Here is a 115343-nt window from a genome sequence, read left to right as displayed (position 1 = left end):
CATCGTCAGCCTTACCCCCCACCTGACCGAACTGCTGTTTGCCATCGGTGCAGGGGATCGCATCGTGGCCACCGACGATGCCTCCGATTATCCGCCCGAGGTCAAGCGCCTGCCCCAGGTGGCCAACTATCGCAGCATCAATCTGGAAGCCCTGCTGGCCCAGAAACCCGACCTGATCGTCGCCTGGCGCTCCGCCCAATCCCGCATGCTGGCCCCCATCGAGCAGTTGGGGATCCCGGTGTTCTATTCAGAACCGACCGACTTTGCCTCCCTCGCCACCGAGATGCGGGCCTTGGGAAAAACATTGGGGGTGGAAAAAACCGCCAATGCCGAGGCCGATGCCTATCTCGCCCGCCTGGCCAACCTTCGCCAACACTACGGCAAGCCCAAGCATATCAAGGTGTTCTACCAACTCTGGTATCCACCGCTGACCAGCGTCAGCGGCAATGCCTGGCCCGCCCAGGCCATCGAGCTGTGCGGCGGGGATAACCTGATGGCGGATGCCCCCACGCCCTATCCCCAGGTCAGCCTGGAGCAGGTGATCAAGGCCAATCCGGCACTGATCCTGGCAGGGAGTCAAGACGCTGACGCACTGCGCCACTGGCAACAGTGGCCCATGGTGGATGCCGTTCGTCACCAGCGTCTGCAACTCATCAACTCGGATGAGCTGCACCGTTTCACCCCGAGAGCACTCAATGCGGTGGAGCAGATATGCCGGGCCATCGCAGACGTACAGTAACCGCGCCTGTAAAGCCCGCAGCCAATCACTCGTACAACAAAAAAACACCGGCGTAGGCCGGTGTTTTTTATTTAGCAAACATGTGATGAGGTATAACCGTTACTTCTGCTTGAAGATATCCAGTCCGACGAAGTAGACGGAATCGTGTCGCTGGAAGGCATCGGCATAAATCGGCTTCGCATCGTCGAAGAACCGCTCGAGTATCACCTCGGCCTCTTTCACCTTGGCTTCGAACTTGTCAGGCGCTGCGTCAATCAGGGTCATCATCAAGCCGATGATGTTGGCGTAGAAATAGTTCATCGAGCCGATCAAGACACGATAGAGATGGCAATCACGGCTCATCAGCAAATAGAGCAGATAGTCGTGGTGACGCTGCATCATGGCCAGTATGTCATTGTGTTCGTATTTGACTGTCCGCCAGTCGGTACGCAACTTCTCAAGCAGATCGTCAAACAGCGTCACATTGAGCGCGGCATTGAAGTCAACGCTGGCCATGTCGAACGGCTGGAAGCTGCGCGCCATCAGCTCATCAAGCAAGGCGATCTTGTCCAGCTCCGGGCTGCTGACTTGCAGGGCATCCACCCGTTGAGGGATGGCGCCTTCAATGTAGGCCCCATCACTGCAATTCAGACAGCGCATATCCGGATGGCTTGTCAGCACGCGCGTCATGTTATGGATTGCCAGACCAAATAGATGATTGATCCGCACTTCCCCGCCAAAATTGCCCGGTGCCGGGAAAGTATCTTTCAGATTCTCGTTGTACTTGGCTTCTTTCTTCTCGTTGTAATAGAGACTCAGAGTGGAGTGATGCTTGTCTGCGTATTTGTAACCATTGTCGATTCCGAACAGGTATACCTGTTTGAACCCGAGCAACGCCGCATAATTGAGGCCGGTGTTGCCAACGAAGGGGTTGGAGAATTCAATGGACTCATACTCGAAAGCCTGACCAAACCGGCTGACCAGCATTGCAAACATGGGCTCGTTGGGCTTGAAGGTCAGCCCCGTCTTGCGGAAGAAGGTCTTGCACTCGGGGTGGATCACGTCGACGCTGAGGAAGACCGCATCCTTGAGGAAATCATCCGCATTGAGGATGCGCAGGAAATCCGCCGAGCTCTTGGTGCGCTCCACCGCCACGTAGATGTCCGGCTTGATGCCCGCCTTGTGCAGCGCACTGACGGCCGTGCCACAGGCAATGATGATGGCTTGCCGTTGATGCTGCCGGATGAATTCGATGCTCTGATCCAGCGACGGACCATTGCCGACCACGAATACCGGCACCTGCTCGACCAATGAGGTATCCCGCTCCCTTTTCAGGAACGGAGTACCATCCTGCAGATGGGTGTGACTGTGAGCCAGCGCATAAATATTGTCATCAAAGAACCCCCAACCCGTCTTGAGCAGATACAGCTCGCTTTCAGCCTTGTCGATCAAGGCATGCAGCTTGGGTGAGTGGTAATGACAAAACGAGAAATAGCTCGCCGACCAGAATGCTCCTTTACGATGCAGCGCCTCCATCATGTCGGCAACCAGCAGCTGTTCATCGACACCGATGAACAGGTGCAGACTCAGTGACTCCTGCTCCATGTACTCGAGCAACTTGTGCCAATCGAAGCAATAGAGCGAGGCATAGAACATATCGAGGTCGGGCTCGAAGGCAAACAGATTCCGAACCCGGCACTGCTCATACAGGTAGCCCAGCTGATAACCCAGTCCGATCCCGTACATGAAGGACAAGGGAATGTCGGCATCCAGCACCTTGCGAAGCGGCAAGCCTTCCAGCGACACATTCTCCTTGAGCTCGGAGATGGCATTGTTGTAGGCGATATGGATCTGCCCTTCCAGATACCACTGAGGCTCGAAGTCGATACATTGCAATACGCTCTGATCAATTACCTCGGTAATCTGGGCCTGTGCTTCGGCAAAGGGATCATCGCCATAGAGGGAGACATCATCGTCCAGCCAAAGAACATTTGGAATGCCGTTCTCGTTGCAGAAAAAGCGGAAGGGTCTGACCGGCTGATATTCTTTGAAAAATGCATGTATTCCGGGCATATATTTTTCAAAGGCAGCCATATTGAGTTCATGTCGAACGGGCAGCACCTCCAGCATGGCGGCTTCCTGCTCTTTCTGCCTGGCTAGACGGGAGAGCTCATGTTCGGCATCTTTGATGTTCTTGTTAAAATCCATTCGGTACTCAACCCGCATTCATCTTGTAAAGGCCCGCCACGCGACCAGCCTTGGAAAATTGGCGCAATTCATCCTCTGCCAGATGTTTCGCATTCGTTATCAGTGCATGGATCATGTGAAACTGAGACAGGGCTTGCTGCTGCTCCACATCGAGTTGGCTGTCAGTGGGGATATGCTCGAAGACCTCGTTCAAGGCAGCGAGATAGTGCTCCATTTGCACTTCCGCTGCCGCCAGCTCATTTTGCTCCAACAGCAACCGCAAGCGGCTGCCGTGGTTCATCAAGCCGGATAGCTTGGCATCATTCATTCCACACGACCTGCTTTTTGCTGGGCAATGGCCTTGTCGCGCTCTTCGACCGGAATCGCATCCCAGCCACTCTTGACCGTCAGCATCAGGTTCATCACCTCGTCGATGGCGGCCATGTCCATGTCACGACTGGCATCCATCATGCGCACCTTCATGTAGTCGTAGAGCGCAAACAGATCTTCCGGCACCTTGCCATAGGAGAGGTCCAGCGAATCCTGCAGACCGTTGATAATGGCCATGGTTTTGGAGATGGACTGGGACTTGGCTTCGAAATCACGACGTTCAATGGCGCCACGGGCCTGGGCAAGCCGTTCGAGGCAACCTTGCATCAACAGCTGGATCACCCGGTAGGGATCCGCCACCGCCAGCTCGGACTGCAGATTCTGGGTGGTGTAAGCCTTGATATTTTTCCGATACATAAGAGGCACGGCTCCTGACTACGTATTAATTCGTTTTGGTATTGAGCAGATTCAGATAAGAGGCCGACTTGTTCATCTTGGCCAGCATGCTGTCCAGGCTGCCATAACGAGCCCGCAACGTCTCCTGATACTTGGTCAGCTGGGCGGTAACATCCGACTCCTTGCGGCTTACTTCGCGCAGATCGGAATTGAGCGAATCTTCCCGCTTGGCCAGCAGGCCGCCGGTCTTGGAGTAGGTTTCCAGCTGGCTGGCCAGCTTGCCTGCGACCCCATCCTTGCCGCCAAACACCGCAACCACCTGATCAAAGTTCTTGTCGATGGCCTCGCTGAACTTGGTATCGTCGATGGACAATACCCCCTTGTTGTCCATCTTGATACCCATCTGGAAAATCGTTGAATAGGTAGACGATTTTTGGGAGGGCTCGGTGATGAGGCCGTTCATCATGTTGACCACGGCACGCGTCGTCGCATCGCCTGCCAATGCACCGCCATCATTCTGGCTCTTCCCTGCCACGATCGAGTTGCGCTTGCCAAGATCATTGCTCTTCTTCACCAGCGCGTTGTAACCGTCGACAAAGCTCTTGACCATGTCCTTGATACCGGCCTTGTCGGTTGTCACATCGACCTTGTTCGAGCTGTAGGTCTTGACCGGATTACCATTGGTATCGGTGGTGGTCGTGCTATCCGACTCTCTGAGCACGGTCAGTTTGAGCCCAACTATGGTGCCGTCGAAGGTATTGGTCGCACTGGTCAGGGTGTTGCCATCTACCTTGATCTTGGCATCCTGAGCAGCCTGGCTTTGGGTCAACTTGGACACCAGGTTGTCGGTCAACTCAGTGGTGCTGCCGGTGATCTGCAGATCCTTGCCGTCGCCGCTAACCCCTGAGTCGATCATCAGCTTGGATTTGCCATCTGAGGTATTCATGATGTTGACGCTCAGACCGAAGTTGTCAGCGTCATTGTTGATCCGCTTGCGAATGGACTGCAGCGAGTCCCCCGCTTTGACATCCACATCGAAGGTCTTGTCGCCAGCCTTGAACGTCAACTTCCCGTCCTGGGTGATGAGGGGGGTCGTCGACGAGTCGAAGGTACCGTCAAATTTACTGGACTTCGCCAATTGTTCGACGCTGATGTCATATTGACCGTTGGAGGCCCCCGCCTTGCTCTCCACCTTGAGCACGGGTTTGTCCTTGTCCTGGGTAATGTTGATGGAGCGCTTGTTGAACGCATCATCCTTCGCCATGGCCTGCAGAGTGGTCACGAACGAGGCGATGGCAGACTTCAGCTGCCCCACTCCGGAGAGAGTGATTTGAGTGTTGGTCTTCTTGGTGGTGATGGGCTGCATCAGTTGTGCCTTTTTGGCATCGACACTGGCAGCAATCACTGACTCCAAATCGAGTCCGGAGCCGGCACCGGCAGACGTAATGGTGGGCATACTCTCTCTCCTCTTAATTTTTTCGTATCAGATCTCGTTATCGAGCAACAATCCGACCCGCGAACCACCGCCGGATACATCGCCCTCACGCAGATCCTTGATCCGCTTGCTGATGGCCAGCAGCTCCTCGCTCGGGATCTGCCGGATCATTGACTTGGTCTCGGCATCCACCACCTTGATGACCACCTGATCCAGATCCTTCTCAACACTGAAGTTGACAGTCCAGCCTTGCAACTTGCTGAACTCTTGCAAGTTTTGCACCTCATTTTCAATATCGGCATTGGACACGCCCTGTTTGGCGGTTTTTTCACCAGTCAGAGCATCCTGCTGTTTTTTTACATCCTGTTGTGCCGTCACCCGCTGCTCTTCCGTCGTGCCAGATAGCACTTGAGCGGCCGATTGGCCGCTCTTGCTACTTGACTGAAGAGAAGAAGGAGTGACCGATGACGGGATCCCAATTTCATTGGCCATATCGTCGCTCCTTTTACTTTCTCATCACTGCTGTTCTGTTAGCCCAGCAGGGACAGAGCAGATTGCGGTCTTTGGTTGGCTTGCGCCAGGATGCTGGACGCTGCCTGTTGCAGAATGTTCTGCTTGGTCAGGTTGGCTGTCTCGGTCGCAAAGTCTGCGTCACGGATACGAGAACGTGCAGCGCTCAGGTTTTCAGAGACGTTGGACTGGTTGCGGATGGTGGAGTCAAACCGGTTCTGCACCGCACCCAATTCTGCCCGCTTGCTGTCCACTGCCTTGATCATGAAGTCAAGGTTGGCCATGGCAGTCTGTGCATCCTTCGCAGTACTGATGCTGCTGACGCTGGTAGAAGTCACGGCGCTCGTGCCCTTGGTCACGGTATAAGGTTCGCCAGTGGCGCTGGTCGCAACGGTCGCACTGCCCTTGGTCGACTTAGCAATACCGCTGATGGTGAACGCAGAAGTCATCTTGAAGGTGATGGTCTGACCGGCGTCAGCCCCTACTTGGAACGAACCCTTGTAGGTACCATCCAGCAGTTTTTGACCACCAAAGGTGGTGTCGTTGGAGATCCGGTTGATCTCGGTGGTCAGCTGGTCAAATTCCTGCTGCAGTGCAGTACGGTCATCGGTGTTGTTGGAGCCGTTGGCGGATTGTTGTGCCAGCGTGCGCATGCGTTGCAGCATGCTGGTAACTTCGTCCATGGCCCCTTCAGCCGTTTGCGCGACGGAAATACCGTCGTTGGCGTTGCGGTTACCTTGATCCAGGCCGTTGATCTGGGAGGTCAAACGGTTGGAGATCTGCAAGCCGGCAGCATCGTCCTTGGCGGTGTTGATACGCAGACCGGAAGCCAGTCTGGTATAGGACGTATCCAGAGACTTGTTGGTGTTCATCAGGTTACGCTGGGCGTTCAGTGATGAAGTATTCGTGTTGATGTACATGGCCATAAAATATTCTCCCGAAGAACATGCGACTGCGGGTTGCGCCGCCAAAGCGGCGTCCCACCGTTAGAAGAACAGGTTGAACGAGCCTGATTCTTCTGGCGGGTGTCTGTTTGAACGGACAGGTCACCCGCAGTAGTGCAAACGTTGGATTCCGAACACCCCTCGATTGCTTCACTTTATTTAACGGCAGCACGGCGACAAGCTTTAGGAAAATAATTGCCGAAGGCGGCAAGTTTTATCCGGCAAGCGGCAAGGTGAAAGCAGGCCATCCCCGGTGAGTGGGAGCAGAGCCTAAAGCTGGCGTGACAGAGATGGAATCTGAGTGTTGGCACAGTTTGTGCTTTGATATGGGGGAGTGGCGTCAATTTGACGGCACAATAAAAAGAGGCCGGAAAATCCGGCCTAAAACGAGCATACGCTCAGGAGAATATGACCAAGCGTGACAGAACTGAACAGCTGTACAACACTTGGCTTTACTAGTAGAGAATAGATTCTCTCCCGATAGAACAGAGTGCGAACCGAACACCCCTTTGTTCCATCTCTTGACCAGGGCGGCCTGAACAACCGCCCTGTTTTCTTTTATCAGCCCTGCAGCAGGGAGAGTGCTGATTGCGGACGCTGGTTTGCCTGAGACAGTATGGTTGAGGCTGCCTGCTGCAGAATGTTCTGCTTGGTCAGGTTGGCAGTCTCGGTCGCGAAGTCTGCGTCGCGGATCCGTGAACGGGCGGCACTGACGTTTTCAGAGACGTTCGCCTGGTTGCGAATGGTCGAATCGAACCGGTTCTGCACCGCACCCAGTTCGGCACGCTTGCTATCCACCACTTTAATCATGTAATCCAGGTTGGCCATGGCCGATTGTGCATCTTTGGCGGTAGTGATACTCCCAATACTGGTTGTAGTCACTGTCCCACTCGAGTTCTTCGCCACAGAATAGGGCTCACCGGTAGTTGTTGTTGTAACTGTAGCGTTACCTTTCGTTGCTGATGCCATACCAGATATGCTGAAAGCCGTGGTCATCCGGAACGTGATGGTCTGACCGGCATCAGCCCCGACCTGGAAGGAGCCCACATAGCCACCATTGAGCAGATTCTGGCCACCGAAGGTGGTGTCTTTGGACACCCGGTCGATTTCAGTCGTCAGCTGAGTGTACTCTTGCTGCAACGCGGTACGGTCATCTGTGTTGTTGGAGCCGTTGGCAGATTGCTGGGCCAGGGTACGCATCCGTTGCAGCATGGAGGTGATTTCCTCCATGGCGCCTTCCGCGGTCTGGGCGACGGAGATACCGTCGTTGGCGTTGCGGTTGCCCTGATCCAGACCATTGATCTGGGAGGTCAAACGGTTGGAAATCTGCAGACCGGCGGCATCGTCTTTGGCGCTGTTGATGCGCAGACCGGATGCCAGACGGGTGTAGGATGTATCCAGAGATTTGTTGGTGTTCATCAGGTTACGCTGAGCGTTGAGCGATGAAACGTTCGTATTGATATAAAGACCCATGACTATTCTCCTAAGCTATTAAATTTACTATTTAATTTGCTCGAACTTTATTGTCTTTTCTGTTCGATGCTTCTTATTTAACGGCCTCTTTTTCGATGTCTTTAGCATTATTTTCAACGCTTCATCGCATTAACGCCGCTTACCCTATATATCGGCATGTTCCGGCTGAACTTGAGGAAAAAAGTGCCCTGTTTTGCTCATTGAATTCATCAGGCTTGCGACAACGGGCCGGGCGCAGGTCTATGTCCACCTCCCCTGCGACATGACGCCGCTCAGATGCATCGCGCTGGCTGGTGCCATTGCAGCCGAGAAAAACTGGGTCTGGCTCCCACTTCTTGCAGGCAGCCATTGGTCAGACGCCGCAATCCCCCCTAAAATCGCGGCCCCATCAACAATTGGACGTGAGTTGTTCTCCATGCAGACACTGGTTGAGCAGATTGTTTACATCAGCGACATGTTTGGTACTGCGGTATTCGCGTTTTCGGGCGTACTAGTGGCGGGCCGTCTCAGGATGGACGGTTTTGGTGTCATGGTGTTGGCGGCGGTCACCGCCATCGGCGGCGGCACCATCCGCGACATGATCCTGGGGGCCACCCCGGTCTTCTGGGTACGTGACCCCCTCTACATCTGGGTGGTGATCGCCACGGCACTGATCGGCATGTGGATGGTCAAGCTGCCCCGTCGCATGCCCTGGTACGTGTTGCCGGTCGCCGACGCCTTCGGGCTGGCGCTCTTTACCGTGATCGGGGCACAGAAAGCCCTCAACTTTGGTACATCGGGGCTGATCGCCGTATTGATGGGCACCATGACAGGGGTGGCCGGCGGCATGATCAGGGACGTGCTGGCCCGGGAGGTGCCCATGGTGCTGCAAAAGGAGATCTATGCCACCGCCTGCATTCTGGGGGGGATCCTCTATACCCTGGCGCTGGAGATAGACGTGGATCGGGTGACCGCCATGCTCATCTGCATGACGGCGGTGTTTGGTTTACGGGTGGCCGCCATCTACTGGCATCTGTCACTGCCTACCTTCTCGCTGCAGCGCAATTGACCTCACAACCGGCGTCAGGTCGCACTCCCGGCCCGGTTGCGTTGAACCAAGCAGGCTTTTCTGTTGTCATAGGATGCAGTGTTGTAAGCCGGAATCCCTCATGCAAAAACTTGGACTCATCGCATCACTGTTACTGATGAATGTGGCAACGGCGCAGGCTGAAGCCCAGGTACTGTTTGGTCGGCTCGCGTCCACCCCGGTGCAGCAGTTCAACCAGCAGATCCGTCAGGCAAGCACCGCCCAGCAGAGCTGGGTCAATGACTATCGTGAAGTGGCCCTGCGTTTCGTCGGCCACAGCGACATACCCAGTCGCATCCAGGCGCAGCAGCTGGACAACGATCTGGTGCTCTCGGTCGCCCTCGATGGCACCAAGAGCGACATGATCTACATCCTGACCCTGTTTCGCAGCAACAACCTGTGGCAGATGCGCCAGGCGGAAATGGGATGGCGCTGCCAGGGGCAGTCCACCTTTACCCCGGTCCCCTGCCCTTGAGCCTCAACCTGCAAGTGAAATAAAAAAATCCGGCACATTGGCCGGATTTTTTTATGCATGCGTGAGCGTCACCTTACGGACGGTACACCTTGACGTTGGCAAAGCCCTTCTCTTTCAGATAGAGCGCCTGCAGCTTGCTCATCACGCCGCGATCACAGTAGAGCAGGTAGGTCTTCTCTTTCGGCAGGTCGCCAAAGGCGGTGGCCAGCTTGAAGAAGGGAATATGCATGACCTCACGCCCTTCCACCAGCAACGGCTTCTCGTCGTGCTCATCCATGGAGCGGATATCGAGGATCACCTCGTTGTCACCGCTCTCGGCGGTGGTCTCCACTTCCTGCACTTCGGCAGCAGTCTCTTCACCGATGCGACGAATGTCGAGGTAACGGGCCTCGGCCACCACCTTGTCCAGAATGGCGAAGTCGAAGTTGCCCTCTTCCTCTTCAATACGGGCCAGATCGGCCTTCACGGTCGGCTTCTTGGAGATGACACCGCAATACTCCGGCATGGTCTCAGCGAACTCCAGGGTACCGATGCGGCGCGCTTCGCTGATGATGTCCGGCTTGTCCCAGGTGATGAGCGGGCGCAGGATCACCTTGTCGGTCACCCGGTCGATGACGTTCAGGTTGGTGAGGGTCTGGCTGGAGACCTGACCCACGCACTCACCGGTCACCAGCGCCGGGATCTGGAACTCGTCGGCCACCTTGGCGGCGGCGCGCATCATCATCCGCTTGAGCACCACGCCCATCTGGCCGTTGTCGATCTTCTCGAGGATCTCGGCCACCACAGGCTCGAAGTCCACCGCGGTGAAACGCACCCGGTGGGAGGAGCCGAAACGGTTCCACAGGTGATAGGCTACCTGCTTGACGCCGATCTCGTGAGCGGCACCACCCAGGTTGAAGAAGCAGTAGTGCACCCGGCAGCCGCGCTTGATGAACTGGAAGGAGGCCACACCCGAGTCAAAACCGCCGGAGATAAGGCTCAGCACGTCTTCCTGGGTGGCGATGGGCATGCCGCTCAAGCCCTGATGGATGGCGCTGACAATGAACAGCTCCTCGCCGTCGATCTCGAGGTTGATCTTCACGTCCGGGTTCTTGAGACGCACGCCGTTGCTCACGCAGTGCTGGTTCAGACCGCCGCCCACGTAGCGCTCGATCTCGAGCGAGGAGAACTCGTGCTTGCCGTGGCGCTTGGCGCGCACGCAGAAGGTCTTGCCCTCGAGCTGATCACCCCAGACGGCCTTCACCTGCTCGAAGATGTCGTGCAGGTCGGTAAACTTGCTGGCTTGCACCTCGAGGAAGGCCTGAATGCCGGGAATGCAGGCCAGGGCTTCGATGGCCTGTTCACGGAACTGGTCATTGCGGGAGCTCACGATCAGCTTGTCCCAATCCATCCGCACCCGGGCATCGTCGTCGAAGCGGCGCAGGACATTGCGGATATTGCCCTGCAGGATCTTGATAAAGCGCTGGCGAACCGACTTGCTCTTGATGGTGATTTCCGGGAACAGCTTGATAATGAACTTCATGGTAATGACTCGGGTGACCTTGATTTAAGGGCGCGAATTATATCAGAACTTTGTGGCCAGCGCCTACTGGATGAGCGTTTGCTCACATTCCCCCACGCAATGTTTGCCGCAGCGAGGCAATCTTGCGTATATTCCCGAACCTGCGTCCCGGCAACATTCCTGACCACAGACCCATTCGATGAAGACCTACATCTACTACCCCGGCATGGAAGTGCGCGACGAGCTGTGGCTCAAGTTTGCCCTGCTCTATCTGGAGCGGCTCGCCTTCGTCTTCACCGTCAGTGAGAAAAGCGGCCTCACCGCCCTGCTGCAAACCCTCGAGCAGGAGACGGATCTGCTGGCCGAGCGGCCGGATGCCGCCTTCTTTGCCGCCATCACCCCCCAGATAGAGAGTCAGATTGCCGGCCTTGTCGCCCCCGACTTCGTCCGTCACAAGGTGTTTGGCAACAAGGAGCTGATCGGGCGCTGGCGCCAGCCTGCCAACCACGACTGCTTCTGCCCGGCCCAGGCGGGGCTGGAGCGGCTGCACGGTTTCTGTCTGGCTCACGGTTTTGCCAGCCGGGAGGAGGGCGGGTTCAGGATGGCTCGCCGCTTTGCCAACCTGCTCTCCATGCGGCTCGCCCGCGAGTGGGCGCTCGCCAATGAGGGGGCCCTCATCACCGATCACGACTATCTGGACCGGCTGCTCCACCTGCTCGAATCCCGCTACCACAACCGGGGGGGTCAGGATTGCTTCCACCTCGAAATCCCGCTGCAAGTGCCCACTCACTTGGCCGACATCCCGTTTGCAGAACTGATCGCCCTGCGCAGTCGCAGCGGCTTTCGCCAGCAGTTGGCCGAGTTCAATCAGGCGCTCGATGCCCTGCTCGCCATGCTGGGCAGCGGCTACGCAGAACCCACCGTGCTGACCCGCTTCGAGCAGGCCCAGCAGGGGCTCAACCAGCTGCTGGGGCCGCAGACCCAGAGTCTGCCGCTCACCACGCTCGTCAGTACTGGCTTACCGGCCATGGCGATGATCCATCGCCTCAAGGCGAGCCACCCGGACAGCAAGCTGGTGTTTCACTCCATCAAGAAGAGCCACTTCCACCAGCGCAAGAGTCAGCACTTCTTCACCCGGCTGGGTCAGGTCAAGCCCTGAGCCCGCTACGCCCTACCAGGGATTCGACAATCCGCTGACGATATCTGGCTATCCCCCGATATCGTCAATATTCTGACACGCCAATTAGGCACCGCCTCCCCCCTCAGGAGGGATTCTCCAGCCGAAACTCGATGCGATCGCTGTTGCCCGCCTCGTCCACCACCACCAGCTGGTAGCGACCCGCCTCGCTCAGCACCTGATCCCCGTCCCAGCGCAGCCGCTGACCGTTGAGAAACCAGGCCGCTTTGCCGACACCGCCCAGCACCTTGGGCTGCAGCCGATAGCGCTGGCTGCGAACAAGGTTGCCCTCCCCCAGCGCCACGATGCGAATGGGGGCCTGCAGCTCGGCGCTCTGCCCTTCCCCCGCACAGCCGCTGGCGAGCAGCGCCTGTCGTCGCTCGCCGGGCGTTCGCCACGGCTCCAGTGACAATGGCCAGAGCGCCCGAAAACCGGATTGCGTCGCATCCTGACAGCGGCTCAGAGTGGGTTTTCCCTGATCGGTCAACGCAACCTGGCGCAGCGGCGAGGGCCAGTCCATGGGATCCGGCAAGGTGGGAGGATCGCGCCCTTCCAGCAGCCAGGCACTCTGACGCTGCAGACAGGCCTCAGGCAGGGTCGCGCTCGCCTTGCGCCCCAGCGGCCAGCAAACTTCGGCCTCGCTCACCGTATTGGGTTGTGCCGGCAGGGGGCTGCTGTCAGCCAACCGCGAGTAGACCGAGAGCAGCAGCGGCACCGCCGCGCTCTGGCCGTAAAAACCGGGCATGGGGGTGCCATCGGGGCGCCCCAGCCAGACGCCGATGGTCCAGCGACCGGAGACCCCCATCGCCCAGCTGTCGCGATAGCCATAGCTGGTGCCGGTCTTCCAGGCCAGTCGGTTGACCCGGCCGGTCGCCTCGCTGGCAAAGGGCTGATCCGCCCGCCCCTGCGCGCTCAGGATCTGCCAGATGATCCAGGCCGCCCCCGGGCTCAGCAAGGGGCGCGACACCGCCTGCTGCCCCGCCAGCCAGACCGGCATAGCTACCTGTCCCTCACGGGTCAGCGCACTGTAGAGCGCCACCAGCTGCTCGAGTCGAATGCCCGCCGCCCCCAGCGCAATGGCTGGATTGGGTTTGTCGGAGAGCGCCAGCCGCACCCCGGCGTTGTCGAGGCGGCTGACCAGCTTGTCCGGTCCAAGCGCCTCCAACACCTGCACCGCCGGCACGTTGAGGGATTGCTGCAGCGCCTGGGCGAGGGTCACCGGCCCCTGAAAGGCGCCGGAAAAATTGGCGGGACGATAGTCAGACCCGAGCCTTGGAGCATCAGAGAGCAGGGAGGCCGAGTGCACCAGCCCCTCGTCCATGGCCAGACCGTAGATAAAGGGTTTCAGCGTAGAGCCGGGGGAGCGGATCGCCTGCACCATGTCCAGATAACCGTGGCGGCGCAAATTGCCATACTCGGCGCTGCCCACATAAGCACGCACTGCCATGGTTTTGTTGTCTACCAGCAGCAGGGCCGCGGAGGTCTGCTCGGGGAAGCGCCGGATATAGCTCGCCACCCGCCCCTCCAGCCAGCGCTGCAGATCGCCATCGATGGTGGTGTGCACCAGCGCCCCGGCCTGATTGTCGGCGGCGAGGCGGGCAAACAGCGGCGCCTCCATCGGCGTGAAGTGACCGCGGGCCAGCACCGGCTCGATACGCCCCTCCAGCCACGCCTGTTCCGGCCAGACGTCCTGCGCAACCAGCCGCTGCATCACCTTGTCACGGGCGGCGCGGGCCCGCTCGGGATGCCGGTCCGGCCGGTTGCGGCTGGGAGCCTGCGGCAGCACCGCCAACAGCGCAGCCTCGGCATAAGTCAGCTTGGCGGCGCTTTTGCCAAGGTAGGCAAAACTTGCCGCCTGCACCCCCTCCAGATTGCCGCCAAACGGCGCCCGGTTGAGGTAGACGGTGAGCAGGGTGCGCTTGTCGTAGTGCCACTCCAGCTGCAGCGCACGGGCCATCTGACGCAGCTTGCCGGGCACGCTCCTGTGATAGGGCTCGATAAGGCGGGCAACCTGCATGGTGAGGGTCGAGCCGCCCGACACGGCTCGCCCGTAGCGCAGCCACTGCCAGACCCCGCGCACCATGGCCACCGGATTGACCCCGGGATGACGCCAGAAATGGCGATCCTCGTAGCCAAGCAATGCCTCAATATAGCGAGGGGAGACCTGCTCCAGGGTCACGGGGTAGCGCCACACCCCGCTGGTATCGGCAAAGGCGCGCAGCGGTCGCCCCTTCATGTCGAGCACCACCCGCGCGTAGGCCGGGTCGAGTGGCGGCGGCGGAAAAATACGATCCAGCGCCAGCAATGACAGGAGTAGTGCTACAACGCCCAGCCCAGAAAAGCGCAGCCAGCGCGGCAGACAGCCAAGCCAGCGCCCGCCAGCGCGGCCTAATTTCAGCCAGCCACGCTGCCAGAAAGTGAGCGGGCGAACCCGCTCAAGGGAGGGGTCGTTGCCCAGAGAGCGTCTGCGACCCATCAAGCGCCAGCTACTCAGAGATAGTTACCTCGTGGATGTCCTCACCCACGGCCCTGAGCTCGGGGCGGTACATATCCTCCACCTGGGTCGGCGGCACCTGATAGCGGCCCGGCGTCACCGCCCGCATCAGGTAGACCAATTGCTGGTTGCTTCCCTCGCTCAGATCCAGCGCCGCCGTGTAGCGGTCATCGCGAAACTCCTGATGCTTGAGATAGTCGTTCCACTCGCTCTGCCACGCCGGTTTCCCCTCGATGGAGAGCTCTTCGAGCTTGATGCTGTTGCCAAGGGCCGGGTTCTCCAGCTCGAAGCCGGCCGGCACCATCTCCACCAGCAGGGCATCGGGCACCGCCGATTCACTGCTGACGTTGAGCCGCACCACCACCAGATCGCCGACCTTCACCTTGGCGGGATCAAACGGCTGACCGTCGCTATTGAACCAGCTGCGGGTCACGCTCATCCCCTTGCTGATCCGTGCCGGAGCCTGTTCGGGGTAACCTACCAGAGTGCGCTGCACATAGAGGGATCCCTTGCCCTCGTTGGTGACGGAGCTCGCCGCCAGCGCCTCGGGGGCACCCTGCTGCAACGGGGCCGAACCACTCAGGGATCCACTGCCAAGCGAGGAGGTCATCCTGGCCTGCCAGTCGACGGCCGGATCGAAACGGGCGAGTCGCAGCAGGGCGAGCCGCTCCTGAGTGCTGAGCCACTGACGGTGAGCCAGGGTATCGGCCACCTTGGCGCTGAGATCAGGCCAGCGATCCAAAGCCAGCTTGTGCTGGCGCAGCAGAGCGAGCTCGAGGGCTTCATCACGCAGCGGCGAGCCGTAATCCCCCAGATAGTCGTCCCCGCGCTCGGTCGCCAATGCCCGACTGAGGGCCTTGGCGGCGTTCTGCTCATCCCCCATGGCCGAGAGGGCCAGCGAGAGGTGCAAGAGCGGTAAACCGGAGCGGGCGTGATCGGCCTGCTGCTCCCAGACAAGGCGCAAGGTAGCGAGCGGTGCCTTGCCCACCCGGGCCAGCACATAGGCGCTGTAGGCCTGATAGGCCAGCCGGCTGTGCTCGGGGGCACTGCTCCAGCGCTCGCCGTACTGGCTGTCGGTGAGATAGCTTTGCAGCCGGTTCAGCGCCTGATTGAGCATCGCCTCCGGCACGGCATCGCCCGCCTCCTTGCGCGCCAGCAGGTAGTCGGCGGCATAAGCTGTGAGCCACTGCTCCTCGTCGGAGCGGCCATCCCAGAGGCCAAAACCGCCGCTTGGCAGTTGCAACCGCTGCAGCCGCTGCAGCAGGGCGCGTTGCACATCCGCCTCACTCGCCGCTTTCTTGCCCGCTGCCGGTTTGTTCCAGGCGGCGCGCTCATCCGCCGTGGTCAGCAAGTAAGGCCAGGCACGGGACAGGGTCTGCTCCAGACAGGCGTAGGGGTAGTCGGCCAGTGCCTGCCACTGGGCTGCCGGATCCCAGGGGGGGGTACCGGAGAGGCTGAGCAGTCCCTGCAGATTGCTGCGATCCAGCCCGGCCAGCTCAGCTGGCGCAAAACTCATCTGCTGACCGGGAGCCAGCATCTGGTAGCGCTGGCGAGTCTCGGCCGGCCAGGGGGAGCGCAGCGGCAGAGACCAGTCGCGACTGATGGCAAAATCCTTGCCGCTGGCCGCCAACTGCAGGCTTGCCACGCCGCTCGCTCCGATCACGGTGAGCGGCAGGGTCAGCCACTGCTCCTCGCCATTTTTAAGGAAAAGGGTGCCGGGCAGCTCGCCGTGTGCCTTGAGCCCGCCATTGAGGGTCCAGACAAGGGAGAGGGTCTGATCCTCGTCGCTCATGTTGCGCAGCTGCACCAGCGCCCGGGTCTCATCCCCTCTGGCGCCAAAGCGCGGCCAGCCGATCTCGGCCACCAAGGGCGCTACTACCTTGACGGCGCGCTCGGCCTCCCCGACTTGCTGTTCGTTCCAGGCCAGCGCCATCAGCGCCAACTCGCCGTTGAAGTTGGGCAAATCGAGCGGGATCACCGCCTTGCCGCTCTCATCAAAGCTCACCTCACCGCTCCACAGCGCAGCGATCTCGACCCGGCTCTCCAGCGCGCCGCCCTTTTTCAGCGGCGCCCGGTCCCCCCCATAGTTGAGGCGGGCCAGCTTGCCATCCTGCGGCGGGATCACCTGGCCGTAGTTGTCGAACAAATCTTGGGCGAAGCGCTTGCGGCCAAAGAAGATCTCGAACGGGTCGAGGGGTTGATAATCGCTGATATTGAGCACACCCCGATCCACCGCCGCCAGCACCACCCGCCCCTGACTGTTGGGACTGGAGGTGGCGGTCACCTCCAGCCGGGTGAGCGGCACCGCTTTGTCCGGCGCGCTCAGGGTAAGCGGCAGACGGCGCGCTTCCCGGTCCAGGGTGAGCGGCACCAGACCGACCGAGCGCAGGCTCTGCCCCTGCTGCTTGCCAGCCGGTTTGGAGGCGCTGTCTGGCGCGGCGATCTGGGCTGAAATGTGCAGATCGTGACGCTGCCATTCGGGGCTGACCGGGATCTCGAACTCGCCGCGGGCATCCTTGGCATCGCCATCGGCCCCCTTGAGCTCGATACGCTGCCACCAGCGCAGGCCGTCGCCATCTTCCACCATAAGCAACCCCTTGCCGGGGCGCGGGGCCACCAGGGTCACTTTGGCCTTGTCACCCGCCTGATAGGCGCGCTTGTCGAGGGTGATGGCAATCTTGTCAGGCCGCGCCTGCTCGCCACCGCCGCCCCAGGCGTAACTGCCTATTTCCACCCGCAGGCTCGATTGATGGCCCTGACTGTTCTCAACCTCCAACCGATACCAGCCCGCCGCCAGTTGCAGCGTGAGCGGGGTCGGCCCCTTGCCATCCAGCTGCAGGGTCTGCTCCTGCTCCAGATAGGGCTGGCTGTTGAACTCGTACTTCCACCCCTCGCCATCGGCGTAGTGCCAGTAGTAGTCGCGGTACTCGTTGATAAGGCGCACTTTCAACGCCCCCGCCACCGGTTGGCCCTTGTCATCGAGGTTGAGGATCTGAAAGGGGAGCGGCTTACCCCCCTCTACCCGATCGGCCACGAAGTCGGCCTTGAGTGCCGGCCACTGGCTGCCCATGGGCCAGCCATACTGGGTGCGGCTGCGATTGACGGCGCGACCGCCGGGCTCGGAGAGCGACACCCTATAGGCCACCTCCAGCGGCCCGAGGGCACGCACCCCATCGAGCTCATCAGCTAACGAAAAAGTCCCCTGCCCCTGCGCATCGAGGGTGAGGCTCCGCGGCTCAAGATCCTTGGCCTGCTCGGCGAGCAGCACGTCACCCAGGGTGAACTCCTGCCACTGGGTAAAGGGCATGGTGGCGCGGTTGATTTTCACCTCCGCCTTGGCCTTGGTCGCACTGGCCGGCGCGCCGTAGAGATAGTCCCCCTGCAGCTGCAGAGTGAGGGCGGCGTCCAGATCCGTGACTTCCCCATCCGCCCCCTTGCCAAGCTGCAGTTTCAGCCGCTCCGGCAGAAACTCCTCCACCAGAAAAGGCCACTCGAAGCGACTACCAGCAGCGGTCTTGAGGTTGATGGTCCAGCGCCCGAGCGGCGCATCATCCGGTAGACGCAGACCGTAGTGGGCAGCGCCAAGGCTGTCCGGTAGCAGGCGCTTTTGTTCGAGCAGTTGGCCATCCGGCTGCTTCACCTCCAGCTCCACCGCCATGCCCGGCAGCAGCTGGCCATCCTGGCCTTTTAGCAGGATCTCGCTGTCGAGCCGCTCGCCGGGGCGATAGAGATCGCGCCCGCTGAACAGATAGAGCTGCTGGGCCTGCCAGGGCTGGGTGCCAAGATCGAAGGTGGAGAGATCGAGCGCCGCCCCGTCGAGGCGCAGCACCGCCAGATGGTTGCCCTGCTCGGCCAGCAGCAGGCGGGCTCCCTGCACCTGATCGAAGCGGCGATGGCCCTGCGGATCGGTGGTTTGCACCTGCAGCCGGTTGCCCTTCTCGTCGAGCAGGGAGAGCTGCACATCCTTGAGCGGGTCGGCGCTGGCCAACGAGCTCACGAACACCTCCAGCTGATCGCGATAACGGCGGGCGCTAAGCCCCATGTCGCTCACCGCAAAATAGGTGGTCTCCTTGCGCCAGTCGTAGTTGCCAAGGGGCGACATCACCGCAAAGTAGACGCCGGCCTCGGCCAGCTGCGGCTCCTTCACATTGATGAGGCGGGTCTCGCGCCGGTTGGCATCGAGTTCCAGCGCGTAACGGCCGCTGAATACCCGCTTGGCCCGCTTGGTGATCTGCTCAAGCTCCCAGTTGCCCATGCCAGCACCGGGGCGATACTCGGCCAGGAAACGGGGCAGATATTCCGCATTGACCCGAAAGAAGTCGATATTGACCTCATCCACGTTGACTGCACTGATGGGCAGGCGCAGCTCGTCGCGCAGCGGTAATACCATGCCGCTGGCGGTAAAGGAGGCTCCCGCCTCCAGCGGCCGGGTCTTGAGGGTCCAGCGCTGGGGGGATGGGCCCAGCCCCGCCTTGAGGCTCACCTCGTAACTTTTATCGGGCTGGACGTTCGGGAAATAGAGGGTGCGGCCATCATCGGCGAGGATCCACTCCCCCTGCACCTGCTTGCCCCCTTCGCTGACCCCGAGCCAGCTCTGCCAGTTGGCCTTGGGGGTCAGAGGGCCGGAGAAGACCAGCGCCAGCGCCGGGGCATCGCGGTATTGGCGGGCATTCGCCTGCACTACGGCGCTTGGTGTGCCCGCTTCCTGCTGCGTGGCAGCCGCTTGCGTGGTCGGCTCATTGGCGACAGGCTTGTCGGGGCCGCAGCCGCTCAGCAGCAGCGCCGTGAGCCCCGCCAGCAGCAGGGCCGGCCAGCGGCATCCGGGGACGGCCACCTGTTGTGGTGAGGAACAAGAGAAGCGAGGGTGAGAGTCAACGCGGCGCATAAATGTCATCCCTGATTGGCTCGCTGCCAGTGCAGCGCAATAGCCAACAGGATAAGGGATCAGGCTCGCTTGACACAAAACTCATTGCATTAAAACGCCGCCGGCCCCCGCCAGATGCAACAGCGCCGACCCTAGGGTCGGCGCTCGCTTGCGGCTGGGGCGGGTTACTCCATCACCGCCATCTGCCAGGTCTTGAAACCGCCGGAAAGGTTTTTCACCTTGAAGCCGTGCTGGCTCAGCAGACGACAGGCCACGTGGCCGCGCAAGCCCACCTGGCAGCTGATGAGCAGCTCTTTGTCCCTGGGCAGTTCATGAAGGCGGCTGCGCAGCTCATCCAGCGGAATGTGCATCGCCCCCGGAATGCGACCCAGTTTGTCGAGCTCGGGGCCATTGCGCACATCCAGCACCAGCTGATGGGGATGACGGGCCTCTACCTCGGCTGCATGGCAGAGCAGGGTATCCCCCTTCAAGTGGTTGCTGGCCACAAAGCCCGCCATGTTGATCACGTCCTTGGCCGACCCGAAGGGCGGCGCATAGGTGAGTTCCAGATCCTGCAGATCGAACACGGTGAGACCGGCGCGCTGGGCCACTGCCAGCACGTCGATGCGCTTGTCGACCCCGTCCTTGCCGATAGCCTGGGCGCCATAAATCTTGCCATCGGGGGCAAACAGCAGCTTGAGGCTGACCGGGTGAGCACCGGGGTAGTAACCGGCGTGGCTGCCCGGGTGGACATAGGCCTTCTCGAACGGCAGCCCCAGCTGCAGCAGCCGCTTCTCGTTCAGCCCGGTGCTGGCCACCGCCAGATCGAACAGCTTGCAGATGGCGGTACCCTGGGTCTTCTTGTAGGTTTCGGCGCGGCCCAGCATGTTGTCGGCGGCGATGCGCCCCTGCCGATTGGCAGGCCCCGCCAGGGGGATCAGCACAGACTCGCCGGTGACGAAGTCGGTCTCCTCCACCGCATCCCCCACCGCATAGATGAAGGGATCCGAGGTGCGCATGGCGACATCCACCTTGATGCCGCCGCGGGGCCCCAGCTCCAGCCCCGCCTTGGCGGCGAGCAGGGTCTCGGGCTTGACGCCGATGGCCAGGATCAGCAAGCCGGTATCGAGCCGGGTGCCATCGCTCAGGGTCAGTCGCAGCCCGCCCCGTTGTTCAGTGGCCACGGCAGCGGTTTTTTCCGCCAGCACATCCAGGCTCTCGATGGCGGAGAGGCCGGTGCGCAGGCGCAGGTCGATCCCCTCCTCCCGGATGCGGGCGTGGAGCATGTTGGCCATCTCCTTATCCACCGGCGCCATCACCTGATCGGAGAGCTCCAGCAAAGTAACGTCCAGCTTGCGCTGGTGCAGCGCCTCCATCATCTCCAGCCCGATGAAACCGCCCCCCACTACGGTGACATGGTGCGGCTGATCGTGCGCCAGCGCCGCCAGAATGCGATCCATGTCGGGAATATTGCGCAGGGTGTGCACACCCGGGCTGTCGATGCCGGGAAAGGGAGGCCGGATGGGGGCCGCGCCCGGGCTAAGCAGCAGCACGTCGTAGGCTTCGCGCCGCTCTTCACCGGTCAGCAGGTTGCGCACCAGCAGGCTCTTGCCGGCCTTGTCTATCTCGATGACGTCGTGAAAAACCCGCACATCCACGTTGAAGCGGCGCTTGAAGCTCTGGGGGGTCTGCAACAGCAGGGCATCCCGGTTGGGGATGTCACCCCCGATGTGATAAGGCAGCCCGCAGTTGGCGAAGCTGACGAACTCGCCCCGCTCGAACATCACAATTTCCGCCTCTTCGCTCAGACGGCGGGCTCTGGCGGCAGCAGACGCGCCCCCCGCTACCCCGCCTACAATCAGGATCCGTTTCATCAGCAAGACTCCAGTCAACGACAAATTGACATTAAATTAGTATTTTCTAATTTAGATTTCAATGAAATTTTGTTTGCACCGATTTTGCAGTATTCTTGCCACCCGACAGTCGTTCAACAGGATGTTATCAGTTCATGTCGTCAACCGCGCTCAGTCATCTCTCTTCTGCCAACCAGACACCGCTGTTCTTTCGTCTGGACGTGCGCAGCCAACGGCTGGTCGCGTTGACCGATGTGATGCAAACCCCGCTCTACTGGCTCGATGAGCCAAGGGGCCCCTGGCCGGCCCAGCTGCCGGATGCGCTGCGCCTGCCCATCGAACAGGCCCTCAGCAACGGCCAAGGCGGCAAGCTGGTGCTGCGCTTTGCTGGCCAGCAGTGGCACATTGCCCTCTCCCACGAACAAGACGCCTTCTGGCTCATCTGCCTGCAGACCCTGCGCCAGGAGCCGGTGGCCGACCTGGCGCTACAACTGCCACGCCTGAGCCAGATGGCGAGCCAGCAGCAGTTTGCCGCCATGCTGGAGGCCCTCAAGGAGAGCCTGGGGGCCGATCGCCTCATCCTCTGGCACTATCAGGCCAACGGGCCCCTCGGCAGCGAACAGCTGACCCCGGTCTTTAACCTGGGGGCCGACGAAGTGGCCGCCATTCGCGGCGACAGTCGCTACATCCGCGCCCTGCGCACCCGCAAGTCCCTGAGCTTTTCGGAAGCAGCGCACCAGCCCATGCTGAGCCAGCACTACTATCTGGCCAATGCCGGCGTGAGCTCGCGTCTGGACGGTGCCTTGCTGGAGCAGGAAAAACTCATCGGCGTGCTGAGCCTCGAATACCTCAACGCCACCCCGCTGAGCGAAGAGATGCTGCAACTGGTGCGTCACAGCGCCCAGTTGCTCGGCCACTGGCAACCGGCGCCGGAACCGGTCCAGGCCGCCGTGCTGACGCTGCCTGCCGAGCTCACCCTGCTGACCGGCATCGCTTACTGCCGCGCCCTGGTGAGCTGGGCCATGGGCATCAGCGGCGCGCGCATCGGCTGGATTGGCGAGTACCAGCCCCGCGGCCAGGATCTCTGGATGATCCCGCGCTGCGTGCTGGAGGGGGAGACCTTCTCGGTGCTCAAGCCCATCCAGATGGACCCGGGGCCTGGCCAGGAGCTGTTCCAGCACGGCCAGGCTGTCTATGTGGAAGACCTGCCCCTGCGCTATCCCCAGGCCAGCCAGTTGCTGGCACTCAATGCCCCCGTCTATGTCGGCATTCCGCTGCACGGCTCGCAGGGCGCCCCCATCGGCCAACTCACTCTGCTGCTCGACACGCCACTGGCCGACCCCATGCCGCTACTCGACGCCCTCAGTAGCCAGCACGAGCGGGCCGCCGTCGAGTTGCAACGATTGGCCGCCGACGATGCGCTGCGGCTGGCCGAGGTGGCCTTCAACACCCACGACGGTCTGCTGGTGATGGATCACAAGGGGATCATCCTCAAGGTCAACCGCTCCTTTGGCCGCATCACCGGCTTTGCCGACGATGAGATGATCGGCCAGCATATCGTCCGGCTCAGGCCCACCTACTATGGCGATCACCTGGCGCAGGATGTGCGCGAGGCGGTGGCGGCCCAGGAGTTCTGGATGGGCGAAGAGCGCTGTCTGCACAAGGATGGCCACCTCTTTCCGGTGCGGCTGATGGTGAGCGGGGTGCAGGATGAGCACGGCGAGATCAGCCACTACGTCTGCAGCTTCTACGACATCACCCAGGAAAAGGAGGCGGCGCGCCATATCGAGCAGCTCGCCTACTACGACGATCTGTGCGGCCTCTACAACCGCCGCAGCCTCAACGACATCATGCAGCGCACCCTGCAGGAGGCCAGCGGCCAGTGGGGCGCCCTGCTGCTGGTGGACCTGGACAACTTCAAGTCGATCAACGACTCCCTCGGCCATGCCTGCGGCGATCTGCTGTTGCAGGCGGTGGTGGAGCGGCTCAAGACCCTGCCCCAGGACAACCTGGTGCTGGCCCGCATCTCGGGAGACGAGTTCGCCCTGCTGTTCAGCGCCCTGGGCCAGGGTTATGTCACCGCCAAGATCCTGGCAGAACACTTCGCCCGCGAGCTGATGGGGCTGTTCCGCATCCCATTCGACATTGAGGATCACAAGCTGCACTGCAGCGCCTCGGTGGGGATCAGCCTCTTCTCCAGCGAGGACAAGGATCACCTGGTGCTGATGCAGCAGGCCGACACCGCCACCCACATGGCCAAACGATCCGGCCAGGGCAACTATGTGTTCTTCAGCGAGGCCATGGCGGAGAAGGAGAAGAGCAAGCTGGCGCTCAACAACCAGCTGCGCGACGCCCTGCGCCACCACGAGCTGCAACTGCACTACCAGCCGCAATACCGGGTCGACAACGGCGCTCTCTCCGGCATCGAGGCGCTGCTGCGCTGGCAGCGCAGCGACGGCAGCATGGTGCCGCCGGCAGAGTTCATCCCCATCGCCGAGGAGACCAGCCTCATCCAGGACATCGGCTACTGGGTGATGAAAACCGCCTGCGCCCAGTACAGCTTCTGGCTCAACCGCGGGTTGGCCATTCCCCATCTGTCAGTCAACGTCAGCGCCCGCCAGTTCCACACCGCAGGCTTCGTGCAGCAGGTGGAATACATATTGCGCGATACCGGGGTGCCCCCCTCCCGCCTGCTGCTGGAGGTGACAGAATCCGTGGTGCTGGAGAACCGGCTGGAGAGCATCGCCAGGATGCGCCAGCTCAAGGAGCTCGGCATCCTGCTCTCCATCGATGATTTCGGCACCGGCTACTCGTCGCTCGCCTATCTGCGCGATCTGCCGGCGGACGAGGTGAAGCTCGACAGAAGCTTCATCCAGACCCTGGTGCACAGCGAACAGGACAAGGCCATCGTCAAGGCGATCCTGGAACTGGCCAAGGTTTTTCGTTTTACCGTCACCGCCGAAGGGGTGGAGGACGAAGAGCAGCTCGCCATCCTCAAAGCCCTCGGCTGCCAGCATTATCAAGGCTTCCTGACCAGCAGGCCGCTCACCGCCAAAGCCCTCGAGAGCCTGCTGGGTGCCCCGGTGGCGGGCTAAACATGTAGGATTTATAGGGCTTTATGTAATAAAATAACGGCCTGCTCGAATCATTGGAGTCGTCTATGTCTGTCATTAATCGGATCCCTGCTGTCGAAGTCAGCGGCACCGCCGCTGAAACCAGTGTGACCACCGATACATCCGGGGTCATTGGCCGGATCCATTCCGTTGAAACCTGCGGCACCGTCGATGGCCCCGGAATACGCTTCATCGTGTTCATGCAGGGCTGCCTGATGCGCTGCAAGTACTGCCACAACCGCGACACCTGGGACACCCAGGGCGGCCGCGAGGTGACAGTGCCGGAGTTGATGAGCGACATCACCAGCTATCGCCACTTCATGAATGCCTCGGGTGGCGGCGTCACCGCCTCCGGTGGCGAAGCCATGCTGCAGCAAAATTTCATCGCCGAACTGTTCGCCGCCTGCAAGGAGAAGGGCATCCACACCTGCCTCGATACCAACGGCTTCGTCCGCCACTACGACGAACAGCTCGACAAGGTGCTCGACAATACCGATCTGGTGCTGCTCGACATCAAGCAGATCAACGACGACAAGCACATTCCGCTGACCCACGTCAGCAACAAGTACACCCTGGAGTTTGCCCGCTACCTGGCCGCCAAGGGCAAGACCATGTGGATCCGCTACGTGGTAGTGCCGACCTGGTCGGACGATGACGAGAGCGCCGAAGGGCTCGGCCAGTTCATCGCCGAGCTGGGAGAGTGTGTCGAGAAGGTGGAACTGCTGCCCTATCACGAACTCGGCAAGCACAAGTGGGACGTACTGGGCGACACCTATGATCTCACCGGGATCAAGCCCCCCAGCAAGGAGACCATGGACCGCGTCCAGGGCATCCTCGCCAAGTACCACAACAACGTCAAATACTGATAGCTCAGGGGCTGGCCGGGAAAACGCCGGCCCCTTTCACATCGGGCCTCGCCTACCTGCATGCCGTCACCGGACAAGGATCTGCCATGAGTGAAGGACAAGCCGCCGCCCTGCTGCTCTGGGTACTGCTGCTCACATTCAGCCTGCGTGGCACCTTGCTGCGCACCCTCTACCACAATCCGCTCTACCAGCACCTCTGCCTTGGCGGCGCCATCGTGCTGGTGCCGCTCTGGACCCTGCGGGCCGGTCTGCACGACGGGCTGGAGGTGCACTTTCTCGGCCTCACCAGCCTGACCCTGCTGCTGGGCTGGCGCCTCGCCCTGCTCGCCCCCTGCCTCACCCTGCTGGTGCTCAGCTATTTTGGCGTCATCCCGCTGGCCGAGATAGGCTGGCAGGCCCTCATCGGCGTGGCCCTGCCGGTCGCCACCACCTGGCTGCTGTTTCTGGCCAGCTGGGCCTGGCTGCCGCGCCACCTGTTCGTCTACCTGTTCGTGGTGGCCTTTCTTGGCGGCGCCCTCTCCATCTCGGTCAAGGTGGTGGCCAGCGCCCTGCTGATGGGCCTTAGCGACACCTATCCCTGGTACACCATCAGCGCCGACTACCTCTCCATCTGGCCACTGCTGCTCTTCCCCGAAGCCCTGCTCAACGGCATGACCATGACCCTGCTCGCCATCTACCGCCCTCACTGGGTCAACACCTTCTTCGATCGGGAATACCTGGGCCGCTGAGGGACACGCAGCGACAAAAAAGCCCGCAATTGCGGGCTTTTTTTTATGGGCGTTACACGGTGCGGGGGCGCAGGTGGGCGTGCCAGCGGGCTTCCCACTTCTTGAACAGCCAGACGATGACGAAAGTCAGCAGCATGTAGAGCAGGCCGGCGGTCAGGAACGCCTCGAACGGGCTGTAGTAGCGGGAGTTGATGATCCGCGCGGCGCCGGTCAGATCGACGATGGTGATGATGCCCGCCACCGCCGAGCCCTGCAGCATGAAGATCACCTCGTTACTGTAGGCCGGCAGTGCCCGGCGAAACGAGTTGGGCAAAATGATCCGGGTGAGGGTCTGCCAGCGGGTCATGCCGAAGGCGTTGGCCGCCTCAATCTGCCCCTTTGGCATGTTGAGCACGGCCCCGCGCACGATCTCGGCGGTGTATGCCCCGGTGTTCAGGGTGAACGCCAGCAGGGCGCAGAACCAGGCTTCGGCAAACAGATCCCAGGCGACGCTGTTTTTCAGCCACTCCCACTGGGCGGCGCCGTAGTAGATGATGAACAGCTGCACCAGCAGCGGAGTGCCGCGAAAGAAGTAGATGTAGGCCCAGATCGGCCCCTTGATCAGCCAGTTGCGGCTGTTGCGCAGGATACCGAGCGGCACCGCCAGCATCAGCCCGAGGATCAGGGAGGCGGCCACCAGCAGTACCGTGGTGTAGAGGCCCTGCCAGTAGGTGGGCCATTCACTGAGAATGATTGAGAAATCCATGGCTTACCTCGTCTTTATCGCATAGTGACGCTCGGCCCATTTCAGTGCCGAGGTGGAGACCGCAGTGAAGATCAGGAAGATCAGGGCCACCGCCATGTAGAAGGTGAAGGGCAGCTGGGTCGAGCCCGCCGCCAGGGACGCTTTGCGCACCATGTCATCGAGCCCGATGATGGAGACCAGCGCCGTGGTTTTCAGCAACACCAGCCAGTTGTTGCCAAAGCCCGGCAGAGCGTGGCGCATCATCTGGGGAAACAGGATGCGACGAAACACCTGGGTTGCCCGCATGCCGAAGGCGCGGGCCGCTTCCAGCTCGCCCTTGTCCACCGCCAGGATGGCGCCGCGGAAGGTCTCGGTCATGTAGGCGCCGAAGATGAAACCGATGGTGGCCACCCCGGCCGCAAACGGGCTGATGTCGATGTAATCGGGCAGCAGGGAGACCCACTCCTGGTTGGGATTGCTCGCCAGCAGGTAGTTGTTGTAGCTCTCGTTGACCCAGGTACAGAGGTTGTTGATGAGCACCTGACCGCCGAAGAACAGCAGCATCATCAGCACCAGATCGGGGATGCCGCGAATGACGGTGGTGTAGGCGGTGGCAAAACCGCGGGCCCATTTATAAGGGGAGAGTTTGGCCAGCGCCCCCAGCATGCCGAGCACCAGCGCCAGCAGCAGGGAGGCCAGCGCCACCTCCAGGGTGACCCAGGCCCCCTCCAGCAGGGAGGTTTCGTATCCTTTCAAATCAAACATATGCAGTTCCATCGCAACTAAGCGGGCCCATCACTCCCTGGCGAGAGACGACGGGCCCGATGACTACAGACGAGGGTCAACCTGTCGCTATTGTGCGTGTCACGCCCTGGCTCCTGCCTCTGGCAGCGAGCCTTGGGAGTTACTCGCCGTAGACGTCGAAGTCGAAATACTTGTCGTTGATCGCCTTGTACTTGCCGTTGGCACGCAGCGCCAGGATGGCGGCGTTGAATTTCTCTTTCAGATCCTTGTCGGCCTTGCGCACCGCTATGCCGGCGCCTTCACCAAACCACTTGGGATCGGTCAGTTTCGGGCCCACGAACTCGAACGCATCGCCACCCTCTTTCTTGAGCAGACCGTCGCTGATGGCGGCGGAGTCGGCCAGCACGTAGTCGACGCGGCCGGATTTCAGGTCGAGATAGGCCTCATCGGCGGTACCGTAACGCTTGATGGTGGCGTTGGGGAAGTTGTCGGTAATAAAGGTGTCCATGGAGGTGGCACGCTGCACCGCCACTGTCTTGCCATCCATGAAGGCCTTCTCCAGTTTCACGTCAGTGCCTTTCTTGGCGGCGAAGCGGGCCGGAATGTGCTGGTACTTCTGGGTGAAGTCCACCTTCTTCTTGCGCTCTTCGGTGATGTCCATGGTGGCGATGATGGCGTCATATTTGCGCGACAGCAGCGCCGGAATGATGCCGTCCCAGTCCTGCTTGACCAGGGTGCACTTCACCTTCATCTCCTCGCACAGGGCGTTGGCGATATCGATGTCAAAACCTTTCACCTCGCCGCTCGGCTCGGTCCAGGAGAAGGGGGGGTAGGCACCTTCGACACCGATCCGCACCTCTTTCCACTCCTTGGCCATCAGGCTGCCGGAGGACAGGGCAGTAACCATGGCAGTCGCCAGCATCAGCTTGTTCATGTATCTCTCCTTGATAAAGTCATCGACTGTTGCAATTGCAGATTGTTGGGCTCAGCTCCGTCCATCAATAGATGGAGGAGATGAATTGCTTGAACCGTTCGGACTTGGGATGGGCGAAGATCTCCTTGGGATTGCCCTCCTCCTCCACGCGGCCCTGGTGCAAAAACATTACCTTGTTCGACACATCGCGGGCAAACGACATCTCATGAGTCACCACCAGCATGGTGCGCCCCTCTTCGGCCAGCTCGCGCATCAGGCCGAGTACTTCGCCCACCAGTTCGGGGTCGAGCGCCGAAGTGGGTTCGTCAAACAGCATCACCTCGGGTTCCACCGCCAGGGCCCGGGCGATGGCCGCCCGCTGCTGCTGGCCGCCGGAGAGGTGACCCGGGTAGTAGTCACGCCGCTCCCACAGCCCTACCCGGTTGAGCAGGTGTTCCGCCTTGGCAATGGCCTCGGCGCGGGGCACCTTGAGCACCTGGATCGGCACTTCGATGATGTTCTGCATGATGGTCATGTGCGACCAGAGGTTGAAGCTTTGAAACACCATGGCCAGCCGGCTGCGAATGCGCTCCACCTGCCGCATGTCTTCCGGCAGACGTTCACCGGTGCGGTTGGTTTTCATGCGAATAAGCTCGCCATGGAGGGAAACCGTGCCGGAAGAGGGTGTTTCCAGCAGATTGATACAGCGAAGAAAGGTCGACTTCCCCGAGCCGGAGGAGCCGATAAGGGAGATCACATCCCCCTTGTGGGCGGTCATATCGATGCCCTTGAGCACTTCGTGGGTGCCGAAATACTTGTGCAGATCACGAACTTCCAGTGCGGCAACGTCGCTCATCCATTACAACCTTGTCTGTCCCTAGACGCCGCTGGGGCGTGACTCACGCCATCGCTTATTTAACAAAAAGTTAACCGATGGCAACCTTCAGCGAAAATATCACTCGGATAGTCAAAAAACAATACAGAACCGAGGTCTTTGGTGTTTTGTCTGTATTTTTATTGGCCAAACAGGTATTTTTCAGCACTTTGTCTGCATAAAATGCTAATCACCCCGGTTCGATGACACCGCCTTTTTATACCCGCAGCGCACTACTGGCAAGAAAATTCCGCCCATCATGCCATAAGGCAGCCGAAGTGGCTTTATTCACCCACCCCGCCCTCGCATCCCATTGAAAAATCGCCGACTCGCGCCGTTTTTGGATTGCACCAGGGTGGGTAGATGCCCCGAAACGGGGCCTCATTTCATACCAGAAACATAACAAATAGATAAAAAAGTTCCGGATGAGGCAGGCAAACACACAAATATGTGACACAGGGTCAATAAGTGATGATAAGGTGTCATTTTTGTCAGTTTTTGTGATCGAGGCCCCGATGTTGCTCAATGTGTTGCTGATCCTGCTGCCGCTGGTGATCGGCTATCTGGTACCCCTCTCCTCCGCCCGTTTGCTCAAGCTGGTCAATCAATCGCTGGGCAAGATGGTCTATCTCATCTTGTTCCTGATGGGGCTGGGGCTCGCCTACGTGGAGAACCTGGGCAGCAACCTGGCGGTGATCTTCAAGGTGGCTGGCGTCATGCTCGCCGCCATTACCCTGTGCAATCTGCTGGCCCTCTGGTGGCTGGACCGGCGTTCCCCCCCTACGCATGAAACCAGCGACGGCCAGATGCCGAGCAAGCTGCACCTGTTGTGGGAGTCGCTGCAGCTCTGCTTCGTGGTGCTGGGCGGCGTCTTGCTGGGGCTGCTGGTGGACCTGCGCGCTCTGCCCATCGACAAGTGGAGCGAGTGGGCGCTGATGCTGCTGCTGTTTCTCATCGGGGTGCAGATGCGCAACTCCGGCATGCGGCTGCGCCAGATCCTGCTCAACCCCTGGGGCATGAAGATCGCCGCCACCGTCATCGTCAGCAGCTGGCTCGGCAGCCTGCTGGCCGCCCAGTTGCTCGGCATGCCGCTGGCCCACGGCCTAGCCCTCAGCTCCAGCTTCGGCTGGTATTCGCTCTCCGGCATCCTGGTGGCCGACAAGCTGGGCCCGGTGCTGGGCTCTGCCGCCTTCATCAACGATCTGGGGCGCGAGCTCATCGCCATCCTGATCATTCCGGTGCTGATGCGCCGCCACCCCTCCGCCGCCATCGGTTATGGCGGCGCCACCGCCCTCGACTTCACCCTGCCGGTGATCCAGAAATCTGGCGGCATCCAGGTGGTGCCGGTGGCCATCGTCTCCGGCTTTATCCTGAGCCTGCTCGGCCCCATTCTGATCCTGGGCTTCCTGGCCATCTGATCTCGACTCGCTGACTGGCCCACGGTCAACAACAAGCCCGGCACTGCTGCCGGGCTTGTTGTTTAAAAGAGGGGTGGCCTGACATCACGGATTCCCCATTAACTCCGATATTCAGCTGCGCCAGCGGCCGCCGCTCATCACCCGCTCGATGGTGAGCGTGTCGGGGTCGATCAGCAGCAGATCCGCATCCTGCCCCACCGCCAGCGTGCCCTTGGCCGCCAACCCCAACGCCCTGGCCGGATTGGCCGTCACCACTGCCAGCGCCACCTCCAGTGCGATCCCCTTACTGCAGCTCTCCACCAGTGCCTGCCACAGGCTGCCTATCTGGCCGCAGCGCAGCTCGATGAGGCGCCCCTCGCCGTCGAAGCGCGGCAGGCTGGCGTTGGCGTCCGAACTGAAGCTGATACGCTCGGCAGGCATCCCGGCCGCCAGCAGCGCCACCAGGGCATCGGCCGCCAGCAACTCACCATCGTCCAGCAGGTCCGGGAAGCTCGAGGTGGTGAGATCGACCCAGCCGCCGGCCCGGCCCCACTCGATGGCCTCGGCAAACAGCCAAGGATTGCGGTTGCAGTGGGTGGGGTAGAGCTGGCGCAGCGGGATGTCGGTGCCATCGCGCAGGGCCCGCAGCGGTGCCAGCGCCCCGCGCCCGTCCCCCAGATGAAAGAAGCTCACCCCGCTCTTGCCGGCAAGCAGCCCGGCCACCCGCGCCTCGCTCACCAGGCGGGCCAGCTCGTGGTGGGTCGGTGCGCTGGATCTGTGATCGCTGATGGCCACCTCCCCCACCCCCAGCACCTCGGGGATGAGCATGATGTCCGATTCCACCGTGCCGGTGAGGGTCTTGACCGGCAGATGGTAGGAGCCGGTATACATGAAGGCGCTCACCCCGGCGGCGCGAAACTCGCGCACCTTGCCGAGCACCTGGGCCGGGCTGCGCGTCAAGCTGTCGGTACCAAGCGCCGCCACCAGGGTGGTAACCCCGGCGCTCAGCGCCTCCCTTGCCGAGAGCTCCGGCGTGCGAAAACCAAAGCCCCCCTCGCCGCCACCGCCGGTGATGTGGGCCAGCGGATCCACCAGTCCGGGCACCAGATAGCGGCCGCGACCATCCACCCGCGTCAGCGGCCAGTCGGCGGGGACAGACAATCCCTGCCCGAGCCAGGCGATGCGGCCATCGGCCACCAGCAGATCCTGGCGGCCAAGCGGGGTCGGACCATAGAGTTCGGCCCCTTCGATCAGGGTCAACATGTGCATGCTCCTCGTGATGATGATGGGCGCCACAAAGCGCCAACCATGCTGCACTCTACCCAGCCGGCGGTCATGGTGGGAAGCACTTCCTCACGGCCAGGCGGCCGTTTTCATAGGCAAGGGCCGCCGGATCCGCTAGGCTCAGCGGCAATCCCTTTGGCTGGTTCCCCCCTTCATGAACTATCTGGCTCACCTGCATCTGGCAGCCCATACCCACAGCTCCCTTACCGGCAACCTGCTGGGGGATTTCGTCAAGGGTGCCCTGCCCACCGGTCTCGCCGCACCGTTTGACGAGGGGATCTGGCTGCACCGCAAGATAGACGCCTTCACCGATGGCCACCCCGAGCACAGGGCGGCGGTGGCCTGCTTCGAGGCCCCCTGGCGCCGCTTTGGCGGGATCCTGGTGGACATGCTCTACGACCACTGGCTCAGCCTGCACTGGCCGCAGTTTCATGACGAGGCCCTGCCCCGCTTCCTGCAGCAGAGTTACCGGCACCTGCTGGCAGATGCAACCCAGCTGCCGGAGGGTCTGCCCCTACCCCTCAAGCGGATGGCAGAGCAGGACTGGATCGCCTCCTATCAGCGCAAAGAGGGACTGGCGCAGGCCCTCAACGGCATCGGTCGCCGGCTGCGCCGCCCGCAACCTCTGGGAGAAGCGCTCACAACCCTGGACGCGACCCGCTGGCAACAGTGCGAAGAGGGCTTTCTGCGCTTCTATCCCCAGCTGATGCAGTTCAGCGTGCAGCAGCTGGTCCACTATCGCGGCGGGGATGAACGGCCGCAGCCATGAGTACCCCGCGAAATGACGGCAAACACACTCTCTTTCGCTCCCCGTACTTCACGGGAGCATAACTCCGGTTGAGCTGGGGTAAGGAATATTTGCTTGGCAATGACCCTTGATGGAGAAGATTTCATTCATTGAATATATATTTTCATATATCGCTCTGGCTGCAACAAATCAACGCCAATGAAGGCTCCACATAAATGATGTTACACCAGTTCTGGCTGATATTATTTTTCATCTAATTCCATCTAAAAACGTCTGTCGAACGCCGCCGCTATTATCCACGGCCTCCAGAATAATAAAAAACTCATTGACTAACCAGCATTAATTATTACCCTCACGGTAATGGATATGCTTCATTTAAAAACCGCTGACATATTCATTGTGAGAATAATATTCTCGATATCTGTCAATTGTAAGATTTTACAATAGCGATTAAAACCTGGAGAATTATGATAATGGAGATCAGGCATTCAACATTATGGATGGCCGTCAGTGCCATGCTTCCATTGATGGCGCATGCAGCCACCCCGCTGGATATAGATGCTCGCTGGAAACAGGAAGCCGTCATTACCCACCCGGATCATGCGCGCTACCCAAATACGGCAGCGGCAATCCAACAACAGCGCAAGAATATTTTCGACTGGCGCACCCAACACCTGCAAGTTGGCATGTCTTCGATAAGCGGAGAGGATGAGTTGATGACCAGCCCATTCTATATCTGCGAAATAGAATCGCTCTACAATATTCCGGGTGGCGCAGCCATCACCTCGGATATCATGGGCCCGGGTAATCAGCTCCCTCCTGCCACAAGCTGCACCAGACGGGTAGCCAGATCCATCGCAGACAAAATTCCCGACATGGACCCAAATAGCGGTTGGGAGCTCCTCAAATTCAATCTTGGCTACAAGATGCAACATTATGCCAATGCGAAGTCCGCCTGGTCTGCCGATGGAGATGATGCATTTTCAACCAATCAATATCCCTATCTCATTCTCTATAACCGGATGACGGCAAAACTGCGGGTGATGGGATATTTCCCCGGCTATGCCATAGGCACTGGCGTTGCGGTGACGCTCTCCACCACTGGCAAATCCAAGCTCTTTGACAGCAATCAGAGCGCGGATGCCCGATTCTACTCCAGCAGCAAGACCGGCTTTGGCGCCATCAATAACGCGCAGGATGGTGGCTGAGGGGTGACCGACTTCCAGGTGAATCTGGATCCCTGTTCCGCCGGTTCAGATGAGATTGACTTGAACATCAAGATCAGTCCAAAAGCGATCGCCAATGTTGAACTGTATGGGCATGCCACCGGTATCTCGCAGAATATCACCGACGAGGGTATCGGCGATCCGGCGGCCTATCTGATGGATGTCTCTGGTAGCTTGAGCGACAACCTGGAACAGGCCGGCAATTATACCGTCAGCAATCTCTCCGACCTGCAGAATGTCTTCGGCGGCATCAACGACTCCGCCACCTCCAATGCCGTGGCCAGCGATGCCCTGGGTGCCGCAGGCGACTTTCTGGGCGGCATGATGGAGCTGGCTCCGGGGGGAAGCAGTGTAACGGCAGGCTTCAAGGCACTGGCCGGCACCCTGTCTGGGGTGGGATCCATCTTCGGAACACAGGCGGCGGCCGTGCCCGGCTACAGCCCAATCATTCCACAAATCTCCTTCTCGGAGGTGTATTTGCGGGGTGAAACGACCTCCTCAGATCCTGGCATCACGGTCAAACTGAAAATGCCGGGCAGTTTGTCCACCGCCTGGCAAGATTTTGGCGAAAATGGTGCCAGTGATATCTCGTTCCCGCTCTATGATGAGCCCATGGGCTTGTTCACCCTGTTGACCACCCCGAAGGTCCGTGTCGACAAGACCTATAGTGATCGCTCCAGCTCCCAGGGATACAAGCTGGTCACCACCTTCATCCCCTCCAACGTCGTGCTGGCAAGCAATGCCAAGTCGGGCTTGACCATGAGTGGCTGGAACACGACCGAGAATACCGGCATCAATCTCACCGGGAGATTGAAGATCAAATATCTGGTCAGCGCTGATGTCACCCCGCAGTTCACCAACCTTCACGATATAGACGGCAATAATGACAGCTTCTCCTATGCCGCTATGTCTACCAATGGCAGCAGTTCCAAGCTGTATACCGTAGTCACCGATGACGTGCCCTTGATGTATTTGTACGACCGCTTGAACAGCAAGCGCCCGAGCATTTCATTCAAGGGAGGAAAAGGGGTTGTGGATAGCATCTCCCTGATCGTCACGGCGAAGAATAATTCCGCCACCCTCCATGACAACATCTTGAATAAAGACATTGCCATGGTGAATAAAACGGACGCCGAGGGCAAATTCGTTCCCTATTATTTGACCATGAAAGAGTATCCCGCCACCTTGAGTTATACCAAGGACACGCTGGATCCGGATAGCGATGCCAAGCGCCTGATCAATTCAGGACAACTGGGCAATGTGACGCTGACTCCCAAGCAAGGTCTTGATATTCGTCTCGGTGCACCATCAAGTCAGGTCACCATAAAGAACTATTGCGCGGCAGAAGGGGAATATAACAAGCCCCATGAGGTCAGAAGCGATGGCACCTATGCCATCTATGCCGATGAAGACATGGCCTATTATACCTATGATCCCAAACAAGTCAGTCAGTCTCAAAACAGCAACCTGACTCTCGGCGCCGATGGTGCTTACAATCCTGCCATGACCTGGGGATTTCTCTCATTCAACCTGGGTGAATATGTTGCCAAATATGGCAACAGAAAACCGAGCTCGGTTTCATTGAGAATTGAGCAGTACGATCCCGGCACCGTATATATTTCCAGTTACTGGAGTTACTACTTCTTCAGCGCCAACGCCTCAACCTGGGCGATGCGACAAAACAGCTGGAAAGAGTACCGGCCCAAGTTCAGCGACCAAATCACCTACTCCAGTGAACAGGTGGCCTGGGTTGATGTCACTGACTTGTTCAATGCCGCCCTGGACAGGGCAAAAACGGGGAGTGGCAATACCTATGAACAACCAAGATTGAGCTTCACGCTCGATCCCGGTTATGCCAGTTTCTACGATAAATATGTCTATACCTCGGAGGCAACCCCGGCCAAAGCGCCCCAGCTGACCATTCATTTCTAAGCGAACGGCAAGCGCAGCCAAGGCCACTCAAGCCATAAAAAAGTCCCTGCCTTGGCAGGGACTTTTCATTTGGATGCGCGCTCTGCACTGTGGTCGCAGCGACAGCCCGTTTTCCCCTGCAAGCCAGGGTAGAAACCCAGCGGGTCAGCTGTCGGCATCCTTTTTCTTGCGAATGCTCAGCCCCAGCTCGCGGCCGCGCAGGCGGGCGTAATAGATGGTGCCGATAAAGGCGAGCACGGTGAACACCAGCTCCACCACCGCCAGCCACCGCTCCCCCTCATCCGTGGTGATCAGGGTCAGGGCGTGCAGGAAGTAGGGCATCAGCACGAAGTTGCCCCAGGCGTGGGTGTAGGGGTTGCCCTGCACTATTCCCTTGAGCGGGAACAGCAGCGGCACCGTCCAGATCACCGGCAACAGCCAGGGGTTGAGGTCCGGGTGGGGCGAGAGCCACAGGTGCCACAGCAGCACCCAGCCCAGCAGGCCAAAGAAGCCGACCAGAGTCAGCAGACGGGCGAAGCGGGTGCTCACTTGAGGATCTCCAGCACCTGCTCGGGCGGGCGGCCGATGCGGGCCTGGCCGTTCTTGATGACGATGGGGCGCTCGATGAGCTTGGGATTCTGGTGCATGGCGCGAATGAGGGCGTCACCGCTCACCTCGCCAAGCCCCAGCTCCTTGTAGAGATCTTCCTTGGTGCGCATCAGCTGGCGCGGATCGCTGAATCCCAGCTGGCTCAGCAGGGTGCGGATCTCTTCCTCGCTCGGGGCCTGCTCCAGATAGAGCACCACAGCCGGGGCGATCCCGTGTTGTTCCAGCAAGGCCAGGGTTTCACGGCTCTTGGAGCAGCGCGGATTGTGGTAGATTTGGGTCTCGCTCATGATAACTCCCTGATTAATCGCAAGATGGGACAAGAAACGGCGCTATTGTAGGGGAAACTGATGGTCAGGGTAAGCGCGAGAGTGCAGGAATTGAAACGAATTTGTTGGCTGATTGTGGCCGGTCTGCTGACGGCCTGCAGCCCGGCCCCCCAGTTCACCGACAGCCAGCACCTGCCGGTGGCCCTGGCCGACTTTGCCGGCAAGCCGCTGTTGGTCAACTACTTCGCCCCCTGGTGCGCCCCTTGCCTGCGGGAGCTGCCGCTGCTGGAGGCGCTGGCGCGGGAGGGAGAGATCACCGTGGTGATGATCAACTACGACCCGACCACACCGGCCGAGCTCGGCGAACTGGCCGGGCAGTACCACATCAGGGTGCCGCTGCTCATCCCCCGGCAGGAGGCGAGCCTCCCCTTCCCTCGCCCCGCCGGGCTGCCCACCAGCTATCTGCTCGATGGCAAAGGGAACCTCCAGCAGAGCCTGGTGGGGGAGCTCACCCCATCGCGGGTCGAGGCCCTCAGGGCCTCAGTCAAGCCGGCTGGCCACTGAACGCCTGACCCCTTGCCGCCGGCCGCTCTGTTTCCCCACCCTTCCCCCCGTTGTTGCCCATCGGCAACCTGCATCAACGACAAGGGCGCCCCCTGGTGCGCCCTTGTCGTGTGTGAGAACCGCTGGCCCGTCAGCCCTTGAGGCTGTCGAGATCCTTCTTGGCCCGCTCCAGCTCGGTGATGCGCGCCTCCAGCCTTGCCAAGGTCAACTTGTCGTTGGTGGTGCCGCGCGCCACGATCAGCTCGTCAATGGCTGCCTGGTAGTCACCGCGCAGGGAGAGCATCTCGGCGCGCGCCATGTGCAGCTCGGTCATCCTGCCCGCCTTGCGATAGGCATCGGAGAGCAGGCTCCAGGCCAGGTTGTTCTCTTCGTGCTCACGGGCATAGGGGTCGAGAATGGCGATGGACTTCTTGTAGTTGCCCCCTTCCAGGTAGGCGTTGCCGAGGTTCACCACCACTACCTCGTTGTCCGGCATGCGGGTGCGGAACTTCTCGAGCCGGGCGATGGCCTGGGCACTGCGCCCCTTGGCCAAGTCGATGTCGGTGAGGGCGTCCACCACGAACAGATCTTCCGGGTGGCGAGTCGCCAGCTCCTGCATCAGGGCGTCGGCCTCGTCGGTGCGCTTGAGCTGCAGCAGCGCCAGCGCCTTGCCGTAAATGGCCGCATCCTTGAGCGGGTAGTCCCCCTTCTGCAACCGGTTGTCGAAATAGGTGAGCAGGGCCTGCGGGCTCTCGGTGCCAAAACGCACCTGAATGCGCACCTTGGCCAGCCAGAAGTCGAGGCTGGGTGGCAGATTGCGACGGCCATAACTGCCCGCCCGGGCGCGCGCCTCGCTGATCCGGGTCTCCGGCAGCGGGTGAGTCAGCAGCATCTCAGGGGGCTTGCTGGCGTAGCGATACTCGGCCGCCAGCTTCTGGAAGAAGTTGGCCATGCCCATGGGATCGAAACCGGCGTCATACAGCGTCTTCATGCCGATCCGGTCCGCTTCGTATTCGTTGTCGCGGGTGTAGTTGATGGCGGACTGCATGGAGAGACCCAGCGTGGTCTGCAGCGCGGCGATCCCCGCGGTGGGGTTGATCACCGCCAGCGCAATGGAGCCCACCAGGCCGGCCAGGGTCATGGCGGAGCTGCTCGCCTGCGCTTCCATGTAGCGGGCGATATGGCGCTGGGTCACGTGGGTGATTTCGTGGGCCAGTACCGAGGCGAGCTCGCTCTCGCTGTCGGCATAGAGAAACAGGCCGGTGTGCACCTTGACCCGCCCGCCGAGGAAGGCGGCCGCGTTGATGCTGGGGTCGTTGATGAGGAAGAAGGTGAACGGGAAGCGCACGCCGTCGGCGTTGGAGAGCAGCCGCTGGCCCAGATCGTCGATGTACTGGCTCAACACGGGATCATCTATGATCGGCAAACCGGCCCGGGCAAAGCGCATGAAGGCGTTGCCGTAGCGCACCTCCTGCTCGATGGGCAGGGCGGCCACCCCGGCGGTGCCGATATCGGGAAGCTGGTTGCTGGCCTGGGCATGGAAAGTGGCGCCCATCAGGGAAGCCAGCAGGGGGAGCGATGCCATCAGGGGGGAAAAGCGTGCCACGTTATCTCTATCTCCAATCAGACCCTACCGGGACACCGGCAGAATACCCTTGCCCATCAAGGGCTACAAGCGTTGTTTCGCGCTCTCATCACGGCCATAATAGCCGCCATCACGCGCGATGGAGCCTCCATGGAATACCTCGACCTGACCCCCTGGCGTTGCCCCGAGCCGCTGATCCGGCTCAAGCTCTGGTTGCGCCAGGCCAAAACCGGTCAAGCCCTCGCCATCCGGCTGGCCGATGCCGGCTCCCGGCAGGACATTCCCGCCTATCTGCAGCGCCAGGGTCACCCCTTCACCTTGCAGGAAGCGCCGGACAATACCCTCTCTTTGCAGTTGGTGGTCGGGGCCAGGCACCACAGCCAGCCCCAGTAACGTAAAGGATGTCGCCATGTTAGAAGTCATCAAGCGCTGGTATCAGACCCGCTTCTCCGATCCCGATGCCGTCACCCTGTTTCTGCTGCTGACGGCCTGTTTCGCCGTGCTCTGGCTGTTTGGCGATCTGCTGGCGCCACTGTTGGTCGCACTGGTGATGGCCTACCTGCTGGAGTGGCCGGTGAGCCGGCTGCAGCGGGCCGGGCTCTCCCGCACCCTGGCCACCAGTCTCATCCTGCTGCTGTTCATCGCCCTCACCGCCATGGCGTTTCTCGGCCTCATCCCGACCCTGGCAAGCCAGGGGCTGAACCTGGCCAAGGAGTCCCCGGCCATGCTCTCCCATGCCCAGGACTATGTGCGCACCCTGCCGGAGCAGTACCCCGAGCTGGTCGATGTCAGCCTGGTGGAGACCGTCATCGACAACATGCGCCAGCGTATCCTGAGCGGGGGCGAGCAGCTGGTGACCGCCTCCCTCGGCTCCCTCATCAACGTGGTGGCCATCCTCATCTACGCCATCCTGGTGCCCTTGATGGTGTTCTTCATGCTCAAGGACAAAGAGATATTGATGGGGGGGCTGCGCCGCTTCCTGCCGCGCAACCGCACCCTGGTCAACCGGGTCTGGGTGGAGATGAACGAGCAGATCCTCAACTACATCCGCGGCAAGGTGATCGAGATCCTCATCGTCGGGGTGGCGACCTATATCCCATTCGCCCTGATGGGGCTGCGCTACTCGGCGCTGCTGGCGGTGGCGGTGGGCTTCTCGGTGCTGATCCCCTACATAGGTGCCGCCGCGGTGACGGTGCCGGTAGCCATGGTGGCCCTGTTCCAGTGGGGGCTGACCCCCGAGTTCACCTGGCTGATGGTGGCCTATCTGGTGATCCAGGCCCTCGACGGTAATCTGCTGGTTCCTCTGCTCTTCTCCGAGGCGGTCAACCTGCATCCGGTGGCCATCATCGTTGCCGTGCTGGTGTTTGGCGGCCTGTGGGGCTTCTGGGGGGTCTTCTTCGCCATCCCCCTCGCCACCCTGGTCAAGGCGGTGCTCAATGCCTGGCCCAAGCGCGAAGAGCTGCCCGCCGTGCCCAAATAATGCGATAGTCGTGCCTGGCCATCGATGACAACGGAGTGTCCATGAAGATATTGCAAATGCTCACACGGACGGGGCTGGCGGCCCTGCTCCTGACCACCCTGCCGGCCCGGGCCGATCTCGATATCGGGGCGCTCAGCGCCTTCTCCAGCGACAGCCCCGACAGCCCCATTCCCAAGGGGTTGGTGCTGGGCGGGGCCGTCATCGGCGGTCAGGCCCGCTACCAGCACCAGGATGACACCCTGCTGCCGATCCCGGGTGCCCTCTACTTTGGCGACAACCTCATGTACCTGGGGGATCGGGCCCGCTACTACCTGAGCCGCAATGGCGGCCTCTCCACCTACGCCTTCGGCCGGATGCGCTTTGGCAATCTGGATCCGGACGATGATCCCTTCCTGCACGGCCTCGACAAGCGCAAAGGTGAGTTCGAAGCCGGGATCGGGGCCGATCTCATCACCCCCTATGCCCTCTGGAGCGTGCGGGCCACCAGCGACGTGACCGGCACCAGCAATGGCCAGGAGCTGATGCTGTGGGCCAACTTCCCCATCATTCGCGGCCCGCTGCTGCTGATGCCGGGGGCCGGCGTCATGCTGCGCAGCCACAACCTGGCCAACTACTACTTCGGCGGTGTCTCGCAAGACGAAGCGAGGGCGGACAGGCCGGCGTGGAACACCGGCACCACCCTCTCCCCCATGGTCTCCCTCATCGGCAGCTATCGCTTCAACGCCAACTGGATCGGCGGCTTTGGCATCAACTACGAGCGCTATGACGGCGACATCGCGGACAGCCCCCTCGTCCAGCATCAGGGGGAACTCTATGCCGGGCTGGGGCTCGGCTATATCTGGTAACGCCCAGACCACACCCGCACCAAAGAGAAAAGGAGCCCATGGCTCCTTTTCTTGTTATCCGGCAGAGAACACTGTCACAGGCGGGCCAGAAACTCGGCCAGCGCGTCGTTGACGAAGGCGGGGTTCTCCAGCGAGGCGATGTGGCCGGCCGCCGGGATCTCCTTGAACGGGCAGCCCAGCACCTCGGCCATCAGGTAGCCTTCCAGCACAGGGCGGGCCTTGTCCTGGCAACCCGTCATCACCAGCGCGGGCAGCCTCATCTCTTCAAGCCACTCGATGCGATCTTCGCGGGTCACGAAGCTGCGACCCACCGCCACCATGGCGGCCACCTTGTCGGCCGGCCAGGCGGCGAGGCGCGCCTTGAAACCGCTCATCAGATTGGCATCCGGCTGATCGGCAAAGAACAGCGGCGCCACCTGCTCGACGATGGGAGCCGGGATGGTGCCAAGCTGCTCGATCATGGCCAGCATGCCGAGGTAGCGCTCGCAGGTGATCTGGGGCTCAAGGCCGACGAAGCTGTCCATCAACACCAGCCCCTTGAGGCGCGCAGGCACCATGCGCGCCAGCTCCACGCCCCACATGCCGCCGATGGAGAGACCCACCAGCACGAACTCGTCGATGCCGAGCGCATCGAGCAGGGCCAGCTGGTCGCGGGCCAGGGTCGCCAGGGTGCAGCCCCCCTCGGGCAGCGCATCGGAATCACCGTGGCCCCACAGCTCGGGCACGATGCAACGGTACTGCCCCTTGAGGGCCTCCACCTGGGGCGCCCACATGGCGCTGTCCCACAGGTAGCTGTGACCAAACAGCACGACCGGGCCCTGCCCCTCGTCCAGATAGGCCATCTGGCGGCCTGCTATCTCCATAACTTGCTTCATGTTTTCTCCTGTTGCCAACAGCCGGTGATGAGACGGCAGTGCAAATCGCCATCACTGGCGTCATGTTTTTTCTATTGCCTGCCGGCGGCTCGTGAGGCGGCAGTGTAACACGACCCCCTTGGCAGTGACGCCCGCCTGGTGCAATCTGGAAAGGACTCAATAAGGAGACAATCATGCCGAAGGACAAGAGCAAGAAACGCCCGCGCCTGGACAAGAAGACCTACGAGCACCACCTGGCCCATCTGCAGGAGGAGCTGGTCAAGCTGCAGGAGTGGGTCAAGCAGGAGGGGCTGAAGGTGGTGGTACTGTTCGAGGGCCGCGACGCCGCCGGCAAGGGGGGCGTCATCAAGGCGATCACCGAGCCCCTCAACCCCCGGGTCTGCCGGGTCACCGCCCTGCCCGCTCCCTCTGACCGGGAACGCTCCCAGTGGTACTTTCAGCGCTACGTGACCCACCTGCCCGCCGCCGGCGAGATGGTGCTGTTCGACCGCTCCTGGTACAACCGGGCCGGGGTCGAGCGGGTGATGGGCTTTTGCAGCGACAACGAGTATCGCGAGTTTCTGCGCGCCTGCCCCGAGTTCGAGCGGATGCTGACTCGCTCAGGGATCACCCTCATCAAGTACTGGTTCTCGGTCAGCGACGAGGAACAGGAGAAACGCTTCAAGGAGCGGATCAACACCCCCATCAAACGCTGGAAGTTCAGCCCGATGGATCTGCAGTCCCGCTCGCGCTGGGTGGAGTACTCCCGCGCCAAGGACGACATGTTCACCTACACCGACACCGAGGATTGCCCCTGGTTCGTGGTGGAGGCAGACGACAAGCGCCGCGCCCGCCTCAACTGCATCTCCCACCTGCTGGGTAAGGTGCCCTACGAGGCGATCCACTACGAGCCCATCACCCTGCCCCCCATCAACACCGAAGGTTACGAGCGCCCGCCGCTCACCAGCCAGCACTTCGTGCCGGACATCACAGCCGCGCTCGAGGCTTGATCCCTGCCACCTCGCCTGCCGTTCTCGCCAAACGGCAGGCAATAAAAAGCCGGTCTTGCGACCGGCAAAAAGGCATTGAATATAAAGAAAAGGAAACCTCGGCAGCCGCCCCTTGTCAGGTGCGGATGTATTTGGCCGTGCGCGGGAAGGCTTGCTCCTTGGCATCGAACAGGTAGCAGGCCTCGGCCGGAATGCCGACGCTGTACTGCTGGCCGGTGGCCACGTCCACGTCGGAGCTCGCCTTGACGGTGAAGTCGTGGCCCGCCACGTCCATGTAGACGAAGGATTCGGCCCCCAGGTGTTCAGCCACCTGCACCACCCCGCTCACGCGGCTGTCGGCATGGGCGTGATCGAGCGGCACCAGGTGCTCGGGACGAATGCCCAGCTCCACCTTGTCGCCAACCGCGCCGCGGCGGGCATCGACCCGCACCCGCACGCTGTCGCCCGTGGTCAGCTTGACCAGGCACTCCTGCTCGCCAATTTCCACCAGCTCGCCGGCCAGGAAGTTCATCTTGGGGGAGCCGATGAAGCCCGCCACGAACTTGTTGTCCGGGTTGTGGTAGAGCTCGAGCGGGGTGCCGAACTGTTCCAGGTTGGTGGTCGCGTCCGCCTTGAGCGGGCTCAGTACCACGATGCGGTTGGCCAGGGTCATGGCCTCCACCTGGTCGTGGGTCACGTAGATGATGGTGGAGTTGAGCTCCTTGTGCAGCTTGGCGATCTCGATGCGCATCTTGACCCGCAGGGCGGCGTCGAGGTTCGACAGAGGTTCGTCAAACAGGAACACCTGCGGCTGCTGCACGATGGAGCGGCCGATGGCGACCCGCTGGCGTTGACCGCCGGAGAGCGCCTTGGGCTTGCGGTCCAGCAGCGGCTCGAGACCCAGGATCTCGGCGGCGCGCATCACCCGCTTGTGGATGTTCTCCTTGTCCATCTTCTTGAGCTTGAGGCCGAAGGCCATGTTCTCGTAGATGTTCATGTGCGGGTAGAGGGCGTAGGACTGGAACACCATGCCCACGTTGCGCTCTACCGGCGGCACGTCGTTCATGTAGCGACCGCCGATGGTCAGCTCGCCGCTGGTGATGTCTTCCAGACCGGCGATCATCCGCAGCAGGGTGGACTTGCCGCAACCGGACGGGCCGACGAAGACGATGAACTCCCCTTCCTTGATGGCCAGGTTGATATTGCGCAGGGTGTCCTTGTGGACAGCCGGATCGTAATTTTTGCGAACGTTGTTGAGTACTACTTCAGCCATGTCGAGCTCCGCTCTTGAATCTTTGCAAATCGTGATGGCGGGGGGAGTCGGCTCCCCCGGCCATGAACCGTTAACCTTTCACGCCGCCGGCCGTGAGACCACCCACCAGCCAGCGCTGGGCGAGCAGGAAGACGACCGTGATGGGGAAGCCCGACAGCACGGCGGCTGCGGCAAAGTCACCCCACAGGTAGTTCTGCGGATAGAGGTACTGCTGGGCCCCGACCGCCAGGGTCAGATTGTTCACATCCTGCAGCAGGATGGAGGCCATGGGCACCTCGGTGATGGAACCGATGAAGGCCAGGATGAACACCACCGCCAGGATGGGCACCGACAGCGGCAGCAGGATCAACCGGAACGCCTGCCACGGGGTGGCACCGTCGATGGCCGCCGCCTCCTCCAGGGAGGAGTCAATGGTCTCGAAGTAGCCCTTGATGGTCCAGACGTGCAGGGCGATGCCACCCATGTAGGCCAGGATCAGGCCGCCGTGGGTGTTGAGACCCAGCCAGGGGATGTAGTCACCAATCTTGTTGAAGAGCGCATAGATGGCCACCAGTGCCAGCACCGCCGGGAACATCTGGAAGATCAGCATGCCCTGCAGGATGGTGGACTTGCCACGAAAACGCAGGCGGGCGAAGGCGTAGGCACAGGTGGTGGAGAGCACCACTATCATCAGGGCGGTGATGCCCGCGATCTTGATGGAGTTCCACAACCAGGTCAGCACCGGGAACGGCGGCGGCGTGATGCTGCCGTCGGCGTTGGTGATGGACATGCCCAGCGCCAGCTTCCAGTGATCCAGGGTCGGGTTGGAGGGGATGATCTCCCCTACCGCGAAGTTGCCGTTTCTAAACGAGATGGCGATGACCATGATCAGCGGGAAGATGATCAATGCCAGGAAGCCCCACATCACCAGGTGGGTTGCCCACACCCGGTATTTGACTGATTTGGGTTGTACGATTGCCATGTTGAAGCCTCCTTACAGTTGCTTGTCGGCTTTGGACAATTTCAGGTTGAGCAAGGCCAGCGCACCCACGATGAGGAAGATGGCGGTGGCGATGGCACTGGCCAGACCGTAGTCCTGACCACCCGAGCCCTGGAACGCGATCCGGTAGGTGTAGCTCACCAGCAGGTCGGTGGTCCCGGCCGGGGTGCTGGCGCCAATGATGTCCGGCGCGCCGTTGGTCAACAACTGGATAAGCACGAAGTTGTTGAAGTTGAACGCGAACGAGGCAATCAACAGGGGCGTCAGCGGCTTCATCAAGAGCGGTACTGTGATCTTGAAGAAGTTTTGCACCGGACCGGCACCGTCCATGGCGGACGCCTCATAGAGATCTTCCGGAATGGCTTTGAGCAGGCCCATGCAGAGGATCATCATGTAGGGGTAGCCAAGCCAGGTGTTGACGATGAGGATCATCACCTTGGCCAGGAAGGGGTTGGTGTACCAGTCAGGCTTGATGCCAAACGCCGCTTCCAGGAACAGGTTGATCTCGCCGAAGTTCTGGTTGAACAAGCCCTTGAACACCAGGATGGAGATGAACGCCGGGATGGCATAGGGCAGGATCAGCATGACCCGGTAGAAACCGCGCCCCTTGAGAGACTCCCACTGCACCAGACAGGCCAGCACCATGCCGATGGCCAGGGTGAAGCCCACCGAACAGGCGGAGAAGATCACGGTCCAGACGAAGATCTGCAGGAACGGCGCCTGGATACCCGGATCGGTGACGATGCGGGCGAAGTTCTTCCAGCCCACGCTCACCACGAAGCCTGGTGCCACGCTCTTGCCGACAAACTGGCCCTGTTCGTCGATGTATTGATAGAAGCCGGTGTCGCCGTTGGGCAGCATCAGCTCGCCGCTCTGGTTGTCACGCAGCAGGTTGCTGTCTTTGATCACCACCCCGGACTTGAGCACGGCACCGTCCAGCAGACGGGTGTACTGCTGTTTCTGGGCGGCGAACTTGCGCAGGCTGCTCAGGGTCAGGTGGGTTCCGCCATCCGGCAGCACCAGATCGAGTGCGCTCAGGTGGGTGCGGTGGTCGACGATGGCCCGGATGGGCGCCACCTGGTCCACGGCCTCACCGGCCAGGGGTTGCAGCTGAACAACCTGTACCTTGTCATGAACCCTGCCCTCGCGGACAGCCAGTTCACGGGCCTTGTTGTTCATCAGGGTAACGGGTTGACTGATAAAGGATTGGTCGTCCTGTTTCAGCAGCAGCTGAAACTGATTGTTCTCACCACCCAGGAGGGTGAAATCGAATTCACCGCCCGCCACCTTATAGGTTTTTTTCAGATGGTAATCCCGCGCCTGCTCGATGGAGAGCAGGTTGGATCCCGAATAGTTGGTGAAGGCGATGCCGATCGTGTAGGCAAGAGGGAAGATGATAAAAACAACCATGCCAGCCACACCGGGGAAGATATAGCGGTGGGCATAGGTCTTCTTGTTCATGAAGACATACAGACCGACGGAGACCACCACCAGATCAAGCAGAGCGAATACCCACTCACCGCTGGCGTACATCATCACGGCTGCATAACCGTTGAGGATGGCTACCAGGGCAGCAATGGTCCACTTAAGCCAGGTGTGCTTATCCTTCGGACCGGCATAGGATTCGATAGAAGGTACTACTTCCATGCCAATTAACCTTTATAACGCCAAGAGAGATTTGAGAGAGTGGGAGGCCGTTGCGGCCTCCCGGGTAGTGCGTGCTTACTGAACGATACGCTTGGCAGCGGTATCCAGGGCTTCGTCAACGCTCTGACGGCCGGAGGTCACGTTCTTGAGGGCAGTTTCGAAGGAGGACCAGAAACGGCTCATTTCAGGCACGGACGGCATCGGCTCGCCATTCTGGGCGTTTTGCATGGTTGCCTTGATGTGCGGATCCGCTTCCAGGGTCTTCTGGAAGGACTTCAGCGCCACGGCGCCCAGCGGCTTGTCGGCGTTGACCGGAGCCAGACCGGCGTCGGTCAGCAGGTAGTTTTCCAGGAACTCGATGGCCAGATCCTTGTTCGGGCTGGCGGCGTTGATGGTGGCACCCAGTACACCGACGAAGGCCTTGGCCGGTTTACCCTTCAGGGTCGGCAGCGGCGCTACGCCGTACTTGATACCGCTCTTGTCCAGGTTGCTCCAGGCCCAGGGACCGTTGATCATCATGGCCACTTCGCCCTTGTTGAACTTGGCGTCCATCACACCGTAGTCGATGCCTTTTTCCAGGTGACCGGACTTGATCATCTCGGAGATGTAGCCGACACCGGCCTTGGCACCCGCGTTGTTCACGCCGGTGTCTTTCACGTCATAACCAGTAGCGGTCTTCTTGAAGGCGTAGCCACCGTTGGCAGCCACCAGCGGGTAGCTGAAGTAGGGGGTGTCATAGGCCCACATGATGGCGCGCTTGCCGCTCTTCTTCAGGGTCTCGTCAATCTTGGCGATCTCTTCGAAGGTCTTCGGCGGCTCCGGCAGCAGATCCTTGTTGTAGATCAGGCTGACGGCTTCGACGGCAACCGGATAACCGTAGGTCTTGCCATCAACGGTCATGGCATCCCAGGCGAACTGTTCAAACTTGGCTTTGGTGGCGGCATTCGGGGTCACGGGGACCAGCAGACCGGCCTTGACCCACTCACCGTAACGGTCGTGAGCCCAGAAGAAGATGTCCGGGCCGTTGCCGGTGGCAGCGGCTTGCTGGAATTTCACTTCCACCTGATCAGGGTGAGCAACTGTCACCTTGATGCCGGTTTCGGCTTCAAATTTCTTACCTACTTCGGCCAGACCATTGTATCCCTTGTCACCGTTGATCCAGATGGTCAGTTGGCCTTCGTCAATGGCGGCAGTGGCAGAGCAAGCCACACCCAGAGTAGCCAGACCGATCAGGGATGACAGCAATTTCTTTTTCATGAGCCTTTCCTTGTATTAGTTCCGCGCTGCAAGAGCATTGTGTGCGAGATGAATATTATCCCAAGCCGTTACCGCCTCACATGACGCAACTCGCATTTTTGAAACGCAATTACGTATTTTCTTCCGGAAAGTTCTGAAAACATTTTCTTATTTCAGGGGGTTAACGCCATTTATTGGCATATTTATCGCCAAATTAAGAAATTAAATTACCAAAGAGAAATAAATAAACATGAATGAAAGGGTTTTCACCTCATTGAAAACCCTTTCACAGGGATTATTCTGTTTAATTTGTTAACAAATCACCGAGTTGGTTTCGCTGCCACCTACCCCGTTAAATAAAAAGACACCGCAGCAGGCTGCGGTGTCTTTTTGCCAAAAGTGGAAAGCAGATCACATTACGACTGGCGCAACAGCTGATCCTTGAGGTTGGGCGGCACCCCCTTGATGGTCAGGGTATCGGTCTGGGGATCGTAGAAAATCCGGCTGTTGAGCAGCTTCTGCTCGAAGCTCAACGTCAGGCCGCCACCGGAGCCGACGAACTTGGTCAACCCGCGCAGGGTGGAGCGGTCCGCCGGGAAGCGCTCTTCCAGCTCGTACTCCTGACCGATGAAGCTGTAAAAATCGAGGTCGCCCTCCCCTGCCTCTTTTGACGAGAGCTCCGCCGACAGCTCCCTGATCTCTATCTCTTCACCGGCGCTGGCCTGCTCGGTGCAATATTTGAAGACCTGTTTCTTGTAGTCGTTGCGCTCGGCCGGTTCGAGCTGGCGGCTGTCGCAATAGTCGTCCACCGCCTGCAGCAGCCCCTTGTTCTGGATCTTGGCATCCATCCCCTCGCGGGCACCCAGCAGATCCATGAAAAAATCACCCAGCTTGCGACCGACCCGACCCTTGCTGAAAGTGATGTAACGGCGCGAATCAGCCTGGGTTTTCCATTCGGTGAGATCGATGCGGGCCACCAGGTTCAATTTGCCGATATCCAGATACTGGATGTGGCGCAGCTCCAGCGCCTCGCTGACGGTGACGCTCTCCTTGCCCTCCAGCAGGGCGATCATCAGATAATCCACACCCACGTAGTTGTACTTGGCAAACAGCAGCACCCCCTGCTCGTCGAGGGCGTGCTCCACCAGCTGCTTGACCAGCAGCTGGGTCATCTCCACCGAGAAGGGAACGAATTCGAGCTGCTCGTCCAGCAGCTTTTCCAGCGCGATGCGAAACAGGGGAGAGGGCTGCTTGGGGGCCTCTTCCCCCTCTGCCAGCTCGGCGACGGCGGCCTCGGGGTCGGCGAAGAAGCCAAAGCCCTTGCCCCCCTTGCCGTTGTAAATGCGGTGCAGCTCCGCCATCAGCCCCTGTACCGCCTCATCGGCAGGCAGAAGCTGGCTGCGGGTGTCGGCGTGAGGTTGACCATCGCCGCCCTGGCGCAGGGAGTGAAGAATGATCTTGTCGATATCGAGACTCATGTCACAAAGCCATAGTGTTAGCCGAAAGGGTGAAGTATTATAAGGCGCTTTGAACCGAGATGAACCCAAGATTATGCCCATCGTATCAAAGTACAATAACGAGCAGTTTGACGCCCTGATGAACGACCTGATCACCGCCCTGGAGAAGCACAAGGCGCCGGTGGACCTCAGTCTGATGGTGCTCGGCAACCTGACCACCAACATCATCAATGGCATGGCCCCGGCCCAGCGTCAGGCGATCACCGAGAAATTCATCCAGGCGCTCACCGCCTCGGTCGATCATCGCCACGACGCTCATTGAGTCTCTTCGCATTCTTTGATGTTTTTCAAGCAGATGGATCACTATGGTCGAAACCGGCAACCCCTATCGTGATAATGTCTCTCGCCTGATCACCTGGGGGCATTGGTTCTCCTTCTTCAACATCATTCTGGCCATGCTGATCGCCACCCGTTATCTGGGGGCGATCAGCTGGCCGTCGACCACGCTCGGCGTGACCTATCTCATCATCAGCTGGATCGGTCACTTCTCGTTTCTGAGCTTTGTCACCTACCTGTTGACGATCTTCCCCCTGAGCTTCGTGCTGCCCAGGGAGAAACCATTGCGCTTCATCTCCGCCATCATCGCCACCCTGGCGCTGGTGCTGCTGCTTATCGACACCCAGGTGTTCCAGCTGTTCAAGTTCCACCTCAACGGTCAGGTGTGGCAGCTGCTGCTGGATCAGGCCCAGACCGAGGAGGGCTCGATCTGGAGCATCATCTTCGTGGCGGTGCCCACCATCTTCCTGGTACAGCTGCTGCTGTCGGCCTATGTGTGGCGCAAGATCAACAAGCGCAAGCGCCGCCAGTATGGCAATCAGGTGGGGCTGGCCCTGCTGGTCTGCTTTATCTTGACCCACGTGGTCAACAGCTGGGCTGATGCCACCCTGTATCAGCCCATCACCATGCAGCGCGCCAACTTCCCGCTCTCCTACCCGATGACCGCCAAGAGCTTCCTCGCCAAGCACGGCTGGCTGGATCTGGATCAGTACGAGAAGAAGGCCGAGTCCCAGGATGGCGACAGTGCGAGCCGGTTGCGCTACCCGCTGCGCCCGCTCAGCGTCAACGCCCCGCTGACCCACAAGAACCTGCTGATCGTGGTGGTCGACTCCCTGCGGGCCGACATGCTCAACAACATCAACATGCCCAATCTGCAGCGCTATGCGGATCAGCACCTCAACTTTGCCAACCACATGAGTGGCGGCAACGATGACGCCATGGGGATGTTCAGCCTGTTCTACGGCCTGCCAGGTCACTACTACGACGACATTCGCAACGACAAGACCCCGCCGGTGCTGTTCGACGAGATGCTGCGCCAGGACTACCAGTTTGGCCTGTTCGGCGCGCTGGAAGATGCCCAGCAGTATCGCCAGAGCATCCTCTCCGGCCTGCGCAAGCAGGTGTTCGTCTCCGAGCAGACCGACGATACCCAGCTTGTCGGCGACTGGCAGCAGTGGCTCGCCAAGCGCTCCCCTGACCGCCCCTGGTTCTCGCTGGTCTATCTGTCGAGCCCGGGCGACTACCAGCTGCCGGCCGGCATCAAGGGCCCCTTCCAGCCGGAGCTCACCAAGTTCAACCCGGCCACCGCCTATCAGGCTGAAAACCTGCAAAAGCTGGAGAACCGCTACAAGAACTCGGTCTTCTACACCGATCAGCTGCTGGAGCAGATGCTGACCCAGTTGCAGCAGCAGAGCATTGGCGAGCAGACCATCGTCGTGGTCACCGCCAACCATGGCCAGGAGTTCAACGATACCCAGAGCAACAGCTGGGGTTATGGCACCAACTACTCGCCCTATCAGGTGCAGGTACCCTTCGTGCTGGCCTGGCCGGGTAACGAGACACTGCCGACGAGCCCGGTGAGCAGCCACCTGGATCTGGTGCCCACCCTGATGCAGGGGATGCTGGGGGTGCGCAACCCGCCGCGGGACTACAGCATAGGTCGCAACCTGTTCGACAACAGCCCGCGCAACTGGCTGCTGGCGGGGGATCAGCGCGACTTTGCCATCTATCAGGGCAACACCATCACCCACTTCAACAAGCAGGGTGACTTCGAGCTGCTGGAGCGCAACAGCTACCGTCCCATCAAGCACGGCACCCCGGACATGGGGGTCATGATCCAGGTGATGAACGAGCTGAACCGCTTCTACCGCGCCCCCTGAGGCCCGTCCCGTATCCGTTGAAAACCCGCTCCTCGAGCGGGTTTTTTATTGCCGCCAAGGTCTGTACAGGGTCTGCCAACACGTTGACCGAGCCGCTTTCGCCCGCCCCCGCCTCATCACCAACCCTGCTTGCCAGACCCGCACCCGACGCAAACGTTGGCCCTGTCCATTACTGACTCTCTTCTCAAAAACCCAGTCCGATCAGGATCATAAAAACAAAATGATAATGATTATCAATCGTTGATCTGATTGGACCTCTCTGCAATAATCCGCGGCCTTCAGGCTTAAATAATAATTATTCTCAAAATGAAAACACTACTTCACTACTGGCCCATGCTGCTGTCCGGTACAGCGCTGGCCGCCGGCGATCCCGCAGGGATAGACACCTCCGGCACCACCCCGCCCAAGGCGCGCGAGACCATAATCGTCAAGGGTCAGCGGGTCGAGCAGAAACTGTCCGACATCTCGGGCTCCATCACCGTCATCACCGAAGAGGATCTGGAGCGCCAGATAGCCACCGAGCTCACCGACGTGTTCAAGAACGAACCCGGCGTCTCGGTGACCGGCTCGGCGGGCCGGCCGCAAAACATCAGCATCCGCGGCATCGGTGGCAACCGGGTGCTGATCGTCAAGGATGGGGTCCGGGTCAGCGACGGCTTCGGTGCCGACGATCTCAACGACAAGGTGGGCCGCTTCAGCTTCGATCTCGATGACGTCAAGCAGATCGAGGTGGCCAAGGGGGCCGGTTCCGCCCTGCACGGCTCGGACGCCATCGGCGGCACCGTGGTCATCACCACCAAGCAGCCGGAAGATTACCTGCAGGGGCAGGATGCCTACCTCAGCAGCAAGGTGCTGCACGACGGCAGCAGCGACAAACAGAAACTGAGCGCCACCGGCGCCGCCCGCTGGGGCGAGAGCGCCCACCTGCTGCGCCTCTCCGGCTGGCAGGGGCACGAGACGGCCAACTACGACCAGAGCCGCATCCCGGCGGATCTCGATGGCCTCAGCGCCTCCACCAGCTCCAGCCTGACCCTCAATCAGCACCATCTGCTGCGCCTCGAGATCGACTACTTCGAGGACAACGCCAAGCGGGATCAGGGGCCGCGCGAAATTCCCCAGCCCGACGGCAAGTGGCAGGTGCGCCAGTATCGCGAGAACGGCAGCCAGCGCTCCCAGGGCGGCAAGCTGAGCTGGGAGGCGCAGGATCTGGGCCATCCGCTGGCCGACCGCTTTACCTGGAACCTGCACGGCAACTATGCCAAGAACACCGCCAACAAGCGCAGCCTGCTGCAAAATGACGAGCTGAGCGGCTACCCCCGCTATCGCAGCGAGCGGGAGCTGGCCACCTTCACCGAGCACCTGCTCGGCAGCGAGCTGGATATCCGCCGTGATCTAGTCACCGGTGCCGTCGAGCACAAGCTGAGCTACGGCATCGAGCTGGCGCGCACCCGGCACGAGCGACCGGTGGAGAAGCTGATGCTGGAAGCCGGCATCCCCCAACCCACCCAGTCAGCCCCCTTCAGCAGCGCCCGCACCGATCGGGCCGGCATCTGGCTGGGGGACGTGGCGACCCTGGGCCAGTGGCAGTTCACCCCGACCCTGCGCATGGATCAGCAGTGGCTGAGCCCGCAGGATGGCCGGGGCGAGAGCAACCACAGCTGGCACCTCTCGCCGAGCCTGGCCACCAGCTACCGCTTCAACGAGCAGTGGCGCAGCTGGCTGAGCTACGCCAACGGTTTCAGCGCCCCCTCCTACGACAAGGTGTACGGCAACATCCCCCACTACTTTGCCCTGCCGCCGTTCGAGATCATCGCCAACCCGGATCTCAAGGAGGAGACCAGCCACAGCTTCGAGTGGGGGGTGAGTGGCGAAGGGGACGAGTGGAGCATCAAGCCCGCCCTCTTTTACAACCGCTACTACAACTTCGTCGACTGGCGTCAGGTGGGCTTCCGCCTGCGGGACGGGGTCATGCTGCGTCAATACCGCAACGTCGCCAAGTCCGAGACCTGGGGTGCCGAAGTCGCTGCCAGCTACTGGCTGACCCCGCAATGGGAGCTGGCCACCAAGCTGGGCTGGGTCGACGGCAAGACCAGCCAGGGCGAATCGCCGCGCAACCTCACGCCGCTCGAGGGCAACACCCGCCTCAGCTATCAGGCCAACGACTGGAGCCTGGGGCTGCAGGCCGACTACGCCGCCGCCATGAGCCGGGTGCCCACCTGTGGCAACAGCCTGACCCAGCAGCAGGGCGAGTGTCTGAAAACCGCCGGCTGGCTCAGTTTCGCCCTGACCGCCGACTGGCAGATCACCGACGCCCTCAAGGCCAACCTCAAGCTCGACAACCTGCTCGACACCCGCTACACCCGCTATCAGGATGTCGCCGGGCTGGAAGCAGGCACGGATGCGGGCCTCTACACCCAGACAGGCCGCTCCCTGAGCGCCAGCCTGCGCTACACCTTCGTGGGGCTCTGATGCACGCACTCCTGATGCTGGCCAGCCTGCTGGCCACTCCGGCGGCTGCCCAGCCCGCCGCCATTGCACCAGCCGGCGCCCCGAGCCAAGCCGTCGCCGCGGCGGCGCCGCTCGTGGCCCCGCTTATTCCTCACCGCCCGCTGCCGATGCCGGGGGAGCGGGCCCGGCTCGATCCCTACGGCGGCTGGCGCGATGACAGCCGCCAGGATCCCGCCCTGCTGACCCTGCTGGGCGAGCAGAACCGCTGGACCGAGCAGCAACTCGCCGCTCAGCAGCCGCTGGAGCAGGCTCTGCAGGCCGAATGGCAGGCACAAGCGCGCGGCGAGCCCATGCCGCAAGAGTGGCTGAGCGAGGCGGGCAGCCAGTGGCGGATGGAAGCCGACGGCAGCCTGTGGCAGCGCAGCGGCAAGCAGGCTGAACCTCGTCAACGGCTGGCGGCCCGTCAGCCGGCCAGCGGCTACTACGAGCTCGCCAGCTGGGCCCTGCACCCGAACGGGCGCTGGCTGGCCCTGGCCGAAGATCTGCAGGGCGATCGGGATTACCGCATCACCCTGCTCAACTTGGCCGACGGCAAACCCCTGGCCACCCTGACGCACAGGGCCGCCGATCTGCTCTGGAGCCTGGATGGCAAGACCCTCTACACCATCGCCAACGAACCCCGCACCCTGCGCCCCTGGCAGCTGTGGGCCTGGCGCGCTGGCAAGGAGCAGCAGATCCACCAGGAGGCGGACCCTGCCTGGCTGCTCAGCCTCTATCGCACCACGGATCGGCGCCACCTGCTGCTGCAGAGCAACAACCACGACAGCGCCGAGCAGTACCTGCTGGACGAGGGCACACCGGCTCTGCTCAAGGCCCGTCAGGCCGGCCTCGAGTACTATCTGGATACCCAGGGGGAGCGGGTGCTGATCAAGAGCAACCGGGACGGTGCCCTCGGTCTCTATCAGGTGGCCGACCTGAGCCAGGTGGCCAAGGGTGAGTGGCAGCCGCTCTGGTCCGGCGAGCAGAGGAGCCTCGAGAAGTGGCGCCTGTTTGTCGACTACACGGTGCTGCAGTATCGCCACAAAGGGGATGACTGGCTCGACGTGCTGGATGGCCGCGGCCGGCTCAGCCATCGTCTGCTGCTGACCGAGGGGGCCGGCACGGCCTGGATCCAGGGCGCCCACGACCCCGCCAGCGGGCAGATCCTGATCCGCCGCCAGGGCATGGCCGAGCCGCCGCACCAGCGCCTGCTCGATCTCGCCAGCGGCCGCTGGCTGCCGGATTCCCGGACCGTCCTCCCCTCCCCCTACCAGAGCGAGCGCCGCTGGGTGGTGGGCAAGGATGGCGTCAAGGTGCCGGTCTCCCTGGTGTGGCGCAAGGACATCCACCCCCCCAAGGCACTGCTGCTCTACGGCTATGGCGCCTACGGCACCCCCATGCGCCCTTACTACCAGCCCCAGGTGCTGAGCCTGCTGGATCGCGGCTTCGTCTACGCCATCGCCCACGTGCGCGGCGGCGGCATGCTGGGGGATGAGTGGTATCTGGCGGGGCGCGGTCGCCACAAGCAGCACAGCGTGGACGACTTCCTGACCGTGGCCGAGGCGCTGGCCCGGGATCCCGCCATCGACCCCGCCCGGCTGTTCGCCATGGGCGGCAGCGCCGGCGGCCTGCTGGTAGCGGCGGCCCTCAACCAGGCGCCGACCCGCTTCGCCGGCGCCGTGTTGCAGGTGCCCTTCGTCGATCTCATCGGCACCATGAGCGATCCCGAACTGCCGCTCACCCGCCAGGAGTACGCCGAATGGGGCAATCCGGCCATTGCCGCCGATTACGCCGCCATGCGTCGCCTGAGCCCTTACGACAACCTGCACGCGGCCCCCTACCCCCCCGTCTATGTGACGGCCGGGCTGCACGACAGTCAGGTGCCCTACTGGGAGCCGCTCAAGTGGGTGGCCCGCCTGCGGGAACACAGCACGGGAGCGGGCCCCTATCTGCTCAGCACGGCCCTCGACGGCGGCCACCGCATAAGCCCGGGCAACGCGCGCCAGCAGGCGGCCCGCGAGTACGCCTTCCTGCTCACCCTGGCGGGCGCCCGCCGGTGATCCCTTTTCTCATTTTTGTGTTGGAGTAAACCATGAAACCCTCTTCCCTGGCCCTCTGGCTGGCGGCAACCCTGCTCTCCCAGCCACTGCTGGCGGCCGAGCTGCAGTTTGTCGATGAACAACCGCTGACCACTACGCCCCAGAAGTGGCTCGAGCAGCGCCTTGGCGTGAGCCTGGCCCCCGACTACGACAGGGCCAGCCTGCTCGGCCATCACTACAGCTTCCGCCAGCTGGTCAACGGCCTGCCGGTGGCCACCATCCAGGCCGCCGTCAGCGTCGACAAGGCCGACAAGCCCTGGCGCATCTATCACAACAGCCGGCCGCTGGATAGCCGCGAACCCGGCTGCGATGCCGCCGGCAATCTGGATCCCCTGCTGGATCAACTGCGCGATGGCGGCAGCGAGATCGACCCCCTTGGTCCGGTCGAGGCCTGGTACTGGCGCGACGGCGACACCCTGGTGCCGGCCCTGCGCCAGCGGGTACGCGAGCATCAGGCAGGCAACGCCAAGGCCAGCCAGGTGCAGCTCTTCGCCAGCTGCGACGGCAGCCGCGAGCTCGGCCGCTGGATGGATGCGGCCACCACCCGGGCCAGCCGCACCGCCGACGCCGGCGACACCCAGCTGGAGGCTCGGGTATTCGATCCGGATCCCCGTACCCAGCTGCGCGACGCCGGTCTGGTGTGGCACGAATCCCTGCAACTGGCAGACGCCGCCTATCAGGACAAGGTACCGCTGCCGGTCACCCTGGCGGGCGGACGCTATCTGCTGAGCGGCCCCCACGCCCGGGTAGTGGATGCCATGGAGCCGGATACCGCCCCCTTCAGCGCCGACAGCCCGCAGGGGTTTCGCCTGACCCGCGATGATCGCGGCTTTGCCGACATCAACGCCTACTACCACCTGGATCTGGCCCAGCGTCACCTCAAGCGCCTCGGCTTTAGCGACCTCATTCCGGGGGCGCTCGACATCGACACCGAGGCCGGCTATCAGGACAACTCCCTCTACGATCCGTTCGAACGCCGGCTGGAGCTGGGTCGCAGCGGCGTGCCCGATGCCGAGGATCCCATGGTGATCTGGCACGAGTTCGGCCACGCGGTGCAGCATCACATAGTGCCGGATCTGGGGGACGAGGCGGACTGGGGCGCCATCGGCGAGGGCTTCAGCGACTACCTGGCCGCCAGCCACCGCCAGCGCAGCGAGGCCGGCCGCCAGTTCGAGCCCGCCATTGTGTTCAACTGGGATGCCCGCTTCACCGACCGCACCCCGCGTCAGCTGGACGATCTGCGCGCCCGCTACCACCCGGATTACAACTATCCGGCCCACCGCACCATCAACGGCAGCAATGGCGACCAGCTGTGGGGCACCCCACTGTTCCAGGCGCTGCTGGCCGCGGTCGCCGAGCAGGGCGAAGGGGCACGGGACGAGTTTGACCGCCTGATCATCGAGTCTCACTTCGGTCTCGGCCCGGCCATCCGCATGCCGCAACTGGCCCGCATCACGGTGGATACCGCCGCCCGCCTCTACCCGGCCCGCCCCTATGCCAGGCTGCTGGAGCAGGCGTTTCGCCAGCACGGCCTGCTGCAGGCACCGGTCAATGTGGGCCTGAGTGATGGCAGCGTCATCGAGCTGGGGCAGCGCCAGTCGGTGCAGCTGACCCTTACCAACCAGGGCAAGGCGCCGGTGACCCTGAACGAGCTGGCCCTCCAGCTGCCAAGCGGGCTGCAGGCCGATCCTTACAGCTGGCAACCGGCGACCCTCGCGGCGGGTGCCAGCATGACCACCACCCTGCGCCTACTGGCCCAGAGCCCGCTCGCCTGTGGCGACGAGGTGGCGCTGCCGGTAAGCCTCACCATGAGCGGCACCAGCCCGACCGAGCGCCAGTGGCAGCAGTCGCTGACCCTGCCCATCGGCGCCCCCATCGTCAGCCGCGCCAGTGGTCAGCCGCTCACCTTGAGCGATGCCATCAGCGACGAGGTGCGTGGCCTCAGCGAAACCAGCCTGCTGATAGAGAGCAGCGAGGCCAAGGTGAGCGACCGGCTGCAGCTGAACCTGGATCTGCAGCACCCGGCGCTCGATGAGCTGGAGATCTGGCTCAACTCCCCCTCCGGCACCCGCATCCAGATCTGGGACAAGGGCTACAGCCCGCTGCCACGCCTCAAGGGGGTCTTCCCCACCGAGCTGCTGCCCCTGCAGCCCTTCAGCGCGCTGGAAGGCGAGCCGCTGGCCGGTCGCTGGACCCTGGAGATAGTGGACAGCAAGCCCGGCAATCAGGGCCGCATCAACGGCTGGAGCATCAGCCAGCGGACCGGCGCCCAGTGCAGCAAGCCGGTCACCCCGCCCGATGACGGCATCATCCACTTCCAGGTGGACGACGGTAGCGGTGGCGGTACGACCAACCTGCTCTGGTTGCTGCCGCTGGCCCTCTGGCGCCGCCTGCGCCAGCGCACCTGAATCCACCCCATCCATATATAAGAAGAGGGGGCCAAGGCCCCCTCCCTAAGGACTAGAGATGACACCACATTACTCCCGCCTGGCCTGCCTGCTGGCCCCCCTGCTCACCGCCTGTGGCGGTGGCGGCTCGGACGAGGCGCCGCTGGCGGTCCCCGACTACAGCCTGACCGTGACCCTGCCCGAAGCCGGCACCCTGTGCATCAACCTCAACCAGAATGCATCTTGTGATGCGGGGGAGCCCAGTGTCAGCGGCGCGGCCGGTACTCACCGGCTGAGCGGCAGCGCCCCGGCCCTGTTGACCAGCACCTTGCTGTTCTTGCCAAGCAACCCGGCCGCCCCCGTGCTGCTGCATCCCGCCGCCCGGCTCGATGATCAGCACCTGACCCCCAGCCCGCTCAGCACCCTGCTGCAATACCGCATCGCCGAGGGGCAGCCCCCGAGGCAAGCCCTCGGCGAGCTGCTCAGTGCGCTGGCGCCGCTGCAACCGGGTCAGGATCTGGCCGCCCTCTCCCGGCTGAGCGACTTCAACCTGGCGCTGGGCCAGCTGCTGCAGGCGGTCGTCGAGACCGATCTGAAGGCCCAGGAGGGCTTCTCCACCGCCACCCTGCATATGCTGGTGTGGCCTGCCATCGGCAGCCTGCTGCCCGAGCTGGCTGGCCACTTTGCCCTGCACGGCGAGCTGGCCAGCCAGCAGGCAGACGTCCGCGCCCGGCTGCTGCAACAGCACTCCCATCCACTGATCACCGGCAGTGGCGTCACCACCTACACGGACGGGGTCGACTACCTGCTCACCCAGGAACCCGCCGACCACCCGGGGCAGGAGGCCAGCCTCAACAAGGCGCCGCTGCGCTATCGCAAGCTCGACGGCAAGGGGCAGCCGCTGGCCGATGACGCCCCCGTCTGGGAGTGTGTGGAAGATCTCAACACCGGTCTGGTCTGGGAGAAGAAGCTCGATGATCCCGCCAGCCCGCGCGATCTGCACCGCACCTTCGCCTGGGAGCTTGACGACTATCACCCCACCCAGCAGGAGCTGGACTACGCCTGCCCGGATGGCGAGGCCATCTGCACCACGGAGCAGTACCGCCAGTGGCTCAACGCCCAGCAGCTGTGCGGCATCACCAGCTGGCGCATGCCCCACTCGCGCGAGCTGATGAGCCTGCAGCACTACGGCTCCCTCTCCCGCCAGGACGACCAGCCGGTGAGCATGGACGTGCGCTACTTCCCCGATGTCGGCACCACCAGCAAGGATTTCAGCGGCTACTACTGGAGCCAGACCCTGACCCCTTCGCGCCGGCTGGAGAGCGCCCCCATCAGCGCCATCGCCCACATCTTCCTTGGCGATGACGCCGGCACCGACTACGCAACCACAGTTCAAAACAGCGATGATGCCAACGGTCTGCAACTGCGACTGGTGGCGGAGGTAACCCGATGAACCGCTTGATGTTGACCCTGCTGCTGACCCTTGGCAGTCCCCTCGCCCTGGCCACCGCCATCTGTGATGACAACATGCCCAGAACCAGTCCCACCGCCCGCTTCATCGACCGCGGCAACGGCACCGTCACGGATCGCTCCACCGGCCTGACCTGGATGCGCTGCCAGCTCGGCCAGACCTGGCGCAACCAGAGCTGCCAAGGCGAGCCGACCCGGCTTTACTGGCAGCAGGCCCTGCTGACCGCCGAGCGGATCCGCACCGAGCCGAGCCATGCGCTGTACAACTTCGGCGGCCACGGCGGCTGGCGCCTGCCCACCATCAAGGAGCTGGCCAGCGTGCTGGAGTCCGCCTGCTACAAGCCGGCGCTCAACGAAACCATCTTCCCCCGCGCCATGGCCGGTGACGGCAAAGAGGTGAACGACGGTTACGTCTACCTCTGGTCCTCCACCCCGGTGCCGGCCAGCAAGGGGGTCGCCTATCTGGATATCACCAGCGGCGCCGTCGGCATGCGGGCCCCCGGCGCCTGGGCCAAGCAGGTGCTGCTGGTGCGCTGATGGAGTCGGGTGGCCAGGGGATCCCGATGAACACAGGATCCCGGCTGGCCACCCGCGTTTGCAGCCCAGCCTGTCGTTTGGCGGATCTGCACCCTGTCAGAAAATAGCCAGAAGACGTCATTGTGTGCCGGATCTGCATCATTTTACGCAGTTTTTACGTAGCAGATCGCTGGCATGAAACGGGCAGAGCGGTTAGTCTAGCGGCGTTGAACCAACCCCATGAGGTACAGATGAAAACCGTATTGCGTTTTAGCCTGCTGGGCGCCTTGTTGCTGGGCGGCCATGCCTTCGCCGCCGAACCGAAAAAATTTGATATCAGCATGTTCCCGGCTGCCGAAGTGAACCAGGAACGTGTGGTGATCCGCCTGCCGGAAGTCGAGAACGAAGCCGACATGATGGTCGAGCTGCAGGTCGGCAAGAAAATGATGGTCGATTGCAATGTGCCGCGCTTTGCCGGCAACCTGGAACAGCACAGCGTCAAAGGCTGGGGCTACAACTACCTGATGCTCGGCAAGGTGTCCGATCCCATCAGCACCCTGATGGCCTGCCCGGATGGCCAGAAGAAAGAGACCTTCGTCCAGATCTACGGCCAGGGCTTCTTCGTGAACTACAACTCCAAGCTGCCGTTCGTGCTCTACGTACCGCAGGAGTATGAAGTGCGCTACCGTCTGTGGCGTGCCGATACCCTGGCTCAGCCAGCCATGATCGAGTGAGTCTCTACCGAGACCAGACCTCCCGCTTTGGTTCATGAACGACATCAAATAGAGCGCCGAATGGCGCTTTATTTGTAACAAATTGTGCTGTTTCCCACCCCGCCAACCTTTACAGAACCTGACATAACTCCGCTTTTTTTCTCACTTTTTTGCCCTTTTCAGCCGACCCGGGCCCATGGATCCGCGGCAAATCACTTTCGATGAAAGAGATTTATCAATATAGTGAAAAAATTGATTTTGCACTCTGCGACGGCCTGATGATACTTGCCCGCAAAGGTCAAACTAACCAGAAAAAGAGCACTATGAGCTTCGAATCAGACAAGCGTTTCAACGACTTCAAACATTTTCCCCGTGGCCTGCGTCGCAGTGGCGAATTCACTGTGGCCGAAGCGGACAGTCTGGAAAAATACGGTACCGCCATGCTCGCGCTCTATCAGGGCAACCTGGCCGCGCGCGATGACGTGGAAAGCGCCTTCATCGAACAGGTCAAATCCGGTGCCGCCGGCAACAACCCCCACGCCAAGGTGTGGTTCAAGTATCTGAAGGTGATCGGTCCCAAGCGCGTGCACCGTCTGTGCACCGTCGCCGGCGGTGCCAACGAGGAAGCGAGTGGCGGCGGTTTTGAAGGTGGCAGCGGTAGCGACGAGTCCATCGATTAATGGATACCGAACTGCTTCGGACCTTTATCGAGGTCAGCAAGACCCGGCACTTCGGCCGGGCTGCTGAAAATCTCTACCTGACCCAGTCGGCGGTGAGCTTTCGGATCCGCCAGCTCGAACAGCAGCTCGGGGTCAGTCTGTTTGCCCGCCATCGCAACAACATCCGCCTGACCGCCTCCGGTGAGCGTCTGCTGCCCTACGCAGACGCCATCTTGCATACCCTGGGCCGCGCCAAGCAGGATGTGGCCCTCTCCCCCGGTTTCAGCCAGCAGCTCGCCATCGGCGCCCCCGCGGTGTTCTGGGAGCTCGACTTCAATGACTGGCTCAACCATGTCTATGCCCTGGCCCCGGGTCTTGCGGTGCGGCTCGAGACCGCCTCCCGCGAGCACCTGTGCCGCCAGTTGCTGGAGCGCTCCCTCGATCTCGCCCTGCTCTCCGAGCCGACCAAGATCGACGAGATTGCCCTGCACCCCATCGGCGAGCTGGTGTTCGAGCTGGTGAGCCGGGATGGCGCGGCCAACGCCGACAGCCTGATGCAGATGCCGCACATTCATCTGGATTGGGGCACCAGCTTTGAGCCCCAGCCCAGCCGGCTGCAGAGCCTGCAAAAGACCCCGGTGCTGCACTCGAGCTCCGCCAATATGGCGCTGCAGTTCGTGCTGGCCAACGGCGGCGCGGCTTACCTGCCGAGGCGCATGGTAAGCCCTTTCCTGGAGCAGGGGCGTCTGCACCTGGTGGAAGGCGCCCAGGCCTTGAGCCGCCCGCTCTACCTCGCCTATCTGGAAAAGTCCGATCGGCGGGAGCTGATCGATCAGCTGCTGACCCTGCCGCTGGGCTGGGATGGCGCCGATCTGCGCTTGCCGCAGCCGGAATAGAGGCGACGCAGCGCACGCTAGAATGCAAAAGGGGCCGACAGGCCCCTTTTGCTTTTGGTCATCGTCAGCCGTGATGACGACGATCGTTGGCCTGCGCCAACAGGGTGCGACTCTCGCGCAGGAACTCGTCCGCCCGCTCGCCAAAGAAGCCCGAAACCTGGCTGAAGGCCTCGATGAAGCCCTCCCTGTCTCCCCGCTCCAGCAGCCCCAGCGCCTCGCCGAAGTTCTGGTAGTAGCGGCGGATCATCGCCAGATTCTGCGGCGACGACAGTATGATGTCGGCGTAGAGGTGCGGATCCTGGGCGAACAGCCGTCCCACCATGGCCAGCTCCAGCCGGTAAATGGGGGAGCTCAACGCCAGCAGGCGGTCGATGTTGGCCTGCTCGCGGGAGAGGTGCCAGCCATAGGCGAAAGTGGCAAAGTGGCGCAGCGCCTGGATGAAGGTCATCGCCTCGTCGTGGGCCCTGGCCTCCACCTGCTGCAAACGCGCGCCCCAGATGGTCATCTGCTCCAGCAGCCACTGGCTGGCTGCGGGCTCGCGCCCCTGGCAGCAGACGATCACCTGCTTGGCGAGGCTCGCCACGTCCGGCCCGAACATGGGGTGCAGCCCCAGCACCGGCCCCTGGTGCACCGCCAGCATATGCTCGAGCGGTTCGCCCTTGACGCTGGTCACATCCACCAGCAGACAGTCCGCCGGCAGGTTGCCGAGCCGGTCGATCACCTGGCAAGTGACGTCGATGGGCACCGCCACCATCACCAGTCCGGCGCCCTGCAGGATCTCGTCGGCGTGCGGCCAGTCGGCCTGACCCAGGGTCTCGACCCGGTAGCCCGAGAGGCTGAACAGGTTGCCGAACAGGCGACCGAGCTGGCCCTGACCACCGATGATCACCACCTTGCCGAGTTCAGGCTTCATGCACTTGAAGTGGTGCTCCTTGTCGCTGGCGGACTCCAGAATATAGGATTCGCGCATCACCCGGCGCAGCACATCCTCGATAAGGTCCCCCGGCACTCCCAGAGCCTCGGCCTCGGCGCGGCGGCGGGCCAGCATGCTCGCCTCCCGATCCGGTGCATAGATGGGCAGGCCGTGCCGGCTCTTCACTTCCCCCACTTCCCCCACCAGGGCGAGACGGGCGGCCAGCAGATCAATCAGCTGCTTGTCCACCGCATCGATTTTGTCCCTGAGGGCATTCAACTCTTCAGCCATATCCGGTCCCTGCGGCGCCGCCCGCAGCGACGCCCTGTGATTCAAGAGGCAACGAGGTGCCACCGCCTCGGCCGGTGACACCTCGATTGTTCAATCAGTGCTGACAAGATACCACGGCTTATGCCTTGGTTCTGGCCAAAAGTGGCGCCGCCAGCTGGCTGTGGCAACGGGCCAGCAGTGCGTCCGTGGTCTCCCAGTCGATGCAGGCATCGGTGATGGAGACGCCGTAGCGCATCTCACACTTGGGCTGTTCGCTGGACTGGTTGCCCTCGAACAGGTTGGATTCGAGCATCACCCCTATGATGGAGCGGTTGCCCTCCTCGATCTGGTGGATCACGTTGTCAGCCACCTTGGGCTGCAGCCGGTGATCCTTGCTGGAGTTGCCGTGGCTGCAATCCACCACCAGGCCGGGCAGCAGGCCTGCTTTCTCCAGCGCCTCTTCCGCCAGCGACACATTGACCGAATCGTAGTTCGGGTGCTTGCCGCCGCGCAGGATCACGTGACCATCCGGGTTGCCCTGGGTTTGCAGCAGCGCGACCTGGCCCTGCTGGTTGATCCCCATGAAGGCATGAGGGCTGGAGGCGGCCTGCAGTGCATTGATGGCGGTACCCAGGTTGCCGTCGGTGCCGTTCTTGAAGCCAACCGGCATGGAGAGGCCGGAGGCCATCTCCCTGTGGGTCTGGGATTCGGTGGTGCGGGCGCCGATGGCCGACCAGGAGAAGAGCTCCGCCAGGTATTGCGGGCTGATGGGGTCGAGCGCCTCGGTCGCCAGCGGCAACTCCAGCTCGGCCAGCCAGCAGAGCAGCTCGCGAGCGCGGTGCAGCCCCAGCTCCACGTCGAAGGTGCCATCCAGGTTCGGATCGTTGATAAAGCCCTTCCAGCCGACCGTGGTGCGCGGCTTCTCAAAGTAGACCCGCATGACAATGTAGAGAGAGTCCTGATAGGCATCATGCAGCGCTTTGAGTCTGGTTGCGTACTCTTTGGCGGCGTCCATGTCGTGAATGGAGCAGGGACCACAGATCACCAGCAGACGGTGATCACGACGGTGGATGATGTCGGCGATGGTATTGCGGGCCCGTTGCACGAATGCCAGCGCACGATCGGAGATGGGCAGTTTCTCCTTGAGCTGGGCAGGCGTGATCATCACTTGTTCGGACTGGATATGGATGTTGTTGAGGGGGTCTCTTTGCATGTTCTCATTCTCTCTACTGTTTCAAGCCAACTGCGCCAACCGTTCAATTTTGTTTACACAAGTCAGCACTTTGTTACGAAACCGCCCTCACCTTACCAATTAAAAACAAACAATCAAGTGAAACTAGCGGACTTATTCGCTAACAGATGGATAAATGACCACAAAAGAGACCCTTTCGGCCAGAAAGTAGTGCTCGCCATATGCTCAAAACACCAAAATCGTAAACATATAATTACACCCTTACTGGTTTCCCTTGCCAGCAGACATAAAAAAGCGGGGCACCTGGCCCCGCTTGCATTCCCGTGTTGCTCTTCTTTTATTATTTGCCGTGCGCCTTGCTCACCTCGACCGCCTTGTCGGGGAAGTCGCTGAACACGCCATCCACATCGGCCTGATAGAGGAAGATGTTGAGCAGATCGGTGAAGTCTTTCGCGTAGGCCGGGATCTGGCCCTCATCCTGACGGAAAGTATAGGGATGCACCTTGAGGCCGGCCGCATGGGCCTCTTTCACCATGCCGGTGAAGGTCGGCTTGCCCAGGATACCCGGCTCCGGCACTATCATCGGCTTCCAGGGGCCGATCCCTTCGGCGTAAGCGGCGATCTCCTTCATGGCGCCCGGCTTGAACATCCAGTCATAGTTGTAGGGGGTCGCCTTGCCCTTGCTGTCGTAGACCATGGTCTCGTTCCAGTCGGTCTCGGCCATCAGCTGCACCAGCTTCAAGTCCATCCCCATGGCGGGCATCAGCTCGCTGTTGATGCGCTTGAGCTCGTTGGTATCGAAACACTGCAGATAGACCTTGTCGTTCTTGCTGGTGTAGCCGTACTCCTTCAGCACCTTGAGCACCGCCTTGGAGATGTCCTTGCCTTCATGGCGGAACAGCCAGGGGGCCTTGATCTCCGGGTAGATGCCGATGTTCTTGCCGGTGCTCTTGTTGAGCCCCTGGATCATCTCGATCTCTTCCTGGAAGGTGTGGATCTTGAAGCTGGACTTCCACAGCGGGAAGCGGGCCGGATAGACGGGCACCTGCTTGCCATCCACCAGCTGGAACGGCTCGGTCATGCGCAGGGAGCGCACCTCGTCCAGGGTGAAATCCACCACATAGTAGCGACCATCCGGGCGAGCCCGGCCGGGGAAGCGCTCGGCCACATCCGTGATGCCATCGAGGAAGTGATCGTGCATCACCACCAGCTGGTCATCCTTGGTCATCACCAGATCCTGCTCCAGATAGTCGGCCCCCATGCCATAGGCCAATGCCTTGGCCTCCAGGGTGTGCTCGGGCAGGTAGCCAGAGGCGCCCCGGTGGGCGATCACGATTTTGCCTTCCTCGGCGGCCAGTGCGGGCAATGCCAGAGCGGCCCCCAGACCAAGGGCAATCAGGGAGCGAGTATGTTTTTTCATGCGCGGTGCTCTTTGTTATTGTTTATGGGATGTAGGTTATTGTTATAACAGAGGTTTATTGCAGTTTTACGGCGGGCGGCCGAGGCCGCCCGCAGGGGTTCAGCTCGCTTTTGGCAGAGCGTGGTGGTGTTCGCTCAGCCAAGCCGCCAGTTGCTGCTGCTCGGCGTCGGAGAGGCGCAGCCCCAGCTTGCTGCGGCGCCACAGGATGTCTTCCAGGGTGCAGGCCCATTCCCGCTCGATAAGGTAGCGCACCTCGGCTTCGTACAGACCGGCACCAAAGTGCTGACCACGGGGCTCCTTGAGCCAGAGGCGGGCATGGGCGCCATAGGCCTCGGCAATGCGCAGGGCGCTGCGATCATCGAGCCAGTCGAACTCCAGCGCAAAGGCGCGCGCCAGTTCGCGCACCGAGCAGTCGAACTCGCCACCGGGCAACCGGCTGTTGGCGGTCCAGTCATCCCCCATCTGGCTGAACCAGGGCTTGAGCTTGTTGCAGGCAGCCTGAGCCAGCTTGCGGTAGGTGGTGAGCTTGCCGCCGAACACCGACAAGAGTGGTGCGCCATCAGATTCGCCAGACAGTTCGAGGGTGTAGTCGCGGGTCACCGCCTGCGGTGAATCGGACTCGTCGTCGCACAGGGGGCGCACCCCGGCGTAGGTCCAGATCACGTCTTTGGGGGCGATCTGGCGGGTAAAGTGGGCGTTGACCACCTTGCACAGGTAGTTGATCTCGGCGTCGCTGATCTTGGCTTCGCGCGGGCTGCCCTTGTGCTCCACGTCAGTGGTGCCAATCAGCGAGTAGTCCTGCTGATAAGGGATGACGAAGACGATACGGTTGTCCTCGTTTTGCAGGATGTAAGCCTCTTCGCGCTCATGGATGCGCGGCACTATCATGTGGCTGCCCTTGATGAGGCGAATGCCGCGCGGGGATTTCTCGTGCAGGCTCTCGTCATAGAAGGTCTTGACCCAGGGGCCGGCCGCATTGACCAGACCGCGGCAGGTGACGTTGAACTGCTCGCCCCCTTCCCGCTCCAGGGTCAGAGTCCAGTGTTTGGAGCCGCGCACCGCCTTGACGCAGCGGGTGCGGGTCTGCACGTCGGCGCCCTTGTCGCGCGCCATCATGGCGTTGAGCACCACCAGGCGGGCGTCGTCGACCCAGGCGTCCGAGTATTCGAACCCCTTGCTGATGCCTGCGGTGAGGCCATCCTGCGGCAGGAAGCGCACGCCGCAGCTGCCCTTGAGCTTGTCGCGCTTGGCCAGGTTGTCATAGAGGAAGAGGCCGGCGCGGATCATCCAGGCCGGACGCAGGTGCGGGCGATGGGGCAAGCGAAAACGCATGGGGCGAGCGATGTGAGGGGCCATGCCGAGCAGCACTTCCCGCTCCGCCAGCGCCTCTTTCACCAGCCGGAATTCGTAGTGTTCGAGATAGCGCAGGCCGCCGTGGATCAGCTTGCTGGAGTTGGAAGAGGTGGCAGAGGCGAGATCGCGCGCCTCGAACAGGGCAACCTTCAGACCCCGCCCTGCCGCATCAGCCGCAATGCCTACCCCGTTGATGCCGCCGCCGACGACGACCAGATCATAATGTTCGCTCATGTTCACCTACTTTCTTATTTTGATCTTGCGAAACCGTCGCAATGTTTGATTTCGCTCATATTAGAGCATGAAAAAATGATAAACGAACATTTTATGGAGAAAATGTGATCGCGATTGTTTTGGCAATGCTAAAAATGCTGCCGGTCGGTGATAAGGCGGCAGGGCATGGGGAAAACGGGGGCAAGGCTGTGAGCGAGTTCGCGCTTTTTGGGTAATCAGCGCGGCATCGGCAGTGGAATGAGGGCGAGCAGAAAGGCGGGAAGCTGAAAACGAAGCGGCCGCCCGATGGCGGCCTGATGCTGGAGCGGATTAACGGCGACTCAGCAGATATGACACTCGATCTGATGCTGGGACATCAGCCGCATCAGCTTCTCCGGCGGCTCCTGATCGGTGAACAGGGCGTGGATCTGGCTGAGGTTGCCGAGGTTGACCATGGCGTTGCGGCCGAACTTGGTGTGGTCGGCGGCCAGGAACACCTGGCGGGAGTGGGCGATGATGGCCTGGGCGATCTTCACCTCGTGGTAGTCAAAATCGAGCAGTGAGCCGTCGCTGTCGATGCCAGAGATGCCGATGACGCCGTAGTCCATCCGAAACTGGCCGATGAAGTCGCGGGTCGCCTCCCCCACGATGCCGCCGTCCCGGTTGCGAATTTCGCCGCCGGCGATGATGACGGTGAAGTCATCCTTGGCGGTGAGGATGCTGGCCACGTTGAGGTTGTTGGTGACCACGCGCAGCTCGCGGTGATCGAGCAGGGCGCGGGCGATGGCTTCGGTGGTGGTGCCGATGTCGATGAACAGCGACGAGCCGTCGGGGATGTTGGCGGCCACTTCCCGGGCGATGCGCTCTTTCTCCTTGAGCTGCATCACCTTGCGGGCGCTGTAGGCGGTGTTGACGGTACTCGAATGCAGGGAGGCCCCGCCATGGTGGCGCCGGATCTTGTTCTGCTCGGCAAGATCGTTGAGATCCCGGCGAATGGTCTGGGGGCTGACGTCAAAATGGGTCACCAGATCCTCGGTCGAGACAAAGCCCTGCCGCGTCAGGACGTCCAGGATCTCCAGATGTCGTTGGGTTTGCTTCACGCTTGAACTCCGATGATGAGACGAAAAAAGGCCCCGGCAGATGCGGGGCCTTGGGCAGTTTACCTGATCCCTTTTCCAATCGATAAGGGCAGGATCACGTTTTATGCCTTATGAACAGCAGCCTTGGCGGCAATCGACTCGTTCTCGTGCTTGAGGGTCATCGCCAGCAGCACGATGGAGAGCAAGCAGGAGGCAGTCAGCACCATGAAGCCACCGTCCCAGCCGAAGTGGTCAACGGTGTAACCCAGCATGGCGTTGGCCGCAACCGCGCCACCCAGGTAACCGAACAGACCGGTGAAGCCCGCCGCGGTACCGGCCGCCTTCTTCGGCGCCAGCTCCAGGGCATAGAGGCCGATCAGCATGACGGGACCGTAGATGAGGAAGCCGATGGCGACCAGGGCCATCATGTCGATGGTCGGGTTGCCGGCCGGGTTGAACCAGTAAACCAGCACGGAAATGGTCACCAGCACCATGAACAGGATACCGGCCGGAGCGCGGCGGCCCTGGAACATCTTGTCGGAGATCCAGCCGCACAGCAGGGTGCCCGGAATACCGGCCCACTCATAGAGGAAGTAGGCCCAGGAGGACTTGTCGACGCTGAAGTCCTTGGCCTCTTTCAAGTAGGTGGGCGCCCAGTCCAGCACACCGTAGCGAATGAGGTAGACGAAGGCGTTGGCGATCGCGATGTACCACAGCAGCTTGTTGTGCAACACGTACTTCATGAAGATTTCCTTGGCGGAAAACTCCTGCTCGTGGCTCTCGTTGTAATCCTTCGGATAGTCGTTCTTGAACTCTTCGATGGGCGGCAGGCCCACGGATTGCGGGGTGTCACGCATCACGAAGAAGGCGATCACCGCGATGGCGGCAGCCGCGGCGGCCGGCACGTAGAAGGCACTGCGCCAGTCGTTGAACCAGCCCATCCCCAGAATGAACAGCGGGCCTATCATGCCGCCACCCACGTTGTGGGCCACGTTCCAGACCGAGACGATTTCGCCCCGCTCTTTTTGCGACCACCAGTGCACCATGGTGCGACCGCAGGGCGGCCAGCCCATGCCCTGTGCCCAGCCGTTCAGGAACAGCAGCACGAACATGATGGCGATGCTGGAGGTGGCCCAGTGCATGGTCCCCATCATGAACATGATACCGGCCGACAGCAGCAGACCGGCGGAGAGGAAGTAACGAGCGTTGGAGCGGTCCGACACGTTCCCCATCAGGAACTTGGAGAGACCGTAGGCGATGGAAACGCCGGACAGGGCCAGGCCCAGATCACCGCGGGAGAAGCCCTGCTCGATGAGATAAGGCATGGCCAGACTGAAGTTTTTCCGTACCAGGTAGTAACCGGCATAACCAAAGAAGATCCCGAAGAACACCTGCCAACGCATGCGTTTGTAGAAGGGGTCGACCTTGTCGGCCGGGAGCCTGTCTATGTGTGGTGCAGGCCTGAAGAGACTAAGCATGTTCTGCTTCCTTATTGTTGTTGTGGGCGGTTGAGGGTGCCCTGTCCATGCTGACCAATCAGAGGAGTCCCGATTCGAAAGCGAGCCTATTGTGCTCATATGTGAACATTTAATCTGTGATGTAGTCGGAAATATTGCAGTTTTATTACAAAAGAAAGTGTCAGATGAGTAATCACTCATCAGCCGCAATCCCTTGTGTAGCAAGGCTTATGGCTACCCACTAAGTGGTATAACCACGGTATCAACTTGCTTTCCGTCACATTTTCTTAGCAATGAGTGGGATCTTGTCCACATTTCCTGCGGGGAGGGAGTGGTGAATGGTCGATTTCGGTTTATTTTCTCTCTCGTCCGAGAACGAGCGCAAACGAGCATAACGTTTGCGTCAGCTCAAAAAACAAGAAGAAACGTTTTCGGGCGCAACAATGGGAATGAAAAACAACAAAACGGAACATCAAACCTACTCTGGGTGGATATAAGGAATAACGGTATGAGCATACAAAGACCCAATACCCTGCTTGGCGAGTGCATCGCCGAGTTTATCGGAACCGGCCTGCTGATCTTCTTCGGCGTCGGTTGCGTGGCCGCACTGGTGCTGGCCGGTGCCAACTTCGGGCAATGGGAAATCTCCATTACCTGGGGTCTGGGCGTCGCCATCGCCATCTATGTGACCGGCGGCATCTCAGGTGCCCACCTCAACCCTGCGGTCACCCTGGCCCTGATGACCTTCTGCGGGTTCGACAAACGCAAGGTGGTGCCCTACATCATCGCCCAGGTGGCTGGCGCCTTCTGCTTCGCGGCGCTGGTCTACTTCCTCTATGGTAACCTTTTCAGCCAGTGGGAAGTGACCCACAACGTGGTACGCGGCAGCGTCGAGAGCCTCGGCACCGCCGGCATCTTCTCCACCTACCCCAATGCCCTGCTCTCCAACATGCAGGCCTTCACCGTCGAGCTGGTGATCACCGCCGTGCTGATGCTGGGCATCATGGCACTGGGTGACAACAACAACGGCGCCCCCAAAGGCTTCGCCGCCGCCCTGCTGATCGGTATCCTGATCGCGGTGATCGGCGCCTCCCTTGGCCCGTTAACCGGTTTTGCCATGAACCCGGCTCGTGACTTCGGCCCCAAACTGTTCGCCTTCCTGGCCGGCTGGGGTGACGTGGCCCTGACCGGTGGTCGTGACAACCCCTACTTCTGGGTCCCCATCCTTGGCCCCATCGTCGGCGCCCAGATTGGTACCGCCCTCTATGTGAAAGTGTTGGCTCCCTGTGTGCCGGGCAACCGTGTTGCCGCCACCGAGCAAGCTGCCCAAACCGCCAAAGAAGAGGCCGCCGCCTAAGAGCGGCCCTCCCCAACGTGTAAAAACGTGGAAAATAAAAACGTGGAGAACATCATGTCTGCTGAAAAGAAATATGTCGTCGCTCTGGACCAGGGTACTACCTCTTCCCGTGCCATCGTGTTTGACCAGGACGCCAACATAGTCGGTACCTCCCAGCGCGAATTCACCCAGCACTACCCGAAAGCGGGCTGGGTGGAGCACGACCCGATGGAGATCTGGGCGACCCAGTCCTCCGTCTTCACCGAAGTACTGGCCAAGACTGGTCTGCGCAGCGAAGAGATCGCCGCCATCGGCATCACCAACCAGCGTGAAACCACCGTCGTCTGGGAAAAGGCCACCGGCAAGCCCATCTACAACGCCATCGTCTGGCAGTGCCGCCGCACCGCGGCCATCTGTGAAGAACTGAAAGCGCGCGGCCTGGAAGAGTACGTGCGTGAAAACACCGGTCTGGTGCTGGACGCCTATTTCTCCGGCACCAAGGTGAAGTGGATCCTCGACAACGTCGAAGGGGCCCGCGAGAAGGCGATGAACGGCGAACTGCTGTTCGGCACCATCGATACCTGGCTGGTGTGGAAGATGACCAACGGTGAAGTGCACGTCACCGACCCGACCAACGCCTCCCGTACCATGCTCTACAACATCCGCGACCTGAAGTGGGATCAGCGCATGCTGGACGAGCTGGGCATCCCTGCCTCCATGCTGCCGGAAGTGAAACCCTCTTCCGAGGTGTATGGCTACACCACCCGTGGCGGCGGCTCCCGCATCCCCATCGCCGGTATCGCCGGTGACCAGCAGTCTGCCCTGTTCGGCCAGCTCTGCTTCGAGAAAGGGATGGCCAAAAACACCTACGGCACCGGCTGCTTCATGCTGATGAACACCGGCACCGAGCCGGTTCGCTCCAGCAACGGCCTGCTGACCACGGTCGCCATCGGCCCGAAAGGGGAAGTGAATTATGCCCTCGAGGGTGCGGTGTTTATGGGCGGCGCCACCATCCAGTGGCTGCGTGACGAGCTGAAGATCATTCACGATGCCCGCGACACCGACTACTTCGCCTCCAAGGTGGGCGACACCAACGGCGTCTACCTGGTACCGGCCTTCGTCGGTCTGGGCGCCCCCTACTGGGATCCGTATGCTCGCGGCACCATGGTCGGCCTGACCCGCGGCGCCAACCGCAACCACATCATCCGTGCCGCGCTGGAATCCATCGCCTATCAGAGCCGCGATGTGCTGGACGCCATGCAGCAGGACTCCGGCATCAAGCTGGCGGCCCTGAAGGTGGACGGTGGCGCGGTAGCCAACGACTTCCTGATGCAGTTCCAGGCCGACATGATGCACACCCCTGTGGTGCGTCCGACCCGTATCGAGACCACCGCCATGGGCGCCGCCTTCCTGGCAGGTCTGGCCGTCGGCTTCTGGAAGAGCTCGGAAGAGCTGGAAGACAAGTTCAGCGTGGACCGTGAGTTCATCCCGCAGATGGACCGCGACGATCGCGCCAAACGCTACAACGGCTGGAAGAAGGCAGTCGAGCGTTCACGCCGCTGGGCCGAAGAGGAGTGATCGGGCAACCGATATCCTTGAAATAAAAACTGAAGGGGCCGACAGCAATGTCGGCCTTTTGTTTTATGGCCTGCCGGCCCCCTGCCTTGATGACGATTTCATGTCAGCCATTCTCAATTGAGTTATCTATCTATAATCATCTCTTGGGTCGCATATGCGACCTTATTTAATACAGGAGAGCGTTATGGAGCGGGCGATACACCTTGTTAGATTGCAATCACTCTGGTCGGGGCTCGGGATCCGCAGCCGGATCCTGCTCGGAGTAGCCATCCTGATGATCATTGCCATCAGCTGCATCACCCTGATCCTGGAGCAGATCTCCCACGACCAGGCACAGCAGCGGGTGGAACGCTATGAATTGCCAAGCAGCGTGGAGCGCATCGCCAACCAGCTGACCGCCGAACTGACCCAGCACCTGACCGAAGCCGAGGCACTGGCCGGCAACAGCTTTGTCATCGACTGGTTGAGCCAGGAGATGCCCGCCGAGCAGTGGCCGGTCATGGAGCGCTACTTTCTGGCACTGCAGCAACGCATCGGGGGCAATGTGTTTATCGCGCCGCGCCAGAGCGCCACCCTGCTCAACTTCAGCAACGGCACCACGGCCCAGAAGAGACTGAGCGCATCGGACCCCAAAGACGAGTGGTTTTACGGCTTTCTGAAACGGGGCAAGCCCTACGAGCTGAACCTCGACATCTCCGACTTTGACAAGCGCGCCTCCCTCTATATCAATACCGCCGTCACGGCAGGGGGCAAGACTCTGGCGGTGGCCGGTACCTCCATCGACATGAGCGCACTGCGCAAACTCATCAGCAGCTACCGGATAGGCAAGAGCGGGCAGGTCTATCTGGCCGACATGGAGGGTCATATCGAGATCCACCCAGAGCAGGAGCTCAAAGAGGCTGCCCACCATCAGAGCGCCTTCCTCGACACCGTCAGGGCGCTGATCCCGGCAGCCAGAGAACAGGTCGCGGTCCAGGCCCTCACGCTTGGGAAAGAGACCTATCTGATCGCCGTGCGCTACATTCCGGCACTCAATCGCCTGCTGATAGGCGAGATCAATGCAGCCGAACTGGAGGAGGGACGCAGCGAATCCCGCCGGCTTATCATCATGGTGTCGCTGGCTATCGGCGGGCTCGCCATGCTGGCCTCCGCCTGGCTCGCCCACTCCATCAGCCGCCCCATTCGCCAGGCCGCCGACGGCATGCACCACATCACCGCCGATCGGGATCTGGCGACCCGCCTGGACTTCTCGGATCAGTCGGAGCTGGGCCAGATGGCGCAGAGCTTCAACCGCTTGATCCAGAGCCTGAACCAAAGCTTCTCCCGCTTCCAGCAGTCAGGCAGTGCCCTCTCGGCCCAGTCCTCCCAATCCCTGCATCAGGCGCAGGCCCTGGCAGGAGAGGCCTGCCAGCAGGCCCAGAGCATCCAGGAGCTGAGCAGCGTGGTCGCCCTCATCGGCGACAATGCCGAGCAGATTGCCGGTCGCTCGGAGGGGGTCAACGAGGTGACCCACCGCATCGCCGATCACATGCTCGCCATCGAGCGGGACGTCAGTCAAAGCGCCCAGCAGCTCGACACCCTGCGCAGCAGCATCGGCAGCTCCTCCGCCCTGCTCGAAGAGGTGGTCAAGGACAGCAACAACATCACCCAGATCATGAACCTCATCCGTGACGTCTCGAACCAGACCAACCTGCTGGCGCTCAATGCCGCCATCGAGGCGGCGCGGGCGGGCGAGATGGGGCGCGGCTTTGCCGTGGTGGCCGACGAGGTGCGCCAGCTGGCGGTGCGCACCCAGACCGCCACCAAGGATGTGCAGGATCTCATCCTGCGCTTGCAGGAGGGTACCCGCCAGGCCAGCGGCTCCATGGCTGACTCCCGCACCCTGAGTGAAGAGAGCCATGACCGCATGCATCAGGCCAGGGCGGTGTTGATGGATGCCAGCCGCCAGATCAAGCAGACCGCCCTCGAGATAAACGAGATCAGTGCGCTGGCCCAGGCGCAGGATCAACAGATGGGACAAGCCAGAGCGGCGCTGGACGAGCTGGCCATGGTGGCCGAGCATCAGCGCGAACATGCAGAGGAGAGCAATGCCGCCAGTCGTGAGCTGTTCGAACTGGCCAAGGCGATAGACGAGCAGATCCGCCAATACCGGATCGGCTGAGCCGCCGTCGGTCAGACAAGACGCCACCCTGGGGTGGCGTTTTCATTTTGCGAACGATTTTGCATCACTCCCGAAACGGGAATGGCACGCACATACACAACTGATTGATAAGTAACACGAAAAAATTTGGAACGGCCATTGCTAGTCATCGTTGAGTCATATCAGACGCAACCCAGGGACATCGCCATGAAGCCGACCACCACTCACACCCCCGCCGCTCAAACCTGTGTCACCCACAAGGCGGCGCTGACCCCCCGTGAAGGCACCTTGCTGATGATGGTTGCCCAGTTGCTGGTGCTCACCTGCATCGTCCTGGCCGCCACCCTGGCTGAGCTCCCCTGGTATGGGACGCTGTTGCTGGCCGTGCCGCCTGCCATCGGTGGCGCCCTGCTCAGCCGGGTATGGGGCAGATTGCCCCGCTAAGCCCTCCCCACCTTCCCAGGCAGACGGCCGCCCCTTGAGGCGGTCGTCTGCTTATCCGCCCCTGCCCCCTTCAGCCGGCAGCAGGATCACAGGGCATGGCTCCCCAACTGCTCCTTGAGGAAATCGAGCCAGACCCGCAGCCGGATGTCGCGCTGGGCATCGGAGTAGAAGACCGCATTGATGGGGCGCGAGGCGCCGCTGTTGCTGCGGGCCAGCACCTCCACCAGGGCCCCGCTCGTCCGATCCGGCCCGGTCATGAAATCCGACAGACAGACGATCCCCTGCCCCCGCAGCGCCAGCTGGCGCAGGGTTTCACCGCTGCTGGCCCGCAGGGTCGGGGTGATGGGAAAGCGATCCCCCTGCTCCTGGCTCAAGAGCGGCCAGTGGTTGAGGTGATCGGGGTGCAAAAAGCCGAGCAGCTCGTGCCCGCTCAGCAGATCCGCCGGCTGGCGCGGGGTGCCGTGCTCGCGCAAATAGTCGGGGGACGCCAGCAGCCGCAGCCGCGAGCGGCCCAGCGGCAGCGCCCGCAGGGAGGAGTCGGTCAGCTCGCCGATGCGAATGGCCATGTCCACCCGCCGCTCCATCAGGTTGATAAAGCCCTCGGAGCTGTGCAGTTGCAGCTCGATGGCGGGATAACGGCGGCGAAACTCGCCGATGATGGGCACCAGCCGGTGCAGGATGAAAGGAGTGGCGGCATCGACCCGCAATACCCCCTCCGGCTGCTCGCGGCGCATCAGCAGCAGCCCCTCCGCCTCGCTCATCTCGGTCAGGATCTTCACCGCCCGCTGATAGAACCAGCCCCCCTCCTCGGTCAGGCTGACCCGCCTGGTGGTGCGATTGAGCAGCACGGTGGCGAGCTTCTCCTCGAGCCGCTTGATGCCACGGCTCACCACCGAATTGTCCATGCCGAGGTTTTCCGCCGCTTGGCGAAAGCTGCCCGCCTCCACCACCGCTACAAACAGGGTCAGTTCATCAGAATGGGTCTTCATTGCTGCAATCCAGACAAGAGTAATGGGCCTTTATAGGTGCAATGTCCTTGGGTTGGCAAGTAAGGCGTCGCTTCGTATCGTGACATACCGCCTGTTTTATCTCCGTCCTTGTCAGTACAATGCCGTCAACTGGCATCGTATGGCGCCACGCTATTACAAGGACGACCTATGATATTCGACAACAGGCTGGCGGCCGCCCACCGGGAGCTGGCAGAGAAGGGCGTGCAGACGCTCAACTACAACCCGCCGATCACCTGGCTGCTGCGAAAGGCTGGGTTCACCATCAGGCCGCCCCACTACGAACGCTTTATGATCAACGTTCTTGCCCTGGGACTCCCCATCGGCGCTATCTGGGGGGTGTTGATGTGGTTCTTCGGCTGGCAACATGAGGTGAGCCCGGCATTTGCCCTGCGCCAGAGCCTGCTGTTTGGCATAGGGGTCGGTCTGCTGATGGCTACCTGGCTCTGGTTTCGGCGCAAGCAGCTCAAGCTGACCCCTTGGGACGCCTTGCCCCACTCCACCATCCGCACGCAAAAACGCTGGCAACCGAAATAATCACCGACAAGGAGATCCTCATGACCAGGGCCCATGAAAAACTGAACTATGTGGAATTTGCGGCCAGGGATCTTGCCGCCACCAAGGCCTTCTTTCAGGCCGCTTTCGGCTGGCAATTTTCCGATTATGGCCCCGATTACTGCACCTTCGAGGGAGAAGGGCTGGATGGCGGCTTCTATCGCGCAGACCTCTGCAGCCAGAGCGCGCAAGGCGGCGCCCTGCTGGTGTTCTACAGTGCCGATATTGTCGCAACCCAGACCAAGGTAGCTGGCGCAGGGGGCACCATAGTCAGGCCCCTATTCGACTTTCCCGGTGGCCGCCGCTTTCACTTCGTCGAGCCCAGCGGCAATGAATTTGCGGTCTGGTCGGAGCCGGCCAGCGCCTGATAACCACAGGCCGGAAAACTAACCACAAAAAATGAAGCCCAATAAGTACATAATTCATATCTAGCTGCAAAATTAATACTGGAAATAGAGAGAAGAACAGACAAAAAATAACATATTTCTTTTTCACCAAGCCTTGAGACTGAAAGTGGAATGACAGTATAGGAAAAGAAAAATAATTTATTATATCAGTATGTTAGATGTATGGGGATATCATCCTAACTCATCAACATTTAACTAAGCAGGAGAGATACTGTGGGTTGGAAGGGGACCTTACGCTCAATAAATGCCGCGGCCAAAAGAGCTGATAGACATGCTAAACGTAGGCAAAGAGAACTATTGAAAAATCAAATAGCCTACGAAAAGATGCAGGAATTAGAAAAAGCCGCATACGAAGTCGATGTGTTTGAAAACTACATCGATGTCATTCAATCAATACATAAGGATTGTGGCGATAGTGTAGACTGGTTAAAAATATCAACATCCCAAGAACCAGCAAAGCCGCTTATTATAAGTGATAATGAACGCCAAGCTATCGCAAGGCTAAATAGTTTCGCACCCAGTTTTATAGATAAACTATTCGGAAAGGCAACATCCAAAAGACAAAAATTAGAAAAAGAAGTTTCTATAGCAAAAGTTAAAGATACGCAAATAAATAGCACTAACCTTTCTCAATGGAACATTGATGTAGAGGAATGGAAAGAAAGAGTCTCTCTTGCAAGAAGATTATTAAATGGCGATATAAGTGCGAAAATAGATATTATCAAAGAACTTAATCCATTTTCAGAAATAGACCATCTTGGCTCTGGAGTGAAATTTACCATTCAAGATAATGGATTGTTGATAGTCACTATAAATGTCCATAGCGCCAATATTATCCCTAAAGAGCAAAAGACTCTTTTGAAAAGTGGGAGGCTCTCTATAAAATCCATGCCGGTCAGTCGATTTAATGAGATTTATCAGGATTATGTTTGCAGTGTAGTATTGAGAGTGGCGAATGAGATATTTTCTATATTGCCCGATGATAAATTAATAATCAACGCAGAGGATCACTTATTAAATAAAAGTACTGGTCACTTGGAACCACAGTCTCTTCTTTCTGTTTACATTACGCGTGATGGAGTCTCAAGATTGAACATGGAATATATCGACCCATCTGATGCCATGAATAACTTCATTCACAACGTAAACTTCAAAAAAACAAAAGGATTTGAGCCGGTTAATGAAGTAAAAGTACCAGAAATGAGCGTGTGAATATAGCTTAATAAACAAGGCATTATGTTATGATGCCTTGTTGGTTTTATATTTTTGATAGAGTACATTGCTGCTCGCCTCTCAATTCACTATTGCAATAGTGCCTCTTTTTTCCTGCCAGCCTCACATTCATACTGAATCTCCATTAAGCAAGGAGGTTCAGATGTCATCACCCGTGATTGTGATTGCCCAGCTTGAAGCCAAACCCGAATTCGCCGCCCAGTTTCGTGCCGCCCTGGACCCCTTGATCGCGGCCACCTTGCAGGAGGCTGGCTGCCTGCGCTACCAGTTGCATCAGGATTTGGACAATCCCCACAGCTGGATGCTCTACGAGGTGTGGGAGAGCGATGCCGCCCTTAGCGCCCATCAGGGCCAACCCCATTTCACCGAATTTGTCGCCACGGCCGAGCCCTGGTTTGCCAGCAGCACCATTCGCCGCTATCAACCGCTGGACGCCTGATGTGCCGCGCCGCCGAGCGCATTTTTACAACCCATTCGAGGAATAAATGATGAAGATGCCCAACCTGGGTCTTGGTACCTTTCGCCTGACCGGCCAACCCCTGCGCGACTCCCTGCTGCAGGGGCTCGAGCTTGGCTACCGCCATATCGATACCGCCCAGATCTACGCCAACGAGGCCGAAGTGGGCCAGCTGATGCGCGAGAGCGGCGTGCCCCGCCAGGATATCTACCTGACCACCAAGGTGTGGACCAGCGAGTTCGGCCCGGGCAAGGTGATCCCGAGCCTAGAGGTGAGCCTGAAAAAACTGGGCACCGACTATCTGGATCTGGCGCTGATCCACTGGCCCTCCCCCAAGGATGAGGTGCCGATGACGGTCTATCTGGAGCAGCTGGCCGAGGCCAAGGCCCGGGGCCTGACCCGCGAGATCGGGGTTTCCAACTTTACCGTGGCCCAGCTCAAACAGGCTATCGACATTCTGGGGCCGGGCGCCATCGCCCACCAGCAGGTGGAGATCCACCCGCTGCTGCAAAACCGCAAGGTGGTGGCGTTCTGCAAGGATCACGGCATCGCCATCACCGCCTATATGCCGCTCGCCTATGGCAAGGTGCTCACCGAGCCGCTGCTGATGGAGATCGGCCAACGCCACGGCGTCTCGGCGGCCCAGGTGTCGCTGGCCTGGCTGCTGGCCCAGGGCATGGCGGTGATCCCGAGCTCCACCAAGCGGGAGAATCTGGCCGCCAACCTGGCGGCGCTGAAGGTCACACCCACTGCCGAGGAACTGGCCGCCATCGCCACTCTGGAGCGGGGCGAGCGCTGCGCCAACCCGGACTTTGCACCAGATTGGGATTAAACGGGAGTGGAGCCATGGCCTCTCGCTTAGGCGGCGGATAGCGGCAACCCGCACGAGCCTATTGCAGCCACGGGCTATCCCCTCTCCCTATGGGAGAGGGTCAGGGTGAGGGCAAGCTCCTCTTTTTGGGTCATCAGGCCCCCTCATCCCCAACCCTTCTCCCGCAAGGGGAGAAGGGAGCAAAGAAAACCCGACAACATCGACGAGAACCTGAGCGGGAGGCATGATGCCTCCCGCTTTTTTGTCTCCAACACAGCGCCACGGCCGCACGTGCCGCTCCTCCAGCGCCTTCCCTCACCGTTTACTTCTTATCTCTTTCCTCTTTTCTCGTTGTCCTGGCTCGCTATGCACGGATTGCAGCCGTGCGCGTTGTCTCTGCACCCACCTCGTGCGCTACCAGTTGCTCTTGCCGCGTTGCCTCAGCCACTCCTCCTTCCACGGCGCCATTGCTGCTGATTTGGCAAAAGTAATTTGATGTCGCCGTCATTTTTGCCAACAAACCACCTCGGCATACTGGCGTCATTCTCCCGTCGGGAGTCACCATCCAAGGAGTTGTTATGCCACTGGCGTTGTTTGCCCTCACCTTAAGTGCCTTTGCGATCGGCACCACCGAATTTGTGATCGTGGGGCTCATCCCCACCATCGCCGAGCAGCTCAATGTCTCGCTCCCCTCGGCGGGCCTCTTGGTCAGCCTCTATGCCCTTGGCGTGGCCATCGGCGCACCGATCTTAACGGCACTCACCGGCAAGGTGCCGCGCAAGTGGCTGCTGGTAGGGCTGATGGCGCTCTTTACCGCCGGCAACCTGCTGGCCTGGCAGGCCCCCGGTTACGAGAGCCTGATCCTGGCCCGCATCCTGACCGGGCTGGCGCACGGGGTCTTCTTCTCGGTGGGCAGCACCATCGCCACCGGCCTCGTGGCCAAAGAGAAGGCGGCCAGCGCCATCGCCATCATGTTCAGCGGCCTCACCATAGCGCTGGTGACCGGCGTCCCGCTCGGCACCTGGATTGGTCAGGTCTTCGGCTGGCGCGACACCTTTCTGGTGGTGAGCCTGCTGGGGCTGGTCGCCATGGTGGGCAGCCTGCTGCTGATCCCCAATAACCTGCCCAAGGGGGCCGCCTCGACCATCCGCGAGCAGCTCTCGGTGCTCACCAAAAAGCCGCTGCTGCTGGTCTACGCCAAGACCGCGCTCGGTTACGGCGGCGCCTTCACCGCCTTTACCTTCCTCGCCCCCATCCTGCAGCAGGTGAGCGGCTTTAGCGCCGGCGCGGTGAGCCTCATTCTGCTGGTGTACGGGGTATCGGTCGCCGTCGGCAATATCTGGGGCGGCAAGCTGGCCGATCGCATGGGCCCGCTGCCTGCGTTGAAGCTGCTGTTTGCAGGTCTCGCCATGGTGCTGCTGGTGCTCACCTTCACCGCGCCGCACCCGGTGCTGGCGGTGCTGACCGTGCTGGTGTGGGGTGCTTTTGCCTTTGGCAACGTACCGGGCCTGCAGGTGCTGGTGGTGAAACAGGCCGAGCAACACACGCCGAGGGCGGTGGATGTGGCCTCCGGCCTCAATATCGCCGCCTTCAACGTCGGCATCGCGCTGGGATCCGTGGTCGGTGGCCTGGTGGTGGAGCACCTGGGTCTGATGCACACCCCCTGGATCGGCGCGCTGATCGTGCTGCTGGCCTACGGCCTCACCCATGTCAGCGAGCGGCAAGCCGCCCGGATGGCACAGGCCTGCCCCCAGTACTGAAACCGCAGGCCTTTGCTCTGCAAAATAAAAACGAGCGGCTGATGCCGCTCGTTTCGCTTTCACGCTCTGTTTATTTTGTTATGCCGCTTGCGGCCCGGTCTTGCCCGTCACGGCGCGTGCCAGCCAGTAGTCGAGGCTGACGTAGCGACCGCCGCCGTACACCAGCAGTACCAGCAGCATCACGAAGTAGGTGGCGGCAAACTCCATCCCGTTGTTGAGCATCACGGGATCCCCAAGCTCGGTGATGTAGTTGTAACGACCGGGGAAGTTGGCGGCCAGCCACTCGATAAAGCCGTTGAGGCGCAATGTCGCCTCCATGCTGCCGGTGGCGATGGCATCCCAGCCGTGCTTCCAGTGCACCATGGCGCTCGCCACGCTCATCAGGAAGATGGTCGGAATGGCCATGACCCGGGTAAAGAGACCAAGGGCGATGCAGATGCAGCCCAGCACCTCGGTGCCCGCCGCCAGAAAGGCGAGCAGGGTCGGGAACGGCAGGTTGAGCCCCCCTTCCGAGGCTGGTGCACCAAACCAGGCGACCGTGCCGGCAAACCCCACCACCTTGGAGTGGGCACCCACATAGATGACCGGGATGAGGTAGAGGCGAATGGCCAGCAGGGCCAGAAAATCGAGCCGCTTGCACTGGGCCACGGCCCGCTCGTACCAATGGATAAGGGTGTTGTTCATGGGATGTCTCCTTGGAAAGGGGGTACCTGACGTTCAATGGATATGGGTTCTATGGATGGCGGTTGAGTGGCCAGCAGGCCGAGCCGGTGAAAATGGCGGGCCCACTCAAGCAGATCAAAACCGCTGCGATAGGGATGCACCTGGGCGGCCAACCCGGCCACACTGACCCCTTGCTGCTGCCCAAGCAGCTGCAGCAGGGCCACATCGAATTCGCGCAGCGCCTGGCTGACCAGCTGATGGGCAGGGCTGCGAAACAGGGCGCAGAGCTGGGGAGCCTGGCCGGCCACCACTACCCGCCCCTGCTGGATCACAAAGGGCAGCGTCAGCAACTGCAGGGTGGGGTTGAGCCAGAGCGGGCTGCCCATCTCCACCGCTTCCCCTGCGAGCGGGCGCGGCACCTGCGCGTCGTCAATCTCGACGCACAGGCAGGCCCACTCATACTCCAGCAGCGCCAGCCGCAGCCCGGGCCAGTTGTGCCACCCCTCGCCCTGGCGAAGCTGCACATGGCGCACCAGCTCGGTGGCAATCTGGTGAAAGGCGGGCTCGATCGCGCCATGGTGGGCGACGAAGCCATTCACCAGCGCATCGCGCTCAGCCGGCGTCAGGTGGTTCAGGGTGAGCGCGAAGGTACTCTCCAGCACCGCCTCGACATTGGCCCGCACACTGCGCACATAGTGGGGGGCTAGCTCGGCTGTCGACTCCCGTATGCAACCGGCCAGCCACTCGGTCTGCTGCCACAGCCGGGGCGGGACCGCCGTGGCAGGCCATGCCGCTTGCTCTCGCCTAGTCATGACACACCTCCCGACCCGCAGGATGCGCCGTTGCCTCGCAGCAGGCCTGATGGACCCGGGCCAGCTCGGCCTCCAGCACGGACAAGGGGGGCAGATGGTGATCCCGCTCCAGCAGCAGGGGGCGCAGGCCGTGGGTCTGCACCGTATAGCGGGCCAGCGCCACCACCTCCTCGCAGACCGGACGACCATGGGTATCCAGCAGGGTGCCGTCCGCCTCTTCCAGATGGCCGGCGATATGGAAGTAGCGGATCGCCTGGCTCGGCAACCCGGCAATCATCCGCTCGGGGCAGTAGCCGTGATTGCGGCTGTTCACAAAAACGTTGTTGATGTCGAGCAGCAGCTCGCAACCGCTGCGCGCCACCAGCTCGGTCAGAAACGCCTCCTCCGCCATCTCGTGCTTATAGCCGTGGTAGTAGGAGATGTTCTCCAGCACCAGCGGGCGGGCCAGCGCATCCTGTACCTGCCGGATCCGATCCGCCAGATAGGGGAGGTTCTCCCACTGGCGCGGCACCGGCAGCAGCTCGTAGAGATAGCCCCGGGCATCGCGGGAAAAACTCAGGTGTTCGCTGTAAATGTCGATGCCAAACTCGTCGAGAAAGGCGCGGATCTGGCCGAGCAGGGTCATATTGAGCGGCTGGCAATCGCCGAGGGAGAGGTTGAGCCCGTGGGCCACCAGCGGATAACGCTCGGCGATCTGCTGCAGTTGCTCCCGCCTGGCGCCGCCAATGGCCATCCAGTTCTCCGGCGCCAGCTCGAGAAAGTCGATGCCGGGGCGGGCAGGCGCAGCACAGAGCTGGGCCAGATGCTCCTGGCGCAGCCCCACGCCACGGCTGCTGGCGCTTATTGGCCGCATACCCCCTCCGTCATCTTGCTCTCCTGGCGCTGGGTTTCGCCGTTGATCCCCTGCTCCGCCAGACCACACTTGCCATCGCGGGCGCGCACCAGCCGGCCCTGTGGATCACTGTCGAGGGCCTGCTTCTCGAAGCGCTTCTCGGTGCCGCACTTGCCGGCCGCACACTTGCCGCCGTGCTGTTCGCTCGGCGCCGCCTTCACCGGCGCCTCGCTCGGGGTGGCCGCCAGCGCCAGCCCGGGGGTCAGCGCGATCAGGCCGGTCATGGCGATGGAGAGGCTCAATTTGCAGGAGGTTTTGATGCTGCTTGCGTTACTCATGGCTGGACTCCTTGACGGATGAAACGGGGTAACTGGAGAGATCGCGGGCGGCCACCACCTGGCCGTGGAACTGCTGCTTGACGATGGCCATCGCCTCCTTCTTGTGATTGAGGCCGACCCCCATCCAGTGGTTCAGCACCAGCAGCTTGGGGTTCACTTCGGCGGCAATGTTGGCAACCACCGAGGGCTTGGCATGGAGCGAGGCGGAGACGGGGTCGGCGCCCTCGTGGATGGCGAGCGGCATCACCAGGATATCGGCCCCCTTGGCAAACGGCACAAAGGCCGGATTGCTGCCGTTCTGATCCGCCGAGATGACGATGGTCCCCTCGGCGCTTTCGATGCGATAGGCCAGACAGGGCACGTCCCCGTGGGGGATGCCAAGCGCCGTGATGGTCAGGTCATCCTGCTGATAGACCTGTTGCGGCCTGGGCGTCTGGTAGGGCACATCGTGCACATTGATGGGGAAGAGACCATCGGAGCCATCCTTGAAGCCGCTCAGGTAGGCATAAGCGCCCTTGTCTTTGTTGAAGAGGGCATCAAAGTAGCCGCTCATGCTGGGGAAGGCCGAGCCGGCCTGTGGCCCCGCCAGATCGAGGGGATCGCTGCGCTTGAAGAAGTAGGCCCCCTTGAGCAGCGCAGGCAGGTCGGTCACATGGTCGGTGTGAAAGTGGGTGATGCCAATGAAGTCGACCTCTTCGAGCTTGGCGCCCGCCTGGCCGAAGCGCAGATAGACGCCGCCACCGGCATCGATCAGGATGCGCGATTTGCCCTTCCACCAGATCACCTCGCTGGAGGAAGCGCGCAGATCGTCGGAGATGGGGCCGCCGCTGCCGAGCACCTGCAGGGTGAATGCCTTGTCCAGTGGCGTCAGTTGTACGGGCTCGGCCCAGGCCGGCGCGGTGGCGAGCGCGCAGCCGATGGCCAGCGTCACCGCTTTGATTGTCTGTTTCATAACGGATTACCTGTCGGTTGGATGACAAGAGAAAGGGGTCGGGGCGAGGCAGTGTCTGCCCTCCCCGACCGAGGGGGATCAGGGTTGAGAGCGGGGCTCATCCCGTTCATCGGCTGCCCAGCGTGCTTCCAGCCAGAGCAGGTTGCACAGGCCCAGCAGCAGGGCGAAACCCAGGCCCAAAATCCAGGTGAAGTACCACATAGCGGCTCCCTTGGGGTCAGTAGAGTTGATGGCTGTCGCGCTTGATGCCGGCACGATCCAGCTTGCCGCGCACCACCCGGTAGACCCAGCCGGTATAGCCGAGGTTGATGGGCATCAGCACCAGCACGATCCCGAACATGATGATCAGGGTCTTGAAGCTGGAGGTGCCGTCCCACAGGGTCAGGCTGCTGGCCGGATCCAGCGACGAGGGCAGCACGAAGGGAAACAGGGCGATGGCCACCGAGCAGAGCATGGCGGCGCAGGCCAGGCCGCTGGCCAGCAGCGCCAGCCGTCCCTTCTCCTGCCAGGCGGCGATGCCGCTGGCCAGCGGTGCCAGGGCGCCGATGAGGGGCACCAGCCACAGCAGCGGGTAGTCAAAGTAGTTGCCAAGCCAGCCGCAGGCGTGGGGGATCACCCCCTTCATCAACGGGCTGATGGCGGCATTGGGGTCAAAGGGCTGGCCCGCCAGGCCGGTCAGCTGATAACCCGGCAACCCCAGCAGATGCCAGCCGGCCAGCAGATAGCAGAGGGTCACCAGCGGCGCCAGCAGGATGGCGAGGCCACGGGCCCGCAGTGCAGGGGTCCCCGTTACCTTGGCCTGCAGGAAGCTGGCGCCGTGCAGCAGCAGCAGGCTCACCCCGGTCGCCACCACGCTGGCAATCCAGCTCCAGTGGAAATCGAAGGCCCCGTAGTGCAGGCGCAGTGCGCTGTCGAAGCGAAACGGCAGGCCCTGCATCACCAGCGCGATGGCGGCAGAGAGCACCAAGGTCGGCACCAGACCACCGGCCACCAGGGCGCGATCCCACCAGCGACGCCAGAGGGGATCGGCCAGCTTGCTGCGATAGTCAAACCCCACCGGGCGCAGGAAGAGGCCAAGCAACAGCACTATCATGGGCACATAGAGCGCCGAGAAGGCGGCGGCGTAGACCAGCGGCCAGGCGGCGAACAGGGCGCCGGCACCGGCGATGAGCCACACCTGGTTGCCCTCCCACACCGGCCCCACGCTGTTGATCACCAGTCGGCGGTCTTCATCCTCTTTCGAGACCACCGGCAGCAGCATGGCGATGCCCAGATCGAAGCCATCCATCACGATGAAGCCGACCAGCATGAACAGCACCAGCCCCCACCAGATGAGTTTCAGGGTTTCATAATCCATCAGGCGATCCTCGCAAGTTCGGGTTGTTCACCGCTGTAGCGGCCGGTATGCAGCACGGCGGGCCCCTGGCGGATCACGCGGCGCAGCAGGAACAGCTCCACCACCAGTAGGCAGGAGTAAATGAGACAGATGGAGATCAGGCTGAACCAGAGCTGGCCCGGCTGCAGCAGCGACACCGAAGCCGACACCGGCAGCACGTCGCTAATGGTCCAGGGCTGGCGACCGAACTCGGCCACGAACCAGCCTGCCTCGATGGCAATCCAGGGCAGCGGAATGCTCCACAGCAGCGCCTTGAGCAGGCGGGGCGAGGCGAGCAGCCGGTTGCGGCAGAGCTGGACAAAGCCCGCCACGAACAGCCCTAGCATCACTACCCCCAACCCGACCATGATCCGAAAGCCCCAGAACAGCGGCGCCACCTGCGGCACCGAGTCTTCCACCGCCCTGGCGATCTCGGCCTCACCGGCCTTGGCGATGTTGCTGGCATAGGGGGTGAGCAGCAGCCCGTAGCCGAGATCCTGGCCGTGCTTGTCGAACAGCGCACGGTTCTCGGCCGAGTCGTTGCCGGCGCGGATCTGCTCGAGCGCCCCGGCGGCCACCATGCCGCTGCGAATGCGGGTCTCGTGCTGGGCCTTGAGATCCTTGATGCCGGTCACCGCCTCATCGAGGGAGCGGGTGGCGATGATGCCCATCAGATAGGGGATTTTGACCGCAGCGTGGGTGGTCTCGGCCCCCTGATCCGGGAAACCGAACAGGGTGAAGGCGGCCGGCGCGGGCTCCGTCTCCCACTCCGCCTCGATGGCGGCCAGCTTGACCTTCTGCACCTCGCCGGTGCGATAGCCCGACTCGTCACCCAGCACGATGACCGAGAGAATGGCGGCCAGCCCAAAGCCCGAGGCGATGGCAAAGGAGCGCAAGGCGAAGCGCACCTCCATGCGGCGCAGCAGATACCAGCTGCTCACCCCCATCACGAACAGGGAGGCGGCCACGTAGCCCGCCGCCACCGTGTGCACGAACTTGACCTGGGCCACCGGGTTGAAGATCACCGCGGCCACGTCCACCAGCTCCATGCGCTGGGTCACCAGGTTGAACTCGGCGCCCACCGGGTTCTGCATCCAGCCGTTGCCGATCAGGATCCAGAGCGCGGAGAGGTTGGAACCGAGCGCCACCAGCATGGTCACCAGCAGATGCTGACCGCGGGAGAGCTTGTCCCAGCCGAAGAAGAAGAGTCCCACCAGGGTCGACTCGAGGAAGAAGGCCATCAACCCCTCCACCGCCAGCGGGGTGCCGAAAATGTCCCCCACATACTGGGAGTAGTAGGCCCAGTTGGTGCCAAACTGAAACTCCAGGGTGATGCCTGTGGTCACCCCCATCACGAAGTTGATGCCAAACAGCTTGCCCCAGAAACGGGTGATGTCCTTGTAGATCACCTTGCCGGTCATCACATAGGCCGACTCTGCGATCACCAGGATCCAGGACAGCCCCAGCGTGAGGGGCACAAACAGGAAGTGGAACATGGCCGTGGCGCCAAATTGCAGGCGCGACAGGCTGACCACGTCATCCGGATTGATCATGCGTCACTCTCTTTTGTTGTATTTACCTTGCACGTTTTGTGCGAGACAAGTACACCACGGAGCATGACACCTATAACAGATGCAGTTATATTGAATTACACCTATAACAGTTACTGCATCACATGTCCCTTTACCGTCAACTGGCCGACCGCCTGCAACAGCAGATTGAAGCCGGGGTGTGGCAACCCGGCGAGCGCATCCCCTCCATCCGCCAGAGCTGCAAGACCCATGGCCTGAGCCCCATGACGGTGCTGCAGGCCTATCAGCTGCTGGAGAGCCAGGGGCGGATCCTCGCCCGCCCCCAGTCCGGCTACTACATCAAGGCGGCACCTTCCCGCCCTGCCGCCAGCCTGCCCCAGCAGGCTCACTACAGCGGCTCGGTGGACATCAACGATCTGGTGTTCGAGGTGTTGCAGGCGAGCAAGTCACGGGGGCTGGTGCCCCTTGGCATGTCGGTGGCCGACCCCACCCTGTTTCCTCATCCCCAGCTTGGGCGGGCACTGGCCAGCTGCATGCGCCGGCTCGACCCCTTCAGCACGGTGGCAGACCTGCCCCCCGGCAACGAGGCGCTGCGCCGGGCCATCGCCCAGCGTTACGCCAGCGAGGGGCTGGCGGTGGATCCTCAGCAGATCATCATCACCACCGGCGCCATGGAGGCGCTCTCCCTCAGTCTGCAGGTGCTGACCGAGCCCGGTGACTGGGTGGTGGTGGAGTCCCCCACCTTCTATGGCGCCCTGCAGGCCATCGAGCGGCTCAAGTTGAATGCGGTGGAGATCCCGGTGATCCCCGGGGTGGGCATCGATCTCGCCCTGCTGGAGGAGGCCCTCGCCCAGCGCCCCATCAAGGCGTGCTGGCTGATGGGCAATGTTCAGCACCCGCTGGGTCACACCATGCCGGATGAGCACAAGCAGGCGCTGATGGCGCTGCTCAACCGACGCGGGGTGGCGCTGGTGGAGGATGACGTCTATGCCGAGGTCTATTTCGGTCGTGAGCGGCCAAGGCCCATCAAATATTGGGATACCAGTGGCGAGAGCCTGCTGTGCAGCTCCTTCTCAAAGTGCCTGGCACCGGGCTTTCGGGTCGGCTGGGTGGTGGCGGGTCGCCACGCCGAGCGGGTGCAGCGGTTGCAGTTGATGTCGACCCTCTCCACCAATGTGCCCAGCCAGCTGGCGCTGGCCGAGATGCTGCGTCAGGGCGGGGTGGATGCCCACTTTCGCCGGCTGCGCCACACCCTGGCCCAGCGCCAGCAGCAGATGCGGGCCGCCCTGCTGCGCCTGCTGCCGGGGGAAGTGAGCATCTCCTCCCCCGATGGCGGCTACTTTCTCTGGCTCGAGTTTGACCCGCGCCTCGACAGTCGCGCCCTGCACGCCCGGGCGCTGGCCAGCGGTTTCTCGCTGGCGCCAGGCGCCCTCTTCTCCAGCAAGGGGCTGCACAATCACTGCCTGCGACTCAACAGCTCCCATCCCTGGAGCGAGCAGCTGGAGGCGGCCCTCACCCGGTTGGCCGAACTTATTCACCAACAGCTGGACACAGCTCCCGTCAAAGACCAAAAGGCCCCATGACGGGGCCTTTTTCTTGCGAAATTATCTGGTTGAAACGGGCTTATCTGGCCATGGTCTGTGACAGCATCTTGAACCCCAACCTCTCGTAAAGCGCTTTGGCGCGCTCGTTGAATGCCATCACCTCCAGCCGCAACTGGCTGGCGCCCTGCGCCTTGCCCCACTCATCGCAATGGGCGATCAGCGCCTTGCCGATCCCCCGGGAACGGTGCCCCTCATCGACCACCAGGGTGCCGATGCGGCAGATGGGCTCCTTGCTCAGAAACGGGATGGTCTCGTTGATGTCGATGCGGGCGGTCAGAAAACCTGCCACGGATCCCTCCTGCTCGGCCACGCAAAACAGGCGCCCTTCGGCGGCAATGGCTGCCAGCAGAAAGGCCCGCTCCTCGGGGGATGGCGGGCAGAATACCTGCGGCGCCTGCGCGAAGTGGATCTCCCCTATCTGCCGGTTCAGCTCGAGGATGGCGTCTATATCCTGCTCACGTGCCTTGCGTATTTCCAATGAATGCTCCTTGCCTCTGTGTCCTGACGATGATGTGCCCTGGCGATGAGACGGTCTCATCTGCTCCCTTTTGCCTGGGCTCCATCATAGTGGCTGCCGAGCCAGACAAGCCAGACAAGAAGTGCCGCAACAGCCTTTGGCAGGTATCTGAAAACAACAAGGCCCCGTCACGGGGCCTTGTCGACAATCCATGTACTGAGCGGGGGGTCAGGCGGGGGCATCCAGCTGGGCCACCTGGCGCTCAATGCTGCCTTTGAGGTTCTCATCGAGCTTGAGGGCGCGCGCCAGCTCGTCCAGATAACCGCGCTCCATGAAGTGATCCACATCGATGGCAAGCAAGGAGGCGAGATAGACCTCGGTGGCCAGCTCCATGTCGGTCACCTCCCGCGCCAGGGCGTGGGGATCCAGGGGGCGGGCCAGCTCGGCATCAATCCAGCGGGCCGCATCGCTCTGGCCCTGCTCGGTCAGGTACTGCTGGATCTTCTGACGCTCGTCGGCGTCGATATGGCCGTCGGCCCGGGCCGCCGCCACCATGGCGCGCACCAGAAGCGCGGCTCTGGCATCCAGCGCATTGCCCTGCAGGGTATCGAGGGGTTGGGTCGGCTGGGCCGGGGCAGACTGCTGAGCCTGCCAGTCCTGATAGAGCTTGTAGGCCAGGCCGCCGAGGGCCGCCGCACCGCCCACCGCCGCCACCTTGCCGCCATATTTGCGCACCTTCTTGTTGCCAAGCAGCAGGGCCATGGCACCGGCGGCGAGGCCCCCTTGCGCCATCCCCTTCATCTGCGCCTTGCGGCTGTCGCCACCTTCGTTGAGCCAGCCCTTGCCAGCTCCCATCAATTGCTCCAGCATTTGTTTCATGGGACCTCCTCGTTGGATGGTGAACCATGCTGAACCTGCCCCACTGAACTCAAGGTGAATGGATGCCACTGCCCCGCCTGCTGTCGCTGACCCTGCTGACCCTGATGGCGTTCGCCGCCAACTCGGTGCTCTGCCGGCTCGCCCTGTTCGAAGAGCGGATGGATCCCGCCCTCTTCACCCTGCTGCGCCTGACCAGCGGCGCCCTGGTGCTGGTGCTGCTGTGCGGCGCGCGCAAAAAATCCCCCCGCCAGGGGGACTGGGGCGGCGCCCTGGCCCTCATCACCTATGGCGCGGCGTTCTCGTTCTCCTACCTCACCCTGACCGCGGGCACCGGCGCCCTGCTGCTGTTTGCCGCCGTCCAGCTCAGCATGCTGGCGCCGCCCCTGCTGCGCGGGGAGCCCCTGCCCCGCCGCCAGTGGCTCGGCCTGCTGCTCGCCATGGCGGGCCTGGTGGTATTGCTGCTGCCCGGCCTCAGCGCGCCGGATCCGCTGGGGGCGGCCCTGATGATAGTGGCCGGCATCGCCTGGGCCGGCTATACCCTGCGGGCCTCGCGCTTTGCCGACCCGGTCGCCGCCAACGCCGGCCATTTTCTACGCGCCAGCCTGCCGGCCGCCCTGCTCTATCTGCTGTTCGGGCAACTGCAGAGCAGCCCCGCCGCCATAGGCTATGCCCTGGCCTCGGGGGCGCTGGCCTCCGGCCTTGGCTATGCGCTCTGGTATCTGGTGCTGCCTCACCTTGGCCGTACCCTGGCCGCCAGCGTCCAGCTGCTGGTGCCCCTGCTCGCCGCCCTGGCCGGGCTCATCTGGTTGGATGAGTCCTGGTCGCTGCGCTTGGTATTGTCGACCCTGGGCATCCTGGGGGGGATCGCCCTGGTCATCGCCGGACGCCCCCCATCAGGAGAAAAGTCATCATGAAGATGCTCATATTGCTGCTCGGTTGCACCCTCTCGCTCCCCCTGCTGGCCGTAGTGGAGGACAGAGATGCCAAACAGGCCAAGCTGGATGCGGCCTGCCAGCAGGCCCAGCAACAGCTGGTCGAACAGGGCAAGCAACAGCGGATCGACGCCTGCATCAAGGCGGGCGGCAAGGCCGCCAAGTGCCAGCAGGAGTTCGCCAGCTTCGGCCAGCGCGAGGGCAACAAACGGCCCGATCTCAACAACCTGCCCCCCTGCCAGCAGGCTGATGCCTATCGCAAGAGCTACCGGCAATGACCCTCAATCAAGGAGACCCCATGACCCCACCCCGCGAGCTGACCCTGCAGTTTCTGGCCGAGCCCGCCGACGTGAATTTCGGCGGCAAGGTGCACGGCGGCATGGTGATGAAGTGGATCGATCAGGCGGGTTACGCCTGCGCCGCCGGCTGGTGTGGCGGCTATGCGGTGACCGTCTATGTGGGGGGGATCCGCTTTCTGCGCCCCATCCAGATAGGTCAGCTGGTGGAGGTACACGCCCAGGTGATCCACACCGGCACTACCAGCATGCACCTGGCGGTGGATGTCTACAGCCGCCACCCGACCCAGCGAGAGCGTCACAAGACCACCCACTGCATCATCATCTTCGTGGCCATGGACGAGCACGGCAAACCGACCCCTGTGCCCCAGTGGCAACCGCAAAACGAGAGCGATCGGCAGCTGCAGCAGTACGCCCTCAAATTGATGGCCCTGCGCGAGCAGATCGACCAGGAGATGCGCCAGCACCTCTAGCCGGGTCACCCGCAACACCGGACAGGTCCCCATCCGGGAGCGGCTCTGTATAATGGCGCTTTCCCCGTTACGGAGTCTGTCATGTCATTGGAAACTGCCCCGCCCGAGGTCCAGCTCGCGGTGGATCTCATCGAACTGCTGGAGACCAACCGGATTGAGCCGGCCCTCGCCCTGGCGGCGCTGGCCATCGTCTCCGCGGACTATCAGCGCAAGCTCAGCGAAGGCAAGGAGTGCTGAGCAAGGTTGCCTTGCCACCCCACCTTGCACAGGAGGTGTCATGACTGACCCCATCCGTTTTGAAACCGGCCGTCCCATGCAGCTTGCCGGCCTGCGCCGTCACCATGCCTTCGCCCACGCCGACTTTGGCGGCCAATGGCGCGATTTCAGCGCCCTAGGTCCGTTGCCGGGCCAGCTGGGTGAGCATGCCTACGGCGTCATCTGCGGCGTGACCGCCACCGAGTGCGAATACATGTGTGCGGTGGAGGTCGCCGCGCTGGAGGTGCTGCCCAAGACGCTGGGGCGGATGCGCATCGAGCCCCAGACCTATGCCGTCTTCCTGCACCGGGGGCATGTCTCGACCATGCCGCACACCTGGCAGCAGGCGCTGGAGTGGCTGGCGCAGTCCAGCTGGGAGTCGGCCCACAAGCCAGACTTCGAACGCTATGGCACCGCCTTTGACCCGGAGACCGGCAGCGGCGAGGTCGAACTCTGGCTCGCCGTGCTGCCGCGCCAGGCCATCGCCTGAGCATCCCGCGCTCTGCCCTGGTAAACCGGCCAGGTTTAACCCAGACGAGGGGCTGACTCGGCGCACGGGCGGTGCAAGGATATGGCTCCCCTACTGCCCGAGAGTTGTTATGGATAACCAGGAATGTCTCGACCAGGCTGGTCTTTGGAGCCGCTCCGCCCGCATCATGACGCTGGCCTGCCTCATCGTCTTCATGGCCCAGATGGCCACCACCGTTTACCTCCCCTCCCTGCCCGTGGTGATGACGGATCTCGCCATGACCCGGCAGGGGGCTGAGCTCTCCATCTCGCTGTTCGTCATCGGCGCAGCCCTGCCGGTGCTGTTCTGGGGCGCCGCCGCCGACCGCTACGGTCGCCAGCTACCCCTCGCCCTATCACTCTTGCTGTTTGTCGGCCTCAGCCTGCTGCTGGCCACCACCAGCCAGGGGCCGCTGCTCTTGATCCTGCGCACCCTGCAAGGGGTGGCGGCCGGCGGCGCGGCCATCATCGCCCGCATCCTGGTGCGGGATCACTGGCACGGCGATGAGCTGGCACGCCGCCTCTCGGTGCTCTCCATCGCCTTTATCACCGCCCTCGGCGGCGGTCAGTGGATAGGCGGCCTCATCAGCCGCTATGCCCATTGGCAGCTGGGGTTCGTGCTGATGGCCGGGGTCGGCGTGCTGGCGCTGCTCTTGATGAGCAACCTGCCGCTGCACGGGCCCAACCCGGCGGCGGCGGGCGGCGGCATGTGGGCCCGTTACGCCAGCCTGCTGCGCCGCCCCGGCTTTTTCTGGCCGGCCTGCGCCGGTGGCATCGGCTTTGCCATCACGGTGACCCTGCAGGAGGTGAGCCCCTTCGTGCTGCAGCAGGGGTTTGCCCTCCAGGTCACCACCTTCGGCAGCCTGGGGTTGCTGATCGGGGTCGCCTACTTCGCCGGTGCCATGACGGTCAACCGGCGGGTCGCCCGGGTGGGAGGCCGCCAGCTGATGCGCCAGGGGGCCGCGCTCATACTGCTGGCGGCCGGCGGCATGCTGCTGCTCTGGGCTCTGGGTGCCCTGCAGGGCTGCGGTGGCTTGGTGGCCATGATGACCTGCTACTGCCTCATCATCTTCGGGCAGGCGGTGCTCTTTCCCAACAGCATGGCGTTGGCGGTGAGCGATGGCCGCGAGCACGGCGCCTACGCCATGGCTCTGTGCGGCTTCCTGCAGCAGGGGGTAGCCGGGGTGGCTGCTGCCGGCGCCACCCTGGTGAGCCATCACGGGGCCTGGGCCCCGCTCGTCTTCACCCTGGCGCTCATCACCCTGCTCATCGTGCGCACCAGGGTGCGCTAAGCAGGCCCCTGCCTGCATCCTCTCACTGCTCAGCGGGCCCCATCACCCGATCGCACAGGCTGATGAGGGCCTCGCAGAGGCGAGTGAGCGGCTCGCCGCGCTCCGCCCCCAGGTGCAGCGCCAGCTCCACCGGCGCCACTGCCGGCCAGTGGGTCAGCTCCTGCTGATCCGGCTGCAGCAGGCGCCGGGGCAGCAGGCTGACCCCGATCCCGGCGCTCACCGCCCCCTGCAGGCTGGCCAGACTGGCGCTGACGTAGGCGATGCGCCAGCGCCGCCCCATCCCATCGAGCGCCTCGGTCAGCTGCCGCCGATAGAGCCCTTCGCTCGGGAACACCACCAGCGGCAGGGGATCCCGCTCGCTGGCGGGCCAGGCTCGGCTGTCGACCCAGGCCAGCGGTTCGCGCCAGCAGGCGCGCGGCGCCCCCTGTCCCCGCGCCTGTTTGACCAGCGCCAAGTCCAGCTCGCCGGCCTCGAAGCGCTGCCAGATCTCGTGGCTGAGGCCGCTGTGCACCTCCAGACGCACCTGCGGGTAATCGCGGGCAAAGGCCGCCAGCACCGGGGCGATGGCACCGGCGGCAAAATCCTCCGGGACCCCCAGGCTCAGTTGCAGGCTGGCCTCGGCCACCTGCTCCTCGGCCCGGGCCAGCAGGGCCAGGATGCTGCGGGCCAGTCCCAGCAGCTTTTCTCCCTCTGCCGTGGTCACCACCTGGCGACCGGAGCGATCCAGCAGCGGGCAGCCGAGCTGCTGCTCGAGGCGCCGCATCTGCTGGCTGATGGTGGATTGTGTGAGGTGCACCCGTTCACCGGCGCGGGTAAAACTGCCGCTGTCGACGATGGCGACAAAGCTGCGCAGCAAGAGGGGATCCAGCATGGCGACTCCATTTACAAAACCACTGGATGTCATTCTATCATTTAATTTCCCCATGACTGATTCCCCCGCTAGGCTGGTCTCCTCCCATCCCCTTGCCTCGAGGATCCGTCATGCCCCACTCCCTTGCCGAACCCGCCGGCGCACGCCTGATCGCGTCGCTGACCACCAATCCCAGCCATCAGGAGTGGCTGGAGCAGGCTCTGCAACTGGCCCTCTTCAACCGCCAGCAGGGAGGCCGCCCCTTTGCCGCCCTGCTGGTGCGAGACAACCAGCTGGTGACCAGCGCCGTCAACGGCATGCACCAGGATGGCGACCCCACCCGCCACGCCGAGCTGGAAGCACTGCGCCAGGCCAGCCAGGTCGGGCCGCTGGCGGGCGCCATCGTCTACGCCAGCGGTCACCCCTGCCCCATGTGCCTGAGCGCCCTGGTGATGAACGGCATTGCCGCCGTCTATTACGCCTTCGATAACGAGGATGCAGCCCCGTTCGGCTTTGACAGCACGGCCGCCTACCACAAGCTGGGCCTGCCCCTCGCCCCTGCTCCACTGCCGCTCATCAAGCTGCCAAGCCCGCTGGCCGCCGCCGAGCTCTACGGTGCACAAGACCATGCTTGAGGCCCGCATCGATACGCGCCAGCAGCAGGCCCTGCTGGTGCTGGTGATCCTGATCGGGCTCAACTTGCGGCCGTTTCTCACCGCCATCGGCCCCCTCAGCCGCGACATTGCCGAGGCGCTCGGGCTTGGCATGGATACCCTGGCCTGGCTGACCCTGCTGCCGCTCTGGCTCATCGGTGGCGGCGTGCTGCTCACCCCGGCCCTGCGCAGTCGCAGTGGGCCGCGCCAGTTGCTGGGGGCGGCCCTGCTGCTGCTGGGCATGGGCAGCGCCATGCGCTTCGAGGCAGGTAGCGGCGCCCTGCTCATCGCCAGCGCCGCCCTCTGCGGGCTAGGCTCGGCCCTGGTGCAGGGGGTGCTGCCCGGTCTCATCAAGCAGGCATTTGCCCAGAAGGTGCCGCTGGTGATGGGCATCTTCTCGGCCTGCATGATGGGGGGCGGAGCGCTGGGTGCCAGCCTCACCCCGCAGCTCGCCGCCCGGCTCGACTGGTCCCAGGCGCTGGCGCTGTGGAGCCTGCCGGTGCTGCTGGCCATGGGCTGGCTCGGCTGGCGGGTACGGCTGCCCGCAGCGCCGGTGGCGGTATCCGGCGGCGGCGAGCAGCGCCTCATCAGCCTGCCCCGCAGCTGGCTGCTGATAAGCTGCTTTGGCATCATCAACAGCGGTTACGGCATCGTGGTGGCCTGGCTGGCGCCGGCCTACATGGCACAGGGCTGGAGCCCCCAACAGGGGGGCGAGCTGGTGGCCTGGCTGGCACTGGCCCAGACCGTGAGCGGCCTCGGCCTGCCGCTGCTGGCCGCCCGCCGGCTCGACCGCCGCCCCTGGATGGGATTGGCCATCGCCATGCAACTGGCGGGCTTTGGCGGCCTCTGGCTGGCGCCGACGGCCGCCCCCATCCTCTGGTGCATGCTGTGCGGCGCCGGGCTTGGCGGCAGCTTCTCCCTCATCATGGTCATCGCGCTCGATCACCTGCCGGATCCGCGCCGTGCCGGCACCCTCAGCGCCCTGATGCAGGGATTCGGCTTCATGCTGGCGGCCACCGGCCCCTGGGTGGCGGCCCGCCTGCATCACCTGAGCGGTGACTTCGCCGCCGCCTGGCAGTGGCAGCTGGCCGGCCTGGTGCTGATGAGCCTGCTGGTGTTGCGCCTCGACCCGCGCCGCTACCCGCGCGCCATGAAGCTGGCCACGGCCTCTCCTGCCCCCGCCCCCATCAACTGATCTGTGCTTGCCTCCTCTTTTCCAGATGAGGAGGCAAACTCACCCCCCTGCTATTCCTTCCCATCCTTTGCTCGCTTTCCGGCATCGGGCCAGCTGAGCAAATTATCAGTAAAGCGCTTCATATCCATTTGATTTGTAACACATTAAATCTTCCCATATGGAGGGTTGTGCTGCCATATGAGCCCATTAAGGTAAGGCATTCAGACGAGAATTAATCTCGTTTCGTCTGACAGGGAAGAGGCTGTATTCATCAGGGAGGAGAGCGCCACGCGCCAGTGGCTTTGCTATCACTCAAAGGAAATCACATGCAGACAAACACAAAATGGGCTTCTCTACTCGGTGGCTTGGCCATGCTAGGCGGTGCCATCTCACCGGTCATGGCCGATGAGTCATTCAACCTGTGGCAGGAGTGCGCCACCCGCTGCACCTTGGATCTGGCCCAGGGAGTGCGCGCCAGCCAGCTCGATGTCGCCAGCCTGCTGGGCGGACAGACCGATTCCGGGGTACTGCACTACTCCATGGTATTGGAAGAAGGGGGAGACAGCCTCAAGCTGGCCCTCGGCAATGCGCTGACCCTGCGCACGGATGGCACCACCATCACCCTGACCAGCGCCACCGCGGGCAAGGGCCCACGCACCTACAGCTATACCCGCCAGGGACGCGGCAACTGGTCGCTGCACTGGCTGGTCCCGGTCGGTGACGATGCCCCCGCCAGCATCAAGGTCTTCTTCCATGAGCTGGATGCAGGATCCGAGGTGAGCCATATCTCCCCCATCTACAGCATCGAAGTGAGCGACGACCTGCTGCGCACCATGGCCAGCAACTCGACGCTCTTCGTCAGGCACGTGGAAAACAACGAGATCAATCGCAGCCTCACCCTCAGTGCGGCCGGTGTCGGCTTCGTGGCGGCGCCCACCCAGCACAGCCGTCAGAAGCGCTGGAGCGAGTGGCATACCGGCAAGGTGCTGTGCCTGCTGGATCCGCTGGATGCGGTCTACAACTATCTGTCGCAGCGCACCTGCAACCTGGGTGATACCTGGGAAGGCAAGGTCTACCGGGTATTGGCCGGGGCACCCGCCTCTCACGACACCCATATCGTGCCGACCGCCATCAGTCATCGTCTGCACTTTGCCAAGGGAGACGGTCTGGCGGCCCTCACCACTCATCAAGTTTGCGCCATCCCCCTTGAATCCCTGGCCAGAAGCCGTCAACCCAGAGGCTGGGAAGAGCTCAGCCAGTGTGGCTATCCGGTCCACAATCTCGTCACCCTCTATCTGCTGACCCGCCTGCCATGGTCCCAACTTGATACCGTGATCACCCAGGCGCTGGCCAATACCACGCCAGAGGATGGCTCAACGCCACGAGGGCAGCTGGCGCAAGCCATTCGGGAAAACCCGGCCCAGACACGGCTGGCCCTGAGCATGGCTGCCGCCCAGAGCGATGCCTTCAGCCACCAGCAGGCGGGCAATAGCCAAGAGCAGGCCGCCAGCGCCGATGTGGTCAATCTCACCTGCCCTGCCGCCGATCTCAACTGCCTGGCGCCAGCCGACAGCGCCGATGCCCTGCAGGAGCGGGACTATCCGAACGGTGCCAGCTTCCTGGGTGACGGGGACGAGGTCAGCTTCAGCACGGCCGGTACTCGCAACTGGTCGGTGACCCGCCTGGAACAAGCCCATCGCCAGCTGCTGGCGCGCGGTTATCTCTTCGTCGGTTATCACGGCACCTTCCTCGAAGCCGCCCACAGCATAGTGTTTGAGGGGGTGCATGAACGGGATCAATCCTCCATCGCCCCCTGGCAAGGCTTCTATGTCGCCGGCGATCCGGCCCTCGCCTACGGTTACGCCCAGGATCAGGAAGCGGATGCCCGTGGCCGCATCCGCAATGGCGTGCTGCTACGGGTGTATGTGCCCCGCGCCGCACTGCCCCGTCTCTACGCGACCCAGCAGACCCTGGCCGCTCCCGGCGCCGTCGATGAGGTCGGCCGCCTGATCGGTCATCCCCTGCCGCTGCAGCTGGAGGCCATCACAGGACCGGAAGAGGAGGGCGGCCGCCTGGAAACCATTCTGGGCTGGCGACTGGCGGAGCAGGCGGTAGTGATCCCCTCCACCATTCCGACGGATCCGCACAACGTCGGCGGCGATCTTGACCCTGCCAGCGTGCCGCAGGAAGAGAGTGCCATCAGCACCTTGCCTGATTACACCACCCAGCCCCGCGACGAACTCTGAATCGCGGGTCATCGATACAAAAACACCGGCCTGTGGCCGGTGTTTTTTACTGTCAACGCGGGGAGTGAGAGGGCGCCTAGCGCCCCTTCTTCTGCCGCCCACCCTGACCGGCGCGCGGTTTGCCGGCGGCCGGTTTGCTCCCCTTGTTCGGGGCGCCTTTACCTGCGCCACCTTTTGCCGAACCGCCTTTGCCGGCAGCCCCCTTGCCTGCAGGGGTCCGTTTCTCGAACGCCTCCGGGCCCGGCACATTGGGGCGACCGCCAATCTCGTGATCGTCGTCGCGCCGTGGCTTCTTGCCCGGTGCCGACTTGCCGCCGTGCGCCGCAGGCGCCTTGGGTTTACCACCCTGGGCATTGGCCGGTTGCGCCCCCTTGGCCGGTTTCACCTCGGAGGAGGAGTCCTCAATCAGCTTGAACAGCTCGATCAGCTCGTCACCGTCGAGATCGCGCCACTCGCCCACCGGCAGCCCCTTGAGGCTGACGTTCATGATGCGGATACGCTCGAGCTTGGTCACCTCGAAGCCGAAGTGCTCGCACATGCGGCGGATCTGGCGGTTCAGCCCCTGCACTAGCGTGATGCGAAACACGAACGGCGCTTCTTTCTTCACCTTGCACTTCTTGGTGACGGTGCCGAGGATCGGCACCCCGGCCGCCATCCCTTTGATAAAGTCGTCGGTCACAGGCTTGTCGACGGTCACCAGATACTCTTTCTCGTGATCGTTGCCCGCCCGCAGGATCTTGTTGACCAGATCACCGTGGTTGGTGAGGAAGATGAGCCCCTGGGAGTCCTTGTCGAGCCGGCCGATGGGGAAGATGCGGGTGCTGTGGTTGACGAAGTCGACGATGTTGTCCTTCTCCCCCGCTTCCGTGGTGGAGACGATGCCCACCGGCTTGTTGAGGGCGATAAAGACCAGGCTGTCCGCCTCACGCGGCTCGATCACCTGGCCGTTGACCTTGACCAGATCCCCGGCAAACACCTGATCCCCCACCCCGGCCCGCTTGCCGTTGATGAAGACACAGCCCTGCTCGATGAAGCGATCGGCCTCGCGACGCGAGCAGATGCCGCTCTCGCTGATGTATTTGTTCAGACGCATGGATTCATCAGCCAGCATGGGTCACCTGCCAGCGGCCCACGGCCTGCGCATGTCTCATCAGAGCGCGGGATGGCCGGCTCACCAGGTCAAAATTGTGCATATCACTCCATCTTTAAAACCGGCCGAGGTCGGCCTTGTCAGCAAAAAACGCCGGCACATTAGCACATTGCTCTGCCGCACACGCAGGATAGTTGCACCCGGCCCCTTCCGCTTCCCGCAAAATGCGCGCCGCGTCACGCCAAAACGGTGCGCAATGCGTCCCCATATAACGGCGCAGAAGGCGGCAAGTGACACCATAAAAGCGCCTTATCCCAGCCAGGACAATGCCCAAAGCCTCACCTCCTGGCGCCCCTCATCTACCTCATCCCGGCCTGCTGCCTGTACTTATCACCTTGTTTCCCTTAGGCTTTAAGCCAGCTTTCGAGCTTTAGTACGGCTGCCGTGGACGCGGGGCCGCCCCTCTTTATATCAGTGCCAAGGACTCTGCCATGCTGGCTCGCACCCGCCGCCTCGTTCGCCGCCTTCTTCTCAGTCTGCTGGGCTTGCTACTGCTCGGCTGGGCCCTGATCGCCTACTTCGCCTGGCAGGCCGAACCGCTACAACCCTGGCACACCCTGGTGCCGCCCGAGCTCAGCGCCGAGCAGCTCGATGACAGCGACTGGCAGGCCTATCTGACCCACGAACAGCAGCTGTTCGAGCTGGTGACCAGGGAAGTGATCGCCAGAACGCCGCCGGAGCAGCAGCTCGACAGCAATCGCTACTATCAGGATGCCCCTATCAATCCGGCTCATTTTGCAACCGACTGGAACCGCTCCTATCTGCTGCGCCCGAGCGGCGAGGTGAAAGGGGTGGCGGTGTTCCTGCACGGTTTGACCGACTCCCCCTACAGCCTGCGCCACCTGGCCCAGCGCTACCGCGAGCTGGGCTTCATCGCCCTGGGGCTGCGCATTCCGGGCCACGGTACCGTGCCGGCCGGGCTGATCGACATCGACTGGGAGACCTGGCTGGCCGCCACCCGGCTGGCGGTACGCGAGGCCAGAGTACTGGCGCCAAGCCCGCTGCCGCTACATCTGGTGGGGTTTTCCAACGGCGGCGCACTGGCGGTGAAATATGCGCTCGATGCGGAAGGTGACAAGACCGGCACGCTGGCAAGGCCGGATCGGCTGGTGCTAATCTCCCCCATGATAGGGGTGACCCGCTTTGCCCGCTTCGCCGGCCTCAAGGCGGTGCCCGCCCTGCTGCCCGCATTTGCCAGCGCCGCCTGGCTCGACACCATGCCGGAGTTCAACCCCTTCAAATACAACTCGTTCCCGGTCAACGGCGCGCGCCAATCCTACCGGCTGACCCACGCCATCCAGCAGCAGGTGCGTGAGCAGGCCGCCAGCGGCGCACTCGCGGCCTTCCCGCCCACCCTCACCTTCCAGTCGGTGATGGACTACACCGTCAGCACCCGCTCCATCATCGCCGATCTCTATCACTTCCTGCCTGCCAACGGCAGCGAGCTGGTGCTGTTCGACATCAACCGCGGCACCCTGTTCGGCCCATTGCTGAGCAGCGCCTCCGAACTGGCGCTGAGCCACCTGCTGCCGCGCCCGCCGCTCTCCTACCGGCTGACGGTGGTGGGCAATCAGGCTCCCGCCAGCACCCGCACCCAGGCCAGCAGCTTGCCGGCCGGCGGTGGGCCTGAGCAGATCCAGCCTCTCGACATCGACTACCCCAGGGAGATCTACTCCCTCTCCCACGTGGCCCTGCCCTTCCCGATGGATGACCCCCTCTATGGCATGGCGCCACGGCCCGAACAGCGCGAGCAATACGGCATCAATTTGGGGGGGTTGGCCCTGCGCGGTGAGCGCGGGGTGCTGATCGTCAACCCCGGCGCCCTCACCCGCACCTCCTCCAACCCCTTCTTCCCCTATCTGCAGGAGAAGGTGATAGAGACGCTGACGGCGCCTGCCCAACCGCCGGCCGGCAAACAGCCAACCCCGGTCTGGGACAGCGAAGACGAGGCCGCCTATCAGGCGGAGCGGGAAGCGTTTCTAAACGATGGGCAGGAGAGCGAGGCTCCCTTCTAGGGCCCTTGCCGGGACTCATTAAGGTTGTGCGTCAGGATGGGGCCGACATGGGGCCCCCTCAGTACTTGCTCAGGCAGGGCGGCATACACCGGCCGTCACCCGATGCCAAGCGCCATCAGGGATAGCGGCTGATCTCAATCAGGTTGTGATCCGGATCCAGGCAGTAGACCGACTCGATGGGGCCGCAGGCTCCGCTCTTGGTCACCGGCCCCTCCACTATCTCCACCCCGTGGCAATGGAGCTGGGCGATGACCTGCTCCAGCGGCCAGCGGGTGATGAGGCAGAGATCCCCCGAGCCCACCTGCGCCCGGTTGCGCGGCTCCTGCCCCAGCAGTTGCAGATTGATCTTCTGGTTGCCAAAGCGCAGGGCCCGGCGCCCCGCCCCGAAGGTAATGGCTTCCATGTTGAGCACTGAGCTGTAAAACGCGACGGCTCGCTCGATATCGCTGACCGTCAATACCAGATGGTCGATATGGCTGATCATGTCCCCTCCTGGCTGAGATGTGTCGATAGTGCTGGCCCGACAAACGGGCCTGTGGGCACCTTCATCATACCCAATTGTCTACCAATCAACTGTGCCGAATGACGCAAAGATGGCCGAGCAAAGCCGCTAGCTGAGTGAAAGCGACGGTGGCTTTCACTGTTGGGTACGACACGCCTGATCACGCTGGGCCAGCAGGGTTTCATTATCACTGTCCATCGCGGCCAGAATGGCCTGATTGCAGGCGCGCTCAGCCTGCCGGGCCGCATCCGGTTTGCTCTCGCGAATGTCGGCGATCATGGGGCGGTAGTTGACTGAAGCGGCACAGTACATAGCGCGATACTGGGGCTGCTGCGAGTGGCTGTCGTCCTGGCGGGACAACTGATCGCACAGCTTGCCAAATAGCGCCGCCGCCTTGACAGTGCATTGGCTGAAGCGCCGTGCATCCTGCTCGTAGCTGCGGCAGACGCTTTTCGGCTGCAGCTGCCAAAACTGGAAGGCAAAGGGGATTTGTTCCCCCTCATACTCCACCACCAGCGACTTAAGCTCAGTGCCATAAATATCCGATACCTGCTGCTGTACCAGATTGAGATAAGCCGAGAAGAGATAAGAAACCGGATCCATCACCACCTCCTTGTGGTTACCACTACCGAGTTGTATCACGGAAAATCGGGGCAATTTTCAAACGAGTAACAGGCGACAACAGCTTACTGATTTGGTTGGAAAAAATGATACTCTTCTCGCCACCCTCATGTACAACGTTCAAGGCCAGTGTTCGATGCAACAATGTGGTATTTATGAACAACTCATTACTCAACTGCTGACATCTCGACTCGACCGCGAGCGCTTTTACGTAGGGGAACGCCAGCTTGAACCTGCCGAAGCGGCAGTCTGGTTATCCAGATTTCTGAGTCGTGTTTTGGAATATGCGGTGGGTTCTGTTACTGGAGAAGATCAGCTGCAACGGCAGATTGAGCTGGCTAACCAGTTATTGCTTTGGCTAAAAGATCGCACCCAAGACCCAGATTTTATTGGCGAGAACCTCATCGATAGTCAGGGGAAAATTCTGACGGCGCTCTACCAGTTGGATAACCCCATCTCTGCCAATTTAAAGCAATATGCCGAAGATATTTTTCCTCTGACCGGTCTAACGCAAAGTGAGCTGTTCTGCGGCAGCAATGCGGGTTTGTCGATGGAGTCGGAGATTAAACGGGAGATATTATCGGCAGATAGCATCTGTTGGCTGGTCTCATTTATCAAATGGGCAGGGATCCGTATTTTCCGTCATGAGCTGGAAGAGTTCACCCGCAGCGGCCGCCAATTAAAAGTAATTACTACCTCTTATATGGGTGCAACCGACGCCAAGGCAGTTGAATTTTTAGCCAGCCTCCCCAATACCGAAGTCAAACTCAGCTATAACACCCAGCGTGAGCGGTTGCATGCCAAAAGTTATCTATTTTGCCGAAATACCGGCTTTCATACCGGCTATATAGGTTCATCCAACCTCTCTCATTCTGCCCTCACCAGCGGCTTGGAGTGGAACCTAAAAATCACCTCGCAAGAGATCCCTCATATTATCGATAAATCCCTGAGTACCTTTGAAACCTATTGGGAATCCGATGATTTTGAGCTGTTTGATGGCAAGCTCGAAAGCCGAACAAAATTGCAGCATGCGCTGCAAGAGGCCCGTGGGGATGGTGACAGAAATAGCTCTTCCTATTTCTTTGATATCGCGCCGTTTCCCCATCAACAGGAGATCCTTGAGCAATTGGCGATGGAGCGCACTTTACACCAGCGCTTTCGTAACTTGGTGGTGGCGGCCACCGGTACAGGGAAAACCCTGATCTCCGCTTTTGATTTTGCGCGTTTTCTGAAAACCAAACCCGACGCAAAGTTCCTGTTTGTCGCCCACAAAGAGGAGATCTTGCGCCAAGCATTAGCCTCGTACCGCGGTGTGCTCAAGCAATCCAATTTTGGCGAACTCTTGGTCGGCGGTGCCGTGCCTACTCACTACCGTCAACTATTTGCCTCGGTGCAATCATTGAATAACCAGCTGGCTAATTTACGTCTTAGCCCAGACTATTTCGATTACATCGTCATCGATGAGGTTCACCATATTGCTGCGGTCAGTTATCGTGGTCTGCTCGCCGCCTTTGAACCTCACATTCTGTTGGGATTAACCGCAACGCCAGAGCGCCATGATGGCAGCGATATTCTCGCTGATTTTTGTGGTGTCATCGCAGCGGAGATCCGATTGCCAGAGGCCATCAATCGTCGCCATCTCTGCCCGTTCCAATATTTTGGTATCGATGATGATACTGACTTGCGCCAAGTGACCTGGAAAAATGGTCGTTATGACATCACTGAGCTCACCAATATCTATACCCACAATCAGCAGCGGGTACAGAAGATAGTTCAGAGCCTCGATGAGATCGTCACCGATATTACCAAGATCAAAGCGCTGGCATTTTGTGTTAGCTGTGAACATGCCGATTTTATGTGCAAGGCATTTTTATTGAAGGGCATCAAGGCTGACATCCTCACCAGCGATAACCGAGACGAGCGGCATAGCAAACAACAGGAGTTGCGTACCGGCGTTATCAATATTCTCTGCGTGGTGGACATCTTCAACGAAGGTGTCGATATCCCGGAAGTCGATACCTTGCTGTTTTTACGACCAACGGAAAGCCTCACCATTTTCTTGCAGCAATTAGGGCGGGGCCTGCGGCTGGCGAGCGATAAAGAGTGCTGTACCGTGTTGGATTTTGTTGGCAATGCTCGCGCGGAGTATGACTTTACTCAGAAATTCCGAGCTCTGGTGGGTAAAACCAATAAGGCGATCAGCCACGAAATCAAACAAGGCTTTCCCCATGCCCCATTGGGTTGCCGCATCGAGCTCTCAAAACAGACCCAAGAGTTAATTCTGAGCAATATCAAGAGGGCGACTCTCAATACCTCACGCCTCATGGGCCTGATCCGCCGTTTCTCACAGGATTGCGATTTACCGCTGACGCTGGCGAACTTTTTGAAGTTTTACCCTCACATCAACCTTGAGGAGATCTACAAGCGCGGTAACTGGAGCACCTTGGTCAAACAGGCACACAACCATACCGTTTCTGAAATGAGCGATGAGAAGCTATCTACCCTCTATACCCGGGCTATCAGAACCCGGCTATTGGGTTGCGATGCGCTCCATTACTTGAACTTCCTACAAACCTTGGTGGCAGACGCATTTACCTTAACGGCCACGCACGATGAACGTATGGCCTTGATGTGCCATTACGACTTCTGGCAACAGAGCGGCCCTAACGCAGGCTTTAGCTCCTTGGCTCACAGCCTGAAACAACTCAATCAACCAGAGTTAAGGGCCGAGCTGGCAGATCTGCTGCCCATGCTGATCAACCGGGTGCAACACGAGCAACTGACCATGCCTGACCTTCCCGGCAATCCACTGCAACTGCATGCCCGTTATGCCAGAGAGCAGGTGCTAGTTGGCTTTGGTGCAACCACCTTCGCGCAGCAACCCACCACTCGCGAAGGGGTATATGTCATCGCAGAGCAAAATATCGAGTTGTTGTTTGTGACTCTGAATAAAACGGAGCAGCACTTCTCCCCCACTACCCGTTATCACGACTACGCCATTAACGAGTCGCTGTTTCATTGGCAGAGCCAAAACAGCGCTCGCCCAGAACGGGGTAAGGGGCTGAGTTACATAAATCACAGGGCAGAGGGTAAGCGCTTGTTTCTGTTCGTCCGTGAGCAGAGCAAAGATGAATTTGGCCGCACCCTTGGCTTTGTGAACTTTGGTGAGGTGGAGTACGTATCTCATAGCGGCAGCCAACCGATGAACATCAAATGGCACCTAATGACCCCGATGCCGCCATTTATGTGGAAGGATGCAGCAAAATTGGCCGTTGGCTAAACGACTAAACAACAAACGGCTCGCCAATGGCGAGCCGTTTTGATTGGGGTCAGCAGGGGATCCGCTCGATGCGGCCGCCGCTCAGTTTGAAGAAGGCATCTTGCGGCAGCTCCTGCAGCCAGGTGGTGGTGTAATCCAGATCCGCATAGGCGCCGCGCAGCATGGCGCCAAACAGGCCGTGAGAGACCACGATGGCACGCTCGGCAATGCGCTCATCCTGCAGCCAGCTCAGCGCCCGGCCCTGAATGCTCTGAAAACTCTCGCCCTCTGGGGCTTGCAGGTACCAGTCAGGCTCATCCAGATCGAGCTCGGGGTGGGCCGCCAGCAGCTCGGGCACCCGGCGACTCTCCCACTCTCCCATCCCCAACTCCACCAGCCGCTCGTCCCAGACGATACGCGCTTGGTCCAAGCCAAGCTGCTGGCACACCCGCTCCGCGGTCTGGCGCGCCCGGCCGAGGGGGCTGGCGTAAAGGGTCCAGTCGGCGGGCTCGGCCAGCAGCTTGGCCAGACGGGCCCCCATGGCGAGGGCCTGGGCTTCGCCCTTGGCGGTCAGTTCGGAGTTGCAGCGCCCCTGCAGTCGCAGTTCGGCGTTGTAACGGGTCTGGCCGTGGCGCAGCAGATAGAGGGTACGGGACATGGTTTCTCCAGCAGGTTCAACGAGATAACAAAAACAAGAGAGGCATGGTAGCAGATGTGCCGGGGCAGCCAAGGCACAGACGGGGGAAAGAAAAAAACAAAACGGGTCAATGGTGACCCGTTTATGCCGGCAGGCTCCGTGCTCAGCCCTTCTTGATCTCCCGCAGATAGCGGTAGATGGAGTGAACCGAGATGCCGAGCTGGCGAGCCGCTATCTGGGCGCTGTCCTTGAGTTCGAAGATGCCGAGCTCGTGCAGCTGGTTGACCATGACCCGGGTCTTCTGGGACGGGGGCACCGCCTCGTTGCCGCGCACCTCGGCACTGACGGTGTCGATGGTGCTGTTGAGGGCCTCGTCGATGTTGCGGGCAAACACCTCCGGGGTGGCGTGACCATCGTGGCCGTGCAGGCACTCCGGCATCATGGTGCGCAGCACGGATTGCAGCGGGGCGTCCATGTCGGTGTTGATGCAGAGCAGACCGATGGCCTGCCCCTCGCCATTGCGAATGACGGTGGTGAGCGAGCGCAGCGTCTTGCCGGTGGCGCACTTGGTCATGTAGGGGCTGGAGATATCCTGCCCGCTCTTGAGTTTCATCATCGCCAGGTTGGTGATGGGGGCTCCGACGCTGCGCCCGGTGATATGGCCGTTGGCAATCTTGATGATCGACGGATTGCGCGCATCCAGGCTGTGCAGCAGCACCTCGGTGTGCTGACCATACATGGCGGCGATGCCGTCCACGATGATCTCCATCGCCTTGAGGATCTCGAAATCGGTCTGACTCAGCTCTTGCAGCTTCACATTGAAACCTTATAAAAGGGCCGCCGACCCGGGCAAGGGCGGCAGCCGACAGGGACACTCAGGCGGACATGATATCAATAATGGTGCTGTCTGTGGCAGACATGCCGTCTTTGACCATCTGGCCCACGTTGCGAATGGTCTGCTCCACGTTGCCCGCCACGATCCCCTGCCCCGACACTGCATGGCTGTTGAGCGCCATCAGGAAGCCGCGCACCGCCGCCCCGGAGGAAGTGCTCACCTTCATGGCGCAGGAGGCCTTGGCGCCGTCGCACACCATGCCGGCGCTGTCGCTCAGCACGTTCTGGATGGCGTGGCAGGACTGCTCGAAACTGCCGCCCGCCAGGTAGACCATGGCCATGGCCGCCGCCGCGCTGGTGACCGTATTGCCGCAAAAGGCCGACAGCGGCGGATAGTGGGACTTGATGTAGATGGCCCCCAGGTGGCTCATGATGAGGGCGCGGGCCAGCTGCTCTTCGCTGGCACCGAAGCGCTCGGCGATGACCACCACCGGGATGGTGGCGGCGATGCCCTGGTTGCCGCTGCCGAAATTGCTCATGGCCGGCAGGCTGGCGCCCCCCATGCGGGCATCGGAGGCCGCCGCGGTGCGCATCACGATGCGGTTCATCACGTCCTCGCCGATGAGGCCGGCCTGGATGTTCTGCTGCATGGTGCGGCCAATTTCGAGGCCATAGGGGTTGTTCATCCCCTCGTCGGAGAGTTTGCCGTTGAGCTCGGAGGCCTGCAGGATAAAGCGGATCTGCTCGAACTCCACCTGGGTGGCGAATTCATGAATGGCGGCGATGCTGATGTCGACCCCGTCGCAGATGGCGCCGGTGGCACCGCCCTGGCCCTGCTCGGCCGTGAAGGTCACTTCATCATTGCGGCGCTGCTCGACGATGCGGGTATGGCCGCCGCACAGGGTCACCTCGGCGCTGTGCTCGGTGCCCTCTGCATCCAGGCCCAACAAGCGGACCCGGCAATAGATGAACTCGGGGGCCGAGGTGCGGCTCACCTGCACCTGGCCTGCATCGATCAGCTCCTGCGCCTCTGCGACCTGAGCCGGCGTGATGGCGGCCAACACCTCCAGCCCGGCCTCTGCGTTACCGCCGATGGCACCGGCGGCAGCGGCAATGGCGAGCCCGATCTTGCCGGTGCCCGGCACATAGACTCCCATGGAGTTCTTGTAGAGGTTGTCCGACACCGCCACCTCCAGCCGGACGGGCTTGCAGCCCAGTTGCCGGGCGGCGACGGCGGCGGCATAAGCGGCGGCGATGGGCTCGGTACAGCCCAGCGCCGGTTTGACAACCTGTTGAATAATCTGCAGATACTGCTGCCACGCTTGCTTCATCAGAACACCCTTTCTATCAACATTAACCAGCGATGTGAGCGATCGCTTCCACTTCCACCCTGACACCCATCGGCAGATCCTTCACGGCAAAGCAGCTGCGGGCCGGGCAATCTTTCAGGAAATAGCGTTTATAAACCTCGTTGAACACGGCAAAATCACTGATCTCGGCGAGATAGCAGGTGGTCTTGAGCACGGTATCCAGGTTGCCGCCGGCGGCCTCCAAGACATGCTTGAGGTTCTCCAGCGCCTGACGACTCTGGGCCTCGATGCCCCCTTCCACCACGCCGCCCTGCTGTTTGCACACCGGCAGCTGGCCAGAGGTAAAGATGAGGTCGCCATAGGCTGTGCCATGGCTGTAGGGACCGATGGCATCGGGTGCGGCATCCGCCACTATGATCTTTTTCATATCACCACTCCTTAAAATGCAATTATTTTTGCAGTCATTTGTAATCAACCGTCTTGTCTTGTTCAACATTATTTGCTCATTAATCATTTCATTCAACAAAAACCTGCAAAAACAGCGATAAGTTCGGTAACAGTGCAAATTTAAAGCGTGATCAGTCTCCCTTTTTGGGTACAAGAGCGATAAAAGGCATTGTTTTGCCACTTTTCATTCAACTATATTTGCACTTGATTTTTACCCCTACAAAAACAAGGTATTTTATGGACGCGCACAGTACGACACTCACCCGGCCCGTGATGGGCACGCTGGAATGGAAAGAAGCGGTTCGTTTTGACAGCACCGACTGGGGCTGGGTCATCATGAGCATCGGCATGGCCATCGGGGCGGGGATCGTCTTCCTGCCCGTGCAGGTAGGATTGATGGGGCTGTGGGTGTTTCTGTTGTCGGCGGTGATCGGCTACCCAGCCATGTACATGTTCCAGCGCCTCTTCATCAATACCCTGGCCACCTCGCCCGAGTGCAAGGACTACCCCAGCGTCATCAGCGGCTACCTCGGCAAGAACTGGGGTGTGCTGCTCGGGGCCCTCTACTTCGTGATGCTGGTGATCTGGGTGTTCGTCTACTCCACCGCCATCACCAATGACAGCGCCTCCTTCCTGCAAAGCTTCGGGGTCACCCAACAACTGCTCTCCGAGAATCCCTTCTACGGGCTGGTACTGATCTGCGCCCTGGTGGCGCTGGCCTCGCGCGGCGAAAACCTGCTGTTCAAGATCTCCACCTTCATGGTGTTGACCAAGATCAGCGTAGTGGCTGTGCTCGGCCTGATGATGGTGGGCAAGTGGGATGCCGCCAACATCACCGCCATGCCGGCCAGCGGTGATTGGCTGAAGGATGCCATCGTCATGCTCCCCTTCACCCTCACCTCCATTCTCTTCATCCAGAGCCTGAGCCCCATGGTGATCTCCTACCGCTCGCGGGAAAAATCCCTGGAAGTGGCCCGCTTCAAGGCGATGCGCGCCATGAACATCGCCTTCGGCATCCTGTTCGTGGTGGTGTTCTTCTACGCCGTCTCCTTCACCCTAGCCATGGGCCACGAGCAGGCGGTCAAGGCCTCCGAGGAGAACATCTCGGCGCTGGCCATGGTGGCCCAGGGCATGCAGGGCCAGACCCTCAAGCTGCTCAGCCTCACCTTAAACATCTTCGCGGTGATGACCGCCTACTTCGGCGTCTATCTGGGCTTTCGCGAGGCCTGCCAGGGGCTGGCGATGAACCTGCTGCGCCGGGTGATGCCGGAAGATCGCATCAACAAAGGGCTGGTGGGCAAGGGCATCATGGTGTTCACCGTGCTGCTCTCCTGGGGAGCCATCGTGCTCAACGCCCCGGTGCTGAGCTTCACCTCCATCTGCAGCCCCATTTTCGGCATGGTAGGGTGCCTCATCCCGGCCTACCTGGTCTATCAGGTGCCAGCGCTGCACAAGTACAAGGGGGTCTCCCTCTATATCATCATCGTCACTGGTCTGCTGCTCTGCGTCTCGCCCTTCCTCGCCTTCAACTGATCTGCCGGCACCCTGTGCCATCGGCGGCGGGCCACCCTGAGGGTGGCCCGCCTATTTGACCCATTCAGCCCCCTTCCTGAGTGAAAAAGCCAAGAGGATCACAACTTCCACCGCCCTTCCAACCGAGCCTCCCCGGCGAGGAGTAATATCCAGCCATCCCGCTACACGCCCCCCTCGGGGCCCGAGGCTTCATATGAAATGGATATTCATGCCCGCCATCCGGCTCGGCAATCAGCTCTCCTTCAAATACAAGTTTTTGCTCTGGTCCTGCCTGATGCTGCTGCCGCTGGCCTACAGCATGACCAACCTGCTGGGCCGGCTGCAGGACGACAATGCCCAGGCCCGCAAGGAGCTGGCCGGCGTGGTCAAGCTGGCGCCACTGCCCGCCATCGAACAGGCCCTGCTGACCCATCGCAACCTGGTCACCCGGCACGGCTATGAGCAGAACCCGGTCGGCGAGGAGGAGGTCAAGGCCACGGCCCGGGCCGTCGATGCGAGCCTGGCCGCCTTTGCCGCCAGCGGACAGCAAAACCCCACCTTCGATGCCCTCGCCCAGGGCTGGGCCGGCCTGCAAAACGAGGCGCTCGGGCTCGAGGTGGATCAGAGCAACCTGCGCCACGACAAGCTGCTGACCGAGGTGCGCCACCTCTACAAGAGCATTACCGCCGCCAGCAGCCTGGTGCAGGATCCCGCGCTCGGCACCTACTACATGGTGGTGCTCGCCAGCGAGCGGTTGCCCCAGCTGCGCGACCTGCTGGCCCAGGTGCGGGATCGGGCCGCCACCATTGCCGACTTCGGCCTGTTTCAGGCCCAAGGGTATAGCGCCCTGCGCTTTCGCCTCGACCTCATCAACGCCACCCTGCAGGAGCTGGAGGCCGACCTGACCCTGCTCTACGAGATGGCGCCCACCTATCGCAGCGAGCTGGGCCAGCAGACCGACGCCCTGTTGCAGCAGGCCCATCAGGGGGTCGACACTCTGGAAAACAAGATGATGAAGGATCAGCAGGTGCAGCTCTCCAGCCAGGAGGTGCTGGCGCTGGGGGATGGGCTGGATGCCGCCATCACGGCGCTGGCCGGTCAGGTGCGCCAGCGGCTGGAGGCGGATCTGCATCAGCGCATGACCGCCAACCAGCGCCACTTCTGGTGGGTGACCGGGCCGCTGACCGCCATCCTGCTGGTCTATCTCTACCTGATGATCGGCGCCTACCTCTCCTTGCGCGCCACCGTGGGTCGGGTGCGGGAGATCGCCGCCCGGGTCAACGCCCAGGATCTCGGCCAGCAGATCGAGATCGTCGGCCAGGATGAGCTGGCCGCCATCAGCCGGGATTACAACGTGACCCTGCAGACCCTGCGCACCCTGATGCTGCGAGTGCGGGAGAACGGCGTCAGCGTGGTGGAGAGCGCCACCGAAATCGAAGCGCGGACCTGCCGCTCCCAGGAGGTGATCGCCGATCAGCAAGGGGAGACCCATCAGGTGGCCACCGCCATCAAGGAGCTGGCCGCCACCTCCCACGACATGGCAGGCAACGCCCAGCAGGCCGCCCGCATGACCCAGGAGGCGCAGGCCGTGGTGGGTCAGGGCGAGGCGGTGGTCGAGCGCACCATCACCGCCATCGACCACATCAACCGCGAGGTGCTGCGCACCGCCGAGACCATCGGCCAGCTGGAGCAGCAGTGCAGCCAGATTGGTGGCGTCATCGGGGTGATCCGCGGCATCGCCGAGCAGACCAACCTGCTGGCGCTTAACGCCGCCATCGAGGCGGCCCGCGCCGGCGAGCAGGGGCGCGGCTTCGCGGTGGTGGCCGACGAGGTGCGCTCGCTGGCCAGTCGCACTCAGGGGGCCACGGTCGAGATCCAGCAGATGATCGAGCAGCTGCAAACCGGTGCCCGTGCCTCGGTCAGCGCCATGTCCGCCGCCAGCCGCGAGGCGCAGGAGGGGGTCGGTCTGGCCCAGGAGGCCCAGCAGGCCTTTGGCGCCATCACCGAACGGGTGGGCAGCATGGTCGACACCAACTCGGTGATCGCCAGCGCCATCGAGCAGCAGGGGGCCGTGGTCAACGAGATAGAGCGCAACGTGGTGCGCATCTCCGATGGCAGCGACGAGGCGCTGCAGGTAGCCAACGCGGCCCGC

General features: G+C 61.7%; 100 protein-coding genes (2 of these 100 cut by a window edge). 50 read left to right on the top strand and 50 right to left on the bottom strand.

Annotated features, from left to right (window positions below; genetic code table 11):
* Nucleotides 1-739, top strand: the 3' portion of a protein-coding gene (locus tag AB5Y95_RS01555) for a cobalamin-binding protein (protein ID WP_368159394.1). The gene continues 71 nt to the left of window position 1, outside the view; 739 of the gene's 810 nt are visible here — the last part of the coding sequence; its start codon lies beyond the left edge, outside the window; it ends in the stop codon at nt 737-739.
* Nucleotides 740-838: 99 nt separating this feature from the next.
* Here AB5Y95_RS01555 and AB5Y95_RS01550 read toward each other — a convergent pair whose 3' ends face one another.
* From AB5Y95_RS01550 to flaA, 7 genes are all read right to left on the bottom strand, one after another.
* On the bottom strand, nt 839-2926 hold the full coding sequence (locus AB5Y95_RS01550) for a 6-hydroxymethylpterin diphosphokinase MptE-like protein (protein ID WP_368159393.1): 2088 nt from the start codon (nt 2924-2926) through the stop codon (nt 839-841).
* 7 nt (nt 2927-2933) lie between these two features.
* The gene (locus tag AB5Y95_RS01545; RefSeq protein WP_244365091.1) at nt 2934-3233 is read right to left on the bottom strand and encodes a hypothetical protein; all 300 of its coding nucleotides are present in this window, start codon (nt 3231-3233) and stop codon (nt 2934-2936) included.
* A complete protein-coding gene (gene fliS / locus AB5Y95_RS01540; protein ID WP_244365090.1) occupies nt 3230-3652 on the bottom strand; it encodes a flagellar export chaperone FliS in 423 nt (140 codons plus the stop codon). The genes AB5Y95_RS01545 and fliS overlap by 4 nt, the downstream gene beginning before the upstream one ends.
* A gap of 25 nt (nt 3653-3677) precedes the next feature.
* Nucleotides 3678-5087, bottom strand: a complete 1410-nt coding sequence (gene fliD / locus AB5Y95_RS01535; protein WP_368159392.1) for a flagellar filament capping protein FliD — start codon at nt 5085-5087, stop codon at nt 3678-3680.
* Nucleotides 5088-5114: 27 nt separating this feature from the next.
* Complete coding sequence (locus AB5Y95_RS01530; protein ID WP_244365088.1) at nt 5115-5558, bottom strand: flagellar protein FlaG; 444 nt, start codon at nt 5556-5558, stop codon at nt 5115-5117.
* A 38-nt stretch (nt 5559-5596) separates the two neighbouring features.
* Entirely contained in the window at nt 5597-6502 is a 906-nt protein-coding gene (gene flaB, locus AB5Y95_RS01525) for a flagellin (protein WP_244365087.1), read from the bottom strand.
* 579 nt (nt 6503-7081) lie between these two features.
* Nucleotides 7082-7993 carry a flagellin gene (gene flaA / locus AB5Y95_RS01520; protein WP_244365086.1) on the bottom strand — a complete coding sequence of 304 codons (912 nt, stop codon included), beginning with the start codon at nt 7991-7993 and terminating at the stop codon, nt 7082-7084.
* Between the two features lie 415 nt (nt 7994-8408).
* Between flaA and AB5Y95_RS01515 the strand changes: the two genes are divergently transcribed.
* Nucleotides 8409-9041 (top strand): trimeric intracellular cation channel family protein, encoded by a 633-nt coding sequence (locus AB5Y95_RS01515; protein ID WP_017779902.1) that lies wholly within the window; start codon nt 8409-8411, stop codon nt 9039-9041.
* Nucleotides 9042-9141: 100 nt separating this feature from the next.
* Nucleotides 9142-9534, top strand: a complete 393-nt coding sequence (locus AB5Y95_RS01510; protein WP_005299659.1) for a hypothetical protein — start codon at nt 9142-9144, stop codon at nt 9532-9534.
* A gap of 73 nt (nt 9535-9607) precedes the next feature.
* Here AB5Y95_RS01510 and thiI read toward each other — a convergent pair whose 3' ends face one another.
* Nucleotides 9608-11056: a tRNA uracil 4-sulfurtransferase ThiI gene (gene thiI / locus AB5Y95_RS01505; protein WP_025201851.1), complete on the bottom strand. Its 1449-nt coding sequence runs from the start codon at nt 11054-11056 to the stop codon at nt 9608-9610.
* A 178-nt stretch (nt 11057-11234) separates the two neighbouring features.
* On the opposite strand from thiI, the gene AB5Y95_RS01500 reads away from it, so the two are divergent.
* Nucleotides 11235-12194: a hypothetical protein gene (locus AB5Y95_RS01500; RefSeq protein ID WP_025201852.1), complete on the top strand. Its 960-nt coding sequence runs from the start codon at nt 11235-11237 to the stop codon at nt 12192-12194.
* 103 nt (nt 12195-12297) lie between these two features.
* On the opposite strand, the gene pbpC is transcribed toward AB5Y95_RS01500, so the two are convergent.
* The 3 genes from pbpC to AB5Y95_RS01485 form a co-directional block, all read right to left on the bottom strand.
* On the bottom strand, nt 12298-14688 hold the full coding sequence (gene pbpC / locus AB5Y95_RS01495; protein ID WP_368159391.1) for a penicillin-binding protein 1C: 2391 nt from the start codon (nt 14686-14688) through the stop codon (nt 12298-12300).
* Nucleotides 14689-14698: 10 nt separating this feature from the next.
* A complete protein-coding gene (locus AB5Y95_RS01490) occupies nt 14699-19669 on the bottom strand; it encodes an alpha-2-macroglobulin (RefSeq protein WP_368159390.1) in 4971 nt (1656 codons plus the stop codon).
* A gap of 86 nt (nt 19670-19755) precedes the next feature.
* Nucleotides 19756-21444 carry an FAD-dependent oxidoreductase gene (locus AB5Y95_RS01485; RefSeq protein ID WP_368159389.1) on the bottom strand — a complete coding sequence of 563 codons (1689 nt, stop codon included), beginning with the start codon at nt 21442-21444 and terminating at the stop codon, nt 19756-19758.
* Nucleotides 21445-21578: 134 nt separating this feature from the next.
* Here AB5Y95_RS01485 and AB5Y95_RS01480 point away from each other — a divergent pair, with 134 nt between their 5' ends.
* The 3 genes from AB5Y95_RS01480 to AB5Y95_RS01470 all read left to right on the top strand — a co-directional run bounded on the left by AB5Y95_RS01480 (nt 21579) and on the right by AB5Y95_RS01470 (nt 26130).
* Entirely contained in the window at nt 21579-24518 is a 2940-nt protein-coding gene (locus AB5Y95_RS01480) for an EAL domain-containing protein (protein WP_368159388.1), read from the top strand.
* 65 nt (nt 24519-24583) lie between these two features.
* A complete protein-coding gene (gene pflA, locus AB5Y95_RS01475) occupies nt 24584-25402 on the top strand; it encodes a pyruvate formate lyase 1-activating protein (protein ID WP_017765948.1) in 819 nt (272 codons plus the stop codon).
* A gap of 86 nt (nt 25403-25488) precedes the next feature.
* Nucleotides 25489-26130: an energy-coupling factor ABC transporter permease gene (locus AB5Y95_RS01470; protein ID WP_211050960.1), complete on the top strand. Its 642-nt coding sequence runs from the start codon at nt 25489-25491 to the stop codon at nt 26128-26130.
* A 52-nt stretch (nt 26131-26182) separates the two neighbouring features.
* Here the strand turns inward: AB5Y95_RS01470 and AB5Y95_RS01465 are convergent, their stop codons facing one another.
* From AB5Y95_RS01465 to AB5Y95_RS01450, 4 genes are all read right to left on the bottom strand, one after another.
* A complete protein-coding gene (locus AB5Y95_RS01465) occupies nt 26183-26875 on the bottom strand; it encodes an ABC transporter permease (RefSeq protein WP_005299639.1) in 693 nt (230 codons plus the stop codon).
* 3 nt (nt 26876-26878) lie between these two features.
* The gene (locus tag AB5Y95_RS01460) at nt 26879-27619 is read right to left on the bottom strand and encodes an ABC transporter permease (RefSeq protein WP_017779372.1); all 741 of its coding nucleotides are present in this window, start codon (nt 27617-27619) and stop codon (nt 26879-26881) included.
* 139 nt (nt 27620-27758) lie between these two features.
* The gene (locus tag AB5Y95_RS01455; RefSeq protein WP_005299633.1) at nt 27759-28532 is read right to left on the bottom strand and encodes an ABC transporter substrate-binding protein; all 774 of its coding nucleotides are present in this window, start codon (nt 28530-28532) and stop codon (nt 27759-27761) included.
* 64 nt (nt 28533-28596) lie between these two features.
* A complete protein-coding gene (locus AB5Y95_RS01450) occupies nt 28597-29367 on the bottom strand; it encodes an ABC transporter ATP-binding protein (protein WP_005299631.1) in 771 nt (256 codons plus the stop codon).
* 533 nt (nt 29368-29900) lie between these two features.
* Here AB5Y95_RS01450 and AB5Y95_RS01445 point away from each other — a divergent pair.
* A complete protein-coding gene (locus AB5Y95_RS01445; RefSeq protein ID WP_368159387.1) occupies nt 29901-30803 on the top strand; it encodes a lysine exporter LysO family protein in 903 nt (300 codons plus the stop codon).
* A gap of 111 nt (nt 30804-30914) precedes the next feature.
* Here the strand turns inward: AB5Y95_RS01445 and iadA are convergent, their stop codons facing one another.
* Nucleotides 30915-32045 carry a beta-aspartyl-peptidase gene (gene iadA / locus AB5Y95_RS01440; RefSeq protein ID WP_368159386.1) on the bottom strand — a complete coding sequence of 377 codons (1131 nt, stop codon included), beginning with the start codon at nt 32043-32045 and terminating at the stop codon, nt 30915-30917.
* A 175-nt stretch (nt 32046-32220) separates the two neighbouring features.
* On the opposite strand from iadA, the gene AB5Y95_RS01435 reads away from it, so the two are divergent.
* The 3 genes from AB5Y95_RS01435 (at nt 32221) to AB5Y95_RS01425 (ending at nt 35972) form a co-directional block, all read left to right on the top strand.
* Nucleotides 32221-32835 (top strand): ACP phosphodiesterase, encoded by a 615-nt coding sequence (locus tag AB5Y95_RS01435; protein ID WP_095592983.1) that lies wholly within the window; start codon nt 32221-32223, stop codon nt 32833-32835.
* Nucleotides 32836-33281: 446 nt separating this feature from the next.
* Complete coding sequence (locus AB5Y95_RS01430) at nt 33282-34022, top strand: hypothetical protein (RefSeq protein WP_368159385.1); 741 nt, start codon at nt 33282-33284, stop codon at nt 34020-34022.
* Between the two features lie 60 nt (nt 34023-34082).
* A complete protein-coding gene (locus tag AB5Y95_RS01425) occupies nt 34083-35972 on the top strand; it encodes a hypothetical protein (RefSeq protein WP_368159384.1) in 1890 nt (629 codons plus the stop codon).
* A gap of 144 nt (nt 35973-36116) precedes the next feature.
* Here the strand turns inward: AB5Y95_RS01425 and AB5Y95_RS01420 are convergent, their stop codons facing one another.
* Together AB5Y95_RS01420 and arsC are read right to left on the bottom strand one after the other, a co-directional pair.
* The gene (locus tag AB5Y95_RS01420) at nt 36117-36500 is read right to left on the bottom strand and encodes a DUF2069 domain-containing protein (protein ID WP_017781717.1); all 384 of its coding nucleotides are present in this window, start codon (nt 36498-36500) and stop codon (nt 36117-36119) included.
* Nucleotides 36497-36847, bottom strand: a complete 351-nt coding sequence (gene arsC / locus AB5Y95_RS01415) for an arsenate reductase (glutaredoxin) (RefSeq protein WP_010634363.1) — start codon at nt 36845-36847, stop codon at nt 36497-36499. Before arsC ends, AB5Y95_RS01420 begins: the two co-directional genes overlap by 4 nt.
* Nucleotides 36848-36907: 60 nt before the next feature.
* Here arsC and AB5Y95_RS01410 point away from each other — a divergent pair, with 60 nt between their 5' ends.
* The gene (locus tag AB5Y95_RS01410; RefSeq protein ID WP_368159383.1) at nt 36908-37390 is read left to right on the top strand and encodes a TlpA family protein disulfide reductase; all 483 of its coding nucleotides are present in this window, start codon (nt 36908-36910) and stop codon (nt 37388-37390) included.
* A gap of 130 nt (nt 37391-37520) precedes the next feature.
* On the opposite strand, the gene AB5Y95_RS01405 is transcribed toward AB5Y95_RS01410, so the two are convergent.
* On the bottom strand, nt 37521-38975 hold the full coding sequence (locus AB5Y95_RS01405) for a M48 family metalloprotease (protein WP_010634365.1): 1455 nt from the start codon (nt 38973-38975) through the stop codon (nt 37521-37523).
* Between the two features lie 129 nt (nt 38976-39104).
* Here AB5Y95_RS01405 and AB5Y95_RS01400 point away from each other — a divergent pair, with 129 nt between their 5' ends.
* The 3 genes from AB5Y95_RS01400 to AB5Y95_RS01390 are packed head-to-tail and all read left to right on the top strand — an operon-like array spanning nt 39105 to nt 41279.
* Nucleotides 39105-39347, top strand: coding sequence for a sulfurtransferase TusA family protein (locus AB5Y95_RS01400; RefSeq protein ID WP_017779381.1), 243 nt, complete (start codon nt 39105-39107; stop codon nt 39345-39347).
* Nucleotides 39348-39363: 16 nt separating this feature from the next.
* The gene (locus AB5Y95_RS01395; protein WP_242764827.1) at nt 39364-40434 is read left to right on the top strand and encodes an AI-2E family transporter; all 1071 of its coding nucleotides are present in this window, start codon (nt 39364-39366) and stop codon (nt 40432-40434) included.
* 56 nt (nt 40435-40490) lie between these two features.
* Nucleotides 40491-41279: a MipA/OmpV family protein gene (locus AB5Y95_RS01390; RefSeq protein WP_010634368.1), complete on the top strand. Its 789-nt coding sequence runs from the start codon at nt 40491-40493 to the stop codon at nt 41277-41279.
* A 74-nt stretch (nt 41280-41353) separates the two neighbouring features.
* Here AB5Y95_RS01390 and AB5Y95_RS01385 read toward each other — a convergent pair whose 3' ends face one another.
* Complete coding sequence (locus tag AB5Y95_RS01385; protein ID WP_216972665.1) at nt 41354-42154, bottom strand: alpha/beta fold hydrolase; 801 nt, start codon at nt 42152-42154, stop codon at nt 41354-41356.
* 173 nt (nt 42155-42327) lie between these two features.
* Between AB5Y95_RS01385 and ppk2 the strand changes: the two genes are divergently transcribed.
* On the top strand, nt 42328-43143 hold the full coding sequence (gene ppk2, locus AB5Y95_RS01380; protein ID WP_005299604.1) for a polyphosphate kinase 2: 816 nt from the start codon (nt 42328-42330) through the stop codon (nt 43141-43143).
* A 115-nt stretch (nt 43144-43258) separates the two neighbouring features.
* Here the strand turns inward: ppk2 and AB5Y95_RS01375 are convergent, their stop codons facing one another.
* From AB5Y95_RS01375 to yejK, 5 genes are all read right to left on the bottom strand, one after another.
* Nucleotides 43259-44395: an ABC transporter ATP-binding protein gene (locus tag AB5Y95_RS01375; protein ID WP_005299602.1), complete on the bottom strand. Its 1137-nt coding sequence runs from the start codon at nt 44393-44395 to the stop codon at nt 43259-43261.
* 70 nt (nt 44396-44465) lie between these two features.
* Nucleotides 44466-45356: a maltose ABC transporter permease MalG gene (gene malG / locus AB5Y95_RS01370; RefSeq protein ID WP_005299600.1), complete on the bottom strand. Its 891-nt coding sequence runs from the start codon at nt 45354-45356 to the stop codon at nt 44466-44468.
* 12 nt (nt 45357-45368) lie between these two features.
* Nucleotides 45369-47021: a maltose ABC transporter permease MalF gene (gene malF, locus AB5Y95_RS01365; protein WP_005299595.1), complete on the bottom strand. Its 1653-nt coding sequence runs from the start codon at nt 47019-47021 to the stop codon at nt 45369-45371.
* 75 nt (nt 47022-47096) lie between these two features.
* Complete coding sequence (gene malE / locus AB5Y95_RS01360) at nt 47097-48278, bottom strand: maltose/maltodextrin ABC transporter substrate-binding protein MalE (protein WP_219326518.1); 1182 nt, start codon at nt 48276-48278, stop codon at nt 47097-47099.
* Between the two features lie 395 nt (nt 48279-48673).
* Nucleotides 48674-49735, bottom strand: coding sequence for a nucleoid-associated protein YejK (yejK, locus tag AB5Y95_RS01355; protein ID WP_026140927.1), 1062 nt, complete (start codon nt 49733-49735; stop codon nt 48674-48676).
* A gap of 73 nt (nt 49736-49808) precedes the next feature.
* Here yejK and AB5Y95_RS01350 point away from each other — a divergent pair, with 73 nt between their 5' ends.
* The 10 genes from AB5Y95_RS01350 to hdfR all read left to right on the top strand — a co-directional run bounded on the left by AB5Y95_RS01350 (nt 49809) and on the right by hdfR (nt 63157).
* Entirely contained in the window at nt 49809-50036 is a 228-nt protein-coding gene (locus tag AB5Y95_RS01350; RefSeq protein ID WP_005299589.1) for a YejL family protein, read from the top strand.
* Between the two features lie 43 nt (nt 50037-50079).
* Nucleotides 50080-51930, top strand: a complete 1851-nt coding sequence (locus AB5Y95_RS01345; RefSeq protein WP_215269314.1) for a DUF3413 domain-containing protein — start codon at nt 50080-50082, stop codon at nt 51928-51930.
* 306 nt (nt 51931-52236) lie between these two features.
* On the top strand, nt 52237-54399 hold the full coding sequence (locus tag AB5Y95_RS01340; RefSeq protein ID WP_025201873.1) for a TonB-dependent hemoglobin/transferrin/lactoferrin family receptor: 2163 nt from the start codon (nt 52237-52239) through the stop codon (nt 54397-54399).
* Nucleotides 54399-56477, top strand: a complete 2079-nt coding sequence (locus AB5Y95_RS01335; protein WP_368159382.1) for a prolyl oligopeptidase family serine peptidase — start codon at nt 54399-54401, stop codon at nt 56475-56477. Before AB5Y95_RS01340 ends, AB5Y95_RS01335 begins: the two co-directional genes overlap by 1 nt.
* 32 nt (nt 56478-56509) lie before the next feature.
* Nucleotides 56510-58924: a proprotein convertase P-domain-containing protein gene (locus AB5Y95_RS01330; protein WP_368159381.1), complete on the top strand. Its 2415-nt coding sequence runs from the start codon at nt 56510-56512 to the stop codon at nt 58922-58924.
* Nucleotides 58925-58982: 58 nt separating this feature from the next.
* The gene (locus AB5Y95_RS01325; protein WP_017765983.1) at nt 58983-60356 is read left to right on the top strand and encodes a DUF1566 domain-containing protein; all 1374 of its coding nucleotides are present in this window, start codon (nt 58983-58985) and stop codon (nt 60354-60356) included.
* Nucleotides 60353-60910, top strand: coding sequence for a DUF1566 domain-containing protein (locus AB5Y95_RS01320; protein ID WP_005299575.1), 558 nt, complete (start codon nt 60353-60355; stop codon nt 60908-60910). The genes AB5Y95_RS01325 and AB5Y95_RS01320 overlap by 4 nt, the downstream gene beginning before the upstream one ends.
* Nucleotides 60911-61140: 230 nt before the next feature.
* Complete coding sequence (gene eco / locus AB5Y95_RS01315) at nt 61141-61623, top strand: serine protease inhibitor ecotin (RefSeq protein ID WP_005299572.1); 483 nt, start codon at nt 61141-61143, stop codon at nt 61621-61623.
* A gap of 302 nt (nt 61624-61925) precedes the next feature.
* Nucleotides 61926-62282 carry a DUF413 domain-containing protein gene (locus AB5Y95_RS01310; protein WP_010634377.1) on the top strand — a complete coding sequence of 119 codons (357 nt, stop codon included), beginning with the start codon at nt 61926-61928 and terminating at the stop codon, nt 62280-62282.
* Nucleotides 62282-63157 carry an HTH-type transcriptional regulator HdfR gene (gene hdfR, locus AB5Y95_RS01305; RefSeq protein ID WP_005299567.1) on the top strand — a complete coding sequence of 292 codons (876 nt, stop codon included), beginning with the start codon at nt 62282-62284 and terminating at the stop codon, nt 63155-63157. Before AB5Y95_RS01310 ends, hdfR begins: the two co-directional genes overlap by 1 nt.
* A 64-nt stretch (nt 63158-63221) precedes the next feature.
* Here the strand turns inward: hdfR and tyrA are convergent, their stop codons facing one another.
* From tyrA to glpT, 6 genes are all read right to left on the bottom strand, one after another.
* Nucleotides 63222-64361 (bottom strand): bifunctional chorismate mutase/prephenate dehydrogenase, encoded by a 1140-nt coding sequence (gene tyrA / locus AB5Y95_RS01300; protein WP_368159380.1) that lies wholly within the window; start codon nt 64359-64361, stop codon nt 63222-63224.
* 118 nt (nt 64362-64479) lie between these two features.
* Complete coding sequence (locus AB5Y95_RS01295) at nt 64480-65553, bottom strand: 3-deoxy-7-phosphoheptulonate synthase (RefSeq protein ID WP_368159379.1); 1074 nt, start codon at nt 65551-65553, stop codon at nt 64480-64482.
* Between the two features lie 319 nt (nt 65554-65872).
* Nucleotides 65873-66952: a glycerophosphodiester phosphodiesterase gene (glpQ, locus tag AB5Y95_RS01290; RefSeq protein ID WP_368159378.1), complete on the bottom strand. Its 1080-nt coding sequence runs from the start codon at nt 66950-66952 to the stop codon at nt 65873-65875.
* Nucleotides 66953-67051: 99 nt separating this feature from the next.
* Nucleotides 67052-68539 (bottom strand): glycerol-3-phosphate dehydrogenase, encoded by a 1488-nt coding sequence (glpD, locus tag AB5Y95_RS01285; protein ID WP_017779396.1) that lies wholly within the window; start codon nt 68537-68539, stop codon nt 67052-67054.
* A 320-nt stretch (nt 68540-68859) separates the two neighbouring features.
* A complete protein-coding gene (locus AB5Y95_RS01280; protein WP_005299558.1) occupies nt 68860-69618 on the bottom strand; it encodes a DeoR/GlpR family transcriptional regulator in 759 nt (252 codons plus the stop codon).
* Nucleotides 69619-69719: 101 nt separating this feature from the next.
* Nucleotides 69720-71075, bottom strand: a complete 1356-nt coding sequence (gene glpT, locus AB5Y95_RS01275) for a glycerol-3-phosphate transporter (RefSeq protein WP_005299556.1) — start codon at nt 71073-71075, stop codon at nt 69720-69722.
* A 487-nt stretch (nt 71076-71562) separates the two neighbouring features.
* Between glpT and AB5Y95_RS01270 the strand changes: the two genes are divergently transcribed.
* From AB5Y95_RS01270 to AB5Y95_RS01255, 4 genes are all read left to right on the top strand, one after another.
* Complete coding sequence (locus AB5Y95_RS01270) at nt 71563-72411, top strand: MIP/aquaporin family protein (RefSeq protein ID WP_005299554.1); 849 nt, start codon at nt 71563-71565, stop codon at nt 72409-72411.
* A 54-nt stretch (nt 72412-72465) separates the two neighbouring features.
* Nucleotides 72466-73968 carry a glycerol kinase GlpK gene (gene glpK, locus AB5Y95_RS01265; protein ID WP_005299552.1) on the top strand — a complete coding sequence of 501 codons (1503 nt, stop codon included), beginning with the start codon at nt 72466-72468 and terminating at the stop codon, nt 73966-73968.
* A 184-nt stretch (nt 73969-74152) separates the two neighbouring features.
* A complete protein-coding gene (locus AB5Y95_RS01260; protein WP_095592996.1) occupies nt 74153-76129 on the top strand; it encodes a methyl-accepting chemotaxis protein in 1977 nt (658 codons plus the stop codon).
* A 186-nt stretch (nt 76130-76315) separates the two neighbouring features.
* Nucleotides 76316-76552: a hypothetical protein gene (locus tag AB5Y95_RS01255; RefSeq protein ID WP_017779399.1), complete on the top strand. Its 237-nt coding sequence runs from the start codon at nt 76316-76318 to the stop codon at nt 76550-76552.
* A gap of 86 nt (nt 76553-76638) precedes the next feature.
* Here AB5Y95_RS01255 and AB5Y95_RS01250 read toward each other — a convergent pair whose 3' ends face one another.
* On the bottom strand, nt 76639-77541 hold the full coding sequence (locus AB5Y95_RS01250; protein WP_005299545.1) for a LysR substrate-binding domain-containing protein: 903 nt from the start codon (nt 77539-77541) through the stop codon (nt 76639-76641).
* A gap of 168 nt (nt 77542-77709) precedes the next feature.
* Between AB5Y95_RS01250 and AB5Y95_RS01245 the strand changes: the two genes are divergently transcribed.
* The 6 genes from AB5Y95_RS01245 (at nt 77710) to AB5Y95_RS01220 (ending at nt 82782) form a co-directional block, all read left to right on the top strand.
* The gene (locus AB5Y95_RS01245) at nt 77710-78096 is read left to right on the top strand and encodes a DUF6404 family protein (protein WP_042008071.1); all 387 of its coding nucleotides are present in this window, start codon (nt 77710-77712) and stop codon (nt 78094-78096) included.
* Nucleotides 78097-78116: 20 nt separating this feature from the next.
* Nucleotides 78117-78482 carry a VOC family protein gene (locus tag AB5Y95_RS01240; protein WP_368159377.1) on the top strand — a complete coding sequence of 122 codons (366 nt, stop codon included), beginning with the start codon at nt 78117-78119 and terminating at the stop codon, nt 78480-78482.
* Between the two features lie 252 nt (nt 78483-78734).
* Nucleotides 78735-79733, top strand: a complete 999-nt coding sequence (locus tag AB5Y95_RS01235; protein ID WP_368159376.1) for a hypothetical protein — start codon at nt 78735-78737, stop codon at nt 79731-79733.
* 163 nt (nt 79734-79896) lie between these two features.
* On the top strand, nt 79897-80193 hold the full coding sequence (locus AB5Y95_RS01230) for a putative quinol monooxygenase (protein WP_268009213.1): 297 nt from the start codon (nt 79897-79899) through the stop codon (nt 80191-80193).
* Nucleotides 80194-80239: 46 nt separating this feature from the next.
* Nucleotides 80240-81043, top strand: coding sequence for a 2,5-didehydrogluconate reductase DkgB (gene dkgB / locus AB5Y95_RS01225; RefSeq protein WP_368159375.1), 804 nt, complete (start codon nt 80240-80242; stop codon nt 81041-81043).
* A gap of 557 nt (nt 81044-81600) precedes the next feature.
* The gene (locus AB5Y95_RS01220) at nt 81601-82782 is read left to right on the top strand and encodes an MFS transporter (RefSeq protein WP_368159374.1); all 1182 of its coding nucleotides are present in this window, start codon (nt 81601-81603) and stop codon (nt 82780-82782) included.
* Between the two features lie 78 nt (nt 82783-82860).
* Here the strand turns inward: AB5Y95_RS01220 and AB5Y95_RS01215 are convergent, their stop codons facing one another.
* The 8 genes from AB5Y95_RS01215 to AB5Y95_RS01180 form a co-directional block, all read right to left on the bottom strand.
* A complete protein-coding gene (locus tag AB5Y95_RS01215) occupies nt 82861-83466 on the bottom strand; it encodes a DoxX family protein (RefSeq protein ID WP_017765996.1) in 606 nt (201 codons plus the stop codon).
* Nucleotides 83463-84206, bottom strand: coding sequence for a DUF2063 domain-containing protein (locus tag AB5Y95_RS01210; protein WP_368159417.1), 744 nt, complete (start codon nt 84204-84206; stop codon nt 83463-83465). Before AB5Y95_RS01210 ends, AB5Y95_RS01215 begins: the two co-directional genes overlap by 4 nt.
* A gap of 43 nt (nt 84207-84249) precedes the next feature.
* Nucleotides 84250-85110: a DUF692 domain-containing protein gene (locus tag AB5Y95_RS01205; RefSeq protein WP_368159373.1), complete on the bottom strand. Its 861-nt coding sequence runs from the start codon at nt 85108-85110 to the stop codon at nt 84250-84252.
* Nucleotides 85098-85427: a hypothetical protein gene (locus AB5Y95_RS01200; RefSeq protein ID WP_010634393.1), complete on the bottom strand. Its 330-nt coding sequence runs from the start codon at nt 85425-85427 to the stop codon at nt 85098-85100. The genes AB5Y95_RS01205 and AB5Y95_RS01200 overlap by 13 nt, the downstream gene beginning before the upstream one ends.
* Complete coding sequence (locus tag AB5Y95_RS01195) at nt 85420-86379, bottom strand: MBL fold metallo-hydrolase (RefSeq protein WP_368159372.1); 960 nt, start codon at nt 86377-86379, stop codon at nt 85420-85422. The genes AB5Y95_RS01200 and AB5Y95_RS01195 overlap by 8 nt, the downstream gene beginning before the upstream one ends.
* A gap of 78 nt (nt 86380-86457) precedes the next feature.
* A complete protein-coding gene (locus tag AB5Y95_RS01190) occupies nt 86458-86580 on the bottom strand; it encodes a cytochrome bd oxidase small subunit, CydX/CbdX family (RefSeq protein WP_005299522.1) in 123 nt (40 codons plus the stop codon).
* 16 nt (nt 86581-86596) lie between these two features.
* Nucleotides 86597-87736: a cytochrome d ubiquinol oxidase subunit II gene (gene cydB / locus AB5Y95_RS01185; protein ID WP_216989245.1), complete on the bottom strand. Its 1140-nt coding sequence runs from the start codon at nt 87734-87736 to the stop codon at nt 86597-86599.
* On the bottom strand, nt 87736-89307 hold the full coding sequence (locus AB5Y95_RS01180) for a cytochrome ubiquinol oxidase subunit I (RefSeq protein ID WP_042050823.1): 1572 nt from the start codon (nt 89305-89307) through the stop codon (nt 87736-87738). The genes cydB and AB5Y95_RS01180 overlap by 1 nt, the downstream gene beginning before the upstream one ends.
* A gap of 122 nt (nt 89308-89429) precedes the next feature.
* Between AB5Y95_RS01180 and AB5Y95_RS01175 the strand changes: the two genes are divergently transcribed.
* Nucleotides 89430-90869 carry a PLP-dependent aminotransferase family protein gene (locus AB5Y95_RS01175; RefSeq protein ID WP_368159371.1) on the top strand — a complete coding sequence of 480 codons (1440 nt, stop codon included), beginning with the start codon at nt 89430-89432 and terminating at the stop codon, nt 90867-90869.
* A 40-nt stretch (nt 90870-90909) separates the two neighbouring features.
* On the opposite strand, the gene AB5Y95_RS01170 is transcribed toward AB5Y95_RS01175, so the two are convergent.
* Both AB5Y95_RS01170 and AB5Y95_RS01165 read right to left on the bottom strand, forming a co-directional pair.
* Nucleotides 90910-91428, bottom strand: coding sequence for a GNAT family N-acetyltransferase (locus AB5Y95_RS01170; protein WP_244366622.1), 519 nt, complete (start codon nt 91426-91428; stop codon nt 90910-90912).
* A gap of 147 nt (nt 91429-91575) precedes the next feature.
* The gene (locus tag AB5Y95_RS01165; RefSeq protein WP_019840478.1) at nt 91576-92226 is read right to left on the bottom strand and encodes a tellurite resistance TerB family protein; all 651 of its coding nucleotides are present in this window, start codon (nt 92224-92226) and stop codon (nt 91576-91578) included.
* A 62-nt stretch (nt 92227-92288) separates the two neighbouring features.
* Between AB5Y95_RS01165 and AB5Y95_RS01160 the strand changes: the two genes are divergently transcribed.
* From AB5Y95_RS01160 to AB5Y95_RS01135, 6 genes are all read left to right on the top strand, one after another.
* Nucleotides 92289-93140 (top strand): DMT family transporter, encoded by an 852-nt coding sequence (locus tag AB5Y95_RS01160; RefSeq protein ID WP_226009671.1) that lies wholly within the window; start codon nt 92289-92291, stop codon nt 93138-93140.
* Entirely contained in the window at nt 93137-93436 is a 300-nt protein-coding gene (locus AB5Y95_RS01155) for a hypothetical protein (protein WP_368159370.1), read from the top strand. Before AB5Y95_RS01160 ends, AB5Y95_RS01155 begins: the two co-directional genes overlap by 4 nt.
* Nucleotides 93437-93456: 20 nt before the next feature.
* On the top strand, nt 93457-93927 hold the full coding sequence (locus tag AB5Y95_RS01150) for an acyl-CoA thioesterase (RefSeq protein ID WP_005299506.1): 471 nt from the start codon (nt 93457-93459) through the stop codon (nt 93925-93927).
* Nucleotides 93928-94008: 81 nt separating this feature from the next.
* Entirely contained in the window at nt 94009-94164 is a 156-nt protein-coding gene (rsmS, locus tag AB5Y95_RS01145; RefSeq protein ID WP_010634402.1) for a pleiotropic regulatory protein RsmS, read from the top strand.
* A 40-nt stretch (nt 94165-94204) separates the two neighbouring features.
* A complete protein-coding gene (locus AB5Y95_RS01140) occupies nt 94205-94672 on the top strand; it encodes a GyrI-like domain-containing protein (protein WP_019840475.1) in 468 nt (155 codons plus the stop codon).
* A 109-nt stretch (nt 94673-94781) separates the two neighbouring features.
* The gene (locus tag AB5Y95_RS01135) at nt 94782-95981 is read left to right on the top strand and encodes an MFS transporter (protein ID WP_368159369.1); all 1200 of its coding nucleotides are present in this window, start codon (nt 94782-94784) and stop codon (nt 95979-95981) included.
* Nucleotides 95982-96003: 22 nt separating this feature from the next.
* On the opposite strand, the gene AB5Y95_RS01130 is transcribed toward AB5Y95_RS01135, so the two are convergent.
* Complete coding sequence (locus tag AB5Y95_RS01130) at nt 96004-96852, bottom strand: LysR family transcriptional regulator (RefSeq protein WP_368159368.1); 849 nt, start codon at nt 96850-96852, stop codon at nt 96004-96006.
* Nucleotides 96853-96962: 110 nt separating this feature from the next.
* Here AB5Y95_RS01130 and AB5Y95_RS01125 point away from each other — a divergent pair, with 110 nt between their 5' ends.
* The 3 genes from AB5Y95_RS01125 to AB5Y95_RS01115 all read left to right on the top strand — a co-directional run bounded on the left by AB5Y95_RS01125 (nt 96963) and on the right by AB5Y95_RS01115 (nt 100904).
* Complete coding sequence (locus AB5Y95_RS01125; RefSeq protein WP_368159367.1) at nt 96963-97466, top strand: nucleoside deaminase; 504 nt, start codon at nt 96963-96965, stop codon at nt 97464-97466.
* Nucleotides 97459-98679 carry a cyanate transporter gene (locus tag AB5Y95_RS01120; RefSeq protein ID WP_368159416.1) on the top strand — a complete coding sequence of 407 codons (1221 nt, stop codon included), beginning with the start codon at nt 97459-97461 and terminating at the stop codon, nt 98677-98679. The genes AB5Y95_RS01125 and AB5Y95_RS01120 overlap by 8 nt, the downstream gene beginning before the upstream one ends.
* Before the next feature lie 344 nt (nt 98680-99023).
* A complete protein-coding gene (locus tag AB5Y95_RS01115; RefSeq protein WP_368159415.1) occupies nt 99024-100904 on the top strand; it encodes an exotoxin A binding domain-containing protein in 1881 nt (626 codons plus the stop codon).
* A 76-nt stretch (nt 100905-100980) separates the two neighbouring features.
* Here AB5Y95_RS01115 and rluF read toward each other — a convergent pair whose 3' ends face one another.
* Nucleotides 100981-102015 carry a 23S rRNA pseudouridine(2604) synthase RluF gene (rluF, locus tag AB5Y95_RS01110; RefSeq protein WP_368159366.1) on the bottom strand — a complete coding sequence of 345 codons (1035 nt, stop codon included), beginning with the start codon at nt 102013-102015 and terminating at the stop codon, nt 100981-100983.
* A gap of 470 nt (nt 102016-102485) precedes the next feature.
* Here rluF and AB5Y95_RS01105 point away from each other — a divergent pair, with 470 nt between their 5' ends.
* Entirely contained in the window at nt 102486-104069 is a 1584-nt protein-coding gene (locus AB5Y95_RS01105) for an alpha/beta hydrolase (protein ID WP_368159365.1), read from the top strand.
* Between the two features lie 115 nt (nt 104070-104184).
* Here AB5Y95_RS01105 and AB5Y95_RS01100 read toward each other — a convergent pair whose 3' ends face one another.
* On the bottom strand, nt 104185-104553 hold the full coding sequence (locus tag AB5Y95_RS01100; RefSeq protein ID WP_005299484.1) for a VOC family protein: 369 nt from the start codon (nt 104551-104553) through the stop codon (nt 104185-104187).
* A 153-nt stretch (nt 104554-104706) separates the two neighbouring features.
* The gene (locus AB5Y95_RS01095; protein ID WP_368159364.1) at nt 104707-105174 is read right to left on the bottom strand and encodes a hypothetical protein; all 468 of its coding nucleotides are present in this window, start codon (nt 105172-105174) and stop codon (nt 104707-104709) included.
* Nucleotides 105175-105328: 154 nt separating this feature from the next.
* Here AB5Y95_RS01095 and AB5Y95_RS01090 point away from each other — a divergent pair, with 154 nt between their 5' ends.
* Nucleotides 105329-108472 carry a DUF3427 domain-containing protein gene (locus AB5Y95_RS01090; protein WP_368159363.1) on the top strand — a complete coding sequence of 1048 codons (3144 nt, stop codon included), beginning with the start codon at nt 105329-105331 and terminating at the stop codon, nt 108470-108472.
* A gap of 49 nt (nt 108473-108521) precedes the next feature.
* Here the strand turns inward: AB5Y95_RS01090 and AB5Y95_RS01085 are convergent, their stop codons facing one another.
* The 4 genes from AB5Y95_RS01085 to AB5Y95_RS01070 all read right to left on the bottom strand — a co-directional run bounded on the left by AB5Y95_RS01085 (nt 108522) and on the right by AB5Y95_RS01070 (nt 111659).
* Nucleotides 108522-109109 carry a histidine phosphatase family protein gene (locus tag AB5Y95_RS01085; RefSeq protein ID WP_368159362.1) on the bottom strand — a complete coding sequence of 196 codons (588 nt, stop codon included), beginning with the start codon at nt 109107-109109 and terminating at the stop codon, nt 108522-108524.
* Between the two features lie 142 nt (nt 109110-109251).
* Nucleotides 109252-109905, bottom strand: a complete 654-nt coding sequence (locus AB5Y95_RS01080) for a transcriptional regulator (protein ID WP_005299461.1) — start codon at nt 109903-109905, stop codon at nt 109252-109254.
* A 58-nt stretch (nt 109906-109963) separates the two neighbouring features.
* Nucleotides 109964-111253 (bottom strand): L-serine ammonia-lyase, iron-sulfur-dependent, subunit alpha, encoded by a 1290-nt coding sequence (locus tag AB5Y95_RS01075; RefSeq protein WP_043169991.1) that lies wholly within the window; start codon nt 111251-111253, stop codon nt 109964-109966.
* 22 nt (nt 111254-111275) lie between these two features.
* Nucleotides 111276-111659 carry a Rid family detoxifying hydrolase gene (locus tag AB5Y95_RS01070; protein WP_194758633.1) on the bottom strand — a complete coding sequence of 128 codons (384 nt, stop codon included), beginning with the start codon at nt 111657-111659 and terminating at the stop codon, nt 111276-111278.
* A gap of 257 nt (nt 111660-111916) precedes the next feature.
* Between AB5Y95_RS01070 and AB5Y95_RS01065 the strand changes: the two genes are divergently transcribed.
* Nucleotides 111917-113212 carry an aromatic amino acid transport family protein gene (locus AB5Y95_RS01065; protein WP_368159361.1) on the top strand — a complete coding sequence of 432 codons (1296 nt, stop codon included), beginning with the start codon at nt 111917-111919 and terminating at the stop codon, nt 113210-113212.
* Between the two features lie 193 nt (nt 113213-113405).
* Nucleotides 113406-115343, top strand: the 5' portion of a protein-coding gene (locus tag AB5Y95_RS01060; protein WP_368159360.1) for a methyl-accepting chemotaxis protein. The gene runs 69 nt beyond the window's last position; the window shows 1938 of its 2007 coding nt (coding positions 1-1938); its start codon is at nt 113406-113408; its stop codon lies off the right edge, out of view.

Origin of the sequence: Aeromonas sp. R5-3, from assembly GCF_040908225.1 — a bacterium.
Lineage (GTDB): Bacteria > Pseudomonadota > Gammaproteobacteria > Enterobacterales > Aeromonadaceae > Aeromonas > Aeromonas dhakensis.
The sequence above is the reverse complement of the archived record's forward strand: the minus strand, read 5'-3'. Positions and strand labels throughout refer to the sequence as shown.

Bases quoted from the DNA above. Each gene is read 5' to 3' on its own strand.
- cydB (WP_216989245.1), bottom strand. From the start codon at position 87,736: ATGGATTATGAAACCCTGAAACTCATCTGGTGGGGGCTGGTGCTGTTC.
- AB5Y95_RS01255 (WP_017779399.1), top strand. From the start codon at position 76,316: ATGAAGCCGACCACCACTCACACCCCCGCCGCTCAAACCTGTGTCACC.
- AB5Y95_RS01250 (WP_005299545.1), bottom strand. From the start codon at position 77,541: ATGAAGACCCATTCTGATGAACTGACCCTGTTTGTAGCGGTGGTGGAG.
- glpD (WP_017779396.1), bottom strand. From the start codon at position 68,539: ATGAGCGAACATTATGATCTGGTCGTCGTCGGCGGCGGCATCAACGGG.
- AB5Y95_RS01330 (WP_368159381.1), top strand. From the start codon at position 56,510: ATGAAACCCTCTTCCCTGGCCCTCTGGCTGGCGGCAACCCTGCTCTCC.
- glpQ (WP_368159378.1), bottom strand. From the start codon at position 66,952: ATGAAAAAACATACTCGCTCCCTGATTGCCCTTGGTCTGGGGGCCGCT.
- AB5Y95_RS01450 (WP_005299631.1), bottom strand. From the start codon at position 29,367: ATGAGCGACGTTGCCGCACTGGAAGTTCGTGATCTGCACAAGTATTTC.
- AB5Y95_RS01135 (WP_368159369.1), top strand. From the start codon at position 94,782: ATGGATAACCAGGAATGTCTCGACCAGGCTGGTCTTTGGAGCCGCTCC.
- AB5Y95_RS01240 (WP_368159377.1), top strand. From the start codon at position 78,117: ATGACCAGGGCCCATGAAAAACTGAACTATGTGGAATTTGCGGCCAGG.
- fliS (WP_244365090.1), bottom strand. From the start codon at position 3,652: ATGTATCGGAAAAATATCAAGGCTTACACCACCCAGAATCTGCAGTCC.
- AB5Y95_RS01180 (WP_042050823.1), bottom strand. From the start codon at position 89,307: ATGATCAATCCGGATGACGTGGTCAGCCTGTCGCGCCTGCAATTTGGC.
- eco (WP_005299572.1), top strand. From the start codon at position 61,141: ATGAAAACCGTATTGCGTTTTAGCCTGCTGGGCGCCTTGTTGCTGGGC.
- AB5Y95_RS01245 (WP_042008071.1), top strand. From the start codon at position 77,710: ATGATATTCGACAACAGGCTGGCGGCCGCCCACCGGGAGCTGGCAGAG.
- AB5Y95_RS01200 (WP_010634393.1), bottom strand. From the start codon at position 85,427: ATGAGTAACGCAAGCAGCATCAAAACCTCCTGCAAATTGAGCCTCTCC.
- AB5Y95_RS01515 (WP_017779902.1), top strand. From the start codon at position 8,409: ATGCAGACACTGGTTGAGCAGATTGTTTACATCAGCGACATGTTTGGT.
- AB5Y95_RS01445 (WP_368159387.1), top strand. From the start codon at position 29,901: ATGTTGCTCAATGTGTTGCTGATCCTGCTGCCGCTGGTGATCGGCTAT.
- hdfR (WP_005299567.1), top strand. From the start codon at position 62,282: ATGGATACCGAACTGCTTCGGACCTTTATCGAGGTCAGCAAGACCCGG.
- AB5Y95_RS01220 (WP_368159374.1), top strand. From the start codon at position 81,601: ATGCCACTGGCGTTGTTTGCCCTCACCTTAAGTGCCTTTGCGATCGGC.
- AB5Y95_RS01260 (WP_095592996.1), top strand. From the start codon at position 74,153: ATGGAGCGGGCGATACACCTTGTTAGATTGCAATCACTCTGGTCGGGG.
- AB5Y95_RS01155 (WP_368159370.1), top strand. From the start codon at position 93,137: ATGAAGATGCTCATATTGCTGCTCGGTTGCACCCTCTCGCTCCCCCTG.
- AB5Y95_RS01340 (WP_025201873.1), top strand. From the start codon at position 52,237: ATGAAAACACTACTTCACTACTGGCCCATGCTGCTGTCCGGTACAGCG.
- flaA (WP_244365086.1), bottom strand. From the start codon at position 7,993: ATGGGTCTTTATATCAATACGAACGTTTCATCGCTCAACGCTCAGCGT.
- AB5Y95_RS01120 (WP_368159416.1), top strand. From the start codon at position 97,459: ATGCTTGAGGCCCGCATCGATACGCGCCAGCAGCAGGCCCTGCTGGTG.
- AB5Y95_RS01165 (WP_019840478.1), bottom strand. From the start codon at position 92,226: ATGAAACAAATGCTGGAGCAATTGATGGGAGCTGGCAAGGGCTGGCTC.
- AB5Y95_RS01410 (WP_368159383.1), top strand. From the start codon at position 36,908: ATGGTCAGGGTAAGCGCGAGAGTGCAGGAATTGAAACGAATTTGTTGG.
- AB5Y95_RS01175 (WP_368159371.1), top strand. From the start codon at position 89,430: ATGTCCCTTTACCGTCAACTGGCCGACCGCCTGCAACAGCAGATTGAA.
- AB5Y95_RS01435 (WP_095592983.1), top strand. From the start codon at position 32,221: ATGAACTATCTGGCTCACCTGCATCTGGCAGCCCATACCCACAGCTCC.
- malE (WP_219326518.1), bottom strand. From the start codon at position 48,278: ATGAAAAAGAAATTGCTGTCATCCCTGATCGGTCTGGCTACTCTGGGT.
- AB5Y95_RS01105 (WP_368159365.1), top strand. From the start codon at position 102,486: ATGCTGGCTCGCACCCGCCGCCTCGTTCGCCGCCTTCTTCTCAGTCTG.
- tyrA (WP_368159380.1), bottom strand. From the start codon at position 64,361: ATGGCTGAAGAGTTGAATGCCCTCAGGGACAAAATCGATGCGGTGGAC.
- arsC (WP_010634363.1), bottom strand. From the start codon at position 36,847: ATGAGCGAGACCCAAATCTACCACAATCCGCGCTGCTCCAAGAGCCGT.
- AB5Y95_RS01100 (WP_005299484.1), bottom strand. From the start codon at position 104,553: ATGATCAGCCATATCGACCATCTGGTATTGACGGTCAGCGATATCGAG.
- AB5Y95_RS01295 (WP_368159379.1), bottom strand. From the start codon at position 65,553: ATGCAAAGAGACCCCCTCAACAACATCCATATCCAGTCCGAACAAGTG.
- malG (WP_005299600.1), bottom strand. From the start codon at position 45,356: ATGGCAATCGTACAACCCAAATCAGTCAAATACCGGGTGTGGGCAACC.
- AB5Y95_RS01345 (WP_215269314.1), top strand. From the start codon at position 50,080: ATGGTCGAAACCGGCAACCCCTATCGTGATAATGTCTCTCGCCTGATC.
- AB5Y95_RS01530 (WP_244365088.1), bottom strand. From the start codon at position 5,558: ATGGCCAATGAAATTGGGATCCCGTCATCGGTCACTCCTTCTTCTCTT.
- AB5Y95_RS01465 (WP_005299639.1), bottom strand. From the start codon at position 26,875: ATGGATTTCTCAATCATTCTCAGTGAATGGCCCACCTACTGGCAGGGC.
- AB5Y95_RS01350 (WP_005299589.1), top strand. From the start codon at position 49,809: ATGCCCATCGTATCAAAGTACAATAACGAGCAGTTTGACGCCCTGATG.
- AB5Y95_RS01140 (WP_019840475.1), top strand. From the start codon at position 94,205: ATGACTGACCCCATCCGTTTTGAAACCGGCCGTCCCATGCAGCTTGCC.
- AB5Y95_RS01230 (WP_268009213.1), top strand. From the start codon at position 79,897: ATGTCATCACCCGTGATTGTGATTGCCCAGCTTGAAGCCAAACCCGAA.
- AB5Y95_RS01270 (WP_005299554.1), top strand. From the start codon at position 71,563: ATGAGCATACAAAGACCCAATACCCTGCTTGGCGAGTGCATCGCCGAG.
- AB5Y95_RS01375 (WP_005299602.1), bottom strand. From the start codon at position 44,395: ATGGCTGAAGTAGTACTCAACAACGTTCGCAAAAATTACGATCCGGCT.
- AB5Y95_RS01170 (WP_244366622.1), bottom strand. From the start codon at position 91,428: ATGAGACCGTCTCATCGCCAGGGCACATCATCGTCAGGACACAGAGGC.
- AB5Y95_RS01065 (WP_368159361.1), top strand. From the start codon at position 111,917: ATGGACGCGCACAGTACGACACTCACCCGGCCCGTGATGGGCACGCTG.
- AB5Y95_RS01500 (WP_025201852.1), top strand. From the start codon at position 11,235: ATGAAGACCTACATCTACTACCCCGGCATGGAAGTGCGCGACGAGCTG.
- AB5Y95_RS01320 (WP_005299575.1), top strand. From the start codon at position 60,353: ATGAACCGCTTGATGTTGACCCTGCTGCTGACCCTTGGCAGTCCCCTC.
- AB5Y95_RS01395 (WP_242764827.1), top strand. From the start codon at position 39,364: ATGTTAGAAGTCATCAAGCGCTGGTATCAGACCCGCTTCTCCGATCCC.
- AB5Y95_RS01195 (WP_368159372.1), bottom strand. From the start codon at position 86,379: ATGAAACAGACAATCAAAGCGGTGACGCTGGCCATCGGCTGCGCGCTC.
- pflA (WP_017765948.1), top strand. From the start codon at position 24,584: ATGTCTGTCATTAATCGGATCCCTGCTGTCGAAGTCAGCGGCACCGCC.
- AB5Y95_RS01215 (WP_017765996.1), bottom strand. From the start codon at position 83,466: ATGAACAACACCCTTATCCATTGGTACGAGCGGGCCGTGGCCCAGTGC.
- thiI (WP_025201851.1), bottom strand. From the start codon at position 11,056: ATGAAGTTCATTATCAAGCTGTTCCCGGAAATCACCATCAAGAGCAAG.
- fliD (WP_368159392.1), bottom strand. From the start codon at position 5,087: ATGCCCACCATTACGTCTGCCGGTGCCGGCTCCGGACTCGATTTGGAG.
- AB5Y95_RS01130 (WP_368159368.1), bottom strand. From the start codon at position 96,852: ATGCTGGATCCCCTCTTGCTGCGCAGCTTTGTCGCCATCGTCGACAGC.
- AB5Y95_RS01310 (WP_010634377.1), top strand. From the start codon at position 61,926: ATGAGCTTCGAATCAGACAAGCGTTTCAACGACTTCAAACATTTTCCC.
- AB5Y95_RS01460 (WP_017779372.1), bottom strand. From the start codon at position 27,619: ATGTTTGATTTGAAAGGATACGAAACCTCCCTGCTGGAGGGGGCCTGG.
- AB5Y95_RS01400 (WP_017779381.1), top strand. From the start codon at position 39,105: ATGGAATACCTCGACCTGACCCCCTGGCGTTGCCCCGAGCCGCTGATC.
- AB5Y95_RS01470 (WP_211050960.1), top strand. From the start codon at position 25,489: ATGAGTGAAGGACAAGCCGCCGCCCTGCTGCTCTGGGTACTGCTGCTC.
- flaB (WP_244365087.1), bottom strand. From the start codon at position 6,502: ATGGCCATGTACATCAACACGAATACTTCATCACTGAACGCCCAGCGT.
- AB5Y95_RS01190 (WP_005299522.1), bottom strand. From the start codon at position 86,580: ATGTGGTACTTCACCTGGATTTTGGGCCTGGGTTTCGCCCTGCTGCTG.
- AB5Y95_RS01070 (WP_194758633.1), bottom strand. From the start codon at position 111,659: ATGAAAAAGATCATAGTGGCGGATGCCGCACCCGATGCCATCGGTCCC.
- rsmS (WP_010634402.1), top strand. From the start codon at position 94,009: ATGTCATTGGAAACTGCCCCGCCCGAGGTCCAGCTCGCGGTGGATCTC.
- malF (WP_005299595.1), bottom strand. From the start codon at position 47,021: ATGGAAGTAGTACCTTCTATCGAATCCTATGCCGGTCCGAAGGATAAG.
- glpK (WP_005299552.1), top strand. From the start codon at position 72,466: ATGTCTGCTGAAAAGAAATATGTCGTCGCTCTGGACCAGGGTACTACC.
- pbpC (WP_368159391.1), bottom strand. From the start codon at position 14,688: ATGGGTCGCAGACGCTCTCTGGGCAACGACCCCTCCCTTGAGCGGGTT.
- AB5Y95_RS01205 (WP_368159373.1), bottom strand. From the start codon at position 85,110: ATGCGGCCAATAAGCGCCAGCAGCCGTGGCGTGGGGCTGCGCCAGGAG.
- AB5Y95_RS01430 (WP_368159385.1), top strand. From the start codon at position 33,282: ATGATAATGGAGATCAGGCATTCAACATTATGGATGGCCGTCAGTGCC.
- AB5Y95_RS01075 (WP_043169991.1), bottom strand. From the start codon at position 111,253: ATGAAGCAAGCGTGGCAGCAGTATCTGCAGATTATTCAACAGGTTGTC.
- dkgB (WP_368159375.1), top strand. From the start codon at position 80,240: ATGATGAAGATGCCCAACCTGGGTCTTGGTACCTTTCGCCTGACCGGC.
- AB5Y95_RS01090 (WP_368159363.1), top strand. From the start codon at position 105,329: ATGCAACAATGTGGTATTTATGAACAACTCATTACTCAACTGCTGACA.
- AB5Y95_RS01550 (WP_368159393.1), bottom strand. From the start codon at position 2,926: ATGGATTTTAACAAGAACATCAAAGATGCCGAACATGAGCTCTCCCGT.
- AB5Y95_RS01390 (WP_010634368.1), top strand. From the start codon at position 40,491: ATGCTCACACGGACGGGGCTGGCGGCCCTGCTCCTGACCACCCTGCCG.
- AB5Y95_RS01385 (WP_216972665.1), bottom strand. From the start codon at position 42,154: ATGAAGCAAGTTATGGAGATAGCAGGCCGCCAGATGGCCTATCTGGAC.
- AB5Y95_RS01485 (WP_368159389.1), bottom strand. From the start codon at position 21,444: ATGAAACGGATCCTGATTGTAGGCGGGGTAGCGGGGGGCGCGTCTGCT.
- AB5Y95_RS01095 (WP_368159364.1), bottom strand. From the start codon at position 105,174: ATGGATCCGGTTTCTTATCTCTTCTCGGCTTATCTCAATCTGGTACAG.
- yejK (WP_026140927.1), bottom strand. From the start codon at position 49,735: ATGAGTCTCGATATCGACAAGATCATTCTTCACTCCCTGCGCCAGGGC.
- AB5Y95_RS01545 (WP_244365091.1), bottom strand. From the start codon at position 3,233: ATGAATGATGCCAAGCTATCCGGCTTGATGAACCACGGCAGCCGCTTG.
- iadA (WP_368159386.1), bottom strand. From the start codon at position 32,045: ATGTTGACCCTGATCGAAGGGGCCGAACTCTATGGTCCGACCCCGCTT.
- rluF (WP_368159366.1), bottom strand. From the start codon at position 102,015: ATGCTGGCTGATGAATCCATGCGTCTGAACAAATACATCAGCGAGAGC.
- AB5Y95_RS01160 (WP_226009671.1), top strand. From the start codon at position 92,289: ATGCCACTGCCCCGCCTGCTGTCGCTGACCCTGCTGACCCTGATGGCG.
- AB5Y95_RS01125 (WP_368159367.1), top strand. From the start codon at position 96,963: ATGCCCCACTCCCTTGCCGAACCCGCCGGCGCACGCCTGATCGCGTCG.
- AB5Y95_RS01455 (WP_005299633.1), bottom strand. From the start codon at position 28,532: ATGAACAAGCTGATGCTGGCGACTGCCATGGTTACTGCCCTGTCCTCC.
- AB5Y95_RS01150 (WP_005299506.1), top strand. From the start codon at position 93,457: ATGACCCCACCCCGCGAGCTGACCCTGCAGTTTCTGGCCGAGCCCGCC.
- AB5Y95_RS01085 (WP_368159362.1), bottom strand. From the start codon at position 109,109: ATGTCCCGTACCCTCTATCTGCTGCGCCACGGCCAGACCCGTTACAAC.
- AB5Y95_RS01335 (WP_368159382.1), top strand. From the start codon at position 54,399: ATGCACGCACTCCTGATGCTGGCCAGCCTGCTGGCCACTCCGGCGGCT.
- glpT (WP_005299556.1), bottom strand. From the start codon at position 71,075: ATGCTTAGTCTCTTCAGGCCTGCACCACACATAGACAGGCTCCCGGCC.
- AB5Y95_RS01325 (WP_017765983.1), top strand. From the start codon at position 58,983: ATGACACCACATTACTCCCGCCTGGCCTGCCTGCTGGCCCCCCTGCTC.
- AB5Y95_RS01510 (WP_005299659.1), top strand. From the start codon at position 9,142: ATGCAAAAACTTGGACTCATCGCATCACTGTTACTGATGAATGTGGCA.
- ppk2 (WP_005299604.1), top strand. From the start codon at position 42,328: ATGCCGAAGGACAAGAGCAAGAAACGCCCGCGCCTGGACAAGAAGACC.
- AB5Y95_RS01480 (WP_368159388.1), top strand. From the start codon at position 21,579: ATGTCGTCAACCGCGCTCAGTCATCTCTCTTCTGCCAACCAGACACCG.